Raw genomic sequence first — 94,615 nt, forward strand, 5'->3', positions numbered from 1 at the left:
AACCTATTTGAGTATGGGGCCATGCCAATCATAGGTCCTGCAGATGAAATATCTGCAGTAAGGGTCCATGTTCGTGGGAAAAATGTTACTGTGTTTGCTATTTATAAAGATCCACAGCAGACAGCAACAATGGGTTGCTGCACAGGTTCTGGTTGTACTTGCTACGCTAGAGGCTGTTATTGCTAATAGTCATTCGTAGTCGTGGATGCGCATCCCACGACTACAATGTTATCTGTTCTTGTTCATTGTAAACACATATACAGTGAACAAAGGCAAAGACAATGGTAGGTAATTCCCCCGAAAAAGCAAACGGCCAGAGGAAAGCCTGGCTCACCCAAAACGGAAAAGGAACAAAAAGCATCGGCGAGGGTGCCCTGGTTGATATTCAGCAGCACGGATGAATTTAAGGCCTGTAAAATCATAAGGCTGTACAGCAGAAGAATGCAGATTGAACAGAATTTTCGGGATGAAAAAAGTGAGCGGTACGGCTTTGGCCTTCGGGCCAGCAGGAGTCAGAGCAGGGAGAGACTTCAGGTATTAAGTTTGCTGGTCACACTTGCCGGTATCATGCTCTGGTTGCTGGGTTATCATTGTTGAAAATAAAGGGCTTCATCTACATTATCAGGCAAACAGTATCAGGAAGCGGGGGGTTTTATACTTCCTGACACTGGCAGAAAATGTCTTACGACATTGCCCGAAAATCCTCAAACAGGTTGCTCCTGAAAAGATATTACGCCAGCTAATCAGCACCTACCGAAGTATGGTGCTGATTTTCTGGGGATCCCTCAGCCCTTTAGGAGCTCTTTTTTTTCACTCAGCCCTTTTTCTCAGTGCTCTGATTCTTTATTGTTAGTCTCTTCTAACAAGAGACCACTATGAAATTACTACCATTAATTGACATTCTAAAAAAACCGTACTTGGTGCAACAATATAAAGATCAACCTGAACACGCGATCACCACCCACTCTGGCCTTGTTTGTGCAGCTTTTTTCGACCCGCACATTGCACGTGTCATCGAGTCTCGCTTGGAGGATGACACGAACTATACATTTGCAAAACAGCAGATGACTTCGCCTTTGCCATGGTCTCTCAACTTGTACGCAATTTCTCACACGAACGTGTCAGATCCGCGGGTAAATGACTCCATTAATAGTGTTGGCGCTACGCTTAGCGATGGTCAGATCATATATCATGGGAGTACTGATATCCCTAGAACTATCTTCACTGCCCCGTTAACAACCAGACCACTGTCTACAACACTTTCTCCGGCAGTGGCTATAAATGAGCTTATTCATGATAGTAAGGCCTATAATGCTGAGCGTTATGTGATCTATATCCTTACTGTTAAAGACCCGAAAACAAATGTGTTTGTGTACCCAGATTCAGGCGCACCTGTTGAATTGCCTATTGATGCAGACCCCGACAGTAGTACGATGTTTGGAATGAATGAGCTGGAGATCTTATTCGCATCAGGTGCATGTGTTATCGTCGATACAGAGAAAAAGATCGGTTATGCAACTGCATACCATCACAGCAAGGCATCCAAAGAAGTCCCTGTTTATATTTGCCAGGGAACAATATCTTAGGTAAAAACCTAAATATAAGTAATGACTTACTTATATTTAATCTGTATATTTTACTCTTTTATCATTTGAAGGGAATCAGATGAAAGAGCTACAACCGCACCAAAAACGAGTTATTGAAGAGCATAGTGAGCTGAAGCTAAAGGTCGACGCGCTCAATACGTTCATCACCAGCAACCCAACCTTTGCCGAACTTTGTGAAGCAGAACAAGGGCTTCTTAAAGCCCAGTTTAAAGCCATGAAAATTTACCTGGTTGCACTGGATTACCGTATTCAGCTGTTTAAGCGGGGTGACCAATGAAAGACCTGCACACTAAAATTAAAGGCTATCGCGAGCTGTCGGCCGAAGAGATCGCGCTGATGAACGAGGGCAAAGACCTGTCTGAGAAGGTGGGAGAGTTTGTCGCAAAACTGGAAGCTGCTGAGTTCGCTCAATCCAATCTCCAGGTGCCGGATAAGCGTTGGCTTGCCATCGGTAAAACTGACCTGCAGAAAGGCTTTATGGCCGTTATTCGCAGCATCGCAAAACCAACGACTTTTTAAAGGGAATTAAAATGAAAATTACTATCTATGGAAAGGACAATTGTTATTTCTGCAAACGTGCGGTAGAGCTTTCTAAGCAATTGAAATCGCAGGGCCATGGTGACTACGAGTATATCGACATTGTAGAAGCCGGCATTGATGCCGCTGCGCTGGAAGAGCTGGTTGGGAAACCGGTTCGAACGGTTCCGCAGATCTTCGTCGAGGGTGAGCCGATTGGTGGTTATACTGAGCTAGCTGCTTTCACTTCTATTCTGTAAAAATTAAAGGCTCCTCACAGAGCCTTTAAAATTAATAAATGGTAAAGCCAATTAAGGAGTTTTATTTAACTTTTGGTTCGTAAGTATGCCAAGGATTCGATATAAATCGCGTAGTAACCATTAGCTCTTTTGGATCAAATTGTTTTTCATTTCCACGTTCAATATTAACTAACACAACTTTAGTATCACTTTCGGCGTTATACTTGGAAAGCTCTCCCTTTACAAAGGAGTATTTTGCCGCAGTATGTGCGTTATTAAATTTGAGATCAGCAAAAATTTTTGCTGTTGCCGGCTCAAGAACGCACAGCTTTCTCATTTCTTTAAGCGTGGCGAGGCTGGTGTCAACATCTTGTTTAGTGGCGTCAACCGTTTTGCCTTCCAGACGTGCTTCTCGTGCACGGAGCATACGAGCAGCGCGTCTATCCAACGCTGCCTGCATAGAAGGTGTGCGTTTAGTAGCATTTTGGCGTTCGTAAGACATAACCCCTCCTATCAGGATCTAGTCCAATTTCTAGAGTGAAGCCATGACCTAAGCGTCTTGCGAGAAGTCGTTTGTAAACTGCTTCTAGTTTGTCGTTATCAGGCAAGAATATGTACATGCCTACCTTGAATTCATTATAATGGTCAATTATCGCCCTTTCAACCGTCCGCATCACGCTGATAGCTTTGACTACTCCTGTTTCAGGCGGTTCAAAAGGCGTTCCTCTCATCATGTTTTCAACCAAATCGAATGATATCTCCCAGCAGCCAGAAGGGCTAAAAACATATCTGTCAGGAAAAATCACTGAACTATCAACTGTATTGAACTCTGAAACACTCTGTAAGTTCAGCTCATACTCTTCGCTATTCGAATAAAAGATTGCTGTATGCACCGTCGAGATGGCTGAATATGTCATGGTTTTAAACTGAGTAACCATCTACACCTTCCTTTTTGATCAAGTGTAAACTGAAACGTTTACTATTTCGACATAAAAAGAAGAAGATCTCTGCACAGACAGTTATCTAAGTGGTGTCGTCGTTGCTGATGGGAACGATTGCTTTAGGAGATGGATTCGATAACTGATAAAACTAAAAAGGCCCATCAAGGGCCTTTTTCTCATGCGGCGAGACTTTAAAGTGGTTTAAAGACCACTTCGCCTTTGCGCTCAGCTTCAGCTTTAGCGGTCATGAAACGCTTCATCATCTCAACTTTGCCTTCATGGATTGCTTTGAAGTCAATCTTGCCCTGATTTTGGGTAGTGTTTCGTTCGTATCGCATAAGAAGCTCCGTCATTGATGTAATCTAGGCCACGAAGGGTCGTCAGCCTCTTCACATACCTTGAGTATATGGAATGTAACTCTTCGCGTTCTGCAGCGAAGTACAACATTTGTATGCCTTCATTGTCGGCAACTTTGAGCATGAAGTCAACTAAAGTACCGTAAAGATAGTTTAGTTCTGACAAGTTCAAGTCAATGCCGCCTTCTGGCTTGGTGAACATGTTAATTTCTGGCTCACCAAGAACTGGGTTACGTGCCTGCTCCATAGAGCGATCTAATTGAACGACATCGGCATAAGTAACAACAGATACACATAACATGGTAATTTCTTTCCCCAGCATACCATGCATAGTTTCTGCTGCAACAGGATCTAATGACGGCGGGCAAAAAGCCAGACGGTATACATTTTTCCGGTTTTCATCGCCGGAGAAAGCAAATTCGATATCCAAATATGCCAAGCCGTCGCCTAAAGAGGCCAAGCCTGGCGTTACCAACCTATGCGTGTGCATTAAGCAATCAATCCTTAGCTATTGGAATATTCTCATATTGTACCCCAAATATATACTCACTCGTATAGCCGATGACGTTAGTGCGATAGCACAATTTGGCCACCCGTGGTAATTTCCGAATTGGAGCCCCTTACACCAACATTTATTGTAAATTTCATCAAAACATCGGTTTGTGATTCCATACTCTATAGGTATGGAATCATAGTAAAAAACCAGTTATCTTTGGTTGACCTTATAGCTAAAATGCCGTTAAATACTGTATATACATACAGTTACAAGGGGCAGCGATGTTAAACTCATTCGAAATTGATAGAGCTTTGGAAAATTGCTCTGCTGAGACGGTGCAATACCTGCAGCGCTGCCAAGCTATGACCGGATCTCAAATGATGGCCATGGGGTCCGCTTGGAAAACGGAAATTATCCCACGTTAAGGCTGTTTTTTGTACAATTCGGTATCTACTGCGCGTAATGGACGATATTTCCCGAACCCCGGCTTAAGATTATTACGCCAGACGTAATCGCCACTCAGATTGATATGTTCCCAGCCCAGGGGAGAAAGATGCGATACCAGTTGCTCATTAATCGGGATGCCTTTTCGTTTCAGTGACTCAATGGCTCTTTCTATATATACCGTGTTCCACAACGTGATCGCCGCTGTCAGCAACGTCAGCCCGCTGGCGCGGTAACTCTGATTCTCCAGGCCACGATCCCTGATTTCACCCAGCCGGTGTAGGAATACCGCCCGCGCCAGCGCGTTACGGGCTTCCCCTTTATTCAGTCCCGCCTGTACTCGCCGACGTAGTGCAGGATCGCGGAACCAGTCGAGCATAAACAGCGTCCGCTCAATGCGGCCAATTTCTCTCAGCGCCTTTGCCAGACCATTCTGTTTTGGGTACGCTTGTTGCCTGAAGACAAGGCTCATTTTGCTGAGCTTGCCGACGTAGCTGGCCTGTCACTTAGCGCATGGGTTTTGGACGCTATGAGGGAAAAAGCAAAGAGGCAAGGCAAAAAAGAGGGAGAATAAGTAATAACGTTTAAGAATTGGTCTTAATACCTTTATAAGAGCTAAGCCATTGATTCGACACGGCTATCCATTAGCCCCTCATCCAGCCCTGCCCGGCTTCCCCACGTCTCCTGTTTCTTACGCCAGTTCAGCCTCACGGCTTTCAGCAGGCGGCACCGGAACCGGCGTGCTGTTGCCGGTATGCGATGGCACACCAGGTCCGACCGGCACAGGGTTAATCAGAATTAGCCAACCCGAGAGGTTGGCTATCAACTAATTGCACAACGGTTGAAGGTCAAAGAAGATGAAATTTTTCAAGAGTGGCCTTAACCTCATTTCTTAATCCAGTCTCATCAAGTTCATAACTTTCTCTGTCTGGTTCAGGATTAAAACAATCGGCAATAATAAATAGCTCTCCTGCACAATGATCTATATCTTTATTTGCTTCTTCGCTTCCATAGGATTCCCTTCTGGCTATTACTATGTTAGAGACAAATTCGTTCACGCTGATTTTTCTATTTAAAAAATCCCGCCCTAACTCAATTAGTTTTAATCTGCTCATAAAATTCCCGTGTTTAGATATATTTTACCATTCTCTTCATTTGGATCAATTTTCCATCCAGATAAAAAGTCACCATTAGCCCGGATAATAACAGCATTCATTGTTTTAGGATTGAAATAAACCTTCGATCCCTTATCACGCCGATATGTTCCTTTTTCAAAGGTATCCATATCTGAAAGATGTGCTTCAATTGCATCCCGGAACTTAGTAAGTGTTTCACCATTGATCTTCGTATCGCTGATGCCAAAGTCAATAGCATGTTTGTACTTCCTCTGGAGCTGCCTTCGGGTATATTTCCCCGAATCCAGCGGGTCACTCAGCATGACATAGATGGGCTCCACGCCGGTACCGGTCGCATCAGGTTGCCAGTAGATGAAGTCCTGCAACGCAGGAATATCAGCCGCCGGCAATGTTGTGGTGACGATGCTGTCCGCCTGCTTAACATCGGTACCAGTGTGCACCGGCGTCACCGGAACCGGCGTACTGTTGCCGGTATGTGATGGTGCCGCAGGACCGACCGGTACAGGGTTAATCAGGATGGTCCGCGACGGGGCGCCCGCGACGGCTGGTACCGTGATTTTATCCAGACCGGTGGCCTTGTCGCGCACGGCACTCAGTACCGGTACCGTGGCAGGTACACCGCCGGAGCCAGTTTTCACCATCATCACCGACTGCCGTCCATTACTGTCCGTGGAGATAAAGCCGCGTACCGGCAGATCAACTGTTTTCATCCCGGGTTCGATTTTCACCTTACCCGTATTAAAAAGACTGACCTGAGCCGCCATCATATTAATATCGCGTCCCGGAACCTTGTCACTGCCCCCCCCTGCAGGCCGCGAGAAAAATATCGTCGATGCGGCAGCAACCATGGGACCCGCGGTGCTGGCAGCCGCCGTTCCGACCGCCCCTCGCCATAACGCGCCGGCAATCGAGCCTGCCCATTCACCCACAGCAGTCATTACTCCCGTGCCCGTTGCAGATAGTTGTATCCCGGCAGGTGCCCGGTTAAGCATCATCGCCGCCGGTGCCGTCAGCAGGGCGCTGGCTGATTTCACCATTTCCGGAGTGAACGCCGGCGTCTCCTGAATACCTGCTTTGCCAAACAGGTATTTACGGTTTTCCTCGGTTTTGATCGCCGCATCTATTCTGTTCCTGATATCTGTCTCAGCCAGTTGACGCTGATGTAGTGACTCAGGATTTAATACCTCTACAGAGGATATATACAGCGGGCTGGCTCCACTCCCTGCCGGGAATCTCACAATGACATCGTCATTTCTGGTAGAGGAGGTATAGCCGGCTGAACCATAAACCCCCTGTCCGCTAATAATTCCTCTGGCGTTTGGAACATAATTCTTGGGAAACATCCTGGAATCATTAATATAATCAGTAGTGAAAATAAGAGGTGGAAGCCCGGGCGCAATGGTTGCCTGATAAGTATTCTTCAGGAATCGGTCTGATTGTGGTGTCTTGTCCTTCACGAGACTGGCATCAACCACACGAACAGACATGGGTTTTCCTCCTGTCACCACCAGGTACTGATTCCCCCCGGATACCAGATCGGTCAGACGCCGCTGAACGTTCACTGTTCCTCCTGGTGCGGGTAACGCATTTACCGGCACATCTGTGACGGCATTTAAGGGCTGGATTGTCATTACGCGGGAAATTTTTTCCGGGTTCGGGGATTCTGGCTCCAGCCGGGCATAAGGTACAACGGCAGGCCTGGAGGGGTCAGGTAACCCCGAAATCAGTCCCCGGTCGAGAGTGGCCATGGCGGCAGACACGGGCTCCTGTTCCCGATAAGCTTCATAGAGACCGATGGTCCAGCCGGGCCAGTCACCCTCTTCTGTCAGTATATCCAGAACGACCCTTACCGGAACACCATATAAAAGGTAGCCCTGGTCAGAAGCCACGCCTGCCATATCGTAATCAGCCCAGCCGGGCCCTAAGGTTGATGGTGGCAGATAAGAAGTATCAGGAGGGGTATATCCATTTGACGGCCATACAGTCAGAATATCACCAGTCTGACTTCCCGTAGTGGGCGCGGCCCAACGCCCAGGACCGTCTTCATCAGCAGGAAACCATACATTACCCGGTAATGGTGGTACCCCACCGTTGAAATCATACTCATCCATGAATCAGCCCTCCCGACCCACACGTTCTTCCAGCGATGCCAGACGTTGTTCAAGCGACAGTCTGGCCTCCTTCTCCTGAACCAGCGCCTGACGTTCTTCCTTCAGTGCTTCAACCAGCAGGGCGACCACACCGTTGATATTGATACTACGCGCATCCGGCAGCACACTGCCGTCATTGAGCGTCAGCGTTGTCTGCGTCACGGCCTGCGGTAGCACGGCCTCCACTTCCTGGGCAATCACCCCGGCTTCGGGTTTCCCCTGTTTGAGGTAGGTGTACCCGCCGATACGGTCGAGTCTGTCCAGCGCATTATCGATTTTTTCGATGTCCGTTTTCATGCGGGAATCAGAGCTGCTGCTCCAGGCGCCGTTGGTGTAGGCATGGCCGTCGTTACGGAATTCGTACCAGCCCTGAGCGCCGCCATTGGCCACATGCAGCCCCAGAAAATGATGCTGTCCGATACGCTCCTGGTGATAAAAGTCGGCGGCTAAATCGCTCGCGCCCTGCAAATGAACACCGTTGGTTACTCTCTCAGTGCTGCTGATATTTTTGTTTCCCCCTGCCCAGAACCAGCCATCCGGATTACGTTTAATAAACTGTCCGGCATCCAGTTCAGCATTGGGGCGAAGACGCAACTCATGCCATTTACCGTGCCAGTCGCGGTAGGAAAGTATGCCGAAATCGTCACGACCGGCATTCACCCTGGCGCCCATCATCATTCTTGTGGTGACTTTACCTGTAGTGAAATCCGTGTACACGGGCGCGGCATCATAGGTCTGGCCGTTAATGAGCGGGTCAGGCCCGGTCAGGGAGGTGGAAATGCCGGCATTATGGGAAACGACAGCTCCGCCGGAGATATCCACGCCGTTTCGCAGTGAGACGCGACCGGTGGAGAGACTGAATGAAAAGGGGCGCAGGGTGTTCCACTGCCCGTCCTGAGACTGACCGGCAGCCGTGGTCAGGGCATAAAAGTCCCGGCCGTCATTACGCAGGATGACGCCGGTACTGCCGTTTGAGAGCCGGAACCCGTTCGCGGATTTCGATACTATTTCTCCATCGCTGACGACCCGCTTCCGCAGTGTGGTCAGGGATTTTAATTCGGTGATGTCGTCGTTGATGCCATTCAGTACCTGAGCATTTTTCTGTTGTTCAGCCATGGTGGTGTCCTTTTATGCTGATGATAGTGTGCGGTAATTCCCATAAATACTGTATGCATATACAGTATTTATTCACCGTACACCCTGCCTTGTGGCATGTCAACAGATGAGACGCATTCTTATTTATGTTCCTGTATGATGCTGGTTTTTGATGCGCGTCAGCGCATGGGAGGCGCAAAGCGCCGGAGACCCCCGCAGCGAAGCGAGGACGAAAAAAGCATTACGGCTTCAGCCGTAATAATCCCCTACCCTGTTAAGCCCAAAACAAACACGCTCAAAACGATACAGAAGCGGCTGTGCGCGGTCGGAGTGGTCACGACAAGGCGATAGCCGCAGTCGGGGCGTATCTCCGCGTTAGCGGGCCGTGAGGGCCGTTTACGAGCGTGTATACCAGAACCCAAAGCAAACTCACCCACAGCAACCACGAAATCTAGTTACAACATCCGCCATTTTGAAGCGATGCATTACCCCGGCCGTTGGCCGGGGTGGGGCGGCGCTTTTCAGGGCGGGCAGGTGTGCACTGGTGTTCTTGAAGCGTCAGCGGCGCTCGATGGTGGGTGGTGAGGTTTGCACGATGCTTTGTCTTTGTTGTCCTGAACCGAGGACAGCACAGGTGCGGTTCTTCGGGGATTTACTTGGATGATGTAACTAACTTTGCTTTTTGTCTGACTGGTCCGACGCATGGCGGCGGGAGGTGCTTATGTTCTGAGCGACGTGGACGCTTGCGGCCGCTGTAAGCGAAGGCCTCATAATTATTGAGTTATTCACAGAGCGGGCAAAGACAAAAGATCTCCCTGCTGTTTGTAATGCAGGGGATTATAAAGTGGGTTAAGACTGTTTTGCAGGTTTGTCATTTTCCTTTTGCCAAATCCTCTGTTTATTCGTTTGCGGGTTTTTGTGGATAAACGAAAACCTGGTGCGGACGTCACCGGCTATGCGTACTAAAACCAGCGATGGTCCACCGGCGGGAATGTCAGGTGGATAAAATCTAGGCAATTCCGAGGCTCCGGACAAACGCCAAAAGCCCCGGGCAGGGGCATAGAAAAAATGGCTGAAGGATATCTGTCAGGACGGCGGTGTCAGGGCCAGCTCCAGCTGATACAGGTTCTGAATGGCCAACTGCTGCAGCCGCTCCGATGTACACCAGTAAGCCTCATCTGCCGGCATGGTCTTCAGGATATGAAGCGACATTTCGTGAATCTGGCGCTCACGAGGATATCTGGCCAGGCGGTTTGCTCGTTTACGATCGGCGCCACGCTGACGACGGAACCTCAGTGCATCGAGAGTTTTTTGACGGTACCAGCGCTCACGTGCAGCACGCGCGGAGATCTCCTCATCTTCACGCAGAATCCCCTCCTCGATAAGACGACGACGCTCTTCGCTTTGCCGGAGCTTTTTCTGTTGCTCCGCTTCGAGCTTTTCCAGATCCACTCCCAGCATCTGAAACCCTAACGCGGTGATATAGATGTATTTAGGAAGCCAGGTACGGGATTCCCTGTCCCAGCTATTTTCTTCAGATACAGCCAGGACACCAAAACGGACCTGTTCGTCAATCAACCGGGACAGACGTGAGACTGTTACCTCTGTTTCCGGGATAACTTTTCCATGACTGTCTTTTTGGCTGATTTCTTTTGCCAGACGAGAAATACACATACCGACCGTCAGCTTGCCGGCATCACAGAAGCTGATCAGCACTGGCCAGATAGCATCCAGCAGACGTTGCTTTTCCGGCCGGAAGCCATACCGGCGGCCAGCTCGATGGCGTTCCCTGACGTACAGCGGATGAAGTGATACGTGCATACGCAGTCGTACCTCACCAGTGGTGCGATCTTTTTGAACAAGACGGTTATAGGCGTGCCCCAGCTGGCCACCCAGTTTTTTGTAATGCTCCGATCGAAACCAGGACGGGTTTTCACATTTGGGTTTTGTGGAGTGCTCGCCGCGACGGCGACGGGTAGGTTTCTTCTCCGGGGAAACCAGAAAAGATGCCACATGGCCATCCTCTACCCCCTTCCAGAAACGGACCTGTTCTTCCTTATCCAGCTGACTCCAGTGTTGCGGATTGTGCGAATTACTCATCTGCACTCTCCCTGCCGCTGCTTTTCGCGGCCAGACACTTCAGCCTGGCTTCGCTCAGAGAGAGTGGAAATACGCCAAGAAATTCGAACAGCTTAGGGGTGAGAAAAATCTCAGCGGTTGAATAGCTACTCGATGAGCAGGCAACAAATTTAAAATCTTTTTCCAGCGATTCCAGTGCCCTGACTGCCCGGCCAATGGACACTTCGCCAGAGAGAGATTGAGTTGCCAGTCCACACTCCGGGGCAATCTCTCTGAGTGAGCGCAGAACTTTATTTGACAGGGGATCATAATAAAAACACATCGCCATGAGCAACGCATTCATCGCTCTGCGGCGCAAAAATGGGGGTTTACGTTTTCGTATTCCGTCCCTTTGCGACATCGCGGATGCGATATCGAAACTGAAACTTTCAGTGAAACCATTGGCTTTTGCCATAAGTTTCAGCGAGAAAGGCCAAGGAGTGTAGTCCTGGGGAACCGTGAAAACAGGTTCAGGATTGTTTACCTGAACATACTTGCGTGGGCTTTGTTGGTTATGATCAGTCACCGCTTCCTGCGCTTATGTTGCACGGAAGGAGTGAGCACAGAAGGTATTGAACTTTTCTGAGCATGAATCTATACTCCCCACATAGAGCAACAACCTCTATGTAGTTTCTGAAGGCCCCGTTAATCTTTCGTCTCCGCCAAGAAATGAGAAGATTATCGGGGTTTTTGTCTTTCTGGTCCCGGGTAGACACCTCAGCAGAACCAGTTCCCTGCCACCTTGCGGCGTGGCCAGCCATCAAAATTCCTTAAACGATCAGTAATCTAGCACGCTTTAAATCAAAGTAAAGACTTTACTTAAGTAACCCCTGAGCTTTGAATTCCTTTTCGAGCAATTTTTCAACAAATTGGGCTTGTGTCATTCCATCACGGCTACAGAGCTCAATAAGAATATCTTTCAATGGGTTACGTACAAAGACTTTGATTTCTTTATGTGTGACACGCTTTCTGGCAACTGCTGCCATCTGTTTTTCAGAGTCGGACATTGGGCTACCTTTTCGATAGGCCCGCTTATTTTTAGAAGAGGAAGTCACTGCATTATCGTTCTGCGACATCTCAGCCTCATCAAGGATCTAAAAAAGGATCGTTTGCAGAGAATACTACAGAATATTTAAATCAGCGACTTACTTTAGGACGTAGCCCGCGTTGGCGCACGGTTTAAGTCCGGGGATCGTTTAGCGGTGTTAGTATGTCTGCTTCCAGTCCGTACCCTGTGACCAACGGGAGGACCAGTGCTGCAGATAGCGTTGGGCAACGGCTGGGTCATCCCACACAACAAGCACATTTTCTGAATTCGCGCGTTCAGCTGCTCGGGAATAATTGAACGAACCAATCTCCGTATTGCGGCCATCGGCGATAATGATTTTGTCATGCATGATCCTGTATGTATACACCGTCCGGACAGGAATGCCCGTGCTGATCAGCAGATTCAAGGCGGCACGGCTGGTCTTGTTGCGCTCTCCGGTATTGGCTTTATGGTCCAGAACGACCTTCACATCCACGCCCCGCTGCCTGGCTCTCACCAGCGCCACGGCCACATCCGGAGACGTGAAGGTATAACCCATCAGCCGGATTTCCTGTTGTGCCGTCGTGATGGTTTTCAGAACCAGCTGCAGGGCTGTTCCTTCTGGAGAAAAACCGGCCTCGATGCTCGCAGCATAAATGACCGGTACGGGTGCACATAAGCCCAGGCTTACCAGCCCGGGCAGACACCATCTGCGGATAGTAAGGTTTATTTTCACAGTATTTCCTTCACTGTTTTTGTGAAACGCCGGGATGGGGAAAACGGGCTTTTCCCCGCTCCGGGGGGGGGGACAACTCCGCCATGCGGAGGCGTCAGGTTTCTGTGGCCTGACAGAACCAGTAGCAGACTGGTCCGTCGCCGGTATCGTGGACAGAGTTCTGAAAATCGAATTGAAAAGAATTAAACCGACTGGCTCATCTTTCGTTCGGCCCGCAGCAGCTCCTTCATCATGCGCTCACTGGCGTACCGCGCTTCATCAGCAGTGACAGTAGCCGCGATATTTCCCTGCAGATCATACCGGGAGGCGCCCGCCCTCATCCGGGACAGATAACCCGCAGACCGGGTCAGGCTTTTCAGGCACTTAATCACCTGTTTATGCGACAGCGGCAGGTCACGCCTCGCGATATCGGCAAACAGCTGTTCACGCATCCCCGTGGCCAGCAGACGTGGCGAGTTACCGTCAAACAGCTGCGGCCAGAACGCCTTCAGGGTCATGATGGCCTGCTCGGGTGGCAGCAGACGAAGATAACGTGCTGGAGTTGAAGCCTTTGTTGCTTTGACTGGTTCGGGCGTATCTTTGCTTGTGGTGGCTTCAGCAGCCTTTTTCGCCTGCTCAAGTTTCTCTTTCTTCACCTTCCATGCAGGTGGAGTCGAGACAACCACCACTTTTTTGCGGCGAACGACACCCGGTGTGTTTGTGACATCAGCTCCTGCACTTTCCGCTGCAGGTTTCCGTTTCAGGCTCAGCACCGGGCGTTTTTCTTCTGCCATAACAATTGCCTATAATTTGATTCAGATAATTAGAACTAATATACCTGAAGGGCACCGCCCTTTCCTGCTCCTGAGAATTAAAGGGCGCGGGTTCCGTTTGTAACGCATTTAGACACTGTGTCCTTTCCCGGATGACCTGCGGGATTTTTTACATCGATACGACAATACCCAGCACCGCCAGGTGCACAGCATAGAACATCACGAAGAAATGCCGTGGCCAGAAACGTTTCACACCCTCCCCGACAGATGAACATACCATCAGCGTAAGCAGCGCAATCGCCAGCCCGGCCACCGATTCACTTACATCATTCATGTTCATCAGTAACACCATGATGGCCCACAACGCACCGTACCCCAGCCGTTCTGTCGCATGCTGTGCGCGACAGAGCAGCCAGCTGGCGGTGAGCATGCCCACCCCGGCCATGCCGTAGCTGCCGGCTGACAACGGCATCCAGGCAAGCAGAAGCCCGACAGCCGGGAGGGTGTAATACCAGGACGGCAGGCTGAACCACCGCAGCAGCTGACCGGTGACGGCAAAGGCAAACAGGATATTCCCCGTATACCACGGGTAACCGATAAGCATAAACGACACCTGGGCAACCAGCGCCCAGCCCCACAGTCTGTTCAGCTGTGACTGGCGTATTTCCGTATGCCGGGCCAGATTCATTCCCCACGCCAGACCAAAGAGTGGAAAACAGCCCCGTCCCAGCAGGCGCATGAGCTCATTATTGTGGGCCAGCAATAACCCGGTATGGTCGATGACCATCAGAACCAGCGCCACCATTTTAATCATATCCGTCTGCCCGGGAGTCCAGGTCAGGAGGACCTGCAGCCAGCGGTCAGCACCGCTGAGGCGCATTGTGTGTGTTGTCATCTTTATTCCCTTTTTATCCCTTACACCCTGCCGGGGCAGACAAGCCGCAGACGCGTCAGTCGCCCCCGAGGGTTTTCTCGCGATTCAAATCCCGGACCATATCCCGTTCCACCGCCTGAAGGCGCTCACGCTGGAGATGTTCTGAGGCCACCTGCTGAATAGCCGCCTCCTGGCGCCGTGTTTGCGGATCATCTGGCAGCGCCGTTTTCTCAGTGTCAGGCCGGTCACGCTCCAGCCCGCGAATGACGTCCCCGATAACCTCTTTCACCCGGTCCCCTGGATCTCCGGCTTTACGCGCCTCCCCGGCCACTTCCCGGGCAGTCTGTTCCGCCTGCTTTTCCATTTCCTGACGCTGAACTTCTTCCGAAGCCCGTTGCGCCAGCACCTCAGGCGGGAGCGGAATGTCAGTACCGGCATGAGAAAGTGATTCGGCCGGTACCGGATCAGCCCAGACACGTCCGCCGGTCATGGCCCCCGGGTTCCAGGGGCGATCGTCCCCGGTAAGCCTGACCACCACGCCGGTGTCCGGGTTGTCCCGGGCCAGCCTGACCCCCTCTCCCATATTCCCGGCCAGCAGACTTTCGCCGTTCCGGCTGTTCTGCAGCGCCACGAACCGGGCAGACACATCCCCCATAACGCGCCCTTCACCACCAATGGCCTCCAGGCGGCCATCCCTGTCCGTCAACGGACTGAGCCAGATCCCGGCTTCCTTACCGTTTTTATCGAATGCCGGCAGCGCCACATGTGGCTGCGGATACTTCTTACCGGGCGAGATGAATTTCCCCGGCGAACTCCCTCTGGCTAGACCGGACTGCTGTAGTGCCGCCCGGCCTGCAGCTATTTCATCCAGCGGCTTTGCCCGCCCGAACAACTGGCCGGCGTTTTTGATGGCGCGGTCGTTACGGGGTTCAAGGATGTCGTGCGCCGTCGCTTTTGAGGGTGATGACCGGATGGCATTAACCCATCCCTCGCGACTGTCGGTATACACCTGAACATGCTGTTTCATTCGGGACAGGCCCACATAGGCAGATTCGAAGCTGGCCATCCCTTTTCTGCCACCCGCCACGCCCTCCAGCGCTATCGCATACGTTTCACTGGCCCCCTGCGCACCATGCGCGGTGATGGCGTAAGCGAGGTCGATGTGCCGCTGCGCTTCATCCGCCTTCGGGTTCAGTGTGCGGGTTGCTTTGCCGTCAGATAGCGTGACACTGTCACCTGAAACGGACTGCACCTCCCATACGCTGTTGGCCACATAGCCACGTTCCGGGTCGCTCTTGCTGAAACGCATCCGGTCACCCTGTGACACGGTGATGGTCTCCTGGCGATAGAGCGTGACGCCCTCCGCGGAGGCCTCCCGGGGGGAGAGAAGGCGGGTGTTTCCCTCACTGTCCTTCAGTGAAATCAGCTGGTTTTTTTTATCGACGCTTTCGATTCGCTGGTAGGTATTATCGAGAAGGGCCACAGCGCCCTGATGCTCTGACCAGGTCGACAGTTTGCGCAATTCTCCGTCACGGATGTTACTTGTGACGAGTACCGGCACGGTGACTTCTTCCCTGCCGGTTTCGCCATTCTCCCGTCTTGCTTCATGAATCAGTCTGTTCAGCGCGCGGCGGTCTGTGTTCAGGTGCGTGATGATAAGCGTCTGCGCCTGCGCCTCCGGGGTGCGGCCGCTATAGTCTTTTACCAGCGCCCCGTACAACGTGGTGGGCTGACCTTCCGCCACGCTTTCTCCCTTGTCCAGCGCCTCCTGTATCGCCTTCTCCTGTGCGGGAGTGAATTCCACCACGGAATTTTCCGGTACCCAAGACCCGTCCTTTCTCGGCACCTGTTCAGGCGTGACCTGTTCAAGGGTGGACAGCGCACTGTTGACGTCCCGGTCAATCAGGCTGTAGACCGCCGGCCGCAGCTCCGGAACCTGGCGCACGATTTCTTTCATAATGGCGACGTCGGCGGCGCTGCGCTGCTGCATCAGCCTGAACGGCTGGCCTGGCGAGATGGACTGCAGCTGGTCGGTATCGCCACTGAGTACCGCGCGTCCTCCCCCGGCCGCAATCAGGCTCAGGGCTTTTGCTGTATCAGTCAGCCCCACCATCGAGCTCTCATCGAGCAGGAACAGCGTGTTGCTGAAATCCGGTGTCTGACCGTTACGCTGCAGCAGTTGCGTGTCATGGAGGAACGATGCGGTCGTCTGCGCCTCCACGCCAGCTCCCTGCATTTCACCCACAGCGCGGTGTGTCGGCCCCAGGCCGATGACGCGCGGCCGGGTCTCTTCCGGCAGAAGGCTGATGGCGCTCATCACTGCCCGGAACTGGGTCGTTTTCCCCACCCCGGCATATCCCTGAACCAGCGTGAACCGGTCCGGAGTTTCCAGTATCATCCGGGTCGCTGCGCGCTGCCCGCCGGTCAGGTCCGTCATCAGGCTGGCCGGTACGCGGTCCATCAGGGGCGTAACGGAATCTTTTCCTTCCAGCACCCGGGTCAGGACGCTTTTCTCGGCATCCCAGGTCTGACGGGAAATCAGCAGGTCATTGCCGTGGCCTGTTGAGATGGCCACGTTCAGCAGCTGCCCGGATTTAATTTGTTCCTGAATGGTCCTGTCGATATCTGTCATCGGGACTTTTTCGCCCCCGGCCTCCAGTGCCGTGGCCAGCAGTTGTGGCCGGGTAAAGGTCAGGTTCTGGCTTTCCAGCAGCGGAATGGAAAGGTGAACGGCCTGCTCCGCCGGGGTATGCAGTCCGGCTTTCTGCTGTGCAATAGCGGCATCGAGGTCAGCTTCTCCCGAGCGGGCCTTCAGCTGTTCAGATACCACACTGAAAGCGGTGTGACGCGCCAGCTTTTCTGTCGTGCGGGCCGTATCCTGTGCCGAGTACAGCCGGATGTGGCTCCCGCTCTGCGCCAGCTGGTTGAGTGTCGCGTTATCCAGCTCACGCTGCGTCACTGAGGCAAAGACGGTCGCCGTCTCACTGACTGACCTGCCGGGGCTTTCCACCCAACCGTGCCCGATCTTGATACCATCGAACGGCGTACTTCCGACGGACAGCGACTGGGTGGTTTTCTGCCCCGGGCGCTGAACCGTCAGCTGCCCGGCCTCCGCTTTCAGTACCGTGACGCTTTCCCCGCCCTTCAGGCGCGTGTCGGGTATCTTACCGAGCACCGCCAGACGCTCGCCCTCAGCCACCTGCAATTTATCGGCCCGAAACAGCGTCCACTGGCTGTCGACAGCGGAAACTTTCAGGTCAAGGCGCTCGCCCTCCCGGTCTTTCAGGGTCAGCATGTTGCAGCTCGCCGTCACCCGGTCAATGACAAAGCGGTCATGTTTGCGGGTCTCCGGGTCCCACCGCTCCATCACCATCCCTTCCCGGTAATAATCGCGCACGCCCCGGCTCTTGCTGTCCAGCCAGACCGGCGTCAGAGCGGTCACCGTCATCTCCCGGTTGCCGAGTACCCCTTCATTTTTGAGAGTGTCACGGATAACGTTGTTGAGCACACTTTGCTCACGCGTCCCGCTGATTTGCGCCACACTTTCCTGCCCCTCGCGCACGCTGACGGCAAACTCCTCTGCCAGACGGCTGTAGCGTGCCCCTTTGTCCGGCTCGCTGATAATATCTGCCGTCGCCTGTTTTCCTCCCTGCCACCGGTAGGTATTCACACCACTTTCTTTCAGCACTGTCAGCGCGCTTCCGGTTCCGCTGCGTTTACCGCTGTCGGAGAGCAGGACCTGCACGTTATGACGCATCGCGCCATCGAGCAGGGAAATCGTCTCCTTCAGGCTCAGCTTCTCCGCCTGGTCCACAATGAGCGTCCCTCCCGGGATAAACGCCGTACCGTCCTGCAGTGCAGATTTGCCGGTTACGGTTTCTCCGGCCAGTCGCGCATCCCCGGCGAGAAAGTCCCTGGATCGGTTATCGGCAGCGATGATATGCACATCACGCCCCTGCTCCCGGGCCATCAGCGTCAGTTCGGCCACCCGCTCCCGCTGGCCTGCCGCGCCGCCCTGACCGGAGACAATACCCATTGTCGGCCGGTCCTGTGCCAGGACGCTGACCGCATCGCTGAACGGAGCCTGCCGCACCTCTGACGCATCCGGCGTGACAGAGACGTGGTTCTGACGCTGTACCTCCTGACTCAGCGCTTTCACGGAGAGCTCATCCAGAACGTGGATGTTTGAGGTGAACAGCCCCTTTTCCCGGTCGAGCGGGATAAGCTGCTCGCGCTCGATGGCCGCATCAATGCCCGTTCTGGCCAGCTCAAACACACCCGGCTTCGCCTCCAGCTGACCGACTGTGCGAGCCAGCAGGTCGGCATACGTAAACTGCACCTTGCGGTCGCTGAGACCTGCGATGGCCTTTGTCACCACATCCGTGATATCCGGACCGTCGGTTTTCACCGGCGCGGGGGGCGCACTGGACAGCGCTGCCGCACGGCCATCGGCGGCCTCACGGTAGCCCCGGATATCAAACCCGGTCTCCTTCAGAGTATTCATCCACTCCACCATCTTCTCTGCCGGATCGATGGCTTCCTTCGACTTGCGGGTATCGAGCGCGGCCACATCCCTTGACTTCAGGGACGCATCGGGTCCGGCTGCCTCCCTGAGCTCCTGACTGCGCGTGGAAAACGGCTCGACCGGGACATCTTTCATCTCCCACATGCCGTGTTTACCCACCACCTCTGTCTCATACCCGAGTTTTTCAACGAGAGGTTTAAACAACTCCCGGTAGATTTTCCCGAAGGCTATCTGGTTCGCGTACACATTCTCAATAAAGCCTGTTTTACCGACCGTATCGGTACCGAGAGACTGCCATTTGTCCCCGTTCTGCGTCGCATTGATAACGACGGCATGGGTGTGCAACTGCGGCTCCTGATTACGGTTTGTATCGTGGTTGAATTTCGCCACAATCAGGTTGCCGGTCAGTACGGTTTCGCTTTTACCGTCTGTCATGACCCGGGTCGCTGCAAGCATTTCAATCTGGCGAACAGCTTCCGTCACCGCCTGGTTGTGGGCATTGATGAGGCGCCTGTCTCCGCCCAGCATCGCCATCACCGACACGCTTTTGGGCGCCGAAAAGGTCAGGTCATAACCAGGCCTGTGCTTATTGGCGCCGTCCTGCATCCGGGTCAGGTCGCTGCCATCCGGCAGCTTTCCTTTCAGAAGCTCTGTGAACACAGCTTTGTCGACCGCTTTCCCGTCCAGACCCAGCGCTTCCGCCCCTTTGCCCTGCCAGCGCTCTTCCAGGCTGCCAATAACGTAGTAATTATCCTTGTCCATATAGTAATTACCGGCGCTCCCGGCCGATTTAACAGAGCCAATCGACATCATCAGAAGTTCCCTCCAATCTCGATATCATCCTGCTCATCGCGGCGATGGCTGTGGTTGATATTGACCTCTTCACGCCGCTGCATATCGCGCTGCGTCAGCTCATCAGCCAGCCACGCGTCGTAAGCCTGCATATCTTCAATTTCACCATCCTCGTTCATGCCGGCTGGCATCATTTCCTGTCCCACGTCTGCCGACTGCTGCGCCAGCTCCTGCTCTGTGCCCCCTGTGTGTGCAGTCACGCCGGCAACTGCAACTGAGGTACCGGTCGCAGAAGACGCTGGTTTAGTCCGAATTAAGGGAGCGGTCGTGATTCGCGTGTCCGAAACTTCAGGCCGCAGTGTTTCAGGCGACTTAACGGGATCTTCTGCTGCAGGCGTCTTCGCCGCCGACAGTGCTGTTACCGGCACCGGGGAGACTGTGCCTTCTGCTGGTTCCGGCTGTTTAACCGGCTCATGCTGCGCTCCGGCTTTACTGTCCTTGTCAGCCTGCTCTGCTTCTGGCGCATCCGGCGTAAACAGCATCCGGGCCAGACTACCTTCCGCCTCCCGCGCTGCCAGCAGGGCATTAAGTCTTGCATCCACCCGCGTATCGAACGTGCGCTGGATGAACCCTTCCGCCACTTTCGGGCGCGGTTTGTATTTGAGGGCCAGCTTCACGGCCGGATACGGGCCGGGCAGCGTGACGTAGCAGGACAGGTCCGGCAGCGTCTGAATATCAGAGTAGCTGACCAGAGTTTCACGCTCTTTTTCTTTCCCGGTCGACACACCATCACGAACCGGGTCCGCACCGTAGGAATACTGCTCGCTGGCCTTGAGGATTTCTTTCTCTCCAATCTCACCGGCAGCAAACTCGGCAATCTCTTTACTCGGGGAACGGAAAAACGCCCGGGTGTTCATGACGTCAAAAAGCGTGGCGGCGGGTTTCACGCCGTAGATATCTTCCAACTGGGCATAGGACTGGATACCGAACACGTAACAGCCGCCGAACTTACGGGCTTCCGGCAGGATTTCGACCAGGTCCGGCAGCTTGTGCAGCGTGGGCAGCTCATCGGCGAAAATCCACACACGGCGGTTGCGGTTCTCTCCCATAGCCAGCATGCCGCGGATGGCAATCGACAGCCACATCGAGATAACCGGCTTCAGGGAAGCATGGGTGTCAGCGTTGGAGGAAATAAACAACCAGCCATTGGGCTGGTCTTCACGCACACCGCGCATCCAGTTGCGGATGGTAAATGGCTCGCCATTCTTCTCAATGCCCTGCAGGTAGCGAATGGCCTTGACGTAGTTGGTGAGCACCGCACGGATACTGATGGCCGTTTTCTCAATCTTCTCCTCGACCAGGTTCGCCGCCGGCGTGTTCTGCAGATAGGCTCGCAACTTATCGATTTTGATGGACAGCATGGTATCAACCAGCTTCTCGTAGCTGCGGTCCTTGTCCTCACGCATCAGGTAGGCACCTTCGGCAAAGATGGTCCGACCGGAGCCCTGCCAGAACGGGTCCTCTTTGGTCCCCATCGGGATAAGGGTATTGGATATGTTGTCGAAATCCGGCAGCGTCAGACACTCTTTCCACAAATCCCAGGCCGCACAGCGCGAGTCCATCGGGTTAAGAATTTTATCCAGTGACGGATCGTAATAACTTTTGACGAACTCACAGGAGCGGTCGTAAATGATGGCCATATCGCCCCGGGCACGTACGTAGTTCAGCAGACGCCGTATCACTTCTGATTTACCGGAGCCTACGGTACCGTGGAGACAGAAGTTCTGAATTTCGGAGTTCAGCAATATCGGTAAGTCACCGATTTTAATATCCGAAGCCTGACCGTCACGCTTCATCTGACGGGCCACTTCTTTAGGCTTATCAGAAAGCTGGCGCCCGCCGGTATTCTCATCCTCACTCTGTTGTTTCCCCTGACGCCCTAATACCCAGCTGGCGACAAAGAACGTCACGATACAGATAACGAGAGAAACGACGGCGGCGAGAACAAAACTGGTCCACAGCTGCTCACCGCACCAGATGGTGTATTTATCGGCCAGAATTTGTTCTGAGGTATATTCCAGTGACTGACCGTAATACTGAATGGTGTAAACTGGCTGGGAGCGAATAATATCGCGCATGGGACCGAGCGTCGTACACCACCAGTATACGCAGCCGTTAACAAACGTCTGCCAGCTGAGCCGGTACATCAGCATCAACCCACACAATACCCAGAATAAAATAAACAGCACATAAAATATAATATTGGCAATCTGGCCAAACATGCGAAAGCGCATGTTGGCAATCTGACCGCCCTGGGTCATATCTTTGGCATTGAAACTCATGGCAATAATCCGTCAGTAAACCATTGAGGAAGGAATGCCGGATATCAGAAAAATATCCGGAAGAAGGTTATTACATCATTAGATAATTCCGCCGATGGCGGCAACGCCTCACAGGTGCACAAATAAATTGCGCACCCGCTCACCGTTTATGACAGGAATAGATAATATTAGTAAAAAACAGACCGTAGAGAGCGGCAATAAACTAACCGAAGATAAATTCTGGCTAGTTAAGTGCAAAGGTTTAGTTATTGCGATGACTTAACCTCTTTTCCCCTAACCGACTCAATAACAGACGTCAAAGTCGCTAATTGATAACGACCAAGGTCAATATTCATCACCATGACAGTCACTATCATACAAAAAAACGTTATAACACTAAAGGCTATTGCATTAAGATGGATGGATGAAAAATAAAACGCCAGACATGGAAATAGAATCAAGATAAAGACACCATAAGCCTTACATTTCCCTGACAAATAACTAAAGCATTTTGATTTTTTCCTGAATGACTGAGGCAACGAAAGAAAATGTGCGCGCGTATTAGCTATCAAAACAATAGAAAAAAAACCCATCGCCCCCGCAAAAACCATAGCAGCTATTCTCTCAAGACCAGAGGCATAGTCACTTAACCAATATGAAAGATAGGATGATAGTAAAAACCACAGCATGCATACCAGACCTGGCCAGATACAACGCCAGAATGAGGGAATCTCTAAATCCTGATGAGCCAAGATCTGTTTTAACTCTTCGATTTCACTTTGTATTATTTGATGGGTTAACATCCTATTCTCCCTATCTCTTTGATTTGTATTTTTCTAATTTATTTGCCTTATCCAACAGTTCTCTAGTTGTATCCACGCCTGGCAATTTAGTTTGATTTTCCTTCTTATCATTATAAGAGTTTTTAAAATCATTTTCTTTTGTTTTGTGGTCATTTTCCAGTTCAGCATTCTCTTTTCTCACCTCAACACCTTGCTGTTGTATGCCTTCACGGGATTCCTGATGTTGTTGGTTATTCTGCGCTATCATCCCATCTACTTTCTGACCCACATTATCCTTAATCCCCGCATCTCGTGTCATGGCCTCAATACTACCAGCATTATGTCCGTAGTCGCCCATTACAGAACCACGGTCACCACCACCAGACACGCTGGACATATTCTGGCCGATGCTTTCGCGCCCCTGTTGATAAGCACCGTCAACCTTTGGTTCAACCTGTGCTTTGACGAATTCACGTGCAAGTGCTTCACGTTGCGCAGCGACTTCTGGCGAACTTGTGTTGGTTAGAATGACCTCTGCACTCTGAGGAGAACGTTGCTGGACAAAGTTAGCAAACTGCTGAGTCAGGTTCTCGCTCATCTGCCCGCTCATGCTTTCTGTGCGGGATGCCATCTCACTGTATTCATGGCTAAGAGTCCGGCTATTCGTGTACTGGTCATAGCTGTTTTTGGCACTCGAAAGCGATGCCGCAAACTGGTCGACACGCGAGCTGGCATTATTATCGGTAATATTACCTGATGTGGTTGTCTTGCGGCTGGTAAAGTAATCAGATGCTTCTTTAAAATCGCTGGCAGCCTGACTACTGGTATCATGCCTACTGTCATGAGATGATCTTCCGGATTCATTCGTCGAGTCAGTAGAGCCACTTGAAGCACTCGCACCTAAACTTGCTTTCACCCCACCTTCAGCGGAGAATCCTGTTGCCCATTTACCCAGCTTCCCGGCCAGCTGTTCACCAGTACTCCATTTTGCATTACCATACATCTCACCTGATACAGACCCTTTCGTTGACTTATCCATCAACTGCTGGAATGACTCTTCATTGCTGATGTTATTGGCTTTAGCATTTGAAACAACGGCATTCCACATCTTGCTTCTGGCCATTGAGTCCTGCGATGACTCAGTATTATCGGCCCCTGTCGTTGTCGACGCGCTGTTCCCTTTATTTGAGCCGAACTGCTGCAGGCTATTCCAGGCACTTGTCACGCTGCTGTTATAGCCATGCAGCGCACTTTCGGCCTGCACATCCGACTCTCTGGCCATCTGCTGCTGCGCACTGGCTATCTGCCGACCGACGTTGATATCCACCGGCAGTTTTGACATTGCACCACCACTGTCCCAGACCATTGAGCCATCCCTGGTCTGCGTGCTCATTGCCCCGTTCCCCAGCTGCCGCGACATCTGCCCGAAGCTGGTCGAGCTGTTGGTGCCCCAGCTGTAGCCGCTGACGTTCTCCATCTGCATATTGGCAAACGAGTAATTGCCGTCCACGACACTGGATGAGGCCTGGGACGTCGAACTGAGTCCCGAGGAGGCAAAGTGGCTGTAGGCGCTGGAGAACCCGGCCCCCATACTTTTTATCATCGCCCAGCTGAGCGGCGGGATCATCATCGAGATATACCCGGCCGTGGTCGCAATATCTGAGTTCTTCAGTTGCACCTGTGAGAGCTCTGACAGGACGACCGGGACACCGTTCTGTTTTGCGTAGTATGCCATCGCGCTGTTCAGGATGGCATACAGTAACGGCCAGGACTGCAGCCATATGAGACCAAACGCATAATGTTTCAGGACCTGCAGCGTCATCATGTTGAACATCGCTGCCATAATCATTATCGGGAATAATCCAATCATGATACCCATGATGACAGTCTGTATCATGGGAAGAGCACGTAGTGCCTGATGTCCCATCGTGGCCTGGGCCAGACGCTGTTTCTCCAGCGACATGGTGTTGGCGATGTTCACCAGGCTGGCAGTATCGCCGCTGCGGGACGCGTAACTCTGGATGCCGTTGCGCAGCGCATTCATGGTGACGTTCTGGCGGATAATCTGCCCGGCACTCTGGCCTGAACTGTAGAAGTAGCTGTAACTGTCGCCTATCATCTGGCTGAACAGCAGGTCCGGATTCGGTTTCCCACCAAACAGCTGGCGCACATAATAACTCCAGGTTTTCCCGCCGGTCTGAGAGTCGAGTGCTAACGCTGACTTCAAATCACGTGAAGCCTCCAGACAGGTCTGGAACTTGTTGTTTTTATCGAATACCCCTCTCAGCGGGCTGGGATTAGAAAACACCAGTGTGTACGGATCGGACGAGTTCATCAGCTCTTCAAGGGTGTATTTGCCATTGAGAAAGATGTCACCCATCACGCAGTTCTGGACATAGTCGGAGAACAGCGTGGTGATTTCGGGGTTCTGCGAAACAAAATTCGTGCTTTTCGCCACCAGGTTTCCGCCGAACAACATCCCGGTCTTACTGTAGGTGACACTATCGGGCAGAGAGAAAATCATCTCATAGCTCTGCACCAGGGCGTTGCCCACACGCGTGGTCAGCGACGCCGGAATGGCCAGTCCAATCGGAACATTATCGATTTTGTAGACCTGGGACACGTTGCTGTAGTCAATTATCTGCACAGGCGTGCGGATCACGATCAGCATCGAGACCAGGGTCAGGGAAAACACCCAACCGACAAGCTCCATGATGTTGTGTTTTTTCACCCAGCTGACGGCAACTATCAGCACCGAGAAGGCAATGCACATTTTCTCGATGGTCGACCAGGTACCGGTCCCCATGAAAGCAGCGATGGCGTTCAGGTTGCCCCGCAGCCAGTCACCTCCGGCAATGGTATAGATTTCCTGCATCAGAGGCCCCCTCCGAAGTGATAGTTATTCTGATAGCGGGTCATCATGCGGGCAGAAACCTGCTGACGCATGTAACTCATTTGCCGGTCGACAACCAGTAACGCGTCCTGCTGAACCTGGACACGAGACTGGAAGGCGGCAATCTGCACACTCGCCTGATTCAGGTTTTCGAGGATTAAATCCATCGTCGACTGCGGATAGTTCCCGGTTGAGACCATCGCCCGGGCCTGCTGGATGAGCTCCTGAATGTACTGCAGCAGAATGTCGTAGCCGATATAGTCCGTCAGCTGATAGATGAGTGTGTTAGACACGCCGAGCATCTGCGGGTCGACAAGATATTTGAACACCGGGATGGTCGTGCTGGAGATAAAGCCTTTTTCCATTACCGTGAGCGGCTGGTCTGCAACGGCCTTATTCTGAATACTGCTCAGAAGAGCAGATATCTGGTTTTTCAGCGCCTTGTTTGCGGCTATGGTGACCGTCGCGTCTGCGACTACTTTGAGGCATTTTTCAGAATCGTTGCAGTGGTAGATTTTAGCCGTACCACCTTCCATCATGGCTTTAATCAGGTCCTGGTCTGTAGTGCGCGCCGGCAGTGGAGTAATTTCACTGTTCTCGCCAAAAATCAGCGTCCCGGTCAGCGTCATCACAAACTCTTTCAGCTCCTTATTGCCGTCAAAGAGCCGGTTTTTGGACAGGGCGTTCCACATGATGTTGATGTTCTTCATGACGCGCTCCTTGTCCTTATCGCTGGCTTTATCCTGCACCTTACCCATCTGCCCGCCGACCGAACAGCCCTGACGCGATGCCGCCCAGTCGGCAAAGATATTGCTCTCTCCCGCAATGTCCTGGCAGACCTTCTGCTGTGCCACCTGGGTACGGGGAAACAGGCCACCAACAATGCCCTGTGCGGCCTGGCACGAGCTGAGGTTCATGCTGTTAATGTCGCTGGCCATCTTCTGGAGGAAGTCTTTGGCCGTTTTGATTTCGGGTACCGTGGTCTGCAGGGCAAGATCAAAGAAGTACCCCGCGGCGTTGGACATGATTTGTTTTCCGAAGCGCTGCAGCTGCTCGCTGTTAATGAAACTGAATGAGCCCAGGTACGCATCGATGCCGCCGCAGCCGGCGTTGATATCCGGCAGAGTCATGCTGACCAGCTGGATAGTTTTCACCTGCGTTCTGGCATACAGCGAACCGCCGGAGGCGTAACCCGCCGCCTGCCCCTGCCAGACCTGTGGCTGGCTGGTATTGGACGCAAACCCGAGCTTATTGAAGAAGTTGTTCATGTCGCCGTTAACATCTGCGGCCGCCGTCAATGACACCCCTAACAACATCCCACAAAGCACCGATAATGGTTTACGGATGAACATCAGGCTCTCCTTCTTTCATTTTATTTTTCCGTCGAAGGTTGCGGTTTAAATATCGCTGGAAGCTTTTTTCAAAGGCATATTCAAACCAGAAAGCCAGTTCGGCCATCAGTACTCCCAGCAAAGCCGTTGCCAGACAACCAATGGAAAGTGAGAAAAGAATAAAGGGAACGAAATACATCAGGACATTCCACTGATTCATGACGTTCTTTGCCGACCCCATTTTTTCCGACGGGGTTAACAGCTCAGTGAACACATTGAAATAAGCATGGCTTCCCCACCACAGAAATAATCCGGCAAAACCAAACATAAAAGCGAGACAATAATAAACATCGAATCTCTTTTGCCGGGATAACTTCAGGCGTTTATTTCTTTCCAGTACGGGTATCGAAGAATATATTTTGTTGAGATTATCCATTATTCGGGTTCCCCATCATCTGAAATACCGTATCAACTCTGGCCATAAAGCCCTGCGCATCTGTGGCACCCTGCAGAATCGGGTACGCCGCCAGGGTGTTCACGTTGACCAGAAACGTGGTTGGCGTGGCCACCGGGATATTGGGGAAAAAAGTCTGCATCACGTCCGGGGGGACCGGCAGCGCCTCGGGAAATGCCTCATCGCCCTGCCCGTCGATGGTATAGGGGAAAACGGAGAAGCCGTACTGTCCGGCCAGCTGCTTCAGCACCGGGTCAAACTTATGGCAGTACGGACATTTCCCCTGCATGAACAGTACGACTTTCCAGTCGCGCAGGTCCACCTGCCTGCCGTTACTGAGCCGGAGCCAGCGAGGCTGGGTGGCAGGCATCACAGCTCGAGGAGCATCATCCTGCCGGGAGGCTGATGCCACACCGGAGATGCCCTGCGGGTCCCAGAGCGACTTCACCTCATCGAGCGTTCCCCCGAGCGCCATGCCGGAGAGGGCCAGGAGTAAAGTTGCTGTGGTTGCTGCTGTTTTAGTTGTGTTCTTCAGGCTGCTTTTCACGGGCTTTCTCCTCCTTTTCGGCTTCAGCAATGAGGGCATTGAGAATGCGGTACCCGCCGAAGATGACCATTCCTAATCCCAGAACTTCAGCGGCCTGCACGGCCATTTCAGGCTGTTTTCTGACAAGCCTGGCTATCAGGTGGAAAAACACTCCCACGGCCAGCACCCACATCCCGGTAATGTCTAAATCGGGAAAACGAATCTTTCGCATAACACACTCCTTAAAAATTGGGTCTGAAGTCGCTGGAGACATATAGGAACTGTTTCGCCAGGTCGTCCAGGCTGATAAAGCCGTAACTGAGGGGCTTAACCTGACCGCTTTTCGGGTTGACCAGCATCATTGCTGGGAAGAACTTCACGCCGAGCTGTGCGGCCTGCCCCTGGTCCGTCCGACTGTCGGGCAGCATGGGGTTAATGACACCGTCAACCGACACCGGTATCACGCTCAGGCCATAGGTTTCGCGGAAGTTTTTAATCACCTGGACCAGCTGGCCATCGATAGCTTCGCGCCCGCGGTAGAAGAACATCACGCCGTAGTGCTGTGCGAGGGTGGAGATAGCCTGACGCTGTTCGGCATAGTCGGCGGCCAGCTGGTTTTTTACCGTGCCGTTGTAATGGCTGTACTGCAGGTTGTAATCAAGCTCCGGGTTTTCCAGCATGGCCTTCTTCGCACTCATCGAGAACAGGCCTGCCTGCTGCGTCCAGTAGTTCTGCAACCGAAAGTACTTCACGAAATTCTCTGACGACGGATACAAAATGGCTTCATACAGCGAGCGTTTTGTGGCGCTCTGTAGTGCAGAGAGTTTCGCCAGAATATCCATGTGCGGTGGTGGGGCCGCCGGTACTCGCGGATTTTCTTCTTCACGGGGCTTCAGTTTCTCGTTGTACCACTGCCAGCCCGCGTCTTTTGCATAAGCCGGCATCAGGGTGCAGCAAAGGCACCCCGCCAGTATGGCGGCATGTATTTTTCGCATGGTAAATACCCTTTTATGAATTAGAGCGGCTGGCGTGACAGGTACTGATAAACACTGTATTTACTGAGAAGACGTATCGTTTTTCCTGCGTCATTTCGGGCTTCAAAGCGGTAACCACTGCAGTACAAAGGAAGTTTCTCCATTTCCAGAGACACCCGCTCCCCCTCTTTAACCACCCAGGCGGCCTGAGAAATTCGGTCACACTGAATCCCCCAGGCGCGGTTGGTGGCCATAAACGCATTAATCTGTTTATCCCGCCACAGGCTGTAAGACATGATGCTCACCAGAAAAGCGACAAATGCGGCGACAAACAGCATCACCATCCCGTACGATTTTTTCTCTTCCATCCCTGTTCCTTTATTTTCCCTTCTGTAAAAGCCTGGTCAGTGCCGAAAAAAACAGATAACTCATAAGTCCGGCACCACCCATGCAGAGAATGAAGATAACGCTCAGGACATAATCGCTGCCTGATGTTTCTTTGACGGCATCCCATGAAAAGTACAGCACCGGAGAAATAATAATTATCGTCAGCGCCAGTCTCAGCGAAAATTCGACGGCAGGATGTTTGTGAAAATTAACTTTCATTCTTTTCTCTCCCGTTATGAGTATTCCGCTTTACACCGTCAGTTTTGTGCAGCCCGATAACATAGAAGATGAGTGATGCTGCCCCCATCCCCATCGACTCAGACCAGCTCCGGGCAGACAGCACGGCAAACGCAACGGCAACAGCCGTCTGGCACGCCAGGGCACCCAGGAATATCAGAAGCAGACTGCGGCCTGATATACATAAGGCAATACTGGTCGGAATGAAAAGAAAGACCACAAGCAGAACAACGACCATGAATGACTCGGTCATTTAATCACCTTTGATATGTTATTAATAAGGAGTTACTTTGCTGAAGACTGCGTGAGAAGCTCTTTAATGCGTTGCTTAGTTTTATTTGCGAGGTCCTGATTACCCGGTATGTTCTGATTTTTCATCAGGTCATCATTGAAGTTAGTGAAATCAAGCTGGTCAAAGTTAATCCGCTCCATTTCCTCAATAGTGACGCCCCGGCAGTCGGGGCTTTTCGCGCCGCCAAACCCGATATGCAACTGGCCACTTCGCCCCTGCTGCTGCACAATCTGACCTAGTATTGAATCAAACTGGCAGTAGCTGCGTTTTTTCTCCAGACATACACCCAGGACTTTCTTTGAACAGAACTCCCCGATGCTGATCGTCAGCTTGTCGGTTTTCGCTTTGGCCAGCGCTTTCTCTTCGCTACTGCAGCGGGCCAGTCCCGCGTCCTGTCCCCAGCCACTGTCCTTGCAGCAGTTACTGAACCCCGCGGCGAACTTTTTGCAGTATTGTGCGTTGCCGGTGAAGGCCTTGACATCCACGCCATTCAGCTCAGCAATGTCCTTCCCCGCTGCGGCCAGCGCAGCAAGCTCTGATACTGCCTGAGCGAAATCGCTGTTCTTCCCGGAGACGGCCTTATCGCATTCTCCATCGAGGCAGAACACATCCCCGCCACATATCATCTGTTTCCCGCTCGTACGAGTCTCACAGGAGAACGTGGCGTATTCATGAAGGCAGGTTCCCTCTTCACTGGAGAACGCACACTGCCGTGATGACAGCGTGCAGGCTTTGTTATCCATCAGGGACTGGCAGGCACCAAAATCTGCAGGCTGGGTAATATACGTGTCCCTGTAAGCCCAGCACGCCTGATAAACCGGGTACGCTTTCCCATCCTGCCAGACTTCTTTCGTACTTCCCGGCTCAGTACATTCTGACGATGTTTTGTTTCCTTCATCTTTGTTAAAGGCGCAGTTCTCAACCCAGGTGATGTCAGGTTCCCATTCTTTCGAGGCGACCTGCATCGTGGCGCGGATGTTCAGGGTGATGTAACCGGAGCGGAGATTCCGGGCCAGCACGCCGGCAAAGTAGCTGACCTGGGATTTATCGTGCAGCTGGATGGTCATGATCTCTTCCTGCCCCTCCGTCACCTGATATCCGGCGCCGGACAGTGTTTTCCATTCCCGCCCCCCTTCAACATGGACAGAGCCGCCAAGGCCATACAGCGTTCTCGATTGCCCCGGAGGCGCATAATTCGGCAGACTGGTAATGAAATACTGTGCTTCTGCATGGATAAGCGTGCCCGTTACGCCGAAGGTGAAGCGGACTTTCACCTGGTCGCCCTCCTGCCAGGCATCCTTCAACGCCACGCTGTACACGTCTGTCGTCGTCGTATCGTTATAGTGACCGGTAATGGTCGCTGTCCGCATGCAGTACTGCTCAACCTGAAGGTCGCGCTCGCAGGTGTGGTTCGTGAATTCACTGCGGTTCACGACCTGTGCCGTACAGGCCTGGCCGGTATCCCCGACAATCGTATCCGCCCGGGATTCGATGTCTTTTGCAGACTGAATAAACGGTGCATCCGGTGAAATCAGGTCCGGAGGCCGGTTTGTGAACGATTCCGTAATGGTTTTACCGGTCTCGCCCTGGCTGAACTCAGAGGCCGAGTCACCTTTCAGGGAACTGTCTCCGCTGGCGGTGACACCGCCGTAGTATTTTGTCTGCTCCGGGCTGTCGGTATACCCGGGCAGGTTTTGCTCGCCGCTGAAGTCTTTCAGCGAGTCAATCCCGCTGCCCTGCACCTGCTTGGCAAAATCCGACCCGGCTTTATAATCGGTACCGCTGTCAGCACAGGCCGGTGATGCCAGCCAGATGAAGGCACTGAGGACAGAGGCGTGTATTGTCAGAATGAGCGGGAGTTCTTTCACCGGATACCTCCCAGCATTGTTCTGGCCGTCTGTGCGCAGTCACCTGTTTCCGCCACTTTCTCCAGCGCCTGTTTCAGGCGAATATTGCCGCGCACCACATCGAACCCCGTCTGACACCGGACCACCAGGGCCGGGACACTCCGGATGTTATACTGTGAGTACAGCGTCGGGTCGATTTGAACGCCATCGGTAACGCCATCCTTTACCAGCTGCAGCACCGCGTCAGTGGTGGTCTTCATATCGTTATTAATCAGTCCCCGCAGTGTTGCCGGAATATCGTACTGGCGGGTTTCATGCAGCATGCGCTTCAGTCCCTCTTCCGGTATCGAGAAGGAGACAAAATACAGCGCCCCTTCTGTCGGCTTTTCCTGATTAGCTGCTTTCTGCTGGCTCAGAAGATTATCGATAAACTGGCTGTCTGAACGGTTGAGGGGATTGCGCTTAATTTGCGCTTCCAGCTCCTGCTGCAGCTGTCTGTCCGGATGCTGGCGCAGCTGCTCGCTGAAATTCTCCTGCTGTTTCAGCCACGCGCGGTTTTCCTGCGTATTGATATTGTCAGCAGCTGAAGCCAACGCACAGAACATACTCAGCCCCCAGCCCAGCCCGGTGATGACTTTATTCATGTTTACCTCGTTCAAATAACAATATTACTGACGGGTTCTGTTTCCCTGACTAATACCATGCCCACGAGAACAAACTGCATAGTGTAAAAACAATCAGGCCAATGAAAGAAAATACCTGTTCTTTATTTTCAAGCATCAGTGACACCGTGAAGAACAATACAACCCCACAAAAATACACTCCCAACGGTGAACGCCCTGAAAAAATAAAATACTGAGCAAGGCACAGAATAAATATAACAGTAAGACAGAGACACAACGCAGTATTTTTCCATTCAGAACCGGAATGAAGTGTAATAATATCCCCTTCCCGTTCATACCGGGTAATCAGCTTTAAACAATCCCGGATATCCTTTAGAGCATCGATCATCAACTGAATCTCTGCTGTACTTTTTGTGTGTCGTCCTTCCTCTCTAACAACACTGAATTTTTCATCCCGCAACAGGCTGATAAAAAAATCCACCTGTCCCGGTGTAGGGTAATGGTTGTGGTTCAACATCCACTGTATGTCCGAGAGGTGGCATTGCATAACTCTTGTTTTACTCAGTCGGATAAATGGTTCTTCCGAGAGGCGAAGTAAAATGCCATTTAACCTCTCACGAACATAAGCGAATTCGTTTACAGGATCACAATCATACATGTATCATTTCCTTATCAGATCACTCATTGGCAGTGACGTATTGGGGAGAGTGCAGGATGACTGGGTTGCTTATCTTTTTAGTTTTGTTAACTGCAGCCCTTCGCTTTCGCTTCAAAGATAATCATTCTCTTTTCATAAAATTGAGAAGACCATTTCCTGCCGAACTTACTTTATTAATACTGTCTTCAGCGTTGTGCTTTACAGCACAGGAAACTTTCTGTTTATTCAGAGAGAATGTTTATCTTTTTTATTCTATGACATTCATGTCAGTTGTAGCCGTCTGGTTTGTTTCTTATCTTTTCTCGTCATCAATATTAAAAACCCCGATTACCGATATGGTGCTGACCCCCTGCCTGTCGAACCTCCGGATAGATATTAACCGTGGATATACAGAGGCCATGTCTCAACCAGGATCTTATGAAGACATCGCCGAGAAAACCGCAGCAGATATTAGCTACCTTTTGAGTAACATTCCCTGTAAGACCATCACATTCGAATCGCACCTATTAAGACAGGGACTACGCAAAGTCTTATGTAACAACATGAGTGAAAGAGGAATATCATTCACCGTTAAAGAAAGAATAACTCATCTTCCTGAAGCGATGGTTCTCAATCTGAGATACGGTGGTAAAACACGCTATCGTCTTTTCACCTACTGCAAGCACCCCAACGGATTCAAAGTGCATCGCAAAGGTGGCGCATTTAAAATTTATAACCATAAAACCCTTTGATAATTTCATCATCACGCAATCACATATAAATGATGGCATATAAAGGTATATAGCTGTACAGCGACCAGAAAAGCCCCACAGGATCTTTGATCCATAAGTTAACCACGACACCAACACCAAGAAACAACGCCATAATGACAGAACACACCAGAATCAGCCCCCCGCCACATAGCGCCAGCCGTAATACCAGGAATGCAGGGATAATCAGCAGAATGGACACTATAGTCGATGCACGCGAGGCCTCCCATCCCCGGTAAATCCAGCATGCTTTCAGCACACCGCTGACCTGCCCGAGCAAAGCATTCAGCCGTCCAAGCTCATGTGCCGTCGCTGATGACTGCCCATGAATCTCGGCCTCTCGCATTCTTGCAAGCCACAATATGGCATTCAGACGGTTGATCCCCCCCGGTCGAGGAATGATGCCATAACGCAGCCCGGCAGAGATTTTATCACATGCCTGAGAGGCGACGGATATACCCGGTATCGATGCCAGAGGTGCAGACTTCAGGGTCATACCGACTGTATGTATCGACGTTTTCACAAACGCATAGTCCTTCAACATGTTGCCTCCAGTCGTACTTATTCAGCGTGTCGACTCATATCCTTTCTGAGACGGGCGGCAATCTGTTCCCACTCTCTGTATTGCTCGACCGTAAGTACCTTTTTCACACTCAAAGTGACCCGGGATGTACGTGAAGAAGTCTCCTGAGACTGAGCCGGTTGGGTGTCACATGGTGTATGTTGCTCTTTCATGATTTATCCTCTTTTTCATGCTTATAAAAACACACAGTTGCGTTTACGCCACATCAGATAGCCGTAGTTCTTTCGTGAGTTAGGGGGATTTCGCCCCGCTTCCCAGCGCATCACGCTGCGCCCCACGGGATGGCACTGACCGCTGTCCGGGTACATGTTCACCATCTGATAGCGCCAGCGCTCTTTGGGGATAATCGGGGACGGATACTCATAGCAGACCGCCTTATCCTTGCCGATGCTCTCCATGATTTGTCCCTGCCGGTGAAGCTTGTACGCCATGCGCTCGCTGACCAGTAACGAGGACTGCAGAGGACTGGACTCGTTACTGACCCAGCCGCTGAACGGGTACATCGAACCCTGAGAGCCGGCGCACCAGAACAGAACATCCAGCGGCATACGAAAAGCGCTGGCCATCGCATCCGCAGCGCAGGCACCCTGCGCAATCGGGTTGGCAAACAGAATGGCTTCCGGATTCAGGATGGTGGTCAGACTGCTGTCCACCCAGGTCGGGTCAATCTCAGAGAGATACGCGATATCCATATCCCCCCCTTCCAGGCAGCCTGCTGACGTGATGATGTTCAGCCAGTAGGTCAGCGGGTACTTGTACCAGTGAACGTGATAGAAGGCTCCGTTCACCTGCTTGTCGTCTTTTTTCGCCGTTCCCATGCCGGTCTTGCCGAGGTTGATGCTGAATCCCCCCAGATTGACCATACAGCCCGGCGAACGGCTGACGTCCGTCATCGCCATGGGCTCCCAGTACCCAATGGCCAGACCGGGGCGAACAAACAGCGGTGGCGGAGCCGGACAAAGCTGCAGGGGACTGCCGGGATTGCTGGTATCAGGCTGGTCGCCTTTGCCAACCTGGACGCTGCCGAGCGACAGGGGAAAGATACAGCGCCAGCATACATCGGTGATCGGGTTAACGAATCGCCCCTCACAGGAAGGGTCAGCAGCCGCACTGAGGCTGTACCCCCACAATGTCAGGGCACACAGGAACAGAGTCAGGGTTCTCACAGAAACATCCTTATTTAACAGGGAAGGTCTCAATATTCAGCCGTTCACCTGACGGCGCCGGGGTGATACGCGCCGGCACCGTGGTCAGGCCAAAGCGCTGGCTCAGCACGCCGTTCTGGTCGAAATAAATCCGGCTGTCCAGCGCAGCTGAAGTCTCAGGGACGCTGCCCCGCACCAGGATAATCTTGCTCATCAGGGTTTCCGGGACCTGGCGTTTCATCCAGGCCACCTGGTCGGCATCATCCCCGTTAATGAAGTACAGAGTCTGCACAAACGGCACGGTTTTCAGGGGATTCACCACCTCCCCCTTTCGGGCAAACACCCGGCCCTCATTGTCCTTCAGGTCTTCGGTCAGACGGATACTGGGGTCAAACCAGCGCTGCTCGTACTTCTCAGCACGCTTAATCCCCTCCACCGGGACCGGACGCTGGCTGTTCTCAATGACACGCTGTTTAAACTCATCCATCGTCTGGTCCCACTTTCCTGTGGTCTGCAGCGTCTGCAGACGTTGCGTGATGAGCTGCAGCATGTCCTGTTCACGGACGGGCCATAAATCCCCCCAGGTACCGAGGTCAGCGGCCTGTGTCAGCGGCGACAAAAGACAGCTGGCGAGCAGGCAGCCTTTCAGTCGTATCATTGCTGTGCTCCTTTCATCCGATGGGCAATGTCGTGCTGGATGTTGCGGGTCACATCGGGCGCGCCCTGAACAACTGCGGGTGAAACCAGAATGACCACATGATGCTGCTGCTGATAATCCGCCAGGCTTTTCTCCAGCGCATCATTAAACCTGTCCGAGAGCGCTTTTGACTGAGCCTCCGTCAGTTGCTTCTGGCTGACGCTGTCCATAAAGCTGTCGAGCGTCTTTTTCATATCAAAGGCCACGACCCGCGGTGTGGTGTATTCCAGTACCACGCGCGAGAGAAAGACACTGGTCGCCAGAGTAAAAAGGATAAGGGCAAAGATGATCGACACCCGGCGGAAGTTGAGGGGCGTTGTTCTGGTTTGTTGTTCAGTGGTTTGTTCCATCAGGCTGCACTCCTTATGTTTTCACGTGCTATACGAGCCTCGAGTTCAGTCATTTCATCCGTAAAGTTCCGGCAGGCCAGTTCGTACACCGCATCGTGAATATCAATGCCCTCTTTTCTGCGGCTTTTGATGTACTCAAAATCTCCGCCGCTTGACGAGTACATTGCCCGGCTGAGCGGATCGACGAACAGACGATGCCAGGAGGTATGTGCTTCCACCTGCAGCATGAAGGAGGAAAACCACTGGTCTTTTGCGGAACCGAAACTGTTAATCATGTCCCGCTGCATCTGGGTGAACTGGTCAGGATACAGCTGGTTATATTTGGCAAACTCCTTGGCTGACTGCTTGAGGATAATTTTGTAAGAGGAGTTCCCCCAGGCGGCCCGGGCAGCACTGGATGCCGTGGGCGAGTCAAAATCCACAATATTCTGGGTGATGGTGATATATGAACCGAGGTGCCGGCGCGCCGTACGATACCCCTTCTCAATAAAGGTCCCGACTTTTTCATTTTTGAAGTCCAGCAGTCGCCAGCCCTCGTCAATGACGTTCAGTTTTTTCAGACTTCGCGGAGACTGATACATCCTGTTTTCGATGTAGATAATGAGCGAGAACATAACCGCAACGAGCAGTGACGGACGCGATTCGAGGCCTCCGAGTTCAAGGACTACCATTCGCGCATCATCATGCAGGGAAGGCTCATCAGAGTTGAAGTAGTCGCCGTATATCCCGTTCACCGTGTACTGGTCGAGCAGGATTATCATCTCATCGAGGCGGCTGCGGATGGTCGGTGAATCGGCATACTCCTCGCTGTCCTTTGCCGTTTTGAGGAAATCGACCACATCATCAACACGCGCTTTATTACGTTTGCTTAGCCAGGCCGCCTGTACCGCCTGCAGGAGCAGACCTTCATGGACCTCATCAAGGTTCCCGTTCGGGCTCGCCATCACTGACATCTGGTCGCGGATACGTTCAGCTGACAGGTCAAAATTGGCGTCATCAAGAACGTTGGCAAACGGGTTGAATTTCAGCGAGTCGCCGTCGAGGTAGACCCCGCCCATGTTTTCACACAGTGACTTATAGCCGTCGCCCATATCGAATATCCAGGCAAACCCGCCGGAGTCGAGCACGCTGCGAACCAGCGGCTGGATTAGACCTGTTTTACCCGCGCCGGAAGTCCCGCAGACGGCCATGTTGAAATTGGTGTTGTTCATTCCCTCGTAGAACAGGTCGATGAACGCCAGCTGGTTTCGGTAAGTTGGTGCAGGCAACCCTGCTGGCGCCAGTGGACTGTCGGCGACTACGGGTAACAGGTTGGCCACATTAAAGGTTTCAGCCCGTTTAACGACACCTGCCGACTGGAGCTCTTTGAACAGGCCTTCTCCTGATTTAAACGGCAGCATGGCCAGATAGTTTCGTAGATGGTGATAACGAGCAGGAAGTAGCTCGAAGCCTCCCTTGCGGTAGCTGTTGAGGATCTCCTGTTCGGTAGCCAGAGAGGCTTCTGCGTTATCGGGCGTATACGCGGTAATATTAAAGAAATAGGACACCAGGGAGGACTGGTTGGTCGCCAGCCGCTGGCGGATATCGCCCCACTCCTTTACCTCCTTTTCGACGGACGGGAAATATTTCGCATAGGAGGTTTTGCTCTTTTTCTCCAGATCCAGAAACTTCAGATTGGCTTCATTCTGGGTTTTAACCTGGTCTTCCACCATCAGCGTCAGCGTGATGACAAAAGGACATGAGATGGACAGTTCCGGGTTAAGCAGGTTGGCGTAGTTATCAGCACTGGTCCAGAGAAACGCGATTTCCGGGTCCCGTGCAAGATGATAGTTCGTCACTCTCGTGACCTTCTCATTGCCGTTCCGATCCAGCAGGCCTATTTTCAGGTGGTTTGCCGTCACCTGCATATCAAAGCTGTCGTCGACGCACTGATAATTCAGGTCCTGATACGGGTCCAGTTTATAGGGCTTACGATACATTTCACCCGGGTCAGGGTTAACCTGCTCGCGTACCATATCCACCAGGCCCTGAGCATCCAGGATCCGGGTAGGGATCTGCGCGCCCTGCAGGGAGGCCCGGATGATTTTTATCTGGTTTTCCAGCTCAACAATCTGGGCTTTAGAATTTTTCTTTCGGGGGACAGAGCAGGAGATAAAGACACGGTAGTTACGCAGTGTCAGTGGTAAATCCATTCCAGGAGGCAGAGAAAACTGTGTTTCTGCCGCCCGGAGATAGTAGGCACGGGTAATAGCATTAAATTTTTCCGCCTGTTTACCGCTCCAGCTGAATTCCCGTAATCCATACTCAATATCGTCCCCGACCAGTTTGCTGGAAACCAGACTGATAGTCACTGGTACATTACGGGGCAGCTTTGTACGCAGCAGGTTTTCCAGCGATGATACAATATGTGCGTTGGCGCCGGGTAAAGGTCGGGCTTCAAACATAAACCCGACCGTCTTGCTGTTGATAAAAAGCCCGGTCGCAGAGTCATAATCCTTGTAAGGCAGCACCCGGCTAAACTGCGGGAAATTCATACTGCCGAGCGTGTCGTTGGCTTTAGCTGATTCGTCAGGCAATTTCAGCGCAGATACCAGCGAGTTCACGGCCTGCGCGACGGTATCCATGAGGTTATTACTCATGCGAGCGTTCCTTAATGAGGGTGTTAAATAAGCATTGAAAAGATAAAATGGTGGATTATGAATATGTCAGAAAAAGCATTTTAATCGCCGTAGTAAAAAGTTAAAAAAGGTATAAAAAACAGCAATAGCGTGGAGATACCCATTTGCCCGATAAAAATAACGTCCCATAATAACGCCCCCTTCCATAAAAATATAAGAAACGTCACAATCAAGGCCACCAAATGAAAGGACACAATGCAGAATAAAAGGATGCCTAAGAACTCTCTGTCACCGATATCAACCCTAATGCAAAGAAGGTAAAACATCAAAAGGCTGCATATAATGAACACACCATCATATCGCACACTTTGAAAAAAAAGCTGACCATACCCATAAACAACGCCATTATCAGTAATGACGCCATTATAAGTAAACCTGATTGCAAGATAAATAAGCCAGTAGATAACAGGAACAAACAAAGACCCGTATTTTGTCGCTTTTTTTAATTTCATTTGTTTTTAGCCTTATACAATTCCCACTGACTGATATACTCATCATACTGAGAAACAGGCACATTAATGATGATGCCGGCACAGTCCAGTTTATTAACAGAATCGGTAAACGTGCCTGTCGGGATGTTTACCTCAAGCAACTTACAGTCGTTTTTCCAGTGTCTTCCTGCTTCGAGTTCATCCATCGTAAAGGAGTGAATGGAGATGACGAACATCCCGCAAAACCCAACCGACGCTATAAGTGCACTATATATAAATGTATCACCTCTGTTAACGCGCAGATTGAATTTTTCAGGGATAGCAACCATTGCCAGTGCACCGACAACACCAATAACAAAAAGAATCAGGCTTACCCCAATAAGCCATCCGAAATCATTCCCCGCAAGGTACGATCCTCTCATTGTCTTCCTCCGTTTATTGTTTCTATCGCACTGTTCAAAGGTTCGCGGGTTTTAACTTCAATGCACTCCCCTGTACTACTTCTATGGCCCCGGCCTCCGCGTGCTTCGATTGCCCGCAGCATTTTCAGGCAGACATCCGTATTGGGCATGGGTGTAACATTCCAGATCCCACCACCACTACTCTGCGTCATCAGCACCAGAAAAATAAAGGTATGCATACCTTACTGTCTCCATTTATAAATTAGCGGCCGAATAGTTCTTCGGTTAACTCTGCGATGGTTGATATTTTCTCATCACCATTTATCGCTCTGTCATAATCCGCCGCACTGACATTTTCAATAACGTCACCACACTGAAGCCGGTTTTGCGCAGGAGAGAGAACCCCCCTGTCAATATTCGATTCCAGCAACCGGCAGTCATTCTTCCAGTGATGAGAGATATCTTCTGGCATGGTATTACTATCAGATGAAAAAAGCAGGCAGTAACAGGCCAATGTAATTACCAGCGCCATCGACCACTTTATTAACTCAATCATAACTTTCCTGAGCATCCTTAATGTGTGGTTAAGTATAACTATTCACGCATAACTCTCTCCCAGCGTTCTTCATGGGTAATCTTTATTTTTTCCAGATGAGATTCCTTTCCCCCTGTACTTAACGGGAAGATAGCGGGTTATACCATCAGGACAGGCCCAGGCGTCTTTTTTCCCATTAAATCCTTGTTGAGCATCGAAAGCTGATATCTTGCAATTTGTTAATGTGTATTTAATATCATTTTTTCTAAACATAGTTTCTTTATAAGTATCCTCTGGTGACAAAATTCCAAGAGCAGTTATAAAATGAAGAATTAAAACCCCAGAAAACATGCAACTGCGTAATACTTTTCCCTCAAGCGACTTTGATGCAAAATATCCAACTATCGCCCCCATACCAATAGCGAGAGCAAAATAAAATATATAAAACGAATCAAGCTGAACAAGTTTATATGTAAATATTAAAACATCACTCATAATTAACTCTCATAATGAAGTATGCCCCGACACAAAGATACATGAGCGCCATACCTTTCTCTGAACACGCTACCGCCCATCCCTTTCAACGCAGAGGGCACTCGTTTTAAATCCGGTGTTCATTCAGTATTCACAGCGCCATTAACGGCGCTGTTGATTAGTTAATACGGGGCAGGCCCCATGCCGATGGTGTAACAACAAATACAACCGCTGTGGGTTGGTGATAGACGTCTTCAGAATCGATATACGGAGCTATCCACAGGGATGCCGTCTGTTCTCCCTTCCTGAGTGGGCGGGGATAATTGCCCGGCAGCGTCGCAGGTGAACGAAATGTCTGGCTGACCGGCGTGGCAGTGAGCGGTGCGGTCCGGTTGCTGGCGTTTTGTATCTGATGTGCTGTCGGTGTGCTCATTATGCCTGCCGGCTTCGCTGCCGCCGTTGACACAGAAGCCGTACCGGTTGCAGTGAGAGTCGGTTGCGGCGGCAGCGGGTAGGATACCTGCGACGACGTTCTGAAGTTGCCGTCAGCCAGTCGTGGCAACCCGACCGCAGCCGGCTTTGCGGAGGCGCTTTCCTCCCGGGCCTTCGCTTTCTCATTCGCCTGCTCCATCGTCATACAGGTATCCGATGTCGTGGCATTACATTCGAATTCCGTCTCTGTGCCCGCGCACCCGGTTAAGAGCAAAGCGCTGCCCAGAGGAATTAACAGCATTAATTCCTTCATGATATTTCCCGTCATTTTTCTGTTATTAATTCAGGCTCGCCCTGAACGTTGCCCGTAACCTGTGTCTTTGCCAGTTCTGTGAGAGGCGCGGGATTTAACCATGATTTTCTCCCTGAGCTTCTCCGCCTGGTGAGAACTGACGCGGGTCAAGCTTGCCCAGTTTTTTCAGCATCTCGTCAGTGTTAAACCCGTTCAGGTTACTGCCTGACTGCTGCGCTTCAGGCTGCGCTACCGGCTCCTGGTTCTGCGCCTGCTGTTGCCCGTTTTTTTCCGCTTCCAGCTCTTCGATAGTTTTCAGCTGGAAACCGTCCTGAAAGACCACCGTAACCTCATTGCCGGCACCAATTGGAATGACCGGGTGATACTGCTCGGCGCGTTTGATGTAATACTCGCTCAGCGTCTGCGCCGCTTTAGATGCACCGCCACCAATCCCCATCTTCAGTACGTCGCCAGCGCCGACTGTCGCCGTAGCGCCCAGCCCCACAGCCGGCTGAGAAGCACGCTCCATTCCCTGACCAATCCCGTCAACAAACCCGGCGCCCCATGCCCAGCCGAGGATTTTCCCGTTACGCATGACCACTTCACCTTTCACGCCGTTCTTGCCCATAAAGGACACATGCCCGGCTATCGGCTGGTCGATGGTTTTGTCGCCTTTGATGCAACTGATGTTCCGGGTACGAACGATGGCACGCTCACTGGAGACGTCCCCCCAGGCTTCGAGACCGACAAAGCAACCGGTCAGGTCATACGTTTTGCTGTTCGGCATCTCCACCCGACCCACAACACGCAGCTGCATCGGTACCGTGGATTCATTCCCTGTCACAGAAGCATTCGCGTCGGCCCCTTCAATCAGGATGCTCTTCGCGAAGCTGCCGGAAGGGATATAGGGCAGCTCCCGGCTTTTTTTGCCTTTGTAGTAGCTGAAGGTTTTACGCTGTATCTGGTTCGGTACCGGCACCGACTGGTAGCTGACCTGTGGCGGCGGGACCGTGCCATTGCCCGGATAGTATGCTGTCGGAGGCGGTACCGCGGCGCCGGACTGCGGCGGGTAAGCGGCAGGCTGCGGCTCGCCTTCCGGGCCGGGTGGAGGAGACGGCGGTGTTGGCGCAGGTTCACCGCCAGATACAACCGGCTTAACACCCAGCGCCTTCAGTTGCTCCTGCATGGCCACATTGTCATTGCTGAGTTTGTCGATACGGATCTGGTCAGCCGTGCGCGCCTTACTGAGCAGATCCACTTCTCCCTGCAAGGATGCAAAACGCTTGTTCAGATCAGACGCCGTCGCCTGCATCTCGGTCGTTGCATGCTGTTCCACTTTGCTGTTGAAACTGCTGTCGACTACCCCGGTCATATCTGGTGCGGGTTCACCCTGCACAGGGGCCTCTTCATCAGAACTCAGGTTCAGTTCTGACAGATACAGTCCGCCACCAACAGCAGCCGTGCCACCGACAAGAATGAGCCCCAGCCAGAGGTACTGTTTACGTTTAATCAGCGTATTAAAGTTCGCCATCAGCGACTTCCTCCTGCATCCGACGTCGTGACCCAGACCTGCATACGGCCACCGGCTGTCAGCAGACCTGCCGGCGTGCTGAGCATGACGGCACGCGTACCTGGCTGCCAGAAATCGCTTTCACGCACTATGCGGGGTGACAGGGAGACATTATCCAGACTGTAACGGACGACCTTCAGGTGATGACCGGTCCAGACTTTTTCTGCTGTGGCACGCAGGCCAGCAGATACCTGCAGCATCTCAGACGTGACAGGGACAGACTGATAGTCACCAGGAATACTGCCCTGGCGAACGGCACGGTTCAGGGAGACCAGCACAGATTCATACGGGTTTGACTCCTCCCAGGCTTTTGCCGGACCGGGAGTACCTGTGAGTTCGGTGACCAGCTGTATTGTGCGACCGACGCCCGCGCGAGGAACTGCGCGGATGGAAAAATTGAGCCCGCGTTCAGTTTCCACAATAAAAGTGAATGGCTTCTTGCTGACGGTCGCCAGAATGGCACCGCCGCTGTCGGTCTGCTCCTGGTTAGTAAGCCCCCCGTCGAGACTGTTAATCGCCGTTATACGGTCCCCGGGCACGGTGAAAAGATTCGGGTCAGTGTTGCTTACCGCAATGTTGGCCTGTCCGCCGTTCGTCAGAGGAACCACCGTCGGTGCAAGCGTACCGCTGAGGGAGGCAGACATAGCCGGTGTCATAAATAACAGGCAACCTGAAATAAATAACGGGTTAATTTTTTTCATTATTTATTTCTCCAAAACGCGCCAGCCAGCTGACACCATCGACACGACTGAACTGAATGACATAACTTTTGATTTCGCTGTAGGGCTTCGAGTCGCCAATCCAGGTTTTCAGCTCCCCCCTGACATCAACCCTGCTTTCCGCCGGATACGCACGGACAGACGTCATATAAAAAGTCGCATTGACATTATTTTCTTTTATTCGTTTTGCATCTTCAGCCAGCTGGACTTTCAGGCTGTTCTGTGAAGCAGGTAATACATACCGGAGCAATTGCTGATGCTGGGCATCAACTGTTTCCGGTGTGACGTTCAGACGAAGCGCAATAAAACTCAGGCCCAACTGTTCGAGATACGAGGCGTCAGTCTGATTCTGCGATACCGCAAAGGGCGCGCTGAATAACATCGGTGTAACCGCTACTTTCTGTTCTGTCTGGAGGCGATAGTTATTAATGCCCTGGATAATATTTGTGGTCAGACTGAGTGTCAGGACTGTCCCCAGACAGATATAACCCAGCGCAATGACGCGCGTGGTGCTTAGCCTGGCGCCATGTTCCATATGTTATTTCCCCGATAAATTATTTAATCCACTGCCGGAAACAGGAGTCCGGAACATCATGAAAGAAACCTTTAAGAAGGGAGGTTGGCAGATACCAGTAAATCAGGTCGCGTAGCCAGGAACTGCCCCGCCCTTTTTTCAATTTCTTGATACCCCAGAAAACCAGTGCCGCTGCAGCCATACCAAATATGAACTTGCTGGTCCAGAAACCCCAGCCGAGACAAATCACGGCCGGGATAAGTTCATCGAGATATAAACCAAACCAGCGGGACTGGTTAGTCAGTGTTTCCGGGAAACGGTATTTCTTTAATTCGTCTCCCATCATCACTTATTCCCTGTCAGTAACCGGCGACCGACATACCGATGGTGATAAAGGTGGAAATAATGGCGAAGCCGAACAGGAATTTCACGTTCTTGGTCATCATGTACATGATGCCACCCGCGATAACTTCTGCCAGAATCACCCACTTGACCACACTGGAAGACTTACCGAAGGTACCTTTGACTGTGGTATCACCAGACTTCATCAGATCAGTCGTGGTGGTAGCCATCGCAACTTCCGGAAAGAACGCCGCCACAGCAGCAACCGGCAGCGCAGCTTTAGCGACTTTCAGGGCTTTCTTTTTGTTGAAAACACGGGACAGAAAAGACGGCTTAGTTTCTTCAGAGACAGCAGTGCCCTGAACACTTAATACAGCATTCATATTTATTTCCTTTAAAAAGAATGGTTAGGTTATTACGATCATGTCACTTCAATTAATTTTTTATGTCTGCTTACCTCCTGGCTCAGTGATATCGGAATTATAAAAATCAGGAAATCTTTCAAGATGATCTTTCAAACGCAGATATGCCTCAGAAGTCTTACTTCTTCGACTCCTGTCTTTTGCTTTAATTAGACGACGATTAGTATCTTCATCTAACCTTAGAAGCACATGTTGTCCTGGCGCTGGTCGCGCGTTACTCCTAATCGCTCTTTCCAATCGTCCTCCAATGATTCACTTAATAAACCTTAATAAGTCTTACATTGACACAATAAAAAGTAAACTATTTACACAAAAACCATGAGTAAATTATTTTTACAAATAAAGAGTACGTTTCGTACTTTTAAGATTAACAAATCATTAACAGTGCGCTCTTAGCACTTCAATAACATTTTGAATAATCTTGCTGTAACTACAAGAATGCAATAAAGATAAAATAATATAGTCTCTATCAGGACAGTTTAATTCTTTCCTCATCTTATGAACAACGTTCTTAGATGTTTGTTCTTCCAGCCCTGTTATTTTTGAAATGGTTGAATGAGTGAACCCAACAGAATAAAGATTCAGAACAGCCCATTCAGAACTTGCCATATTTGCAACCTTTGCTAAATACTTTTCCATCCTTGAAGAAAATGCATCATACTTCCCCGAACGATCAATAACACTATTAACCTCATTTAGAAAAACCCATTTAGTGAAAACTTCATTATTCAAAGTGATACACTCTATAAATACTGTCCACACTTGCTTTTCAGCCTTTACATTTTTCACAAGGCAAGCTGTTCTTGATGTTAATGCTTTAAGCTCTGATTGAATCAACTCCATACCTGCATCGATGGAAATGGAGGAAAACCAAGATTTACGATCGCATTTTGTTAAAAAAACTTGATCAAAAAGAGGGCTGGAGTAGATTAATTGACCACAGGAATTGCGAATAAAAGAAGGACTCGACGAAATGTTAAGCATTTCGGCAACATTCTGAATGGATTCTGTTTGACGGCGTACAGCAATTTGACTACGATCCTTCGCACACATAGGCGCCTCCTCGAAAGGACACTATGGATAGTTGACGTCAGGGGGTACCAGCCCCGGGCGTCAACGCTTCAACAAATTTTATTACTTCACTGTAAGTATTCTATATTCCCTTATCGTCCATGTCACTTATAAAACCCAGATCATTCTTCTTTTTTATTGAATTTAAAAAGCAAGAAATATCGTAACTTCATTCTTTTTCATCTAGCTCTGGGAAAAATCTTTCCACAACTTCTTTAGCATCATCCTTTATGTTCATAACCATCGATTTGAAATCAAAACGTTCGTCGCCTTTTATGTGGGGACTGAGCGATTCCATCGCCAGTACTTTTGAAATTGCAAACTGAGTTTTTAACACATTTTCAAGTAATACCTTATTGAACTCAGTCTGGTTGAAGCCGGATTCTTTACGTTGCATCTGAGCCTCATAAACTCTCAACCCCAGTTCTAGAAGCATTGACGCAACACTTGAAAAGCTAACATCCTTTTCTTTCGCCCCTTCGGCTTTACGTTTTTCAACAATCATTTGGATTTTCTCAGCCACTTCATCGCTGGCATACGCTTGGACCCTGGCCATAAGCTTCCTTTATTAAAACCTGTTCAACTTACGATATTATTATCAGACGATAACGCGAGTCTAAATTAATTACAACTCTAAACTTAAGCCTAGAGTTTAAGCAACTTGTTTTACGACTCACACGGGAACTTAAGTTTAGAGTTAACTTGTCATAACATCTTGAAAATAAATAAATGAGTCGGATAAAACTTGTCACAGACTTACAGGTAACTTACGCATAAGTCATAGACAAGTTGCATTAACATAATAATGTATAACAAAGATTAATATCCATACAGCTAACTCATTGTTCTCAAATATCATTCTGCAAAATTTAAATTTTGCGTGGGGTGTGGTGATTTTGTGGTGAGGAGTGCATATTTGTTGAGTCTGGTTCTGGTCTGGGTTAACGTATTTACAGGAATCGGCCCGGAGGGAGTCTTTTGAGAAAAAAACTGGCGTTTGCTGCCCTGCTATTAATATCCACACCTGCATGGGCCACGGATTGTTTTGATATGGCGGGACGGGATTACCGGATAGATCCGGATCTGCTCCGGGCTATTTCATGGCAGGAATCAAAATGGGTGGTGGATGCCATCGGTAAAAATCCGGGAACAGGATACGGTGCCGGACTGATGCAAATCGATTCGCAGCACCATGCCAGACTGGCGGAGTTCGGTATTAAACCGGAACACCTTGTGACGGATGCCTGCCTGAATATTTATACCGGTGCGTATTATCTGGCACTGGCGTTTAAGAAGTGGGGCATCAACTGGGAGGCAGTCGGTGCCTACAACGCGGGATTCCGAAGAACGGACAGGCAGGCATCGCGACGTCTGGAGTATGCGAGAAAGATTGAAGCTTTCTACCGGGCCATCAAGGCAAATAAAAACACCGGGAAAACCCGGCCTGTTAAAAACGAAAGACCTCATGAATGAGGTCTTTTTTTTCAGATGTATGATTAATCAATCGCCCGCCAGATTAAATGCCGTTCGGGATGATGAATAATGCTGATATAATCTTTCAGCGCATCCTGACGGGAAACCAGATGTTTACAGACGCGGGCATATTCCGGCCCCATATCCGCCACCTGCCATGACAGCCAGTTCATTATCGTCAGCGTGGCAATAATCCCTGCGGCATCGGCGCTGACGTCACCGTCAAAATAATTTCCGGGGATGCGCATCCTGTAAGACTCTTTTCCTTCCGGTGCGATATACCCGGTCTGCGTGGTGATAAACTGAATGCGGCCCGGGGTAATATTCCCGCCGACACCCTGCGGAATAATCCAGTAAGACCAGAATCCGCCATCGTAATCCGAATGCTGGCGTAACCAGCTCGCCGCCATATTATCGGCTGACGGCGTAAAAAAGAGGACCGGGATAAAATCCAGACGCTCATCGCCATCGGTAACGGCATAACGCAGATATTTGTCTGTTTTAAATTGTTCGTCTGATTCACGAGTGGCGGTGTTGACGTTTATTGTGTGCATACTGAATGTCTCCTTTGCGGTTTATTAAATCGTTCGACTTCATCACTGAGCGGCAAAGGGCAATTTGCAGCCGACGGGGAGGAAATAAAGGGGCGCGAAGCGTTTATACACCCCTTTATTTTCGCCACGGCGGATGCTAAAAGCCGCCCTCCGCGAAAAGATGATGTCGGGCGATATAGCGCGGGGCTGAGCATGCACACAACCCGGAACGTCAATTCGGTCTTTATCGAATTCACGTTCCGGCCATCAGAGTGGCGTGTATTTATTGCCACGGTGAAAGCGGCGCATCCTGATAAGGATGCAGCAAGCGCGATGTTGAATTTGCGTCAGGATGGAAGCCCGCTGCCCGGAGGTTTACCGTAGGGCCGGGCAGAGACAGCTTGCTGGCTCTGTTCACGACAGCCGTGTCCCTTCAGGGACGACGCCCGGGCCGTTATATTTTTTATTCTTCACAAAAGATAAATACCAGAGGAGATAAACAGCAGGATGCCGGATGAAATATAAAAGTGACAAATAAATAATAATGAAGAAAGAAACCCGCGACGGACTGATACTGGCGGCGCGTAGCGCAGCCGGTATTATCCGGCACCGCAGGTGCGCGGCCTTTTTTCCGCAGTCGGGCAGGATATCCCCTGCCCTTCCGGTTATTTACGCAGCCTCCTGTATCCGGCGCATAAATTCCCGCATCGCCCTGAACCGGGTCAGGTCAGCCAACCTCTTTTCAAAGTCATTAAGGTAATACACCGGAGTGTATCTTACTCGCCGGAACTGCATCGTCAGCGTGTTACCCGTGACCACTTCGGCGGCTATCCCGAGCAGTGACAGCTGGATGAAGGCCATATCTGCCGCCACCGGATCGATATCGATGCAGCTGCCGAACATGTGCATGGAAGGGTTGATCTCCGCTTCAAGCAGGCACTCCGCATACGCAATCAGCATCCCGGCGGCACCACAGGCCGGGTCGCTGACCGTGGCTATCCCTTCCCGGCGGATAGTGTCCCTGACGCCCGGCATCAGCATCCGGGCCATCAGGCACTGGACCGAATAAGGGGTAAAATACTGCCCGCGAAAGTTATCACCGAGTTCAAGCTCCATAAAAATGGCGCCGAGGAAATCATGAAATTTCGCCTCCAGTGCGCACACCATCATGCAGAACATCTCCTGCATGTTCGCGATATCTGACGCATCGTATCGCGCACAAATTTTCCGGCAGTGGTCCATGCTCTCCGGCGTTCTGATGCGGACCATATCCAGTTCACTGGCGGCCAGTGACAGAAAATCACTGAACACCTCCCAGCGGCCCAGGTGGCGGCCCGTGTCTTTAAACACGCGGATAAAGCGGCTCCGGCTGTGCTGCTCACTCATCATTCGCTGAACAGAAGGCATCACTTCCGCGACCTGAGTCCTCACCTGAACGACAGGGGGATTGTCTGCGGTTTCTCTGACCATGTTGAACACATCGGCAAAACTCAGCTGTGACATACAATTATCTCCGCTGTTGCCGCCCCTTTCGGAGCGGCTCACCTGGTTAGTTACATGCGCGTTTGAGTTCAAGCGTGCGGAGTACCTGCCCGAAGGCGGTGTTGTTCATCGCCGGGATATGGACGCCGCGCCCCTTGCGAATGCTGCGGGCAATATGCCGTCCGAAGGCTTTCAGCGCCGGGTCAATCTCCCGCGCGGCGATGTCATCGCGCAGAATGCGCTGGTGACGGCGGGGCTTTACAGCCTCAGTGGAAGGTGAAAGAATAGTCAGGGTCATACAGACCTCCATATATCGTGTATGTGAAGCCGAAAAAATCGTTCCCGCGACTTTTACGGCGTGGATGAAGCAGGGTTTTCCCTGCTTTTTTCATTTCTGCTCCGGGTTAAATTCCTCCTTAATGCGCGTTTTAATTTGCGCATGGCTCAGGTTGCACACATCCCGCAGCCGGAAATATCTGGCTCCGCAGCGGGCATAAATCTCGGTCACGTCACCGCAGACCATTTCCTGCAGCATGAACGTCTCCCAGCCGCCGCTCTCACTCGTTGACCAGTTGAGCGGGTACATCAGGCCCAGCGCATCATGGAAGGCGTGAACGTCGATTTCAGCGGGCGCTTTCACCGCCGCTTTCTGGCGACTCAGCCAGTATTCGCGCTCCGCTTCGGCAGTAACCAGCATTCCCGGACGGGCTGAGGATTCGGTGAGGTGTAAGTGCATGGTTTTCTCCTTCGGGTTAAGGGATGGCTGCAACATGCCGCCATCCGGGGTTGCCTACTCGTTTGCCGCCAGTTCACTCATCAGCACATCACGGGCTTCCTGCGCGTGCTCTTCTTCGGCTAACGTCAGCAGATACCCGCGTTTTGCCGCCGCGCCCATGAACGCCGGGCGGTCTTTCAGCGGCAGCGCGTCCAGATAATCCAGCGCATCGCCCAGCACTCGTGCCTGATACAGCTCGTAGTGCAGCCCGCAGCAGCGCCCTGCTTCTTTCTCGATGCGCGCCAGCACCACATCGGCGCGGATAACATCGAACGGGTTAGCGGCGTGGATATTGCGCACAAAGCCATCAGTACGCAGAACGGACGATATGGAATGGACGATGCGGGTATTCATGAGTGTTTTCCTTTTTCTGACTTTGAGGTTTTAAAACCATCACCCGTTGAGTTGCCGGGGCCGCGGTTTTGACGTTTTGCGGGGACCTGCTGCTCTGCTCCGCTGGTTGTTACCTTCACCCGTTTGAGAGCCGTTCGCCGCAAGGGCGTCAACGAGCACCGGCGATGGCAGATGTCCAGGGCGCGGTTTACCGCGTGCCATTTACCCTGGACGGCTGACAGCGACTGTGCTTGTCTCAGCCCCGGCGAAAGGACTCAAACGGGTGAAACGGCACCAGGTAAGGAAAGAGCAGGAACCCGCCGCAACGTCGGAGAAGCGGCAGCGAAAACGGCGTTGCCCCTTACAGCCCGGCGGCCGTTGGTCTTCGCCGGGATGCAGGGAGCGCAGGAAACGGCGCGACAGAGGCGGCGCATCCGGAACGGATGCTGCAAACCTGCCGTTGACGTCAGACATCAGACACTAGCGACAGCCCGAAACCGCGAGCGGGTTCGGCGAAGCTTACCGCGTCCTTTCGTGGTTAGCGGAGTGTGGCTCGACGACCGGGCGCGCAGCGGTCGGGAGCCGAAGGTGTCCGTGCGACAGAATGTCGTTTAACATATTGTTTTACATTGATAAAAACAGCCATTCCATTGGCTGTAGCCTACCGGTACAGGCGTTGCTGGCAACGGCGAGGTCTGAAGCTTCCGGGACAACGAGATCGGGCGTCAGCCCGGGGAGATTCCCGTGAGGAACGCTCCTTTGCTGCAAGCATCACGGGCTGCTGGAGAATGAAGTTAACCCCCTGATAGCAACGTTCATGCAGAAACGGGGGCTTACGCTGTCTGAGGAAAAAACCGCGATAACGCACATAGGTACACGAAACAGGGATGGCAACGCGTTATCAGCATCTTCCAGGATCTCAGGTAACTGAATCTGTAGCTGCTGGATCCCTCGGGGAACGACGATGCCAAATTCAGCCAGTAGCCCCCGAATTTGATTCGCCTGAGCGGTCCGTTGTTTGATAAAGCTCTGACGGCTCCGGTGAAGTGCGAGTACAGCCTGCTGCTCAGGGGTCTTAACCGGCACGAACCTCATGTTGGGTCGCGTGACGGTTTCGCAAATAGCCTCTGCGTCTGCGGCATCATGCTTATTGGTTTTGACATAAGGCTTGACAAACTGAGGAGCCATCAGTTTGATGTTATGGCCCATCGATATGAGTTTACCGGCCCAAAAGTGAGCAGAAGCACAGGCTTCCATGCCGATTAAACATGGGGGAATGTTGGCAAAAAAAGAAAGCATTTTTGCGCGTTTGAATTGCTTGTTGAACAAGCGTTTGCCGTGCTCGTCAACTCCGTGGATCTGAAAAACCTCTTTTGCTAAATCGATGCCGATAGTCTTAACGTTCATGATGGACGCTCCGCTCAAGTGGTGAAGATTTATCGTCTCACTGTGGCGCAGGGTATAGGGGGCGACCATTCCATTAACAAAGACATTTCACACTAGAAATATCCTGACAACTGAATAATAATCGCCGACCAATTGGCCAGCAGCGAAGACTGAGGGCACAGGACCGTTGTATATTTCAGTACTTTTATTTACCTTCCGGGACTCGATCTTATGGCCGATAAAGGCAAGGATCTCGCAGCGTTATATCTTTCCGAACGTAAACGTCTGGAGCGCCAGATAGACCGCAAAGTGGGCTGTCACAGCACGGCCAGCGATCTGGTGCAGGATATTTTTCTGCGGCTTTGGGAAAAAGCCATCGAGTGGAAAGGAGATTCCGCTTCCTATTTAAGCCGATGCGCGCGCAACGCCGCCATCGATCATCTGCGTGCCGAGAAAACCCGCGAAGCGTATTTGAAGAGCGAACTGCCAGACCCGTTTTATGCATCTCCCCTATCGCCACAGGAAATCCTTACCGCTGAGCAGAATTTCCGACATATCGAAGAGGTACTGGCCTCTCTGCCGGAAAAAACACGCCATATCTTTCTTCTGAACAGGATCCACGGGCGCAGTTTTTCTGAAATCGCCGGTGTGATGGGGATATCATCGCGTGCGGTGGCAAAGCATATGGCACGGGCGATCTCAGCATGCGAAGGCGCATCCGCGAATGGAGTGAAAAATGTCGATTAAACCGGTTGCTGATGATGCTGAAGTCCGTGCAGAAGCACGTCGCTGGTTTCTGGCTATGCAAAACAGTCCGTCACGTCGCCAGAAAGCCTCCTGCAATAAGTGGCGTGATGCGCATGCGGCGCATGAAGAAGCCTGGCAGACGATTGAGTCCGTCTGGCAAGAGATCGCCGCCCCGGTCCAGCAACTGGCGGAAAAAGAGGCCAACGTGCTGTCTGACTATCTGGCGGCGATGGACAAAAACCGGGCGCGAAAGGTGAGACGTCGCCACGCTGGCTCGGTCGCTGCGTTGTGCATGATGCTGGCCGGACTGTGGCTGCAAAATCCATCGTGGATACAGAATTTATCTGCAGATCAAGTGGCAGCAAAAGGTGAGCGGCGTGAGGTGCGGCTCGCCGACGGCTCGAAAGTGCTGTTGGATGCCGACAGTGCCTTAGGTGTCGATTTCACTCCGGAAGCTCGCCGTATTCATCTGCTGCGTGGCGGGGCTTTTTTTGATGTGGTTCCTTCAAAAACGCCGTTTATTGTTGATACCCACGCGGGTAGCGTTCGCGTACTGGGCACGCAGTTTGACGTGCGCTTGCAGGAGGGCAGTGGTGTGGTGACGCTGGCGCGCGGTAGCGTCGCAGTCAGCAGCAAAGGCCAGCCGCAACCAACAATGATTAAACCCGGGCAACAAGTGGCGTTTAGCCCGCAGGGGGTTGCTGCCCCGGTCAGCATTAACGTTGAGGATGCGATGGCGTGGCACGGCGGTCGCTATATTTTCTATCGTGCGCGACTGGGAGATGTGATGCGCGAGTTGGAACGCTATCGACCGGGCCGGGTGGTGATTCCCTCTTCTGCGCTGGCGGATCAGCGGGTCACCGGCAGTTTCTCCCTTGCTGACACCGACAAATCGCTGGATTCGTTACAAGCCAGTATCGGCTTCCGCATTCGGAAAGTGACCAATTACCTGGTCATTATCACGAAATAAACTTTTTTATTTACAGTTGGTTATGATTTTCTTTTAAAAATTTTCTTTTTCAGGTTCAGTGGTGCACCTTCTGATTCGTGATCGTAGTGATAGTCAAAATGATAATAAATATCATTTTCTTTTAATTGCTGGCGTCTTATCAGATATGGGGCACGTTAATGAACCACAACAAAGTTCGTCGCGCAGGCTATGCATTGGCCTCGGTACTGCTGGCAGGTGTAACGGGTATGGCGATGTCTGCCTTACAGCAACCTCAGGTACCACAGTTCAGTTTTATTATTCCAGCAAAGTCGGTCACTCAGGCCGTCAATGACATTGGCAGGATTGCCGGTCTTTCCGTGGTGTTTCGCGAAGACACCGCTATTGAGATAACCGGCAAACCGGTTCAGGGGCTGATGAGCGTCGAGCAGGCGCTGACCACTCTGCTGAGTGACAGCGGGCTGGGCTACCGCTTCAGTAACGACAGCACCGTACAGATTTTTCAGTTGCCAGCGCGCCCGGCGGCGAATGCCAGCACCATGGTTGTCATCGCCCCGGATAACGGCAGGTTAGGGCCGGTGAATGGCTATGTTGCCAGCAACAGCACCGTCGGGACCAAAACCAACACGCCACTGATGAATAACCCGCAGTCGGTTAGTGTGATCACCCGCGATCAGGTGGATGTGCAGGGGGCTCAGAGCCTGACCCAGACGCTGCGCTATTCGGCTGGGGTCTCAGCGGAAGTTCGCGGATCAGCATCACGCTACGATCTGCCTTATATTCGTGGCTTTGGATCGCCAACCGACAGCAACCTGTATCTTGATGGCCTGCGCTTACTGCGCGGAGGCGGTTACGTGATCCCGCAGGTTGAAACCTTTGGCATTGAGCGCATTGAGTTTCTCAGGGGGCCTTCGTCGGCGCTGTACGGCGGGGTGAATCCCGGCGGATTGATTAATGCGGTATCTAAAGTCCCTTCCAGCGCAGCACAGAACTCGGTGGAACTCCTCTACGGTAGTCACAAGCGCATGCAACTGGGGTTGGATTCTACCGGGCCGCTGGTCGACGATAATTCCCTACTGTACCGGATCATTGTCCTCGGTCGGCAATCGAATACCCAAGTGGTGAATACGAAAGAAGAACGGCTGTTCGTTGCGCCATCGCTAACCTGGATACCCGATGTCGATACATCTTTTACCCTCAGTATGAGTTATCAGCGCGATCCTGAAGGGGGCTACTACGGCGTTCTGCCGACAGTTGGTAGCCTGTGGTCCAGCCCGGCCGGACAGATCGCACGTAGTTTTAACGATGGCGATCCGGAGTATGATGAGTTCAGCCGCTCACAAACGGCGGTGGGTTATCAGTTTGAACACCGTTTTAACGACACCTGGACGGTGCGCCACAATCTGCGTTACCTCGATTTGACCACCGTGACCAAAAGCGTCGGCACCGCCGGGCTTGCCGCAGACGGGCACACCATTTCCCGCTACGCGCTGGGCACCGATGAATCACTGCGCGGGTTGACCTCCGATCTGCAACTGCAAGCAGAGTTTGATAGCGGGCTCTTCTCCCATACCGCCGTGGCTGGATTTGACTACCAGGAATCCTCGTGGCGGCAGATCCGTGACTATGGCGCGGCACCGTCGATTGACTACCTCAACCCGGTTTACGGCGTAGCGACCAATCTGCGGTTGGCGCGGATCACCAATCAGAAACAGCACATCACCCAGGCCGGGTATTATCTGCAGGATCAAATCGATCTGGATAACTGGACGTTGGTGGCGGGCGGTCGCTACGATACCGTGCGGACCCGTATCGATAATCATCTCAGCGCCTCGCACGACGTTCAGAATGATGACGCGATAAGCGGCAAGATTGGCCTGATTTACAACTTCGATAACGGCGTTGCACCGTACGTCAGCTACTCCACCTCGTTCCTGCCAGTGACTGGCACGGGCAGCAACGGCAATGCCTTTAAGCCCAATACAGCGCAGCAGCGTGAGCTTGGCGTAAAGTATCAGCCGACCGGTCTGGATGCACTCTTTACCCTCGCATGGTTCGATATTACCCAGAAAAATGTGGTGACTTACGCTAATGCGCTCACCTCATATCAGACCGGGGAACAGCGCTCGCGCGGGCTGGAGTTTGAAAGCAAAATGGCGGTAACCGACAGCATCAATGTGACCGGTGCTTTCACCTATACCAAAGCGGAAGTCACCAGAAGCCTGGCGGCTGATGCTGGTCAGCGGCCAATAGGCATCCCGGATTACACAGCTTCGTTGTGGGCTGATTATACCTTCCGTAGCGGCCTGATGCAGGGGCTGACCGTCGGTGGCGGCGGGCGATATGTAGGGGAAACGGTGGGGGGCTATTCACCGAACGTCTATAGCGCCAGTGCCGTCCGCCTGGATGCGCCGGGCTATACGGTGTTTGATTCGTCGATCGGCTACGACTTCGGCAAGCGGTTTGGCAACCTTATCGGCTTAAGTACCCGCCTGAGCGTCAACAATCTGTTTGATAAAAGCTATGTCACCTGCCTTTCCAACAATTTCTGTAACTACGGTAACGAGCGCGTGGTGAACGTGTCCGTGAACTATCGCTGGTGAAACCGATGAGCGTCATGGAGCAAAATACACATCGGGTGCCCACTGGCGGTGGCCAACTGGCGGTACTGCTGGCAATCAGTGCGCTGTATATCGGCTTCGGTATGACTATGGGACTGTTCCAGGGGGGATTCCCGGCCATTATGCGAGCGCAGGGGATGCGTCTGGAGGCGGTAGGCTGGTTGTATGCGCTTTATCTGCCATTGGGCGTGGCGTTTCTGTGGTCACCGCTGGTCGATCGCTGGCGGCCACCGTTTCTGGCGGTGGAGCTGGCGTGGATTGTACCGATGCAGCTGGCTTCCGCGCTGGTAGTCGCCGCAGTGGCGTTGATGCAGGGGGCCGATATGCGGCTGCTGTTTGCTATGGGGCTGTTTGTCGCCTTCGCGATGGCGACGATGGATATTGCGCTGGACGCGCTGGCGGTGGAGCGGATCGAAAGCGCCTGGCGACCGCGTGCGGCGGCCTGTAAGCTGGCGGCACTTTCCATCGGCGCGATGATCGGCGGCGGTGCATTTGTGGCGATGTTCCAGCGCTTTGGCTGGGCAACCATCTTCCTGTGTTATGCCGCCAGTCTGTTGCTGCTGATCGTGCCGATGTTGCTGGTCAGCAAAACGACGTCGGGTGCGGTTCAGCTATCCGCCTTGCCGCAACAGCAAGCCAGCCTGCGCCGACTGATACGCAATCCGCTGCAGCGCAGGCGGCTGGTGCTGCTGACGTTGACCTGCTGCGTGATCTTCCCGCTATCGGCGCTTAACCGCCTGATGTTGATCGATATGCAGGTGTCGATGGAGGTGATCGGCGGGGTGGTTGGTACGCTGGGGCCGGTCACCATGCTGATTACCGCCGGGATCGCCGCGCCGATAATGCACCGTTTCGGTTTACGGCGGGCGATCTGGTTGTTTACCACACTGGGGATCTTCGCCCTGGCGGCGATGGCGGTGGGCTATCAGCTGGCGCTGCCGTGGCTGGCGATAACCGGGGCGGTCACTATGGGCGCGGCGGTCGGAGGCGTTTATGTTGTGCTCAGTGCCCGTATTCTCGGCTGGTCCCGTGGGGAGCAGCCCGCGACCGACTATGCCACTTTTTATGGCGTCGGCCGCTTTGTCAGCACGCTAGCCACCATCGGCTTTGCGCAGATGGTGTCGCTGATAAACTGGCCGCTGTTTTACCTGTGCGGTGTGCTGGCGCTGCTAGCCGTGGTGGCATTATTGCGCAGTTCCGTGTAGAAAAGGAAACCGAACATGAGTGACAAGCGTGTTTATACCGGTACAGAGCCGGATGCCGAAATTTTTGATATCAGCCACTGGCCGATCGTCTTTATCCGCTTTCCGCAGTTGGGTATGCCGGACAGAACCCATCGCCTGCTAAACGGCCTGACCGATTTTCTGTTGCAGCAACAGCGGGTGGTGTTTGTCTGGATACCGGCGCGGCACGGGCACGAGCGCGAACCCCACGAAGATGAGAAGCTGTCCAGCCGCTGGGTAAAGCAGTATAAAACCGAGCTGCGTGACTGGTGCGCGGGCTACGTTTATCTGACCAACGATGCGGAAGTGCGCGCCAGTCTCAGTGTGCTGTTCCCGAAACTGAAGAAGATGATGCCGTTCCCTAAAGCCCTAGCGGATGACCGGGAAGATGCCTGCGCGAAGGCGCGCGAGTTTCTGGCTTTGCCGGTGAACTAGCCTGAAGGCTCTGTCGCATTAAGTCATCGTCGGGTAACATGCTGTTTTTTTATGATGTTACCTGACCATGCCTCTGATCCGAAATGCCTTCCAGCAATTACATTATCCTGTCGATATCATCGCCCAGTGTGTACGTTGGTATCTGGCCTATGCCCTGAGCCTGCGTAATCTGGAGGAGATAATGGCTGAACGCGGTATCACCGTCGACCATTCCACACTTCACCGTTGGGTCATTCGCCTGGTGCCGCTTCTGGATAAGGCCTTTCGTCGGCATAAACGTTCCGTGGGGCACCGCTGGCGAATGGACCAAACCTACATCAAAATCAAAGGCCAGTGGACATATTTGTATCGCGCCGTCGACAGCGAGGGGCAGACCATCGATTTCCTGCTTACCGCCAGACGGGATGCGGCAGCAGCGCTGCGCTTCTTCCGCAAAGCCATCCGCCACACGGCGAACCCGAAGTGGTGACCATTGATAAAAGCGGCGCTAACACGGCGGCGCTGGTCACACTGAATGCCGACAAACCAGCAGAAGAAATCATCACCATCAGGCAAAACAAGTATCTGAATAACCTGGTAGAGCAGGACCACCGCAATATCAAACGCAGGATACGTCAGATGCTGGGGTTCAAATCATTTCGCCGTGCACAGACCCTGCTGGCAGGCATTGAGCTGCTCCACATGATACGCAAAGGGCAATATCAACATCCGGCAGGTGATGAAATGTCACCGGCAGAACAATTTTATCTGTTGGTTGCCTGAAAAACAGTCAGTGCAACTTCCGCAGCCTCTTTGCCATTAATGCGACAGAACCGATAATACAGTGACAGGAAAAAGAGGAGCGCGTCAGCGCCCCTCTCTTTATCCGACGTTGTGGACTTTGTGTATCAGATGTCGCAGGCTCCGCACCGATGCACGCCTCAACCGGGCCTCACCCGATTCAGGTCTGAGATTTTCCCCGGAAATAGTCTGGTCGTCGCGCAAGCTCCCGCGCAATCAGTTCTTCAGCAAACAGGGGCGCGATTTTGTTGACCCGACGTACCAGATTCCGGCGACGTGCGGCGGCTTTGCGCTCATCGCTCCAGCGCTTAATCTGCCGCTCATCGGGAAAATCCACGCACACCGCATATCCGGCGCCCGCCACCCAGCGCGACATAATGGATTCGGGCGCAGGCTGTCCGGCCTCCACCACTTCGGATGCCAGTTCATGCGGACCAGGACACGGTGATGGTAATTTCCAGCGCAGGGAGTAACGCCATTTCATATCCGGCTCCGGTCTGTCAGTTTGTTTGGTACCATCCAGCGTTCCAGTTGCCTGACATGTTCCGGGCTTTCTTTTGCCAGCGCATTAGTTTCAACCATCACACTCCAGAACGGCTGATTCGCCATCGTCCAGCGCTCCATCGGCTCAAGTGACGGGAAACGCTCACTCCAGCGCCAGAACATCTCCTCCAGGTCATACCGGCGTAAATCAGTACCCGACCAGCGCGCACTCCAGCTGCTGACCGTTTCCGGGGTATGAAAAGCCAGCTCGATTTCCGCCTGCCCCGCCAGCGCCTGGTACGCAGTTTCACGCTGGCTCGCCTCCTTACGGCGCTGGCGGGTGTATTTTTCAGCACTCAGTTCACTCTGCCGGCGACAGCGTTCCGACCACTGAAACTGTGTATCAGGGAACAGTCGCCAGCCATCCTGGGCTGACAACGGTAACCAGCAACACGCGCCACGACTCTCAATCAGCCTGTCGATCGCCGTCAGCCAGGCCTGCTTTTTCCCCCGCAGCTCCTGTTCTGTCATTCCCGCAGAAAACCAGCCGATATCCTTCACGGTGACACGTTTGCTGCCGTTCAGGATACGGAAGAAAGCCCTGGCATAAGCAAACTCTGCAATACAGGCGCCACGCTCTAATTTTCGCTCCACTTCCGCGATGGCCTGCATCGCAGCACGACACTCTTTGCTCAGGGGGACCAGTGACAGATTCGCCGGGATCATAGAGCGCCCTCCATTGCCAGCACGCTGATAATACTGGCCTGACTGTAGCCATCGGTATCGAGCCGTGCGGTCAGACTGAGTGTGTGCGAAATCACCTCCGGCGACCAGTCAGACAGGGTGCTGATAACCGAGAACGGACAACCGCTGGCAGGGACAAACACCACCATCCAGGCCGGGGAGATATCGCCGGGACTGCACACGGCGAGATGATAGTTACCGTGTGAAGGCGTGAAGCGGACCTGTACCGGGAAAACGCCCCCGAACTCGCTGCGGTACTCCCCGTTCATGTCCCAGTTATCCGGGCAGTTCAGGTCACGCATCACTGCATGGGTCAGTTCGCGGCGCAAATCCTCACCCGCTTCGCGCCAGTCTTCGAATTCCTGTGGGGTCATGGTGTTCAGTACTTCGGGGGTAATAACATTGCGCATCATCGTCTTCTTATCGCCGCCCCGCAGGGCGGCGTCTCCGTTATCAGGCAGCGTGTGAGGTGGGTTCGTCAGTGTCAGGCGTGGTGTTCGCTTCTTCCGGCGTTGCCGCATCCGGGGACTGCATCCATCCCGGTACCCAGCGGGTCCCGGAGAGCCACTGTTCGGCGTGACTGACGGCGTCGCCCTTCTTCATTTTTTCAGCATCCGAGGCGGCCCCGGTCAGTCCGGCGTCGTTCAGCGCCGCCACAATCTGATTTTTGCTGAGTAACCCGAGGTAGTTATCCGCCGTTGGCTGCCACCAGTCGCGCAGATGGAATCCGAGCGCTGCCTCGACACCGTCAAGGTCGCTGCGGCGGGTATGTCCGTGTTCGCGGGTCTGGACACCATCCACAGAACAGGCAGTACAGAAGGCCATCAGCGACATCAGGGTCTGTCCGTCGAGGGCAAAGAAGGTGGTGAAATCGTTCTTCCAGCCCTCCGGCAGCAGCGCCTCCAGACGGGCTTTCTCCTGCATCAGAGACTGCCATGCCTGACCGTTTTCTCCGGTCGGGGCTTCGCTGGTGAGGCTGCTGTGGTGAACCCCGAGATTCATCACGAACGGGTGCCGGGTGGTGATACAGTAGTGGAACACGCAGCTGCACAGCCGCCAGACCATCAGGGCCACGGCTTTCTGTGGCTGCCTGACCAGCTCCGCCTGCACCGCCAGCGTTCTCTCGGACGACATTTTTTTCAGGAGTGGTACGCTGATACCCTCTGCCACATCCGGGGTGCTGCTGGCGACCACATGGATGGAAGCCTGAGTGACGGTACTTTCCTGCCCGTCAGCGACCGCCTCCTGCACTTTCTTCTGCACTCCGCGCTGGATGCAAAGCTCGCCGTCACTCAGGCTGACCACCACGCCACAGGCCGCTTTCTGCTCCGGTGTCCATGCCCGGATCGATGCTGCCTCTTCAGTCTCGTCAATCAGCACCTGAATCGCGGCTTCGTCCTCAAACGTTTCAGTGGCTTCCTGCGTGGCGTACAGTTCATCGAGACGCTGCTGCTCGTCAGCGCTGAGTTCGCCCTCCGGCTCCGGCAGGACCAGATAATGCTCGCGGTCGTCACCGTAGTTCCGCACCGCCCCTTCCCGTGCCAGTGACCATGACCAGCCCTCCTGCATTTCAATAGCCAGCGCGGTGGACTCCAGCTTCTCCTGCATCAGACGCCCGACCAGCACCCCGTCTGCCGTTCCGTCTCCCTCCTGCGCGCTGAACAGGTCCTCGCGCACGTTGCCCCCTGCGGCCTCATACGCTTCGCGACCGACAAATATAAAGCGGGCGTCGCGAACCGATATTTCGGTGTCCGTGATGGCGCGTTTCAGCATGTGAGCGGGGGCGTGGCTGTGCTGCGCCTTCACGCGCTGGTACATCTCCACCTGACGCGCCGGGTCACTTTCCAGACTGAGCGCCTGACACTGCTCCACATCGAGCTGGTTCTCTGCCAGCAGGGCGATAAGTTCCGGGGCAAGATTTGCCAGCTTCAACATGCGCTGGACGTGGCGCGAACTGTAGCCCAGCTGGTCCCCGATTTGCGCCGGAGTCTTGCCCTGCTCAGACAACGTGCGGAAACCGCTGATCTGCTCTGCCGGGTGCATCGCCACCCGGTTGTTGTTCTCGACCATTGAGGCCACCACCGCCAGTTCGTCACTGACGCGCTTCACGATGACCTGATGCCCGGCACCGATGCGCTGCTCGCTCTGTAAAAGCTGCAGGGCAGCCAGACGACGACCGCCCGCCGCCACGCCCGAGAGACCGTCCGGCAGGGTATGAACCACCAGATTCTGAATGAGGCCGACCGCGAGAATGGAGTCAGCCATTTCCCGGACACTCTCCGGCGGATACGGGATAGTGCGGACGTTAAGCGGGGATTTGACCAGCGCCGACAGTGGCACCATCTCAATCTGTGCGGCCTCAAGCGCGGCTTTCAGGGCGGCGGATTCGGCTGGTTTCACCACTTTTTTACTGGTTTTCGCGGGGGTTTTTGCTTTAGACTCGGTCACTGACATGATTGATTTCTCTCCGATATTAGTTAATGTCTGCCGGGCAGACCCGAATCCTGCCCGGCACCTCTTACTGCTTACTGCGTTTTACGTACTCCGTAGTCCCGGATGTAACGGTTCATCAGGGCCTCACTGCCCGGTTCAAAATTCCAGGCACGCCAGACCATGCTGCCGTCATCCTGATGACGGACGACAAGGCGAAAATGGGTCCCCTGATCGTCCTCAATCGCCACATTCTGATACTGCGCCGTGACCGCCTGCGCCTGACTACGGGTGAACGTGCCATCTGACAGGGATTCCAGGGGGGACAAAACGTTGTGGTCCATGTGTTTCTCCTTTAACTGCCCCGCCTGAGCGGGGCGTGTTCATCATGGTTTAAAAGGGCACATCGTCATCGGTCAGCGGGTAATCGTCCGGGAACGGCTGGGGAGGAAGCTGAGACGGAGCGGCGCTCTGACGGCCTTTTTTACCGCCCTTCGCTTTCGGGGATTTAGCCGGGGCTTCAGCTGGTTGTGCCGGGACGGCAGGACTCTGCGGCTGCACGGGCTGCTGCGGCGCGGTATTCTCAGACGGACTGCCCTCACGACGACCGCCGAGCATCTGCATGGTGCCGTTCTGCCCGACCAGCACCTCGGTGACGTAGCGCGTGGCACCGGTATCGTCCTGCCAGCTACGGGTGCGTAACTGGCCCTCGATGTAGACCTGCGCGCCTTTACGCAGGTACTCCCCCGCCACTTCAGCGAGCTTGCCGAACATGACAACACGGTGCCATTCGGTGTTTTCGCGCAGTTCCCCGCTCTGCCTGTCACGCCATGTTTCGGACGTGGCCAGCGTCAGGTTTGCCACTGCGCCGCCGTTGGGCATGTAACGCACCTCGGGGTCCTGCCCCAGATGCCCGACCAGAATGACTTTGTTTACGCCACGTGCTGCCATGATGAATCTCCTTACTCTTTTGTTTTGCCTTTAAAAACCGTCACCCGTTGAGTTGCCGGGGCCGCGGTTTTGACGTTTTGCGGGGACCTGCTGAACGTGCCCGCTGGTTGTTACCTTCACCCGTTTGAGAGCCGTTCGCCGCAAGGGCGTCAACGACCACGGACCGGTGCAGATGTCCGGGGTGAGCGGTCAATTTTTTACGGTCTAATGAAGCCTGCGGAATGGCCGGGGAAAATTTATTGCGAAAGGCTTCGCCGTCCCTGGACAGCCAGGCGGGTTGTGGTTGTCTCAGCCCCGGCGAAAAGACTCAAAGGGGTGAAAAAACCAGGCAAGGAATGAGCAGGAACCCGCCGCAACGTCGGAGAAGCGGCAGCGAAAACGGCGTTGCGCCTTACAGCCCGGCGTCAGTTTGCCGGGGTGCGAAAAGCGAAGGTGACGGCGCGTAAAAGGGCGGCGCATCCTTTCAGGATGCTGCAAGCCTGCCGTTGACACTGGACATCAGACACTAGCCGGCAGGCCCGAAACCGCCTGGCGGGTTCGGCGGAGCTTACCGCGTCATTTGGCGGTTAGCGGAGTGTGGCTCGACGACCGGACGCGCAGCGGTCGGGAGCCGAAGGTGGCCCGGTGGCAGATTGTGTGAAAAGAACGTCAGGGGGAGGAAGAGCAACAACATCAACAACATCAACAACATCAACAACATCAACAACATCAACAATAGCTGCATAAGGCAAAGAAAAAGACAAAGACAAAGGCAGAGGCAGAGGCAGAGGCAGAGGCAGAGGCAGAGGCAGAGGCAGAGGCAGAGGCAGAGGCAGAAATAGTACCGGTCATGACAGAGAGTTTCTCTTCTCTTTTCTGAACTGAACCCCGGCATACCATGCAGAGGCGAGACAGGCGAATGTACTGATGAGTACCCGGTTTTCTTCATCGGGCTCTGCACCGTTAAGCATAAAAGCGACGATGACGGCGGCAGCCATTCCCCATGCAATACCGGACCACAGACGTAGTCTGTCGGCAATTATATTGACAATAATGAAGGCGACAGAGAAGCCGAAAGCCCATAACATCATGACGGGATGGAATGGCATAAATACAAGATTAAACGCGCTGAACAAACACGTCATAGCAAATAAAGCAGACATACGCACCGCAGTCCCTCCCTGGGAAAAAAATTAAGGCTTACTCTCACCGCCACCGTCTTCGGGCTTCAGGTATTCGGGCGCATTGGCGCGCGGCAGCTGCTGACTGTTCAGCCGATGCACCCGGAGACGTTCACGGAAATATTCGCGCAGATGTTCGGGCTGCTCCCGTTCAACCCGCTCCGGCACCACGGACTTGTTCATCCGCTCCTGCCAGGCAACAGCGGCGGCCGCTTTATCGACGGAGACTTTGTCCTGCTCGTCTTTTGAGAATGAGGCGATATTCCATTTTGACATATGCACCTTACCATTTTCCAGAAAGCTATCACGGATAATTCGCGCATTCAGAGACTTCAGCGACTGAGAACGGAGAAGAGAGCGAGCGGCGCCGGAGGCGCGGCGAAGTTTCTCTCCGGCAGGCGCAGCCTGCCAGGGTTTTGGGCGCGGGCAGACAGGCGCCCTCCTGCCCGGACGCCTGTCATCGAGCTTACTGCTTACTGCCCTTTACCGCCCTGTAAGATGAAGTGTCCGCCGATGTAGACGGCACACTGGCAGGTCATGTAATAGCAGATTTCGTCCATCACCTGGGCTGTGGTCAGTTCCCGCTGCCCGGCATCCCGGCGGCGTGCATTAATCAGGGCTTTGTACTGGCGCAGGATATCGCGGCTTTGTGGTGCAAGTTTCATGTGTTTTCTCCTTAACCGGCGGGCTTCCCCGCCGGACATCATTCAGTTTCTGAAGACATAACCATCATGGAGCACATACCCGCTGCTGAATAAATCCCGCGCGTATGCCTCATAATCGAAATAGATGCGCAGGGATTCAGGCATCTCGTTTAACAGGCCGTTGTCCTCCACAAAGCCATAAGCAAAATCTTCCTCGCTTTCCGCTTCGCCGTAATACGCGTCATCAAAGGCGTCATAGTCGCACTCGCCTGTATACTCCGCCCAGGCTACAAACGCGGCGGCGCGCCCGTCATCCAGTGCCTGCCGGAAGGCCTCAATAAACGCCCACTTAACAGAGGATTCAGAGGCAAACTGTGACGGGATGCCCTCGATGTCCTGGAACATCAGCTCGGGATCTTCCTCGCCGGCGTGCAGCGTCCGGCAGGCGTCATAGAACGCGTCTTCGTCGTCGAAATCGGTCAAATCAAACCATTTGCCGAAAATGCTGCCGCAGTTGTACTGGTGATACGTACCCACATAGACCGCCGGAACCGTAATTGATGAATTCATTTTTTCGTCTCCCTGCGGGGCGGCATGGCCGCCCCGGTCGTTAATCAGTCCAGCGCGGCGTAAATGGCGTTGCATTCCGGGTGAAGGGTGATGTGATTCCAGAGCTGGGCATCACGCAGCATGTAAAGGTGAGTCAGGGCCGGGTTGCCGCTGTCATGATTTGCCGCCAGACGGCGATTAACCGCCAGGGATGTCAGAATAATACCCGCCGCGTCGGCGCTCACAATGCGGTCAAACCAGCTTTCCGTGCTGACCAGATGAACGCGGCCACAATCGGGCATCATGTAACCGCCGCCCTCCGGTAAGCGGATGTAATGCCAGAATTCGACTTCATATTCGGGCATCCATTTTTTGGCCAGCGCATACACCTGCAATTCTGCGAGCATAAAATCAGCGCCAAACATGTAGGGCATAAAAGACAGGCGGTCGGACTCTTCAACATTCAGGACGGGGCGTGTTGTCACAGACTGCATGGTAAAACCTCCGTAATCACATGGACTGCGACACCGGGCGGTGCCGTGCCGACACGACAGCCCGGCGAAAAGCGGAAGATGCAGGGGCGACACCGGAGGCCGCAGCGCAGATAAAGCGCGAAGCCGGTCTGGACGGTTTTGGAGCGAAATTTGAGCGAGAAAACAACGGGAAGAACGGCGAGGCTCATTAAAAACACTGCGACCGGGCGAGGATGGCGGCGTCAGCGCACCCTTGCATCTGCAGCGGCCGGGCTAAAGTGAAGGCACGGCACAGCCCGCACACGACACGGCGATAACAGAGGCGGGTTTTCATCCCAGAGGCCCGGAGGCCGGGCCGGGTGAATGCGGAGCCGGCACGGTGACATCCTTATCGCACGGATCCTCCTGCGCCGGCAGGCAGACAAGGGGAAGTTTCCCCTCCCCCACAGAAACGGCCTGTCACACCTGAGCGTTGACGCCGCGGGCCTCTCTCACCACGTCCCGCAATACGCGGCGATCAAGCCAGCGGCGGGCCGGGTCGCCGGGGAAACGCAGCATATCGGTGATAACGCCTGCGGCTTCGATTTCCTCCCGTCGTTCATTAACCACGGTCAACAGGATGGGGCAGAACGACGCCCCGCGGACCAGAACAGCGTCAAGGACGGCATCCAGTACGTCAGTGTCGTTTTCATCGAGCCAGTTTTCATGCTCGTACTCGTCAGCCAGTACGCGCCAGTCACCAAACCGCCTGTCCATCAGTCGCGGCGTGACGGACGGTTTCAGCGCAGCGGCAAGGCGGTGCGCATCCAGCCTGACGATTTCCGCTATCTGCGCGAGGGAGACTCTCAGGAAGGCCAGCAGGTCGTCACATTCCGCCGCCGTCAGCCATTCCTGTCCATAAGGCAGATGGAGTGTCTGGGCGTCCGCCAGTTTTTCCGGGGGCATAAAGCCCTTTGCCGGGTACAGATACAGCCGCGCCGGGGTTCCCGCCAGCCGCCTGGCGCTGGCGGTCAGCAAACCGGCCCGGCCATACGTCAGAGGCTGGCAAAGGTGAGTGACCAGCGCCAGAATGTACGCGGCATCGAGCGAGCCGGTGGCGACTGACCAGCCAGGCATGGTTTCAGGCGCGATTTGCATCATATCCACGCAAGGCGGCCAGCCCACATCCTGTAGCATCCGGTCGCCGTGGCGCAGGATAAGGGCGTTAAGGGGTTCATTTTTCATCATTATCGTCTCAGTTCGCGTGATATCGCCCCGCCGCTCAGCGGGGCGGTCGGGTTAAGCGGCGATTTCGCGTTTCAGCCAGGCGATTTCTGCCTGAGCGTCAGCAACACTCGGGTAGTGATCGACCGTCAGGGACGGCGAATGCTCGTCTTCTCCGTTAATCGCCTGTGCGGCAATGTCCGTGATGCGATACAGCGTATCGACGGGGACGCTCACGCGGGGAATGCCCGGGCGAATCCCGGCGTACAGCGCCTGCACGGTGCGGAATGACACGCCTTCTTCGGTGTGCTCCCCCGTTCCCGTGCGGCCGATAAGCTCAAGCAGGGTGTGAGCCTCGGCCTCCGTCATGTTCCAGGCCTGGGCCATCACGTCTTCTTTCGTCCAGACCAGCAGGGCGTAGCGTTCTTCGTTTCCAAACATGCGTTTGAGTTTCTTGTTCAGTTCTTTACGGGTGCCATACAGCATGATGTTGTCTCCGTGATTCAGTGGGGTGGCCTCGCCGCCCGGGATTCAGTCTCTGAAAGATTCATCGAGTAACAGGGCGATACTGAACGCCTCATCCATCAGGACGCTGAGACGCCGCAGGCTGATACCGGCAAGCCGCTCCGCCAGTCCGTCGTGCCGGTAGTGATACGTGTCTTCCAGCACTTTGAGGGTGGTTTTCAGGTCGCAAAGATTGTTCGCCAGCCCGGCCATATCCCGGCGCAGGGCTTCGTGTCCGCTGTAGTTCATCACGCCGCCTCCGGGAGCCATTCATCGTTCGCTGCCGGGGTGTTGACGGCCCGGTGCATGGCGGCCAGTCGTTCGGTCCCGGCCCTGTGGTACTGCGCCAGCATTTCAATGCCGATATAGCGACGTCCGGCGCAGTATGCGGCGACGCAGGTCGAGGCACTCCCCGCAAACGGGTCGAGGACAATCGCGCCCGGGGCGCTGAATGACTCAATCAGCGGCTGTAGCGCCTCCACTGGTTTCTGGTTTGGGTGCAGCGGGTTGCCGGTATACGGGAAAGACATCACATCCGGCAGCGGTCTGAGGGGCGGCACCGGGCGGCCTTTGGCAAGGACATAAGCCCCTTCATGGCGGTAGTCCACGAATCCGCGTCGGTCTTTCGCATTACGTCGATTTGACGCATAGGTTTTGGTGAACACAAGCTGGCCCACGGCATAGAATCCCGCCGCTTTCCACGCGGCCATAAAGCGGTCCACCCTGTTCCAGCCGTAGAAACTGACCATCAGGGCGTCTTTTTTAAGGACGCGATACATTTCAAGGGTCGCCGGCGCCAGCCATTCGTCCGTCACATCCCCGGCAATCGCACGGCCTGAGCGGTCTTTAAAGCCCACTAAATAGGGCGGGTCGGCCACAATAAGGTCCACGGCACGGTCGGGGAACCCGCGCATCACATCAATACAGTTCCCGAGAATGAATCTGGACATGGCAGCACTCCTGTAGTCAGAGGGGGCAGGAGGCATCACCGCGATACCGTTCCCTGCCGCACGCTGCCTGTTCATCGCGTCCGGTCACGGGTCAGGCCGACCGTGGAATACCGCAGCCGTCAGTCTTTTCGACGGCAAGGATATGCCGCGAAAGCGGCTTGAAGGGCGTTCATTAAAAAGGCGAGGGACTGGCGTACACTCTCAACGACGCCGGGCATGAGCGGAAAAACCGCCCGCCCCGTAACAGGCCGGACGCGATGAACAGGCAGCGGGTGGCAGGCTTTCAGCGACAACAGGGGAAGGAGGAGTATCGGCATACCTGTCCACAAACGCGGGGTTTAAGATTGTGGATAACCTGAAGGCAGACAGCGGAGAAGCGCGGGAGGACAGGCGTCACCACGCCTGTGCTTTTTTCGTACAATCAGCGGTTCCGGGACTTATCTCCGGCCACAGAGAGGCCGATATACACGCCCGTACCCCAGATGACCTGGGAGAGCACGAAAACCCACAGCGGAACGTCGAACACCAGGAGCGGAAGCAGGCATACCGTCACGATACCAATCATGCGACTGCCGTACTGCCTGCGTACCGGTTCGCTGCTGTCGACGGGGACGCCGGCAAAGCGCAGAGCCTTTCTGAATCCAGGCGACATAAACACCTCCTCGGGTAAAAACTCATTTGTTTTCTGTATATTACAGGATATCGTCACCGCAGGCATCCTGACACACGTTTTTACAGTCAGTCTTTTTTTTCGCAACCACAGCAGCGGCTTAGCCCGGCGCTGCGTAAAGAGGCTTGCAAAAAAACAAAGGCGGCAAAATAATTACTGTATATAAATGGGTCTTCCCTTGTTGTGGTGGCTGAAGACATGATAATGGCGTATTACATAGCCAGAGGTCACCACCATGGACGAAAAGTCCCTCTATGCTCATATCCTCAACCTGTCCGCTCCGTGGCAGGTAAAGTCTCTTTCTCTCGATGAAAATGCCGCTTCTGTTACCGTTACTGTCGAAATCGCTGAAAATACTCAGTTAACCTGTCCGACCTGCGGGAAATCCTGCCCCGTTCACGATCACCGACATCGTAAATGGCGCCACCTCGATACCTGCCAGTTCGCCACAATAGTTGAAGCCAGTGTCCCCCGTGTTATGTGTCCGAAGCATGGATGCCAGACTCTGCCTGTTCCGTGGGCGGGGCCCGGCAGCCGGTATACGCTGCTGTTCGAATCATTCGTGCTTTCATGGCTGAAAATCAGCGCTGTTGATGCAGTCAGGAAACAACTCAAACTGAGCTGGAATGCCGTTGACGGCATTATGACCCGCGCGGGTAAACCAGGTCTTGCACGGATAAAAAAGCCGTTAGCAGCCCGGCATATGAATGTGGACGAGGTCGCTTTTAAAAAAGGTCATCGTTATATAACGGTGATCTCCGATCTTGACGGGCGGGTGCTGGCTTTAACGGATGATCGAGGTAAGGAAAGTCTTGCCAGTTACCTCAGAACCCTGACTGACGGACAGCTACAGGCCATTAAAACGCTCTCAATGGACATGAATGCGGGCTATATAAGAGCCGCGCGCATCCACTTACCGTGTGCAATTGATAAAATCGCCTTTGACCGCTTCCACGTAGCGAAACAGCTGGGTGAAGTGGTGGATAAAACCCGCCAGAATGAACATCCCCGCCTTCCGGTTGAAAGCCGCCGTCAGGCCAGAGGTACCCGCTTCCTGTGGCAGTACAGCGACAAATGGATGACTGAGTCCCGGCAGGAAAAGCTGATGTGGCTGCGGGAGCAGATGCAACAGACAAGCCAGTGCTGGACACTGAAAGAGCTGGCAAAAAATATCTGGGATCGCCCCTGGAGCACAGAACGCAGGAATGACTGGTTGCAGTTGATATCGCTGGCGTCTGAATGTGATGTGCCGATGATGAAAAACGCAGCGAAAACCATTAAAAAACGGTTATACGGGATACTGAATGCAATGCGTCATCGGGTCTCGAATGGTAATGCGGAGGCGCTGAACAGCAAGATCAGACTGCTGAGGATAAAGGCCAGGGGATACCGAAACCGGGAGCGCTTTAAGCTGGGAGTGATGTTCCACTATGGGAAACTGAATATGGCGTTCTGAGTCTTCCCACCATGATCGGGGAAGACCCATATAAATACAGTTAATGAGACGCTAAAGATGAAGTTTATTGCTGCCTCCCTGGAACCCGGGGTCATGACCCTACCCCTTTTTACCGAGCGTTGCGCCGCCGGTTTTCCTTCACCGGCGGCAGATTACACGGAAGCGGAGCTGGACCTGAACGAGTACTGCATCAGGCACAGGGCCTCCACCTATTTTGTCCGGGCTATCGGCAACTCGATGATCGATATTGGCCTGAATTCAGGCGACCTGATGGTCGTCGACAAGGCAGAGACGCCGGTACACGGTGATATTGTCATCGCCGAAATGGAGGGAGAATTTACCGTCAAACGGCTTCTGCTGACGCTCCGTCCGGTACTGCAGCCCATGAACCCGGCCTACCCTGTCCTGCACCCTGACCCGGAGACGCTGCAGATATTTGGCGTGGTGACCGCGTTTGTTCATAAAACACGGGACACGGACTGATGTTCACCCTGGCCGACGTCAATTCGTTCTATGCCAGCTGCGAGAAGGTGTTTCGCCCGGATTTACGTGGAAAACCAGTCATTTGCCTGCGTAATAACGATGGTTGTGTTATTGCCAGGAGTGCGGAAGCGAAGCGCCTGGGCATAAAAATGGGCACGCCGTGGTTCCAGTTGAAAGATGCGCAGTTTACGGAGAAGCTGCAGGTGTTCTCCAGCAATTATGAGCTCTATGCGATTAAGTGGAATGCAACATTTTCTGTGTAAACTTTGAACAGGATTCCTGATTACAAAGGAGAACACAATGCTCACCACTTTATTCTGTACTCCTGCCAGTTCACAGGCAGAACGATGGTTGGGGTTATTATCCGATCTCGGCAGGTCACCGGCGACAATTCATGCCTACCGCGGCGCACTTACTCACTTCTTTCACTTCTGCTGCCAGCGGGAATTGCCCCCCGAGCAGGCAAGCTTTGAAGATATCGCTGCGTACATTCGACCCCAGTTACCCGGCATGCCTCAGCCTGCAGCCAGTGCAACGCTTCAGCTTCGCCTTTCTGCTATACGTCTGTGGTTTGACTATCTGATTTACATGGGGGTAATTAGCCGGAACCCTTTACCGCGAACAAGCACACCCCACATGCCTTCAGCAGGACGCGGTATGGTCCAGCGAATAACACGACTGCCACAAATTCCGGATGACGACCAGTGGTATCATCTCTTGGGTTATATATCAGACTGTTCATTGCGCGATCGCCTGATGCTAGCGCTGGCGTATCATGGTGCGCTAAGACGCACTGAGGTGACAACAATAACCATAGAGGATATCGATCCTGCCCACAGGCTTATACGGATTCGCGCCGAAAACACTAAAGGTAAACGCGAACGGGTGGTCTGCTACGGCCCGGCGATTACGCCGGTACTGGCAGCATATCTCAGGAACCTGAGGCAAACGGGTATTACTGGTGGAGCACTGTTCCGTTCGTTTTCTGACAGAAATTATGGCTCACCGCTTTCATACTGGAGCTGGAGTAAAACGGTTCGCGAGTGGTCAGACAGGACCAGCATGCCATTTCTGACCACGCACACCTTTCGTCACCTGCGACTGACACATCTTGCCCGGGCGGGATGGAAGCTGCATGAGATAGCAACCTATGCTGGTCATCGTGATCTACGCACCACGCAGATATATATCCATCTTTCAGGCACTGATCTTGCGGCCAGAATGGCGATGACTGTTGCGGAGACTGACCGGAAAATCGCAGCTATCATGTTTGGCCCGGAGAGAGAGAATGACAGGCAAGCGTGATAAAGGTTTCATATACGCGCATTTTTGCCGTGCAGATTATGACCTGCACGCTGGCTTTAGTCCTGAGCAGAAAGAAGCGCTAAGTACAAGCCATAAACGCTCCCGTAACTATGGCAGGTCCGGTTCCCTCTCTTCCCTGATCACCCCCCTGCTGGATATCGCCAACACCAGTGGCACCGGCTGTAGACTTACCCGCACTGTAATTATGGCGATGCTGACTGAAATGCAAAATGTAGGGCAACCTTGCTGGAACTGGCGGAAAGACCAGTGGATCTCCCTGTTTGATAAATATCGTCGCGGTAAACCACTTATGATGGCATTTGCATATCATCTCGGTCCATTCACGTCGCCGCTTCAGATCCCTCATGAAAACACTCTGTCGCTTTACGCCAGTGCCATCTACGGCAACGCGATTTTCCGGGACCAGCTGAACCGGCTCTCGGAAGCACTGATATCACTGGGCTATTCCCCTCAGCACCTGCGGCATGCCGTTTCCTCCCCCCTGGGTCTGCTGATGCTACTCAATGATAATCCCAGGCTTGAAGAGATGACCACAGAGCTTCTCTGGCAAGCTCAGCAGTACCACGATAAGCGCGTATCAAGACACGTAGGGAAAATTTCTCATGGGCTTGCCGCACTTGGCATTATTGCAAAGCCGGTACGAATGCGTAACTACACCGAATGGCATGAGAAGCCGGTCGAAAATATCAGCCCTGAATGGGTCGCATGGTGCAGACGCTGGCGTGAGACATCTGTGCTTCGTTCCAGAACCCGTGAAAACCAGTACAGCTTTATTCTTCGCTGCGGCCTCTGGCTGGCAAAGGAGCATCCCGAGGTGAAGGTCCCGACAGACTGGTCTATTGAGACATGTGCCAGTTTTATCGCTGCTGTGGGGCGAATGAAAGTGGATGAGCTGTCTCTGGGGACTGAACATGGACTGCGGAAGTCCAAACGCTCCGGAGAGCCAATGATGCCACATTCACGTGCACATTTTATCTATTCGCTGCGACGATTTATGAGCGATTTCGAACTCTGGGGCTGGGGACGCCTTAATTTCAGCCCCGCCCGTCACCTTTTCACGCCGGATACCCCACTTTTTCGCCGTGGTGTAAATCCGAGAGTGATAGATGATCCCGTTTGGCTCAAACTCATCTGGGCCAGTCTGAACCTGCGCCACGAAGACCTGCTCAGTGAAATTCACTATCCCCTTTCCATGCTTCAGGCAATGGCTGTTATCTGGACCCATGCAGGTTTACGACAGAATGAACTCCTGCGCCTGACTACGGAATGCGTCACGCCTCAGTCAGAAGACATTATCAGGGAGGATGGTAGTGTCGTTCCTGCCGGAACACTATGTTATCTAAACGTCCCGGCAGGAAAGACATCGAAAGCATTTGTTAAACCCGTCTCTGTCATTGTAAAAAAATATGTAGACATATGGTTGAACATCCGCCCCGTGGATCAGGCAAAACTGAATGATGATCGCACCGGAGAAAAAGTCCGTTATCTCTTCCAGTATCGCGGCAAGCCGGCAGGCAGCGATGTGATTAACCGGACGGTCATACCAGTCCTCTGCGCCAGAGCGGGGCTGCCGGTTGAAGGCAGCGGAGGCGCCATAACCAGCCACCGTGGACGGGCTTCAGCCCTGAATGCGCTTGCCAGCGTACCACAGGGCATGTCGCTGTATGAACTGATGCAGTGGTCAAGTCATTCATCACCACAGTCAGCCCTGCATTACATTCGCATCCGCCCTACACAGCTGGCAGCGTCATTTGTGAAGGCCGACGGATAGCCCATATGATAAGCGTACTGGTCGATCACGATCCGGAAGCGGTCTCGCCCACTTGTCCGGCGACCTATTATGACCTTGGTGAGTCCTTCGGCATGAATCCATTCTGGAGCAGTTGCCCGCACAGAATGGCCTGCATTGGTTGCGATTTTAATCTGCTGAAAGACAGTGCGCGCGGACTGATGCTGGAGAGTAAAACATCTATCAGGCGTTATCTCGAAGAGGTCCCGCTCACGCCTGATGAGAAAGCCATTGTAGAGCAGGATATTAAAAAAGTAGAACAGGCTCTTGCAAAATTAACCGGTAAATCCGGAGGATAAAATGAACCAATATGAGCAAAAAACGAAGATTGCGCACATCAGAGCATATTAACCAATAGGTTGCAGATCAAATCGCCTGTAACAGCCTTTCTGGCTGTTTGTATATAATTATGAAAAAATGGTGAGTAGAGTTTCAGGGTAACAGGGGATGCTTATGTCGGTTTTCCACAACTGGCTACTTGAGATCGCATGTGAGAATTACTTCGTCTACATCAAACGCCTTTCCGCCAACGATACCGGCGCAACAGGTGGTCACCAGGTAGGGCTTTATATCCCTTCAGGTATCGTTGAAAAACTGTTTCCGTCTATCAACCATACCCGTGAACTGAACCCTTCGGTTTTTCTCACCGCACATGTGTCATCGCATGATTGCCCAGACAGCGAAGCCCGGGCAATTTATTATAACAGCCGTCATTTTGGTAAAACCCGGAATGAAAAAAGGATTACCCGCTGGGGTAGAGGCAGCCCACTTCAGGATCCAGAAAATACAGGGGCTCTGACGCTCTTGGCTTTCAAGCTTGATGAGCAAGGGGGGGACTGTAAGGAAGTAAATATTTGGGTATGCGCCAGCACTGATGAAGAGGACGTCATTGAGACCGCTATTGGTGAAGTTATACCCGGAGCGCTTATATCCGGCCCCGCAGGACAGATTCTTGGCGGACTATCTCTACAGCAAGCGCCAGTAAATCATAAATATATTCTACCTGAAGACTGGCACCTGCGCTTTCCGTCGGGAAGTGAAATTATTCAGTATGCAGCCAGCCATTATGTGAAAAACTCCCTTGATCCGGATGAGCAACTTCTTGACCGCCGGCGCGTGGAGTACGACATATTTCTGTTGGTTGAGGAACTGCATGTTCTGGATATCATCCGGAAAGGATTTGGCTCTGTGGATGAATTTATTGCGCTGGCCAATTCTGTCAGCAATCGCCGTAAATCCAGAGCCGGGAAGTCGCTGGAACTGCACCTGGAGCATCTATTCATTGAGCACGGCCTGCGACACTTTGCGACGCAGGCCGTCACAGAAGGTAATAAAAAGCCCGATTTCCTTTTCCCTTCCGCAGGGGCTTACCACGATACTGAGTTTCCCGTAGAAAATCTGCGCATGCTGGCAGTCAAGACTACCTGTAAGGATCGCTGGCGTCAGATACTGAATGAGGCCGATAAAATTCATCAGATGCATCTGTTTACACTCCAGGAGGGAGTTTCTCTGGCTCAATATCGGGAGATGCGGGAGTCGGGTGTCAGACTGGTCGTGCCATCATCTCTGCACAAAAAATACCCGGAGGCGGTGAGAGCTGAGCTAATGACGCTAGGCGCGTTTATTGCTGAGCTGACAGGGCTTTACGCAGATATTCCATAGATAATCTCCCGGCATAAATACCGGGAGGAGCGTTCAGATTCGTTCAACCTTGCACGAATCGGCATAAACCGCTTTCAGGATATAAGGTTCAAGCAGTTTGGCTACGGCTTCAAACACGGGCACCACTACGGAGTTACCGAACTGCCTGTACGACTGAGTGTCTGACACAGGAATGCGAAAAGGCCTGCCATCTACTTTTTCAAAACCCATAAGGCGCGCGCACTCTCGTGGAGTCAGCCTGCGGGGCCGATGCGCCTGATTTTCTTCGTTCGCGAAGTCTGTTTCACCTGTGGCCATATCCCAGCCACGGTCTATCAGAATTTCAGACCCGTCTTTGTGATAGCGAGCAGAAAGCGTACGGGCAATGCTTTCTTTATTTTCAGGATTAACGAGGCCAAAACCGAATCCGTTACCCTTAGCTGCGTGCTTTTTGGCGTAGTTATAGAGATACTCCCAGAGTTTCGGCGTCAGTATATATTTGCTGTCAACCACGGGTTCCAGCAGTTCGCCAAATGACGGACGCTGTTCCGGATAAAAACGACTAATATCGCGCAGGGTAAAGCCCTGGTGAATATTCAGATCACGACGGAAACCGACCAAAACGATACGTTCTCGGTGCTGAGGTAAAAAGTGCTTTCCGTCGATAACTTTAGGATCGTTTTTGCCCATCTCAGCTGCATCCGCAACTTCATAGCCCAGTTCGTCGAGGGTATCCATGATGACTTTAAAGGTTTTACCCTTGTCATGGCTCTTCAGGTTTTTAACGTTTTCAAGAACAAAGATGGCAGGTTTTTTTGCGCGGATAATACGCGCCACATCGAAGAAAAGCGTTCCCTGGGCCTCACATTCGAAACCATGCGCGCGCCCGAGCGAGTTTTTCTTGCTTACACCCGCAAGGCTGAACGGTTGACAGGGGAAACCTGCCAGAAGTACATCATGATCCGGCACATGCTCATTAATGTAAGCATAGGCATCGTTTTCAGGTATTTCAGGTTTATCACTGAGCGTGACTTCCCGAATATCGAGATTGAAAGTGTGTTCCTGAGCATCGTTAAACCAGTTAGCTTTATATGTGCGCACAGCCTCTTTATTCCATTCACTGGTAAAAACGCACTGGCCACCGATGGTTTCGAAGCCCTTCCGTATACCTCCAATGCCAGCAAACAGGTCAATAAACCGGAAGGCATAGTCAGGGTGATGAGCAGGCGCTTCCGGAAGCATTTTTCGTAGAAGTTCCTCTTCGGCTAACGTCAGCGACTTAGGTGAGCACTTACCATTAATCCAGCGATTAAGAGTCTCGCGACTCCACTCATTTTTACCAACTTTTCTAAGCAGTTCAGCCACGTACTTCTGGTCATAGATTTCCAGCACCTGCCCGAGCAGCTTTTTATCATTTTCCTGTCGCAGTTGTTCTTCCGCCTCTGCTTTCTCAAGCAGATCCTGCGCCAGTAATTCAAATTCAGACATATTGCCTCCATTGGGGTCTTATGGGTGAAACTGTATCACTCATTTGACCCAGAGGAAATGTTTTTATCTGGATATTTAAACAGGGTTATTGTTAACGAAAATCAGCTTTTTGTCATTACAGGGCCAGAAAGATACTATCTGGCGGCATAAAAAGCGCCATGTCTCGCATGTCCCAACTTTAGAGGCTTCTGTTTCTCGCCAAAAAGGCCTGCTTATCAGCAGGCTCAATTGAATTGGAGATCCAGGTAGGTGAGTATTACTACTCACCTTCACTGCTAAGAAGAGTTACATCTAGACCATACGCTCAGGCCGTTTCCAGTTCAGCATCATCGTTCGACGCCCCGATATTAAGGAGCAGCCTGTCACATTCAACAATAACGTATTCCGGGATAAGATCGAATCGTGTGGGGTCTAGTTGGCAGATAAACTCGTTTTCAATATGATAGGTTTCATTCACAAACTTGCGAATGACACGGTTATCGGCCTCAGGTTCCAGTAGTCGGAACACCTGAAGTTTTTCATAGCCATTCGTGCAGCTTCGATATAACGACAGAATTTTGTCAGGATCATTCAGCAAGCTCAGCATATGGGGGTAATCAAAACCAAAAATATTTTTAGTGATTAAACTGCATCCATTAAGGAAGCTCTCCGGGTCCATCATCGGGTACCCTGTTCCTTCAATCAGAGGTAGGCGTGTGTCGATTGGTTCCTCTCGGCGGTGAAATAAGTTAGAAAGTACCTGATAAACATCACCTCGATTGTCCATGATTTCATAATGCCTGCGAAGATAAATGAGCTTGATCAGGTCATCACAGTCGGATTCGAGAACCACTTTGCAGATTTGGGAAAACGTCAGAATATCGCTTTCGCGGATAGGTAATTCAGTTATCGTGCCAGTGCTATAACGTAAATAGGATGCAGTAACCTGGTTACTAAACAACTTCTTCACCGACTTCAGAGTATCGATGATTGGCTCAACGTCATGTGTAAGCATCAGTACCGTCTGGTTTTTCAAACACTCAGATGAGTCACGGCGGAACAACATTTCCAGGATGGCAAATTTTTTGTTTTTATCAAACGAAGAGATAGGATCATCGAGAATAATCAGGTTAGGCTTACGAGCCAGGCATTCGTACATAAAAAGAACGATCGAAAAGGCATTACGCTCGCCGTAGCTCAAATGTTGGCTACCTCCACTGAGATAGTCGATATAGTCGACATGGCGAAGCTTAAGACGGCACTGTTCTCCATCGCCAGATATATCTACCTGATAGCGGTAACCCGCATATGCCAGAAAAGTGTTGATATCCTTCTTGTGTTTCTGAATGAGCCGCTGCATGCCAGCGCGCTGCTTGTTGATTTGCCCCTGCAGCAAACCAGCCTGGGAAATGAGGCTATCTAACGAGGCGTTCAGTCTCCCAATTGTTGCAAGAGTTTTATCAGATTGCAGCTCGGAAAAATACTTCACATCCAAACGAAAAGAGGCTAAAGAGGCACGAATATTTCCGGCGTCGTTAAAAGTAAAACTGTTCAGGGTTTTTAATGTTAAGAGCATGGCCAGAAGATTTTCTGTCTGCTGCTTTACGGTAACAAGATAGTCTTCATGCTTCTTCTCCAATCCTCCCTGTAACGTCGTTATTTCCCTCAGACGGGAGCGTGCGGCTTCGGAAAAATACTCGCCTAATTTATCAAGTACTGTGATGATACCAACCAGATTTTTGATCACTGCTTTGTCATATTCAGCGCTTACTTTGCTAATTTGTTCTGCTTTTTCGTGAGAATCACCTGTGCAGAAAGGACAGCATCCCTCAGAGAGTGAGCAGAAATTTTCATACCCTTTGGTCTGCCACTCGATCCACTCTACATTACGATGACTCTGAATAAATGGCTGATAAGGCTCTAGCCCGGAGGGAATATGCTGAAGCTTGTTACCCCCTGCCAACCCCTTCATCCCCGTAGAGGCTTTAGATAAGCCCTTGCTTGTCAGCTTGAACCCACCACTAAGCTCCTGAAGATGTGTAATAAATAGCTCAAGCTCATCATTACCACTGAATTCCTGCCGGATTGCCATTACCATCGAGTCGATCTCTCGCTCCGTTTGGTTGTAGGCTTCTGTTTTGATAAAGATGTCAAAGCTGTTACTAATCAGTTCATCAGGCTGAAATGTGAACTGAGATACGTACTTTTCATCAAAGCACATTACATCCTGAATTTGCTCTGTACCCGTTACACTAGGCTGAAAATCGTCGGGATTCACTGCTCGAAACTTAAAAGGTAGCAGACTGTTAAGACCAGCGGCATCACGAGAAACACTGTGCAAAATGGCACGTGATATGGTGCTTTTACCCGTGCCATTTGGAGCGAACTTAATGTTAAGTTTATTTTCAGAGAGTGTAATGCAAGCGTTATCTATGTTATTGCAGTATTTGATTTCAACATCCATTGAATAATCCTTCTAACATGCTGAGCTGGAGAAGACTGCATCTTTTTATTAAACCCATAACGGTGGTCTTTTCATTTTACCATCGCATCAGGGAAGCCAAACAGATAGCTGACTACCTGCCTTGGAGGATTAATATACGAAATTATTAGTTGTGAATCTTGATATGTGGTAACAATTTCGGACGTATGCTTTTAGTTCATAGTAATCTTTTAAAGCATGCATTATTTATATTGATTTTCTATTCCACATAAATGCGAGTCTCAGTAATCGCGTGGTTGCGCTGCTGGAAGAGTTATCTCCCCGTGTCGAACAATACTCCATCGATGAGTGTTTCCTCGATGCCCGGGGCATTGGCTACTGTATGGACCTGGAAGAATTTGGCAGGCAGCTGCGCGGGCACGTCCTGAGTGGAACTGGGCTAACAATCGGAGTCGGCTTCGGCGCGACAAAGACACTGGCGAAATCGGCACAGTGGGCATCGAAAGAATGGCCACAATTCCGCGGCGTGCTGGCGCTGTCGCCGGATAATCCTCGCCGGACGGCAAAATTACTCAGCCTGCACTGCAGCAGGTGGAGGAGATCTGGGGCGTAGGAAACCGGATAGCTAAGAAACTGCAGGTGATGGGGATCACAACTGCCCTGCAGCTGTCGCTGACTAACCCGACGTTTATCCGGAAGAACTTTAACGTGGTACTCGAGCGAACTGTCCGGGAGCTGAACGGAGAGAGCTGTATTTCGCTGGAGGAAGCACCGCCGCCCAAACAGCAGATTGTCTGCAGCCGCAGCTTCGGGCAGCGGATCACCACCTATGATGAGCTCCGTCAGGCCATATGCCAGTATGCTGAGCTGGCAGCTGAAAAACTGCGCGGTGAGCGCCAGTACTGCCGGCACATTTCCGCCTTCGTTAAAACCTCGCCGTTCGCCGTCAAAGAGCCGTACTACGGGAATATCTCGACGGAAAAACTGAGTACGCCAACACGAGACACCCGGGACATTATCGCCGCTGCGGTTAAAGCGCTGGACAGGATCTGGGTCCAGGCCATCGCTACGCAAAAGCCGGCGTCATGTTGAACGATTTCAGTCCAAACGGAGTCTCTCAGCTGAACCTGTTCGATGAGATACAGCCGCGGCCGCACAGTGATGAGCTGATGAAGGTCCTTGACGGCATTAATCACTCAGGGCTTGGTAAGATCTGGTTTGCCGGCAGAGGTATTGCTCCTGAGTGGCAGATGAAGCGGGAGATGCTGTCGCCGGCATATACAACACGCTGGAAAGAGTTACCGGTCGCCAGGTTTTAACCTGCGGCTCAGCCCAGCCCTGGTTTGCATGTCCACCATAATGGGTACGATCACCAGTACCCTCGCCCTCCGGTTTTTTTGCGCAGCCACCGTCTAAAAGACTTGTTAACTGGTCATGTGAGGACTATATTTGAGACCTGTTAATAAGTCTTAAAGGTGCACTATGCCCAACATGATTCTGAGTGACACAAGCGCTAGCATCAGCGAACTTAAAAAAAACCCGATGGCGACGGTCAGTGCCGGCGACGGCTTCCCGGTTGCTATTCTGAACCGTAACCAGCCCGCTTTTTACTGTATCCCGGCAGAGCTTTACGAGAAGATGCTCGATGCCCTAGATGACCAGGAACTGGCAAAGCTGGTTCAAGAACGCAGTAACCAGCAGCTGCTTGACGTGGACCTGGACACTTATCTATGACTTATACGGTCAAATTCAGGGAAGATGCGCTGAAAGAGTGGCAAAAGCTGGATAAGGCCATTCAGCAGCAGTTTGCGAAGAAACTGAAGAAGTGCTGTGACGAACCACATATCCCCTCTGCAAAGCTGAGAGGAATAAAAGACTGTTATAAAATTAAACTTCGTGCATCAGGTTTTCGCCTGGTGTATCAGGTGATAGATGATCAATTAATTATCGCGGTTGTTGCTGTTGGAAAGCGTGAACGCAGTGACGTGTACAATCTGGCCAGCGAAAGGGTGAGATAACGCATAATGAATGACAAAAAAAGTGAACAAAACATACATGTAAAACATGCAAATCATGAAAAAATATTCATTGATGAGCTATGGATAGCTCATGCTGCTTTCTCTGAAAAGAAAAAGAACCCATCGTTTAAAAAACCGGGGAACACTGCTTTGATAATCAAGCCAGACGAATTCAAGGAATAGGCATGGAAATTCTGATAACTCTGGCCATCCTCTCCGTACCGGTGATCTACGTTTTATGGAATAAATATTTTAGAATATCCCCTCTCTCCTACTTCGGCATCGAAAACGTTCAGCGTGTTGCCAAATGGGAAAGTCCTGAATGGCGCGAGCAGGTTTTTTCTAGAGGCGGTATGACAAGCCGCGAGTGGATAAAAATCAATACCCGTCAGCTGGAGGCGATTAAAGCCGAGTTGCAACGCAGAAAAAAATAAATATTCACCATCAGATAAAAATATAAATGAAGAAGGAACAACAGGATGTTGATTTTGTTAATAATAGTTATGTACTTTGCCGTCTTTATCTATGAGGCATATTCATTAACTCTTCTTTGGTCATGGTTTGTCGTACCTTTCTGAATAACTGATATAACATTTCCGTGGGCAATAGGGCTATGTTGTCTGGCATCATTCTTTAAAGGTGTGCCACCTTTAAAGAATGATGAAAATAGCTGGGCTTCTGCTGCTAAAGACATAGCATTAGTTACCATTATTTTGGTTATAGGTGCTATTGCGCACAAATTTATGTAACTCCCTGACAGAACGATCATTCCGTCCAGTTCAGCTGGCTTCGAGGGAGTCTGGCCTGGTAACGTGTAGACCTCCCGTTTCCAGGTCCGTAGCCACCTGCAAAACTGTAAGCGAATCTCAGTGAGTGCGGTTATATGATTGACCAGCAAACTTGGAATGTCAGGTGCTGTCCATTGCTTAAATTTTCTCAGCAACAGCTACCGCCAGTCACAAAATTGGTGGCAAACCCTTGCCAGTTACATAATCCTCGCCCCCCTGGACGTTCAGGGTTGTTCTCTCTTGGCCCACAAAAAAGCCGCCCAGGGGCGGCTATAAACATTTCTGTTTTACCAGTTGGTACTGGCTGAGCGTCTTTTAACGGAAACTCTTGATAAGTTGCGCAATTGCCGCAACTAGGTTGATTATAGCAATAGCATGTTCAATCATCCCGCACCTCCATCTCTGTGGTGCGTGGGTTACTGAAGCAGTCCCCGTCCCTATGTTACGCCCATCTGGTTATGCTCTTCGTCGCTAAGAGGAAGTTCACCACGCCACCGCCGAGGCTGTCCGGCACCACCCGCTGACAGAGGGCTCGCATCCCGATTACCTGCTTGCCGGTACCGGAACACTGGTTGGTACTACAGTTGGTACAACAAATTCATAAAATTGATAGGAGAATTAAATGAATAGATCTAACTTAAAAGGTCTATCTGGCAGCACTAATGCTTAGCTTCGTTCATCTTAGCGACGAAATTATAAGGAGAAATCTTAAACCTGCCAATATGTTTGATCGATTATTTGCATTGTATTATAGTGAAGTTGCTAAGAGGAAGTTCACCACCCTGCCGAAGCTGACCACCAAACAGTATCGACAGATTGCAAAACCCCGGCCTACCAACCGGGGTTTTGTGCTTTCTAACCTTCATCAACCATCCCTCACCTCCATTTTCCATCTTCATCGGCCAACCTGGACATTCGGTACACCACCGCACTCGCTGGATTACGGGTATTGATCTCCGTTCTGGAAGCTGTTGTTGCAAATCACGCTCTGATGACATCAGCACCATGAACCACTGCCGAGCTGGAATAAACGAACTCTTTTGACACCTCAATACATTTGCTGTTATATCCACTGAGTAATTCGTCATCATCAATGTAAATTGAAATTAATTTTTCTCCTTGTAGACATTTTTTGTATACTTCAAAAAAATCATCAGTAAATGGTACACCCATAAGATCCGCTACCTTCTTAGCATTACATCTACTGTATTCACTTTCCAATAAAGTATGTCCCAATACAATAAAGCAACTCCTAGATATATTAAAAGCATATGTCATATCATCATTTACTACAGATCCCACATCAGGAATTAAAGGTGACTTTCGTGTTTCTTCAGGATAAAATGCAATAATCACCGCTGTATGTAATTCTTTTGCTTTAAAAAACTCATCCATCATACCATCTAAAGTAGGGTTCATCATATTGTCATCAAAATAAACGAACAAAAGAATTAGTTTAATCCAGCTATCAAATTCACTTGAAGTTACTCCATATGTCCTACAAACATAATCACGATGAGTTTTTTTATTTTTAATGAGGGCATTTAAAATTAATTGATAATCCCCACCAGTCCCATGAACAATATAATCTCTAGCAAAATCGAATAATTTTAAAGCCCTTCTTATATTATGAGGGTTTCTGATAAAATTTAAGAATTTAATCTTCTGGAAGAATTTAATATCAGAAATAAACTCACTACCATCAACTTTATATAGTCCTTCTCCAGAATTTTGTATTTTGGTTGCAATATCTGAAAGGAATTTTGAGACCCTATCATTGTATTCTGCTTCAAAGTATCCAAAATATTTCTCCATGTTAAGGCGAGTGTCATCATCAAATACAGCAAGAGAGAAAAGATCGTCCCCGCATGAAAGATATTTTATCAATTTCTTTTCGGGGTATCTTAGTTTTAAAAAACCTTCATTAATCAACTTAAACCTATATACTTTCATTCGGTCATTTTTGGCTTTAGGGTTTATACTATTCCATCTAAATTCCACTTGAGATATATAGTGTTGATTTGAAGTCTTATTAATTAAATCTGTCATAGAAAATCTCGCTAACAAATTGAACAATTAGATAATTCTGCTCAGTGTTGGATAACAGTCTGATGTCTTAATGGTTGATTAACCGCTCTTGATTACTAACCCAGCCAGGAATAAATCCCATCTTCTCAAAGATAACACAGCCAGGTCTCATACTCATAATCTCATATATTCGTTGCTTAACGCCATCAGACCACAAACCTGGTCATATAGATAATTCAGAACGTCAAGACGACTGTACAAAATCTACGGATTGGCCATATGTACAGTCATACCCTTCCCTGTCCCTTTTAACCGGAAAACTCCGACCGGACGAAGCACGCAGCCGTGACAGCTAGTTTTTACTGAGGATGCGGAGATTAAAGAATTGAGTCACTTACCCTGCGAAATTTTGCAGATTTCACAGAGTGCGTTCGATATCACATCAGATTTTTCATCTTAGCCCGAGCAGCTTTCAGGCATGCCTGTTCCACGTCATCCCCAGTGGGCTTGATCCTGATTCCCTTCCAATGCCGCCAGTACGTCTTTTAAATCAGCAACAGAAGGCTTCCAGCCTGTAATCTGCGCGATCTGACTAATGACCTCATCTGTATTCAGCTTTCTGGTGAACAATGCTGTTAAGATCGCAGGAATTCTCTCATTGAGTTGATGCATAATCAGGCCGGTTATCAAAGCTTGTCGATATAACTCCCCCCGGTTTTTCCGGGGGATAGTTTCGATTTCAGCCAGAGCAAGACGATCGGCAGAATCCTCCGGGTGAAGGTACAGTGAACGTTTTTTCCTTTCTTCGCCGTCGTGCATCGATTACTCCTCCGCTTTGAAGCGTGCAATAGCCTGGACCAGCGCTGTCTGAGGTTCGTCCATAAGAACAACCTTTTCGCCAATGTAGTTCCATGCCTTACGAACAGCATCGGCAATGAGTGCTGCACCGCCACCGACAATATATACGCGGTTTACGTTTCGATACTGCAGCAAATCATCAACAACCAGCTCGCCCAGCTTATGTATCGCTGTATCAATGGTATCCAGTACCAGATTTTGTTTAGCAACCTCATTTACAACCTGCCCCACAACATCCAGGTTCTGCCTGTTTTTGATCAGCTCGTCAGCAATCATTGGACTGGTATCACTGCTCGCCATCTTCAGTGCAGTGAGCGTGGCTTTCGTGACCATTGATACACCAATATCAGGATTACCATGTACTGCCGAAACGTCCTCAAACTGGCCAACAATAACCCCGACGTCCAGGGTCGTACAGTTAGTCATTTGAGTGAAAAATAAATCTTAGTAAGCTGCTGGTAGATATGTAGAGGCTATCAGTGCCTTAGGAGCTATTCTTCTAGATAATTTGGTTGGCAATAATGTCCGCTCATGGCTGTGAGTTCAACTGATGGACGCAACACACTTATTGAACCGTTCTGCGGGTGATTCATAGTCTAGCGTTTTTCTGAGCCTTTCGTTGAGCTGTCAGGTAACACAGCTAAGTCTTTGCTGGCGGTGAGAAGCAGAGATCGTAACGCGATTGTAGCGATTAAAGGTCCAGACCGCACGTGTAAAGCAAAGCCTGCGTCCTCTACATCGTCGCTTTAACAGCAGTCCGGTCATATGGCAGGCCGTTAGATATCTCGTTCTGAGCATTACCGACGATCAGGTTTGTCACTCGCCACAGAAATACCAATATACATACCGATACCCCACATAAGCTGTGAAAGCACAAATATACACTGAGATATATCAACAATCAGCAAAGGAAGAAGAGCAACCGTCACGATCAATATCAGGCGGCTACCGAATTTCCGGCGCACAGGCTCAGCGGCGTCAACCGGGACTCCTGTATATCGCAGAACATGCCTTAAACTCGCGTTCATAACCACTCTGCTCAAAACAAATACTCTGTACTTCAGTATATTACATTTTGCTAGATAACGGTTCTCCTGACATGACAAGATCCTTATGGATTTTAGTGACAGTATCAACGGTGCTCTTTTGTCATGTGTAGGATTTCTGTGTTGTTGTAGCTTATGAGCGAAAGCAGAAGTCCAGGTTGACAGCCCCAGCCAGTGCCCATGGTGAAATCTGATATATCTCACCAGTCAAAGGTGATTCATGCCAGTAAAAAACACTGAACGCACGTAGACACCCCAAATGTAAGCTGACATCTCTTTATTTCTGACTTATAATTTTTAGAAGGTGATGGCGTTCCACCTTTCCCAACCGCCCCGTCCGGGGCTGATGACGCCTGATATGACTCTTGATTTTCAGGAGGTATGTCAGGTCGTCCCTAAATCCTATCGACCTGTCTGCTTCCCTTAACGGGGATATTCTTTTGATTAATGTATTTGGTCACCTTAATCCTGACAGCGACGCTGTCTGCACCGCTACCGTGACGGCGGGCTGGCTCAACCAGTGTAACCGTCCTGCCCGAGCCTGGCGGCCTGGTGAAGTGAACCCTGAGACACACTATATTTTTGAAGCTGCCACGCTAACCCTACCGCCCTTGCTTGATATCTCACTGAAAGATGAACCTGTATGGCTGGTCGATTTTACCGAACCGGCTCAGGGGCCTGCTGACCTTTTTCAGAGCAATATCATCGGAATTATCGATCATCACCGGCTGGGCGGTCTGATCACCCAATTGCCGCCAGAGGTCTGGATAAAACCGGTAGGCAGCAGCGCGACAGTACTCTGGCTACTGATGGATACAGAAATGCGCCGTACTATGCCCCCGGCCCACGCTATCCTGCTTCTTGGCGCGTTGCTCAGCGACACCGTTAATCTGTGCTCTCCCACCACAACACAAGACGATATCCGTTCCGCCACTGAACTCTGTGTCCTTTCAGGGGTAAAACGAACGGCTTTTGTCCGAGGGCTCCTGACAGCTAAAACCGATATCACCGGAATGTCTGCAGAGCAGCTTCTGCATAAAGACCTTAAAGCCTTTTCGCTCGCCGGTATGAATGTACATATAGCGCAACTGGAGGTCAGTTCACCTGACCAGGTCACTCCTCTGCTGGATGAACTGCAAAGCGCGATGGTGCAGTTGGCAGTCATGACGGAAGCCGGGCTTATCGTGCTGATGGTCACTGATATTCATACATGCTGTTCTTCACTCTATTTTGCCGGGCCGGAGGGTATCAGCGCAGCTCCATGTTTCGTAACGGGTATGGTAAGCCGGAAGAAACAGCTTCTGCCCTGGCTCGAACACCATTTCAGTCAAAGCCGGAGATAGCCATGAAAATCTACACACATGCACTTGTTCTTGTTCAGGGGAAAGAGGATGGCGTCCCTCTTCTCGCACTGGCGACAACACTGTCCAGTATGCTGCAAATGAAAATCACCATTGCTCATATCTGTAACGACTACCGGGAGATGAACTACATATCGGACAGTCTGATGAACGATGCCGTATCGAAGGAGGTTGTCCTGGCGAAGGCGCTGCTCAGCGAGCTGACATCGTCTGTAGCTGAGCAGGTTGATGCGAGAGAACTGGTCACCATGCGGCGATTCGAAGATGTACAAAAATGTATCACCGATATCGGCGCGGACCTGGTGATAGCTGGCCACCAGAACCGTTTCATGGGAGCACTGACGTCCCGTTCGGCTGAATACGTTAACCACCTGAACGTAGACGTTCTGATTAAACACATTCACGACTGAGCTACAGGAGAACTGTATGAATTTTCTACTTGAAAAAGTCACCGCCCGCGAAATTCTTGACTCCCGCGGTAATCCCACTGTTGAGGTTGATGCTTTTACTTCTGACGGACAGATGGCGCGTGCGTCGGTACCGTCCGGTGCCAGTACTGGCTCAAGAGAGGCAACGGAGCGCCGCGATGGGGATACAGGGCGCTTCGGCGGGAAAGGGGTCCGTGATGCCGTTAAGGCAGTGGAGACAGAAATCTGCGACGCTGTCAGGGGAACCGATGTGCGGAAGCAGCGGCGCCTGGATAATCTGATGCGGGAACTGGACGGCACGGAGACTAAAAGCCGGCTCGGTGCTAATGCTATTCTGGGTGTTTCGCTGGCGGTGGCCAGACTGGCTTCTCAGGTCACCCGTCAGCCACTTTACCGCTATCTCGGCGGACTCAATGCCAGTCTTTTGCCGGTTCCGTGCATGAATATTATTAATGGCGGAGTTCATGCCCGTGGTCAGGGAGCCGATTTTCAGGAATTTATGATAGCGCCGCACGGTGCATCATCGCTGACAGAGGCCATTCGTCAGGGCAGTGAGGTCTATCAGGCTTTGCGCCAGATCCTTCTGTCCCGGAACCTCTCCGCTGCGGTGGGTGATGAAGGGGGATTTGCCCCGGCCGTCTCTTCGAACCGGGATCCTCTGGAATTCATTGTTCAGGCCATTGAGAAAGCCGGCTACCGTCCAGGGGAAGATATCAGCATCTGTATGGACCCCGCATCCAGCGAATTTTACCGCGACGGGAAATATCATCTTCGTACCGAAAACAGCGCCCTGAGCTCAGAAGAGATGACGGATTATTATGGTGAACTGATGAGCCAGTTCCCGATTGTCCTGCTTGAAGACGGGCTTGCCGAGGATGACTGGACCGGGTGGAAATATCTGCATAATACACTTGGCGGACGAGTGGAGCTGGTCGGTGACGACCTTTTCGTCACGAATGTGAAGTATATTCAACGAGGTATTGAAGAAAACCTTGCCAGTGCAGCGCTTATCAAACTCAATCAGATTGGTACGCTGAGCGAGACATTTGACGCGGTTTCACTGTGTCATGAAAACGGATGGGGTGCCTTTATTTCGCACCGCAGCGGTGAAACCATAGATACATTTATCGCTGATATGACAGTGGCGTTGCGTGCAGGGCATCTGAAAACCGGCGCACCTTGTCGTGGCGAACGCATTGAAAAATACAATCAGCTTATGCGCATTGAGCAGGAACTGGGTAGCGACGCGCGTTATGCCGGTATTAAGGCATTTGTTCGCCGTGGATGATCGAAATCATCACGGCATCTGAGGTGCGTATGCCGGCTGAATCCGGCATACATCCTGCTTCAGAATTTATATTCACCTAGTATGGGGAGATTCTCGTTGAGTCAGTTATTGGCAATTATGATTGGTGGCGCCACTGGTTGTGTCATCCGCTGGTTTTTGGGGATTAAGCTCAACAGTTTTTACCCCTCACTTCCGCCAGGGACGCTTATGGTTAACCTACTGGGGGCTTTTATCATCGGTGCCGCAATGGCATATTTTATGCGCCACCCCCAACTTGATCCTGCATGGAAACTGCTCATCGTCACTGGGTTGTGTGGCGGGCTGACCACCTTTTCAACATTCTCTGTGGAAGTCTTCTCATTACTGCAGACGGGAAATTATTTATCGGCGCTTACATCTGTATTGGTTCACGTCGTGGGATCGCTGCTTATGACAGCGGCGGGATTTTATCTGATAATGTCACTCATATGAATGTTACAGCACAACCATAGTCGGATATAACACGACTGGCAGGCTTTATGTACGCTGATCAATGCCCGCTTCTGGAATAGTGCGGGTATTATTATTTTGATTCACATTGAGAATCGGAACTTAGGTTTGACAATGATTGAACAACTAAAGTAGGGAGTTAGACTGACATATATTACAGGAGTACCATTGTCCACCGATGTTCTCTTATCCTCAAAAGCCGGCGATGCTGGCTTCATATCCTAGTGCTGCCAGACGTACATCTGCCATTAATTAAATATCTGCCAATCCATAATATGTAGAAATTCTGATTCTCTCTCTGTCCACGACTCACTAGCCATACAATGTAATTTGAGATATTCAGGAACACGATCAACCAATCGATTCAGCACACATCTTTCATGTTCAAGGTCTGTCTCAGAAATGACTCAATGATTAATAGATGTGCTCAGCATTTATTTCCTCCAAAACAACAGGATGTGTGAGTACGAAGGTCTTGGGTATTGCTCCGGTACTGACGGTAAAGGTGGGACCGTGGTCCCAGGCAGCATTCCGGTGCTGACCGGGAAGTTGGGACCGTGGTCCCAGGCAGCATTCCAGCGCTGACCGGGAAGTTGGGACCGTGGTCCCAAGCAGCATTCCGGCGCTGACCGGGAAGTTGGGACCATGGTCCCAGACAGCAGTCCGGTACTGACGGTAAAGGTGGGACCGTGGTCCCAGGCTGACAGGATGAAGGCCAGTTCTGATTTACTGGCCTGAGAAAAAAACTAAAGAGATGGGGTAAAATACAGGAAACAGGCAGAAGGATAAGGCGTGTCCATCTCAGGATTTAGGCTTTTCAAGCGCCTTGAGAATAGCTTCGATCTTCTCAATGCATTCGGCAGGAAGCCGAGACCTGTCAAGGTTCAGGACCACTTTATCGCCTCTGTATAATGCTGTTGCCCCCGGAGCAAACTGATGACGTGAGCTCAGATTCACTCTTGATGCAGGAGACTTTTTCAGTACCGATGTTAAAAGACTTATGACCTCTTCTGCTTCAAAGATTACACCCGCTCTCTTCTGATCGTGGAGAGTTGCGGCCTGCTGCTTCAGTAATTCTTCTTTATCTGCAAAAGCTTTCTGAAGGGCTTCACCTGAACGGGCAGACAGTTCACCAGGATGAGAGAAAAGGGCGACAACGGATTTCGGGAGTCTGGCCGTATTGATACAGCGAGTAATTATCTTACGAGAGATGTTTTCCGCATCGGCAAGTGCAGAAATATTTCCGGCAAACTCATTCTGGAGACGGTTTGCATAACGCTGACCACGCTCATAAGCACTAGTAGGGCGATAATCGTTGCCCAGTCTGGACAATGCCGACATCTGCTCATCGTCAAGTTCACCGACCAAAATACGATAATCACTTTCTGTCAGGATAGCGGCCTTGCGTCGACGGCTGCCATCTGCAATTTCAATGATATCGGAAACCCGACGGCCAAAAGCCGGAGTCTGCTGACCGGTCAGTAAAAATGAAGGAATGAGATCATCCAGGGCATCTTCGGTCAGTAGTTCCTGATCGCGCTCGTTACCTGACCATACCCGGGAAGCGGTTTCTACAATATCTCCCCGGAGCACCTCCAGGGTAAACTTCACTTCCCGACCACACACCGGTAACGTAATTGCATTGCCACGAGCCATAGCCCCTACACGTGCAATTAACGAATCCACCATCGGTGCAGCTGGCGCTGACGTGTCTTCAGCTGCCTGAGTATTTGCTGTATGTCTTGGAATGACAGGTGCACGCTTCATTATCTAATCTCCCAGCGTGGTTTAATCAGACGATCAAATATTTCATTACACACAGGTTCCCAGATTGAAAGAGCGTTTCGCCATGCGCCGGTCGAAGAACGTTGATCAATAGCCTGTTCGAAAACGGTTCTCATACGGATCTGGCCTTTACCAACTTCATCGGTTTCACGTACCACATTTTTCAGAACCATGCTTCCCCATGCATCGCGAATTTGTTCTTCCATCCACGGTGACTGCGAACCATTGTTATTACTGTATTTGGTAAGCAGAATACGGACATCCGGCTCAAAGCCTTTAAGATCCACATTCCTGAGCAGATCACGAAGCATATCGAAAAACTGCAGTGCAGAAGTGTAATCGAACAGCTCTGCCGGGGTGGGAACAATCAGCACATCAGCAGCGCATACGACATTAATCGTGCCAATACCGAGGTTCGGTGCGCTGTCGATAACAATCACGTCATAGTCATGAGCAACTGTTTCAATGGCAAGGCGGAGCATCAGGTGCGGGTCAGTGGGGAGTTTTCCTTCATCAAATTTGCCCATTAGCTCAGTTTCAATGCGATGCAGTGCCAGGCAGGACGGAATGATATCAAGGCCAGGCCAGCAGGTGGGTTTTATCGCATAACTGGCGTCATCCTTTTCACCAAGATAAAAGGGCAGGAGAGTATCTTCCGCGTGTATATGAAGATCGGGCACCCATCCGTGATACATCGAAGCTGTGCCCTGAGGATCATTACCCTCGACAAGCAGAACGCGTAACCCTTTCAGGGCCAGGTCCTGAGCCAGGTGAACAGAAACGGAGGTTTTGTAAACCCCCCCTTTATGAGCGGCAACCCCGATCACTGGTGGGAAAGCATCTTCGGCACGCCGCAGTCGAGTACCGAACACATCCCGCATATGATTGATTTGTTCGATGGTATAACCAACACGTTGTTCAACTCTGCCACGGGTTTCCATATCCGGGTGGGGCAACCGGCCGGCTTTCTCTGCATCCCTGATTGCCTGAGAAGAAACGCCAACCAGATCCGCCGCTTCACCTATTCTCCAGCGGCGCGTGATCTTCCTAGCTTCCGGACTGTCGTCATTAAACTGCGCAATGGCAATAGCCTTCGTCATTTCATGTCCAGCAGTAATGCACTGGTTAAGTGTGTCCATCAGTCCCATTCTGAGCATCCTTTAATCATCGCTTTGCATTATTTTATTAAATCTTGGAATTTTTTGCAAAGCAACAATAAAATCGCAAAGTCATCTGAAAATTGCAAAGCTGACGGTAATGAAGGCAATAAACCTGAGAAGAGGGAGTAAATCACATACCGCAGTCAATTTTTCTCACTGCCGCTCGCCGCAGTAAGCGATCTCACGTAGTGAGAACGCGGCGAGGAAGCGGAAAGGTACAGAAGCTGCATAAAGCACTAACGCTATGATGCCAGCTACTTCTCTGGCTCAGTCTCTCTTTATGAAATTGACTGTGATATGTAAAAAATTGACTATGGTATGAAACTGAAAGCCGGAGACAGGTTAACAACAAAAGAAGATCCTACGTATCGCAGTCAATATTTAGTGTTTAATCAGGGAGCTTTACTCATGTGGTACTCAGAAAATCTTTGTAGGACCCTGAATGTGGTATGGAAGGATATGGTCGGGGATAAGCGTTATTCATTGCTTCGATCCAGTAATTGATCCCAAAGAGATCATATTGAGATCCTAAAGAGATCCCCGGATCGCTGCAGCAGGCGCTGTGGCTGGCCTGAACGTCATACTGGATCGACTGTAGAATGTAAAATGTTGACTGCTGTATGCAAAATCTAATACTGTGATATGCAACGGTATTTACTGAGGTATGTATATCCGTTGACTGCGATACGTATAACGACATTCTTTTGTGGATAACCGTTGAGGATCAAG

Annotated in this window: 101 protein-coding genes, 12 pseudogenes and 1 riboswitch (1 of these 114 cut by a window edge); of the genes and pseudogenes, 34 read left to right on the forward strand and 79 right to left on the reverse strand. The window is 51.8% G+C overall.

The features are described from left to right. From K7H21_RS28330 to K7H21_RS28355, 6 genes and pseudogenes are all read left to right on the forward strand, one after another. Positions 1-186, forward strand: partial view of a hypothetical protein gene (locus K7H21_RS28330; RefSeq protein ID WP_142884384.1) — the 3' portion only. The gene continues 162 nt to the left of window position 1, outside the view; only the last 186 of its 348 coding nucleotides appear in the window; the start codon falls outside the window, past its left edge; its stop codon occupies positions 184-186. Positions 187-300: 114 nt separating this feature from the next. Beyond that, positions 301-775, forward strand: a pseudogene (locus K7H21_RS28335) (transposase); the annotation flags it as partial. A gap of 100 nt (positions 776-875) precedes the next feature. Then, positions 876-1,586 (forward strand): hypothetical protein, encoded by a 711-nt coding sequence (locus K7H21_RS28340; RefSeq protein WP_211811655.1) that lies wholly within the window; start codon positions 876-878, stop codon positions 1,584-1,586. A 79-nt stretch (positions 1,587-1,665) separates the two neighbouring features. Continuing rightward, complete coding sequence (locus tag K7H21_RS28345) at positions 1,666-1,884, forward strand: crAss001_48 related protein (protein ID WP_189095503.1); 219 nt, start codon at positions 1,666-1,668, stop codon at positions 1,882-1,884. Next, positions 1,881-2,126 (forward strand): Acb2/Tad1 domain-containing protein, encoded by a 246-nt coding sequence (locus tag K7H21_RS28350; protein ID WP_223036010.1) that lies wholly within the window; start codon positions 1,881-1,883, stop codon positions 2,124-2,126. Before K7H21_RS28345 ends, K7H21_RS28350 begins: the two co-directional genes overlap by 4 nt. 11 nt (positions 2,127-2,137) lie before the next feature. After that, on the forward strand, positions 2,138-2,383 hold the full coding sequence (locus K7H21_RS28355; protein ID WP_223036011.1) for a GrxA family glutaredoxin: 246 nt from the start codon (positions 2,138-2,140) through the stop codon (positions 2,381-2,383). Positions 2,384-2,444: 61 nt separating this feature from the next. Here K7H21_RS28355 and K7H21_RS28360 read toward each other — a convergent pair whose 3' ends face one another. The 10 genes and pseudogenes from K7H21_RS28360 to tap all read right to left on the reverse strand — a co-directional run bounded on the left by K7H21_RS28360 (position 2,445) and on the right by tap (position 11,688). Continuing rightward, entirely contained in the window at positions 2,445-2,864 is a 420-nt protein-coding gene (locus K7H21_RS28360; protein WP_211811651.1) for a hypothetical protein, read from the reverse strand. Beyond that, positions 2,836-3,300, reverse strand: a complete 465-nt coding sequence (locus K7H21_RS28365) for a hypothetical protein (RefSeq protein WP_211811650.1) — start codon at positions 3,298-3,300, stop codon at positions 2,836-2,838. The genes K7H21_RS28360 and K7H21_RS28365 overlap by 29 nt, the downstream gene beginning before the upstream one ends. Positions 3,301-3,597: 297 nt before the next feature. Then, on the reverse strand, positions 3,598-4,149 hold the full coding sequence (locus tag K7H21_RS28370) for a hypothetical protein (protein ID WP_211811649.1): 552 nt from the start codon (positions 4,147-4,149) through the stop codon (positions 3,598-3,600). A 427-nt stretch (positions 4,150-4,576) separates the two neighbouring features. Next, positions 4,577-5,068, reverse strand: a pseudogene (locus tag K7H21_RS28375) (Tn3 family transposase); the annotation flags it as partial. A gap of 379 nt (positions 5,069-5,447) precedes the next feature. Further along, on the reverse strand, positions 5,448-5,714 hold the full coding sequence (locus K7H21_RS28380) for a colicin immunity domain-containing protein (protein WP_211811647.1): 267 nt from the start codon (positions 5,712-5,714) through the stop codon (positions 5,448-5,450). Further along, on the reverse strand, positions 5,711-7,846 hold the full coding sequence (locus tag K7H21_RS28385) for an S-type pyocin domain-containing protein (RefSeq protein ID WP_223036012.1): 2,136 nt from the start codon (positions 7,844-7,846) through the stop codon (positions 5,711-5,713). The genes K7H21_RS28380 and K7H21_RS28385 overlap by 4 nt, the downstream gene beginning before the upstream one ends. Before the next feature lie 3 nt (positions 7,847-7,849). After that, a complete protein-coding gene (locus K7H21_RS28390; RefSeq protein WP_075912867.1) occupies positions 7,850-9,001 on the reverse strand; it encodes a tail fiber domain-containing protein in 1,152 nt (383 codons plus the stop codon). 1,065 nt (positions 9,002-10,066) lie between these two features. Beyond that, positions 10,067-11,080, reverse strand: a complete 1,014-nt coding sequence (gene repA / locus K7H21_RS28395; protein ID WP_223036013.1) for a plasmid replication initiator RepA — start codon at positions 11,078-11,080, stop codon at positions 10,067-10,069. Further along, positions 11,073-11,624, reverse strand: a complete 552-nt coding sequence (gene repA / locus K7H21_RS28400; protein ID WP_223036014.1) for a plasmid replication initiator RepA — start codon at positions 11,622-11,624, stop codon at positions 11,073-11,075. Before repA (K7H21_RS28400) ends, repA (K7H21_RS28395) begins: the two co-directional genes overlap by 8 nt. Continuing rightward, positions 11,617-11,688, reverse strand: a complete 72-nt coding sequence (tap, locus tag K7H21_RS28405) for a RepA leader peptide Tap (protein WP_142469928.1) — start codon at positions 11,686-11,688, stop codon at positions 11,617-11,619. Before tap ends, repA (K7H21_RS28400) begins: the two co-directional genes overlap by 8 nt. A gap of 87 nt (positions 11,689-11,775) precedes the next feature. Here tap and K7H21_RS29300 point away from each other — a divergent pair. Next, positions 11,776-11,883, forward strand: a pseudogene (locus K7H21_RS29300) (replication protein RepA). A gap of 30 nt (positions 11,884-11,913) precedes the next feature. Here the strand turns inward: K7H21_RS29300 and K7H21_RS28410 are convergent. The 19 genes from K7H21_RS28410 to K7H21_RS28500 form a co-directional block, all read right to left on the reverse strand. Then, positions 11,914-12,174: a replication regulatory protein RepA gene (locus K7H21_RS28410; RefSeq protein ID WP_223036015.1), complete on the reverse strand. Its 261-nt coding sequence runs from the start codon at positions 12,172-12,174 to the stop codon at positions 11,914-11,916. Positions 12,175-12,303: 129 nt separating this feature from the next. Continuing rightward, the gene (locus K7H21_RS28415; protein ID WP_261366016.1) at positions 12,304-12,855 is read right to left on the reverse strand and encodes a phospholipase D family nuclease; all 552 of its coding nucleotides are present in this window, start codon (positions 12,853-12,855) and stop codon (positions 12,304-12,306) included. Between the two features lie 188 nt (positions 12,856-13,043). After that, the gene (locus K7H21_RS28420) at positions 13,044-13,634 is read right to left on the reverse strand and encodes a fertility inhibition protein FinO (protein WP_223036016.1); all 591 of its coding nucleotides are present in this window, start codon (positions 13,632-13,634) and stop codon (positions 13,044-13,046) included. A 148-nt stretch (positions 13,635-13,782) separates the two neighbouring features. Next, positions 13,783-14,508 carry a type-F conjugative transfer system pilin acetylase TraX gene (traX, locus tag K7H21_RS28425; RefSeq protein WP_223036017.1) on the reverse strand — a complete coding sequence of 242 codons (726 nt, stop codon included), beginning with the start codon at positions 14,506-14,508 and terminating at the stop codon, positions 13,783-13,785. Between the two features lie 55 nt (positions 14,509-14,563). After that, complete coding sequence (gene traI, locus K7H21_RS28430; RefSeq protein WP_223036018.1) at positions 14,564-19,825, reverse strand: conjugative transfer relaxase/helicase TraI; 5,262 nt, start codon at positions 19,823-19,825, stop codon at positions 14,564-14,566. Further along, positions 19,825-22,146, reverse strand: coding sequence for a type IV conjugative transfer system coupling protein TraD (traD, locus tag K7H21_RS28435; RefSeq protein WP_223035918.1), 2,322 nt, complete (start codon positions 22,144-22,146; stop codon positions 19,825-19,827). The genes traI and traD overlap by 1 nt, the downstream gene beginning before the upstream one ends. Positions 22,147-22,391: 245 nt before the next feature. Further along, positions 22,392-22,928 carry a hypothetical protein gene (locus K7H21_RS28440; RefSeq protein ID WP_142469889.1) on the reverse strand — a complete coding sequence of 179 codons (537 nt, stop codon included), beginning with the start codon at positions 22,926-22,928 and terminating at the stop codon, positions 22,392-22,394. 10 nt (positions 22,929-22,938) lie between these two features. Beyond that, positions 22,939-25,782, reverse strand: coding sequence for a conjugal transfer mating-pair stabilization protein TraG (gene traG, locus K7H21_RS28445; protein WP_223035919.1), 2,844 nt, complete (start codon positions 25,780-25,782; stop codon positions 22,939-22,941). After that, positions 25,782-27,152 (reverse strand): conjugal transfer pilus assembly protein TraH, encoded by a 1,371-nt coding sequence (gene traH / locus K7H21_RS28450; protein WP_223035920.1) that lies wholly within the window; start codon positions 27,150-27,152, stop codon positions 25,782-25,784. The genes traG and traH overlap by 1 nt, the downstream gene beginning before the upstream one ends. Then, positions 27,139-27,567, reverse strand: a complete 429-nt coding sequence (locus K7H21_RS28455; protein ID WP_049071723.1) for a conjugal transfer protein TrbF — start codon at positions 27,565-27,567, stop codon at positions 27,139-27,141. The genes traH and K7H21_RS28455 overlap by 14 nt, the downstream gene beginning before the upstream one ends. After that, on the reverse strand, positions 27,560-28,132 hold the full coding sequence (gene trbB, locus K7H21_RS28460; RefSeq protein WP_142469893.1) for a type-F conjugative transfer system pilin assembly thiol-disulfide isomerase TrbB: 573 nt from the start codon (positions 28,130-28,132) through the stop codon (positions 27,560-27,562). The genes K7H21_RS28455 and trbB overlap by 8 nt, the downstream gene beginning before the upstream one ends. Further along, complete coding sequence (gene traQ, locus K7H21_RS28465; protein ID WP_223035921.1) at positions 28,104-28,343, reverse strand: type-F conjugative transfer system pilin chaperone TraQ; 240 nt, start codon at positions 28,341-28,343, stop codon at positions 28,104-28,106. Before traQ ends, trbB begins: the two co-directional genes overlap by 29 nt. A 10-nt stretch (positions 28,344-28,353) precedes the next feature. Beyond that, positions 28,354-29,106 carry a type-F conjugative transfer system pilin assembly protein TraF gene (traF, locus tag K7H21_RS28470; protein WP_223035922.1) on the reverse strand — a complete coding sequence of 251 codons (753 nt, stop codon included), beginning with the start codon at positions 29,104-29,106 and terminating at the stop codon, positions 28,354-28,356. A 20-nt stretch (positions 29,107-29,126) separates the two neighbouring features. Continuing rightward, positions 29,127-29,453, reverse strand: a complete 327-nt coding sequence (locus K7H21_RS28475; RefSeq protein ID WP_223035923.1) for a hypothetical protein — start codon at positions 29,451-29,453, stop codon at positions 29,127-29,129. A 10-nt stretch (positions 29,454-29,463) separates the two neighbouring features. Beyond that, positions 29,464-29,691: a conjugal transfer protein TrbE gene (locus K7H21_RS28480; protein WP_223035924.1), complete on the reverse strand. Its 228-nt coding sequence runs from the start codon at positions 29,689-29,691 to the stop codon at positions 29,464-29,466. After that, entirely contained in the window at positions 29,681-29,962 is a 282-nt protein-coding gene (locus K7H21_RS28485) for a hypothetical protein (protein WP_223035925.1), read from the reverse strand. Before K7H21_RS28485 ends, K7H21_RS28480 begins: the two co-directional genes overlap by 11 nt. 32 nt (positions 29,963-29,994) lie before the next feature. Further along, complete coding sequence (traN, locus tag K7H21_RS28490) at positions 29,995-31,869, reverse strand: type-F conjugative transfer system mating-pair stabilization protein TraN (RefSeq protein ID WP_223035926.1); 1,875 nt, start codon at positions 31,867-31,869, stop codon at positions 29,995-29,997. After that, complete coding sequence (gene trbC, locus K7H21_RS28495; RefSeq protein WP_223035927.1) at positions 31,866-32,492, reverse strand: type-F conjugative transfer system pilin assembly protein TrbC; 627 nt, start codon at positions 32,490-32,492, stop codon at positions 31,866-31,868. The genes traN and trbC overlap by 4 nt, the downstream gene beginning before the upstream one ends. A gap of 49 nt (positions 32,493-32,541) precedes the next feature. Further along, positions 32,542-33,129, reverse strand: coding sequence for a hypothetical protein (locus K7H21_RS28500; RefSeq protein ID WP_223035928.1), 588 nt, complete (start codon positions 33,127-33,129; stop codon positions 32,542-32,544). Positions 33,130-33,185: 56 nt separating this feature from the next. On the opposite strand from K7H21_RS28500, the gene K7H21_RS28505 reads away from it, so the two are divergent. Further along, the gene (locus K7H21_RS28505; RefSeq protein WP_223035929.1) at positions 33,186-33,860 is read left to right on the forward strand and encodes a hypothetical protein; all 675 of its coding nucleotides are present in this window, start codon (positions 33,186-33,188) and stop codon (positions 33,858-33,860) included. 19 nt (positions 33,861-33,879) lie between these two features. Here the strand turns inward: K7H21_RS28505 and K7H21_RS28510 are convergent, their stop codons facing one another. From K7H21_RS28510 to traM, 19 genes and pseudogenes are all read right to left on the reverse strand, one after another. Next, positions 33,880-34,422 (reverse strand): hypothetical protein, encoded by a 543-nt coding sequence (locus K7H21_RS28510; protein ID WP_223035930.1) that lies wholly within the window; start codon positions 34,420-34,422, stop codon positions 33,880-33,882. Positions 34,423-34,634: 212 nt separating this feature from the next. Beyond that, positions 34,635-35,618 carry a conjugal transfer pilus assembly protein TraU gene (gene traU, locus K7H21_RS28515; RefSeq protein ID WP_223036028.1) on the reverse strand — a complete coding sequence of 328 codons (984 nt, stop codon included), beginning with the start codon at positions 35,616-35,618 and terminating at the stop codon, positions 34,635-34,637. Positions 35,619-35,637: 19 nt separating this feature from the next. Further along, positions 35,638-36,264, reverse strand: coding sequence for a type-F conjugative transfer system protein TraW (traW, locus tag K7H21_RS28520; protein WP_223035931.1), 627 nt, complete (start codon positions 36,262-36,264; stop codon positions 35,638-35,640). Further along, a complete protein-coding gene (trbI, locus tag K7H21_RS28525; RefSeq protein ID WP_223035932.1) occupies positions 36,261-36,653 on the reverse strand; it encodes a type-F conjugative transfer system protein TrbI in 393 nt (130 codons plus the stop codon). Before trbI ends, traW begins: the two co-directional genes overlap by 4 nt. Then, positions 36,653-39,292, reverse strand: coding sequence for a type IV secretion system protein TraC (gene traC / locus K7H21_RS28530; RefSeq protein WP_223035933.1), 2,640 nt, complete (start codon positions 39,290-39,292; stop codon positions 36,653-36,655). The genes trbI and traC overlap by 1 nt, the downstream gene beginning before the upstream one ends. Positions 39,293-39,372: 80 nt before the next feature. Beyond that, on the reverse strand, positions 39,373-39,783 hold the full coding sequence (locus K7H21_RS28535) for a hypothetical protein (RefSeq protein ID WP_223035934.1): 411 nt from the start codon (positions 39,781-39,783) through the stop codon (positions 39,373-39,375). Then, positions 39,780-40,184: a hypothetical protein gene (locus K7H21_RS28540; protein WP_223035935.1), complete on the reverse strand. Its 405-nt coding sequence runs from the start codon at positions 40,182-40,184 to the stop codon at positions 39,780-39,782. The genes K7H21_RS28535 and K7H21_RS28540 overlap by 4 nt, the downstream gene beginning before the upstream one ends. Continuing rightward, on the reverse strand, positions 40,181-40,402 hold the full coding sequence (locus tag K7H21_RS28545; protein WP_195729739.1) for a hypothetical protein: 222 nt from the start codon (positions 40,400-40,402) through the stop codon (positions 40,181-40,183). The genes K7H21_RS28540 and K7H21_RS28545 overlap by 4 nt, the downstream gene beginning before the upstream one ends. A 23-nt stretch (positions 40,403-40,425) precedes the next feature. Beyond that, positions 40,426-40,719 carry a hypothetical protein gene (locus K7H21_RS28550; RefSeq protein WP_223035936.1) on the reverse strand — a complete coding sequence of 98 codons (294 nt, stop codon included), beginning with the start codon at positions 40,717-40,719 and terminating at the stop codon, positions 40,426-40,428. A gap of 69 nt (positions 40,720-40,788) precedes the next feature. Further along, positions 40,789-41,193 (reverse strand): hypothetical protein, encoded by a 405-nt coding sequence (locus K7H21_RS29165; RefSeq protein ID WP_228751084.1) that lies wholly within the window; start codon positions 41,191-41,193, stop codon positions 40,789-40,791. A 157-nt stretch (positions 41,194-41,350) separates the two neighbouring features. Beyond that, entirely contained in the window at positions 41,351-41,917 is a 567-nt protein-coding gene (gene traV / locus K7H21_RS28560) for a type IV conjugative transfer system lipoprotein TraV (RefSeq protein WP_223035937.1), read from the reverse strand. A 94-nt stretch (positions 41,918-42,011) separates the two neighbouring features. Beyond that, a complete protein-coding gene (traB, locus tag K7H21_RS28565) occupies positions 42,012-43,427 on the reverse strand; it encodes an F-type conjugal transfer pilus assembly protein TraB (RefSeq protein ID WP_223035938.1) in 1,416 nt (471 codons plus the stop codon). Next, positions 43,427-44,167, reverse strand: a complete 741-nt coding sequence (traK, locus tag K7H21_RS28570; RefSeq protein WP_223035939.1) for a type-F conjugative transfer system secretin TraK — start codon at positions 44,165-44,167, stop codon at positions 43,427-43,429. The genes traB and traK overlap by 1 nt, the downstream gene beginning before the upstream one ends. Continuing rightward, positions 44,154-44,720, reverse strand: a complete 567-nt coding sequence (gene traE / locus K7H21_RS28575) for a type IV conjugative transfer system protein TraE (protein WP_075912683.1) — start codon at positions 44,718-44,720, stop codon at positions 44,154-44,156. Before traE ends, traK begins: the two co-directional genes overlap by 14 nt. A gap of 19 nt (positions 44,721-44,739) precedes the next feature. Further along, positions 44,740-45,045, reverse strand: a complete 306-nt coding sequence (gene traL, locus K7H21_RS28580; protein WP_223035940.1) for a type IV conjugative transfer system protein TraL — start codon at positions 45,043-45,045, stop codon at positions 44,740-44,742. Between the two features lie 13 nt (positions 45,046-45,058). After that, positions 45,059-45,424, reverse strand: a complete 366-nt coding sequence (gene traA, locus K7H21_RS28585; protein ID WP_223035941.1) for a type IV conjugative transfer system pilin TraA — start codon at positions 45,422-45,424, stop codon at positions 45,059-45,061. Between the two features lie 60 nt (positions 45,425-45,484). Continuing rightward, complete coding sequence (locus K7H21_RS28590; RefSeq protein WP_171972759.1) at positions 45,485-45,688, reverse strand: TraY domain-containing protein; 204 nt, start codon at positions 45,686-45,688, stop codon at positions 45,485-45,487. Positions 45,689-45,841: 153 nt separating this feature from the next. Beyond that, a complete protein-coding gene (locus K7H21_RS28595; protein ID WP_142469911.1) occupies positions 45,842-46,516 on the reverse strand; it encodes a conjugal transfer protein TrbJ in 675 nt (224 codons plus the stop codon). Positions 46,517-46,703: 187 nt separating this feature from the next. Further along, a pseudogene (gene traM, locus K7H21_RS28600) lies at positions 46,704-47,107 on the reverse strand (conjugal transfer relaxosome DNA-binding protein TraM); the annotation flags it as partial. 405 nt (positions 47,108-47,512) lie between these two features. Between traM and K7H21_RS28605 the strand changes: the two are divergent. Then, positions 47,513-48,007 (forward strand): transglycosylase SLT domain-containing protein, encoded by a 495-nt coding sequence (locus tag K7H21_RS28605; protein ID WP_223035942.1) that lies wholly within the window; start codon positions 47,513-47,515, stop codon positions 48,005-48,007. A 23-nt stretch (positions 48,008-48,030) separates the two neighbouring features. Here the strand turns inward: K7H21_RS28605 and K7H21_RS28610 are convergent, their stop codons facing one another. The 5 genes from K7H21_RS28610 to K7H21_RS28630 all read right to left on the reverse strand — a co-directional run bounded on the left by K7H21_RS28610 (position 48,031) and on the right by K7H21_RS28630 (position 51,151). Continuing rightward, positions 48,031-48,561 carry an antirestriction protein gene (locus K7H21_RS28610; RefSeq protein ID WP_223035943.1) on the reverse strand — a complete coding sequence of 177 codons (531 nt, stop codon included), beginning with the start codon at positions 48,559-48,561 and terminating at the stop codon, positions 48,031-48,033. A 648-nt stretch (positions 48,562-49,209) separates the two neighbouring features. Then, on the reverse strand, positions 49,210-50,043 hold the full coding sequence (locus K7H21_RS28615; RefSeq protein ID WP_223035944.1) for an N-6 DNA methylase: 834 nt from the start codon (positions 50,041-50,043) through the stop codon (positions 49,210-49,212). A gap of 46 nt (positions 50,044-50,089) precedes the next feature. Further along, entirely contained in the window at positions 50,090-50,320 is a 231-nt protein-coding gene (locus tag K7H21_RS28620; RefSeq protein ID WP_032744242.1) for a CCDC81 family HU domain 1-containing protein, read from the reverse strand. A gap of 90 nt (positions 50,321-50,410) precedes the next feature. Next, the gene (locus K7H21_RS28625) at positions 50,411-50,758 is read right to left on the reverse strand and encodes a hypothetical protein (protein ID WP_223035945.1); all 348 of its coding nucleotides are present in this window, start codon (positions 50,756-50,758) and stop codon (positions 50,411-50,413) included. Between the two features lie 54 nt (positions 50,759-50,812). Next, positions 50,813-51,151, reverse strand: a complete 339-nt coding sequence (locus K7H21_RS28630; protein ID WP_223035946.1) for a hypothetical protein — start codon at positions 51,149-51,151, stop codon at positions 50,813-50,815. Between the two features lie 290 nt (positions 51,152-51,441). Here K7H21_RS28630 and K7H21_RS29170 point away from each other — a divergent pair. Both K7H21_RS29170 and K7H21_RS29470 read left to right on the forward strand, forming a co-directional pair. After that, positions 51,442-51,584 (forward strand): annotated as a pseudogene (locus tag K7H21_RS29170) (hypothetical protein); the annotation flags it as partial. A gap of 324 nt (positions 51,585-51,908) precedes the next feature. Continuing rightward, positions 51,909-52,001 (forward strand): annotated as a pseudogene (locus K7H21_RS29470) (group II intron reverse transcriptase); the annotation flags it as partial. Between the two features lie 2 nt (positions 52,002-52,003). On the opposite strand, the pseudogene K7H21_RS28635 reads toward K7H21_RS29470, so the two are convergent. Continuing rightward, positions 52,004-52,537: pseudogene (locus K7H21_RS28635) on the reverse strand (IS110 family RNA-guided transposase); the annotation flags it as partial. A gap of 210 nt (positions 52,538-52,747) precedes the next feature. Here K7H21_RS28635 and K7H21_RS28640 point away from each other — a divergent pair. From K7H21_RS28640 to K7H21_RS29480, 7 genes and pseudogenes are all read left to right on the forward strand, one after another. After that, positions 52,748-53,263 carry an RNA polymerase sigma factor gene (locus K7H21_RS28640; protein ID WP_049156577.1) on the forward strand — a complete coding sequence of 172 codons (516 nt, stop codon included), beginning with the start codon at positions 52,748-52,750 and terminating at the stop codon, positions 53,261-53,263. Continuing rightward, positions 53,253-54,233: a FecR family protein gene (locus K7H21_RS28645; RefSeq protein WP_223035947.1), complete on the forward strand. Its 981-nt coding sequence runs from the start codon at positions 53,253-53,255 to the stop codon at positions 54,231-54,233. Before K7H21_RS28640 ends, K7H21_RS28645 begins: the two co-directional genes overlap by 11 nt. 158 nt (positions 54,234-54,391) lie before the next feature. Then, positions 54,392-56,815: a TonB-dependent siderophore receptor gene (locus K7H21_RS28650; protein WP_223035948.1), complete on the forward strand. Its 2,424-nt coding sequence runs from the start codon at positions 54,392-54,394 to the stop codon at positions 56,813-56,815. Positions 56,816-56,829: 14 nt separating this feature from the next. Beyond that, a complete protein-coding gene (locus K7H21_RS28655; protein WP_162536020.1) occupies positions 56,830-58,038 on the forward strand; it encodes an MFS transporter in 1,209 nt (402 codons plus the stop codon). Positions 58,039-58,053: 15 nt separating this feature from the next. Then, the gene (locus tag K7H21_RS28660; RefSeq protein ID WP_049156567.1) at positions 58,054-58,491 is read left to right on the forward strand and encodes a hypothetical protein; all 438 of its coding nucleotides are present in this window, start codon (positions 58,054-58,056) and stop codon (positions 58,489-58,491) included. A 67-nt stretch (positions 58,492-58,558) separates the two neighbouring features. Continuing rightward, positions 58,559-58,891: pseudogene (locus K7H21_RS29475) on the forward strand (IS6 family transposase); the annotation flags it as partial. After that, the gene (locus tag K7H21_RS29480; RefSeq protein ID WP_462442481.1) at positions 58,825-59,253 is read left to right on the forward strand and encodes a DDE-type integrase/transposase/recombinase; all 429 of its coding nucleotides are present in this window, start codon (positions 58,825-58,827) and stop codon (positions 59,251-59,253) included. The pseudogene K7H21_RS29475 and the gene K7H21_RS29480, both read left to right, overlap by 67 nt. 178 nt (positions 59,254-59,431) lie before the next feature. Here K7H21_RS29480 and K7H21_RS28670 read toward each other — a convergent pair whose 3' ends face one another. The 17 genes and pseudogenes from K7H21_RS28670 to K7H21_RS28750 form a co-directional block, all read right to left on the reverse strand. Next, positions 59,432-59,755, reverse strand: a complete 324-nt coding sequence (locus K7H21_RS28670; protein WP_223035950.1) for a theronine dehydrogenase — start codon at positions 59,753-59,755, stop codon at positions 59,432-59,434. Then, on the reverse strand, positions 59,752-60,480 hold the full coding sequence (locus K7H21_RS28675; protein ID WP_223035951.1) for a plasmid SOS inhibition protein A: 729 nt from the start codon (positions 60,478-60,480) through the stop codon (positions 59,752-59,754). The genes K7H21_RS28670 and K7H21_RS28675 overlap by 4 nt, the downstream gene beginning before the upstream one ends. Further along, the gene (gene psiB / locus K7H21_RS28680) at positions 60,477-60,911 is read right to left on the reverse strand and encodes a conjugation system SOS inhibitor PsiB (protein WP_223035952.1); all 435 of its coding nucleotides are present in this window, start codon (positions 60,909-60,911) and stop codon (positions 60,477-60,479) included. The genes K7H21_RS28675 and psiB overlap by 4 nt, the downstream gene beginning before the upstream one ends. Positions 60,912-60,951: 40 nt before the next feature. Next, positions 60,952-62,952, reverse strand: a complete 2,001-nt coding sequence (locus K7H21_RS28685) for a ParB/RepB/Spo0J family partition protein (RefSeq protein ID WP_223035953.1) — start codon at positions 62,950-62,952, stop codon at positions 60,952-60,954. A gap of 71 nt (positions 62,953-63,023) precedes the next feature. Beyond that, positions 63,024-63,272, reverse strand: coding sequence for a DUF905 domain-containing protein (locus K7H21_RS28690; protein WP_223035954.1), 249 nt, complete (start codon positions 63,270-63,272; stop codon positions 63,024-63,026). 49 nt (positions 63,273-63,321) lie between these two features. Continuing rightward, positions 63,322-63,879: a single-stranded DNA-binding protein gene (gene ssb / locus K7H21_RS28695; protein ID WP_223035955.1), complete on the reverse strand. Its 558-nt coding sequence runs from the start codon at positions 63,877-63,879 to the stop codon at positions 63,322-63,324. Positions 63,880-64,706: 827 nt separating this feature from the next. After that, positions 64,707-65,027 (reverse strand): hypothetical protein, encoded by a 321-nt coding sequence (locus K7H21_RS28700; RefSeq protein WP_223035956.1) that lies wholly within the window; start codon positions 65,025-65,027, stop codon positions 64,707-64,709. 24 nt (positions 65,028-65,051) lie between these two features. After that, complete coding sequence (locus K7H21_RS28705; protein WP_223035957.1) at positions 65,052-65,315, reverse strand: DNA polymerase III subunit theta; 264 nt, start codon at positions 65,313-65,315, stop codon at positions 65,052-65,054. A gap of 197 nt (positions 65,316-65,512) precedes the next feature. After that, positions 65,513-65,704: a hypothetical protein gene (locus tag K7H21_RS28710; protein ID WP_020803881.1), complete on the reverse strand. Its 192-nt coding sequence runs from the start codon at positions 65,702-65,704 to the stop codon at positions 65,513-65,515. 42 nt (positions 65,705-65,746) lie between these two features. Further along, entirely contained in the window at positions 65,747-66,253 is a 507-nt protein-coding gene (locus K7H21_RS28715) for an antirestriction protein ArdA (RefSeq protein WP_223035958.1), read from the reverse strand. A gap of 44 nt (positions 66,254-66,297) precedes the next feature. Continuing rightward, positions 66,298-66,726 (reverse strand): antirestriction protein, encoded by a 429-nt coding sequence (locus K7H21_RS28720; RefSeq protein WP_223035959.1) that lies wholly within the window; start codon positions 66,724-66,726, stop codon positions 66,298-66,300. A gap of 438 nt (positions 66,727-67,164) precedes the next feature. Further along, on the reverse strand, positions 67,165-67,932 hold the full coding sequence (locus K7H21_RS28725) for a hypothetical protein (protein ID WP_228751085.1): 768 nt from the start codon (positions 67,930-67,932) through the stop codon (positions 67,165-67,167). A 51-nt stretch (positions 67,933-67,983) separates the two neighbouring features. Then, entirely contained in the window at positions 67,984-68,394 is a 411-nt protein-coding gene (locus tag K7H21_RS28730; RefSeq protein ID WP_172879525.1) for a DUF1380 family protein, read from the reverse strand. A gap of 45 nt (positions 68,395-68,439) precedes the next feature. Then, on the reverse strand, positions 68,440-68,661 hold the full coding sequence (locus K7H21_RS28735; RefSeq protein WP_223035960.1) for a hypothetical protein: 222 nt from the start codon (positions 68,659-68,661) through the stop codon (positions 68,440-68,442). Next, a complete protein-coding gene (locus tag K7H21_RS28740) occupies positions 68,661-69,362 on the reverse strand; it encodes a DNA methyltransferase (RefSeq protein ID WP_223035961.1) in 702 nt (233 codons plus the stop codon). The genes K7H21_RS28735 and K7H21_RS28740 overlap by 1 nt, the downstream gene beginning before the upstream one ends. A gap of 71 nt (positions 69,363-69,433) precedes the next feature. After that, a pseudogene (locus K7H21_RS28745) lies at positions 69,434-69,627 on the reverse strand (hypothetical protein). Between the two features lie 156 nt (positions 69,628-69,783). Beyond that, positions 69,784-70,014 carry a hypothetical protein gene (locus K7H21_RS28750; protein ID WP_223035962.1) on the reverse strand — a complete coding sequence of 77 codons (231 nt, stop codon included), beginning with the start codon at positions 70,012-70,014 and terminating at the stop codon, positions 69,784-69,786. 253 nt (positions 70,015-70,267) lie between these two features. Here K7H21_RS28750 and K7H21_RS28755 point away from each other — a divergent pair, with 253 nt between their 5' ends. The 7 genes and pseudogenes from K7H21_RS28755 (at position 70,268) to K7H21_RS28780 (ending at position 76,748) form a co-directional block, all read left to right on the forward strand. Continuing rightward, entirely contained in the window at positions 70,268-71,488 is a 1,221-nt protein-coding gene (locus tag K7H21_RS28755) for an ISL3 family transposase (RefSeq protein ID WP_223035963.1), read from the forward strand. A 57-nt stretch (positions 71,489-71,545) separates the two neighbouring features. After that, complete coding sequence (gene umuD, locus K7H21_RS28760; protein WP_223035964.1) at positions 71,546-71,971, forward strand: translesion error-prone DNA polymerase V autoproteolytic subunit; 426 nt, start codon at positions 71,546-71,548, stop codon at positions 71,969-71,971. Continuing rightward, a pseudogene (locus K7H21_RS28765) lies at positions 71,971-72,204 on the forward strand (Y-family DNA polymerase); the annotation flags it as partial. The gene umuD and the pseudogene K7H21_RS28765, both read left to right, overlap by 1 nt. A 67-nt stretch (positions 72,205-72,271) precedes the next feature. Next, complete coding sequence (locus K7H21_RS28770) at positions 72,272-73,276, forward strand: tyrosine-type recombinase/integrase (RefSeq protein ID WP_223035965.1); 1,005 nt, start codon at positions 72,272-72,274, stop codon at positions 73,274-73,276. Then, entirely contained in the window at positions 73,260-75,068 is a 1,809-nt protein-coding gene (locus tag K7H21_RS29180; protein ID WP_228751086.1) for a site-specific integrase, read from the forward strand. The genes K7H21_RS28770 and K7H21_RS29180 overlap by 17 nt, the downstream gene beginning before the upstream one ends. 5 nt (positions 75,069-75,073) lie before the next feature. After that, a complete protein-coding gene (locus K7H21_RS29485; protein ID WP_228751087.1) occupies positions 75,074-75,385 on the forward strand; it encodes a site-specific recombinase in 312 nt (103 codons plus the stop codon). 154 nt (positions 75,386-75,539) lie between these two features. Continuing rightward, a complete protein-coding gene (locus tag K7H21_RS28780; RefSeq protein WP_420799058.1) occupies positions 75,540-76,748 on the forward strand; it encodes a type II restriction endonuclease in 1,209 nt (402 codons plus the stop codon). Between the two features lie 33 nt (positions 76,749-76,781). On the opposite strand, the gene K7H21_RS28785 is transcribed toward K7H21_RS28780, so the two are convergent. Beyond that, positions 76,782-78,215, reverse strand: coding sequence for a DNA cytosine methyltransferase (locus tag K7H21_RS28785; protein WP_228751088.1), 1,434 nt, complete (start codon positions 78,213-78,215; stop codon positions 76,782-76,784). Between the two features lie 304 nt (positions 78,216-78,519). Continuing rightward, entirely contained in the window at positions 78,520-80,658 is a 2,139-nt protein-coding gene (locus K7H21_RS28790) for an AAA family ATPase (RefSeq protein ID WP_223035967.1), read from the reverse strand. A 253-nt stretch (positions 80,659-80,911) separates the two neighbouring features. Here K7H21_RS28790 and umuC point away from each other — a divergent pair. The 5 genes and pseudogenes from umuC to K7H21_RS28820 all read left to right on the forward strand — a co-directional run. Next, a pseudogene (gene umuC / locus K7H21_RS28800) lies at positions 80,912-81,956 on the forward strand (translesion error-prone DNA polymerase V subunit UmuC); the annotation flags it as partial. A 163-nt stretch (positions 81,957-82,119) separates the two neighbouring features. Further along, positions 82,120-82,371 carry a type II toxin-antitoxin system Phd/YefM family antitoxin gene (locus tag K7H21_RS28805; RefSeq protein ID WP_223035968.1) on the forward strand — a complete coding sequence of 84 codons (252 nt, stop codon included), beginning with the start codon at positions 82,120-82,122 and terminating at the stop codon, positions 82,369-82,371. Then, complete coding sequence (locus K7H21_RS28810) at positions 82,368-82,655, forward strand: type II toxin-antitoxin system RelE family toxin (RefSeq protein WP_223035969.1); 288 nt, start codon at positions 82,368-82,370, stop codon at positions 82,653-82,655. The genes K7H21_RS28805 and K7H21_RS28810 overlap by 4 nt, the downstream gene beginning before the upstream one ends. A gap of 6 nt (positions 82,656-82,661) precedes the next feature. Further along, entirely contained in the window at positions 82,662-82,838 is a 177-nt protein-coding gene (locus tag K7H21_RS28815) for a hypothetical protein (RefSeq protein WP_223035970.1), read from the forward strand. A gap of 2 nt (positions 82,839-82,840) precedes the next feature. Next, positions 82,841-83,089, forward strand: coding sequence for a hypothetical protein (locus K7H21_RS28820; RefSeq protein WP_223035971.1), 249 nt, complete (start codon positions 82,841-82,843; stop codon positions 83,087-83,089). A gap of 1,335 nt (positions 83,090-84,424) precedes the next feature. Here the strand turns inward: K7H21_RS28820 and K7H21_RS28825 are convergent. The 4 genes and pseudogenes from K7H21_RS28825 to K7H21_RS28840 all read right to left on the reverse strand — a co-directional run bounded on the left by K7H21_RS28825 (position 84,425) and on the right by K7H21_RS28840 (position 87,357). Beyond that, positions 84,425-85,492 (reverse strand): hypothetical protein, encoded by a 1,068-nt coding sequence (locus K7H21_RS28825; RefSeq protein WP_223035972.1) that lies wholly within the window; start codon positions 85,490-85,492, stop codon positions 84,425-84,427. 471 nt (positions 85,493-85,963) lie between these two features. Continuing rightward, positions 85,964-86,290, reverse strand: coding sequence for a plasmid partitioning/stability family protein (locus K7H21_RS28830; protein WP_228751089.1), 327 nt, complete (start codon positions 86,288-86,290; stop codon positions 85,964-85,966). A 3-nt stretch (positions 86,291-86,293) separates the two neighbouring features. After that, a pseudogene (locus K7H21_RS28835) lies at positions 86,294-86,743 on the reverse strand (plasmid segregation protein ParM domain-containing protein); the annotation flags it as partial. Positions 86,744-87,126: 383 nt separating this feature from the next. Next, positions 87,127-87,357 carry a hypothetical protein gene (locus tag K7H21_RS28840; RefSeq protein ID WP_223035973.1) on the reverse strand — a complete coding sequence of 77 codons (231 nt, stop codon included), beginning with the start codon at positions 87,355-87,357 and terminating at the stop codon, positions 87,127-87,129. A 312-nt stretch (positions 87,358-87,669) separates the two neighbouring features. Further along, positions 87,670-87,738, forward strand: a riboswitch (Fluoride riboswitch). A 77-nt stretch (positions 87,739-87,815) separates the two neighbouring features. On the opposite strand from K7H21_RS28840, the gene K7H21_RS28845 reads away from it, so the two are divergent. From K7H21_RS28845 to crcB, 4 genes are all read left to right on the forward strand, one after another. Then, positions 87,816-88,718 (forward strand): DHHA2 domain-containing protein, encoded by a 903-nt coding sequence (locus tag K7H21_RS28845; RefSeq protein WP_223035974.1) that lies wholly within the window; start codon positions 87,816-87,818, stop codon positions 88,716-88,718. Between the two features lie 2 nt (positions 88,719-88,720). Beyond that, complete coding sequence (locus K7H21_RS28850; protein WP_049141628.1) at positions 88,721-89,146, forward strand: adenine nucleotide alpha hydrolase family protein; 426 nt, start codon at positions 88,721-88,723, stop codon at positions 89,144-89,146. A gap of 16 nt (positions 89,147-89,162) precedes the next feature. Beyond that, a complete protein-coding gene (gene eno, locus K7H21_RS28855) occupies positions 89,163-90,452 on the forward strand; it encodes a phosphopyruvate hydratase (protein ID WP_223035975.1) in 1,290 nt (429 codons plus the stop codon). Positions 90,453-90,548: 96 nt separating this feature from the next. After that, a complete protein-coding gene (gene crcB, locus K7H21_RS28860; RefSeq protein ID WP_148676960.1) occupies positions 90,549-90,923 on the forward strand; it encodes a fluoride efflux transporter CrcB in 375 nt (124 codons plus the stop codon). 819 nt (positions 90,924-91,742) lie between these two features. Here crcB and K7H21_RS28865 read toward each other — a convergent pair. Together K7H21_RS28865 and sopA are read right to left on the reverse strand one after the other, a co-directional pair. Continuing rightward, positions 91,743-92,708, reverse strand: a complete 966-nt coding sequence (locus tag K7H21_RS28865) for a ParB/RepB/Spo0J family plasmid partition protein (protein ID WP_223035977.1) — start codon at positions 92,706-92,708, stop codon at positions 91,743-91,745. Continuing rightward, positions 92,708-93,874, reverse strand: a complete 1,167-nt coding sequence (gene sopA / locus K7H21_RS28870) for a plasmid-partitioning protein SopA (protein ID WP_000523815.1) — start codon at positions 93,872-93,874, stop codon at positions 92,708-92,710. The genes K7H21_RS28865 and sopA overlap by 1 nt, the downstream gene beginning before the upstream one ends. Positions 93,875-94,615: the final 741 nt, after the last annotated feature.

The organism is Klebsiella sp. CTHL.F3a, assembly GCF_019890895.1.
In the GTDB taxonomy this organism is placed as follows: Bacteria; Pseudomonadota; Gammaproteobacteria; order Enterobacterales; family Enterobacteriaceae; genus Klebsiella; species Klebsiella grimontii.

Coding starts and splice junctions, on each gene's coding strand:
- traA (WP_223035941.1), bottom strand. CDS start 45,424: ATGAATGCTGTATTAAGTGTTCAGGGCACTGCTGTCTCTGAAGAAACT.
- K7H21_RS28685 (WP_223035953.1), bottom strand. CDS start 62,952: ATGTCAGTGACCGAGTCTAAAGCAAAAACCCCCGCGAAAACCAGTAAA.
- K7H21_RS28535 (WP_223035934.1), bottom strand. CDS start 39,783: ATGAAATTAAAAAAAGCGACAAAATACGGGTCTTTGTTTGTTCCTGTT.
- K7H21_RS28540 (WP_223035935.1), bottom strand. CDS start 40,184: ATGAGAGGATCGTACCTTGCGGGGAATGATTTCGGATGGCTTATTGGG.
- repA (WP_223036013.1), bottom strand. CDS start 11,080: ATGAGTAATTCGCACAATCCGCAACACTGGAGTCAGCTGGATAAGGAA.
- K7H21_RS28440 (WP_142469889.1), bottom strand. CDS start 22,928: ATGTTAACCCATCAAATAATACAAAGTGAAATCGAAGAGTTAAAACAG.
- K7H21_RS28510 (WP_223035930.1), bottom strand. CDS start 34,422: ATGTTGAAGGACTATGCGTTTGTGAAAACGTCGATACATACAGTCGGT.
- K7H21_RS28660 (WP_049156567.1), top strand. CDS start 58,054: ATGAGTGACAAGCGTGTTTATACCGGTACAGAGCCGGATGCCGAAATT.
- K7H21_RS28630 (WP_223035946.1), bottom strand. CDS start 51,151: ATGAATACCCGCATCGTCCATTCCATATCGTCCGTTCTGCGTACTGAT.
- K7H21_RS28785 (WP_228751088.1), bottom strand. CDS start 78,215: ATGTCTGAATTTGAATTACTGGCGCAGGATCTGCTTGAGAAAGCAGAG.
- K7H21_RS28505 (WP_223035929.1), top strand. CDS start 33,186: ATGACTGGGTTGCTTATCTTTTTAGTTTTGTTAACTGCAGCCCTTCGC.
- K7H21_RS28620 (WP_032744242.1), bottom strand. CDS start 50,320: ATGACCCTGACTATTCTTTCACCTTCCACTGAGGCTGTAAAGCCCCGC.
- umuD (WP_223035964.1), top strand. CDS start 71,546: ATGAAGTTTATTGCTGCCTCCCTGGAACCCGGGGTCATGACCCTACCC.
- K7H21_RS28500 (WP_223035928.1), bottom strand. CDS start 33,129: ATGTATGATTGTGATCCTGTAAACGAATTCGCTTATGTTCGTGAGAGG.
- K7H21_RS29165 (WP_228751084.1), bottom strand. CDS start 41,193: ATGAGTGATGTTTTAATATTTACATATAAACTTGTTCAGCTTGATTCG.
- K7H21_RS28380 (WP_211811647.1), bottom strand. CDS start 5,714: ATGAGCAGATTAAAACTAATTGAGTTAGGGCGGGATTTTTTAAATAGA.
- traW (WP_223035931.1), bottom strand. CDS start 36,264: ATGATACGACTGAAAGGCTGCCTGCTCGCCAGCTGTCTTTTGTCGCCG.
- K7H21_RS28770 (WP_223035965.1), top strand. CDS start 72,272: ATGCTCACCACTTTATTCTGTACTCCTGCCAGTTCACAGGCAGAACGA.
- K7H21_RS28485 (WP_223035925.1), bottom strand. CDS start 29,962: ATGACCGAGTCATTCATGGTCGTTGTTCTGCTTGTGGTCTTTCTTTTC.
- K7H21_RS28615 (WP_223035944.1), bottom strand. CDS start 50,043: ATGTCACAGCTGAGTTTTGCCGATGTGTTCAACATGGTCAGAGAAACC.
- K7H21_RS28655 (WP_162536020.1), top strand. CDS start 56,830: ATGGAGCAAAATACACATCGGGTGCCCACTGGCGGTGGCCAACTGGCG.
- K7H21_RS28420 (WP_223036016.1), bottom strand. CDS start 13,634: ATGGCAGAAGAAAAACGCCCGGTGCTGAGCCTGAAACGGAAACCTGCA.
- K7H21_RS28595 (WP_142469911.1), bottom strand. CDS start 46,516: ATGTGTGCGAAGGATCGTAGTCAAATTGCTGTACGCCGTCAAACAGAA.
- K7H21_RS28710 (WP_020803881.1), bottom strand. CDS start 65,704: ATGAAACTTGCACCACAAAGCCGCGATATCCTGCGCCAGTACAAAGCC.
- K7H21_RS28830 (WP_228751089.1), bottom strand. CDS start 86,290: ATGCACGACGGCGAAGAAAGGAAAAAACGTTCACTGTACCTTCACCCG.
- K7H21_RS28365 (WP_211811650.1), bottom strand. CDS start 3,300: ATGGTTACTCAGTTTAAAACCATGACATATTCAGCCATCTCGACGGTG.
- K7H21_RS28675 (WP_223035951.1), bottom strand. CDS start 60,480: ATGATCCCGGCGAATCTGTCACTGGTCCCCCTGAGCAAAGAGTGTCGT.
- traX (WP_223036017.1), bottom strand. CDS start 14,508: ATGACAACACACACAATGCGCCTCAGCGGTGCTGACCGCTGGCTGCAG.
- K7H21_RS28755 (WP_223035963.1), top strand. CDS start 70,268: ATGGACGAAAAGTCCCTCTATGCTCATATCCTCAACCTGTCCGCTCCG.
- K7H21_RS28545 (WP_195729739.1), bottom strand. CDS start 40,402: ATGCATACCTTTATTTTTCTGGTGCTGATGACGCAGAGTAGTGGTGGT.
- K7H21_RS28640 (WP_049156577.1), top strand. CDS start 52,748: ATGGCCGATAAAGGCAAGGATCTCGCAGCGTTATATCTTTCCGAACGT.
- K7H21_RS28410 (WP_223036015.1), bottom strand. CDS start 12,174: ATGTCGCAGAACGATAATGCAGTGACTTCCTCTTCTAAAAATAAGCGG.
- K7H21_RS28360 (WP_211811651.1), bottom strand. CDS start 2,864: ATGTCTTACGAACGCCAAAATGCTACTAAACGCACACCTTCTATGCAG.
- K7H21_RS28370 (WP_211811649.1), bottom strand. CDS start 4,149: ATGCACACGCATAGGTTGGTAACGCCAGGCTTGGCCTCTTTAGGCGAC.
- traE (WP_075912683.1), bottom strand. CDS start 44,720: ATGGAACATGGCGCCAGGCTAAGCACCACGCGCGTCATTGCGCTGGGT.
- traG (WP_223035919.1), bottom strand. CDS start 25,782: ATGCAGGAAATCTATACCATTGCCGGAGGTGACTGGCTGCGGGGCAAC.
- traI (WP_223036018.1), bottom strand. CDS start 19,825: ATGATGTCGATTGGCTCTGTTAAATCGGCCGGGAGCGCCGGTAATTAC.
- K7H21_RS28725 (WP_228751085.1), bottom strand. CDS start 67,932: ATGATGAAAAATGAACCCCTTAACGCCCTTATCCTGCGCCACGGCGAC.
- K7H21_RS28625 (WP_223035945.1), bottom strand. CDS start 50,758: ATGCACTTACACCTCACCGAATCCTCAGCCCGTCCGGGAATGCTGGTT.
- eno (WP_223035975.1), top strand. CDS start 89,163: ATGAATTTTCTACTTGAAAAAGTCACCGCCCGCGAAATTCTTGACTCC.
- traQ (WP_223035921.1), bottom strand. CDS start 28,343: ATGCGAAAGATTCGTTTTCCCGATTTAGACATTACCGGGATGTGGGTG.
- K7H21_RS28340 (WP_211811655.1), top strand. CDS start 876: ATGAAATTACTACCATTAATTGACATTCTAAAAAAACCGTACTTGGTG.
- K7H21_RS28810 (WP_223035969.1), top strand. CDS start 82,368: ATGACTTATACGGTCAAATTCAGGGAAGATGCGCTGAAAGAGTGGCAA.
- K7H21_RS28390 (WP_075912867.1), bottom strand. CDS start 9,001: ATGGCTGAACAACAGAAAAATGCTCAGGTACTGAATGGCATCAACGAC.
- traV (WP_223035937.1), bottom strand. CDS start 41,917: ATGAAGGAATTAATGCTGTTAATTCCTCTGGGCAGCGCTTTGCTCTTA.
- K7H21_RS28790 (WP_223035967.1), bottom strand. CDS start 80,658: ATGGATGTTGAAATCAAATACTGCAATAACATAGATAACGCTTGCATT.
- ssb (WP_223035955.1), bottom strand. CDS start 63,879: ATGGCAGCACGTGGCGTAAACAAAGTCATTCTGGTCGGGCATCTGGGG.
- K7H21_RS28805 (WP_223035968.1), top strand. CDS start 82,120: ATGCCCAACATGATTCTGAGTGACACAAGCGCTAGCATCAGCGAACTT.
- K7H21_RS28705 (WP_223035957.1), bottom strand. CDS start 65,315: ATGTCAAAATGGAATATCGCCTCATTCTCAAAAGACGAGCAGGACAAA.
- K7H21_RS28385 (WP_223036012.1), bottom strand. CDS start 7,846: ATGGATGAGTATGATTTCAACGGTGGGGTACCACCATTACCGGGTAAT.
- psiB (WP_223035952.1), bottom strand. CDS start 60,911: ATGATGCGCAATGTTATTACCCCCGAAGTACTGAACACCATGACCCCA.
- K7H21_RS29180 (WP_228751086.1), top strand. CDS start 73,260: ATGACAGGCAAGCGTGATAAAGGTTTCATATACGCGCATTTTTGCCGT.
- K7H21_RS28455 (WP_049071723.1), bottom strand. CDS start 27,567: ATGGATAATCTCAACAAAATATATTCTTCGATACCCGTACTGGAAAGA.
- K7H21_RS28840 (WP_223035973.1), bottom strand. CDS start 87,357: ATGAACGCGAGTTTAAGGCATGTTCTGCGATATACAGGAGTCCCGGTT.
- K7H21_RS28550 (WP_223035936.1), bottom strand. CDS start 40,719: ATGATTGAGTTAATAAAGTGGTCGATGGCGCTGGTAATTACATTGGCC.
- K7H21_RS28780 (WP_420799058.1), top strand. CDS start 75,540: ATGTCGGTTTTCCACAACTGGCTACTTGAGATCGCATGTGAGAATTAC.
- K7H21_RS28820 (WP_223035971.1), top strand. CDS start 82,841: ATGGAAATTCTGATAACTCTGGCCATCCTCTCCGTACCGGTGATCTAC.
- K7H21_RS28730 (WP_172879525.1), bottom strand. CDS start 68,394: ATGCTGTATGGCACCCGTAAAGAACTGAACAAGAAACTCAAACGCATG.
- K7H21_RS28850 (WP_049141628.1), top strand. CDS start 88,721: ATGAAAATCTACACACATGCACTTGTTCTTGTTCAGGGGAAAGAGGAT.
- K7H21_RS28350 (WP_223036010.1), top strand. CDS start 1,881: ATGAAAGACCTGCACACTAAAATTAAAGGCTATCGCGAGCTGTCGGCC.
- K7H21_RS28825 (WP_223035972.1), bottom strand. CDS start 85,492: ATGACAGATTTAATTAATAAGACTTCAAATCAACACTATATATCTCAA.
- traL (WP_223035940.1), bottom strand. CDS start 45,045: ATGATGGGAGACGAATTAAAGAAATACCGTTTCCCGGAAACACTGACT.
- traF (WP_223035922.1), bottom strand. CDS start 29,106: ATGCGAAAAATACATGCCGCCATACTGGCGGGGTGCCTTTGCTGCACC.
- K7H21_RS28715 (WP_223035958.1), bottom strand. CDS start 66,253: ATGAATTCATCAATTACGGTTCCGGCGGTCTATGTGGGTACGTATCAC.
- K7H21_RS28720 (WP_223035959.1), bottom strand. CDS start 66,726: ATGCAGTCTGTGACAACACGCCCCGTCCTGAATGTTGAAGAGTCCGAC.
- K7H21_RS28645 (WP_223035947.1), top strand. CDS start 53,253: ATGTCGATTAAACCGGTTGCTGATGATGCTGAAGTCCGTGCAGAAGCA.
- sopA (WP_000523815.1), bottom strand. CDS start 93,874: ATGGGACTGATGGACACACTTAACCAGTGCATTACTGCTGGACATGAA.
- trbI (WP_223035932.1), bottom strand. CDS start 36,653: ATGGAACAAACCACTGAACAACAAACCAGAACAACGCCCCTCAACTTC.
- K7H21_RS28650 (WP_223035948.1), top strand. CDS start 54,392: ATGAACCACAACAAAGTTCGTCGCGCAGGCTATGCATTGGCCTCGGTA.
- traH (WP_223035920.1), bottom strand. CDS start 27,152: ATGTTCATCCGTAAACCATTATCGGTGCTTTGTGGGATGTTGTTAGGG.
- K7H21_RS28750 (WP_223035962.1), bottom strand. CDS start 70,014: ATGTCGCCTGGATTCAGAAAGGCTCTGCGCTTTGCCGGCGTCCCCGTC.
- trbC (WP_223035927.1), bottom strand. CDS start 32,492: ATGAATAAAGTCATCACCGGGCTGGGCTGGGGGCTGAGTATGTTCTGT.
- K7H21_RS28815 (WP_223035970.1), top strand. CDS start 82,662: ATGAATGACAAAAAAAGTGAACAAAACATACATGTAAAACATGCAAAT.
- traD (WP_223035918.1), bottom strand. CDS start 22,146: ATGAGTTTCAATGCCAAAGATATGACCCAGGGCGGTCAGATTGCCAAC.
- K7H21_RS28735 (WP_223035960.1), bottom strand. CDS start 68,661: ATGAACTACAGCGGACACGAAGCCCTGCGCCGGGATATGGCCGGGCTG.
- K7H21_RS29485 (WP_228751087.1), top strand. CDS start 75,074: ATGATAAGCGTACTGGTCGATCACGATCCGGAAGCGGTCTCGCCCACT.
- K7H21_RS28355 (WP_223036011.1), top strand. CDS start 2,138: ATGAAAATTACTATCTATGGAAAGGACAATTGTTATTTCTGCAAACGT.
- K7H21_RS28865 (WP_223035977.1), bottom strand. CDS start 92,708: ATGAAGCGTGCACCTGTCATTCCAAGACATACAGCAAATACTCAGGCA.
- K7H21_RS28670 (WP_223035950.1), bottom strand. CDS start 59,755: ATGAAATGGCGTTACTCCCTGCGCTGGAAATTACCATCACCGTGTCCT.
- K7H21_RS28475 (WP_223035923.1), bottom strand. CDS start 29,453: ATGGAAGAGAAAAAATCGTACGGGATGGTGATGCTGTTTGTCGCCGCA.
- K7H21_RS28480 (WP_223035924.1), bottom strand. CDS start 29,691: ATGAAAGTTAATTTTCACAAACATCCTGCCGTCGAATTTTCGCTGAGA.
- K7H21_RS28610 (WP_223035943.1), bottom strand. CDS start 48,561: ATGCACACAATAAACGTCAACACCGCCACTCGTGAATCAGACGAACAA.
- K7H21_RS28690 (WP_223035954.1), bottom strand. CDS start 63,272: ATGGACCACAACGTTTTGTCCCCCCTGGAATCCCTGTCAGATGGCACG.
- K7H21_RS28740 (WP_223035961.1), bottom strand. CDS start 69,362: ATGTCCAGATTCATTCTCGGGAACTGTATTGATGTGATGCGCGGGTTC.
- traC (WP_223035933.1), bottom strand. CDS start 39,292: ATGAGTAATAACCTCATGGATACCGTCGCGCAGGCCGTGAACTCGCTG.
- K7H21_RS28345 (WP_189095503.1), top strand. CDS start 1,666: ATGAAAGAGCTACAACCGCACCAAAAACGAGTTATTGAAGAGCATAGT.
- traB (WP_223035938.1), bottom strand. CDS start 43,427: ATGGCGAACTTTAATACGCTGATTAAACGTAAACAGTACCTCTGGCTG.
- traK (WP_223035939.1), bottom strand. CDS start 44,167: ATGAAAAAAATTAACCCGTTATTTATTTCAGGTTGCCTGTTATTTATG.